General features: G+C 69.8%; 86 protein-coding genes and 2 pseudogenes (1 of these 88 running past the window's edge). 51 read left to right on the forward strand and 37 right to left on the reverse strand.

Features of this window, described 5'->3' with window-relative positions; genetic code table 11:
• A pseudogene (locus tag ACWDV4_RS05685) lies at positions 1 to 104 on the reverse strand (IS982 family transposase); the annotation flags it as partial.
• Between the two features lie 589 nt (positions 105 to 693).
• On the opposite strand from ACWDV4_RS05685, the gene ACWDV4_RS05690 reads away from it, so the two are divergent.
• Positions 694 to 906 carry a mersacidin/lichenicidin family type 2 lantibiotic gene (locus ACWDV4_RS05690; RefSeq protein WP_184532092.1) on the forward strand — a complete coding sequence of 71 codons (213 nt, stop codon included), beginning with the start codon at positions 694 to 696 and terminating at the stop codon, positions 904 to 906.
• Positions 907 to 913: 7 nt separating this feature from the next.
• On the forward strand, positions 914 to 4,207 hold the full coding sequence (locus ACWDV4_RS05695; protein WP_449975167.1) for a type 2 lanthipeptide synthetase LanM family protein: 3,294 nt from the start codon (positions 914 to 916) through the stop codon (positions 4,205 to 4,207).
• 628 nt (positions 4,208 to 4,835) lie between these two features.
• On the opposite strand, the gene ACWDV4_RS05700 is transcribed toward ACWDV4_RS05695, so the two are convergent.
• Positions 4,836 to 5,744: an ArsR/SmtB family transcription factor gene (locus ACWDV4_RS05700; protein WP_449975168.1), complete on the reverse strand. Its 909-nt coding sequence runs from the start codon at positions 5,742 to 5,744 to the stop codon at positions 4,836 to 4,838.
• Positions 5,745 to 6,477: 733 nt separating this feature from the next.
• On the opposite strand from ACWDV4_RS05700, the gene ACWDV4_RS05705 reads away from it, so the two are divergent.
• Entirely contained in the window at positions 6,478 to 6,804 is a 327-nt protein-coding gene (locus ACWDV4_RS05705; RefSeq protein ID WP_449975170.1) for a transposase, read from the forward strand.
• Positions 6,805 to 6,840: 36 nt separating this feature from the next.
• Positions 6,841 to 7,038: pseudogene (locus ACWDV4_RS05710) on the forward strand (transposase); the annotation flags it as partial.
• Here the strand turns inward: ACWDV4_RS05710 and ACWDV4_RS05715 are convergent.
• Entirely contained in the window at positions 6,974 to 7,450 is a 477-nt protein-coding gene (locus tag ACWDV4_RS05715; RefSeq protein WP_449975172.1) for a transposase, read from the reverse strand. The pseudogene ACWDV4_RS05710 and the gene ACWDV4_RS05715 overlap by 65 nt on opposite strands.
• Before the next feature lie 395 nt (positions 7,451 to 7,845).
• On the opposite strand from ACWDV4_RS05715, the gene ACWDV4_RS05720 reads away from it, so the two are divergent.
• The 4 genes from ACWDV4_RS05720 to ACWDV4_RS05735 all read left to right on the forward strand — a co-directional run bounded on the left by ACWDV4_RS05720 (position 7,846) and on the right by ACWDV4_RS05735 (position 24,770).
• A complete protein-coding gene (locus ACWDV4_RS05720; RefSeq protein WP_449975174.1) occupies positions 7,846 to 8,826 on the forward strand; it encodes an AfsR/SARP family transcriptional regulator in 981 nt (326 codons plus the stop codon).
• Between the two features lie 19 nt (positions 8,827 to 8,845).
• On the forward strand, positions 8,846 to 14,680 hold the full coding sequence (locus tag ACWDV4_RS05725) for an RHS repeat-associated core domain-containing protein (RefSeq protein WP_449975175.1): 5,835 nt from the start codon (positions 8,846 to 8,848) through the stop codon (positions 14,678 to 14,680).
• A 171-nt stretch (positions 14,681 to 14,851) separates the two neighbouring features.
• Positions 14,852 to 20,449 (forward strand): RHS repeat-associated core domain-containing protein, encoded by a 5,598-nt coding sequence (locus ACWDV4_RS05730; protein ID WP_449975176.1) that lies wholly within the window; start codon positions 14,852 to 14,854, stop codon positions 20,447 to 20,449.
• A gap of 10 nt (positions 20,450 to 20,459) precedes the next feature.
• Positions 20,460 to 24,770, forward strand: a complete 4,311-nt coding sequence (locus ACWDV4_RS05735; RefSeq protein WP_449975177.1) for a LamG-like jellyroll fold domain-containing protein — start codon at positions 20,460 to 20,462, stop codon at positions 24,768 to 24,770.
• A gap of 74 nt (positions 24,771 to 24,844) precedes the next feature.
• Here ACWDV4_RS05735 and ACWDV4_RS05740 read toward each other — a convergent pair whose 3' ends face one another.
• Positions 24,845 to 25,180, reverse strand: a complete 336-nt coding sequence (locus tag ACWDV4_RS05740) for a hypothetical protein (RefSeq protein ID WP_449975178.1) — start codon at positions 25,178 to 25,180, stop codon at positions 24,845 to 24,847.
• Positions 25,181 to 25,944: 764 nt separating this feature from the next.
• Positions 25,945 to 26,538 carry a hypothetical protein gene (locus ACWDV4_RS05745; protein WP_449975180.1) on the reverse strand — a complete coding sequence of 198 codons (594 nt, stop codon included), beginning with the start codon at positions 26,536 to 26,538 and terminating at the stop codon, positions 25,945 to 25,947.
• Positions 26,539 to 26,855: 317 nt separating this feature from the next.
• Here ACWDV4_RS05745 and ACWDV4_RS05750 point away from each other — a divergent pair, with 317 nt between their 5' ends.
• Both ACWDV4_RS05750 and ACWDV4_RS05755 read left to right on the forward strand, forming a co-directional pair.
• A complete protein-coding gene (locus ACWDV4_RS05750; protein WP_449975182.1) occupies positions 26,856 to 27,245 on the forward strand; it encodes a hypothetical protein in 390 nt (129 codons plus the stop codon).
• The gene (locus ACWDV4_RS05755) at positions 27,245 to 28,387 is read left to right on the forward strand and encodes a hypothetical protein (protein WP_449975183.1); all 1,143 of its coding nucleotides are present in this window, start codon (positions 27,245 to 27,247) and stop codon (positions 28,385 to 28,387) included. Before ACWDV4_RS05750 ends, ACWDV4_RS05755 begins: the two co-directional genes overlap by 1 nt.
• Positions 28,388 to 29,003: 616 nt before the next feature.
• Here ACWDV4_RS05755 and ACWDV4_RS05760 read toward each other — a convergent pair.
• Positions 29,004 to 29,954, reverse strand: a complete 951-nt coding sequence (locus ACWDV4_RS05760) for an alpha/beta hydrolase family protein (RefSeq protein ID WP_449975185.1) — start codon at positions 29,952 to 29,954, stop codon at positions 29,004 to 29,006.
• A 1,065-nt stretch (positions 29,955 to 31,019) separates the two neighbouring features.
• Here ACWDV4_RS05760 and ACWDV4_RS05765 point away from each other — a divergent pair.
• Together ACWDV4_RS05765 and ACWDV4_RS05770 are read left to right on the forward strand one after the other, a co-directional pair.
• A complete protein-coding gene (locus ACWDV4_RS05765; protein ID WP_449975187.1) occupies positions 31,020 to 31,142 on the forward strand; it encodes a hypothetical protein in 123 nt (40 codons plus the stop codon).
• Between the two features lie 64 nt (positions 31,143 to 31,206).
• On the forward strand, positions 31,207 to 31,728 hold the full coding sequence (locus tag ACWDV4_RS05770; protein WP_449975189.1) for a hypothetical protein: 522 nt from the start codon (positions 31,207 to 31,209) through the stop codon (positions 31,726 to 31,728).
• 169 nt (positions 31,729 to 31,897) lie between these two features.
• Here ACWDV4_RS05770 and ACWDV4_RS05775 read toward each other — a convergent pair whose 3' ends face one another.
• The gene (locus ACWDV4_RS05775) at positions 31,898 to 32,491 is read right to left on the reverse strand and encodes a hypothetical protein (RefSeq protein ID WP_449975190.1); all 594 of its coding nucleotides are present in this window, start codon (positions 32,489 to 32,491) and stop codon (positions 31,898 to 31,900) included.
• 710 nt (positions 32,492 to 33,201) lie between these two features.
• Here ACWDV4_RS05775 and ACWDV4_RS05780 point away from each other — a divergent pair.
• The 10 genes from ACWDV4_RS05780 to ACWDV4_RS05825 all read left to right on the forward strand — a co-directional run bounded on the left by ACWDV4_RS05780 (position 33,202) and on the right by ACWDV4_RS05825 (position 46,955).
• The gene (locus ACWDV4_RS05780) at positions 33,202 to 34,539 is read left to right on the forward strand and encodes an MFS transporter (RefSeq protein WP_449975191.1); all 1,338 of its coding nucleotides are present in this window, start codon (positions 33,202 to 33,204) and stop codon (positions 34,537 to 34,539) included.
• 450 nt (positions 34,540 to 34,989) lie between these two features.
• Positions 34,990 to 36,174: a peptidase M23 gene (locus ACWDV4_RS05785; RefSeq protein ID WP_449975193.1), complete on the forward strand. Its 1,185-nt coding sequence runs from the start codon at positions 34,990 to 34,992 to the stop codon at positions 36,172 to 36,174.
• Positions 36,175 to 36,719: 545 nt separating this feature from the next.
• On the forward strand, positions 36,720 to 37,556 hold the full coding sequence (locus tag ACWDV4_RS05790; RefSeq protein WP_449975194.1) for a CPBP family intramembrane glutamic endopeptidase: 837 nt from the start codon (positions 36,720 to 36,722) through the stop codon (positions 37,554 to 37,556).
• Positions 37,556 to 38,731, forward strand: a complete 1,176-nt coding sequence (locus ACWDV4_RS05795) for a sensor histidine kinase (protein ID WP_449975195.1) — start codon at positions 37,556 to 37,558, stop codon at positions 38,729 to 38,731. Before ACWDV4_RS05790 ends, ACWDV4_RS05795 begins: the two co-directional genes overlap by 1 nt.
• Complete coding sequence (locus ACWDV4_RS05800) at positions 38,728 to 39,387, forward strand: response regulator (RefSeq protein ID WP_449975196.1); 660 nt, start codon at positions 38,728 to 38,730, stop codon at positions 39,385 to 39,387. Before ACWDV4_RS05795 ends, ACWDV4_RS05800 begins: the two co-directional genes overlap by 4 nt.
• A gap of 227 nt (positions 39,388 to 39,614) precedes the next feature.
• Positions 39,615 to 43,235 carry a nitrate reductase subunit alpha gene (locus ACWDV4_RS05805; protein ID WP_449975501.1) on the forward strand — a complete coding sequence of 1,207 codons (3,621 nt, stop codon included), beginning with the start codon at positions 39,615 to 39,617 and terminating at the stop codon, positions 43,233 to 43,235.
• On the forward strand, positions 43,235 to 44,827 hold the full coding sequence (narH, locus tag ACWDV4_RS05810) for a nitrate reductase subunit beta (protein WP_449975198.1): 1,593 nt from the start codon (positions 43,235 to 43,237) through the stop codon (positions 44,825 to 44,827). The genes ACWDV4_RS05805 and narH overlap by 1 nt, the downstream gene beginning before the upstream one ends.
• The gene (narJ, locus tag ACWDV4_RS05815; RefSeq protein WP_449975199.1) at positions 44,824 to 45,501 is read left to right on the forward strand and encodes a nitrate reductase molybdenum cofactor assembly chaperone; all 678 of its coding nucleotides are present in this window, start codon (positions 44,824 to 44,826) and stop codon (positions 45,499 to 45,501) included. The genes narH and narJ overlap by 4 nt, the downstream gene beginning before the upstream one ends.
• Complete coding sequence (gene narI, locus ACWDV4_RS05820) at positions 45,498 to 46,244, forward strand: respiratory nitrate reductase subunit gamma (RefSeq protein WP_449975200.1); 747 nt, start codon at positions 45,498 to 45,500, stop codon at positions 46,242 to 46,244. The genes narJ and narI overlap by 4 nt, the downstream gene beginning before the upstream one ends.
• A gap of 102 nt (positions 46,245 to 46,346) precedes the next feature.
• Positions 46,347 to 46,955 carry a class I SAM-dependent methyltransferase gene (locus ACWDV4_RS05825; protein ID WP_449975202.1) on the forward strand — a complete coding sequence of 203 codons (609 nt, stop codon included), beginning with the start codon at positions 46,347 to 46,349 and terminating at the stop codon, positions 46,953 to 46,955.
• A gap of 434 nt (positions 46,956 to 47,389) precedes the next feature.
• On the opposite strand, the gene ACWDV4_RS05830 is transcribed toward ACWDV4_RS05825, so the two are convergent.
• From ACWDV4_RS05830 to ACWDV4_RS05845, 4 genes are read right to left on the reverse strand one after another with little or no spacing between them, the layout of a single operon-like run.
• Positions 47,390 to 47,608: a hypothetical protein gene (locus tag ACWDV4_RS05830; protein ID WP_449975203.1), complete on the reverse strand. Its 219-nt coding sequence runs from the start codon at positions 47,606 to 47,608 to the stop codon at positions 47,390 to 47,392.
• Entirely contained in the window at positions 47,599 to 48,990 is a 1,392-nt protein-coding gene (locus ACWDV4_RS05835; RefSeq protein WP_449975204.1) for a hypothetical protein, read from the reverse strand. The genes ACWDV4_RS05830 and ACWDV4_RS05835 overlap by 10 nt, the downstream gene beginning before the upstream one ends.
• Entirely contained in the window at positions 48,987 to 49,394 is a 408-nt protein-coding gene (locus tag ACWDV4_RS05840; protein WP_449975502.1) for a SigE family RNA polymerase sigma factor, read from the reverse strand. The genes ACWDV4_RS05835 and ACWDV4_RS05840 overlap by 4 nt, the downstream gene beginning before the upstream one ends.
• A complete protein-coding gene (locus ACWDV4_RS05845) occupies positions 49,310 to 49,705 on the reverse strand; it encodes a class I SAM-dependent DNA methyltransferase (protein WP_449975206.1) in 396 nt (131 codons plus the stop codon). Before ACWDV4_RS05845 ends, ACWDV4_RS05840 begins: the two co-directional genes overlap by 85 nt.
• A 172-nt stretch (positions 49,706 to 49,877) precedes the next feature.
• Here ACWDV4_RS05845 and ACWDV4_RS05850 point away from each other — a divergent pair, with 172 nt between their 5' ends.
• The 3 genes from ACWDV4_RS05850 to ACWDV4_RS05860 all read left to right on the forward strand — a co-directional run bounded on the left by ACWDV4_RS05850 (position 49,878) and on the right by ACWDV4_RS05860 (position 52,697).
• The gene (locus ACWDV4_RS05850) at positions 49,878 to 50,534 is read left to right on the forward strand and encodes an HAD family hydrolase (RefSeq protein ID WP_449975208.1); all 657 of its coding nucleotides are present in this window, start codon (positions 49,878 to 49,880) and stop codon (positions 50,532 to 50,534) included.
• Between the two features lie 628 nt (positions 50,535 to 51,162).
• Entirely contained in the window at positions 51,163 to 52,095 is a 933-nt protein-coding gene (locus ACWDV4_RS05855) for a hypothetical protein (RefSeq protein WP_449975210.1), read from the forward strand.
• A 449-nt stretch (positions 52,096 to 52,544) separates the two neighbouring features.
• Positions 52,545 to 52,697 carry a hypothetical protein gene (locus ACWDV4_RS05860; protein WP_449975212.1) on the forward strand — a complete coding sequence of 51 codons (153 nt, stop codon included), beginning with the start codon at positions 52,545 to 52,547 and terminating at the stop codon, positions 52,695 to 52,697.
• Positions 52,698 to 52,749: 52 nt separating this feature from the next.
• On the opposite strand, the gene ACWDV4_RS05865 is transcribed toward ACWDV4_RS05860, so the two are convergent.
• The gene (locus tag ACWDV4_RS05865) at positions 52,750 to 53,910 is read right to left on the reverse strand and encodes an MFS transporter (protein ID WP_449975214.1); all 1,161 of its coding nucleotides are present in this window, start codon (positions 53,908 to 53,910) and stop codon (positions 52,750 to 52,752) included.
• A 226-nt stretch (positions 53,911 to 54,136) separates the two neighbouring features.
• On the opposite strand from ACWDV4_RS05865, the gene ACWDV4_RS05870 reads away from it, so the two are divergent.
• The 3 genes from ACWDV4_RS05870 to ACWDV4_RS05880 all read left to right on the forward strand — a co-directional run bounded on the left by ACWDV4_RS05870 (position 54,137) and on the right by ACWDV4_RS05880 (position 59,300).
• On the forward strand, positions 54,137 to 57,409 hold the full coding sequence (locus ACWDV4_RS05870; RefSeq protein WP_449975216.1) for a BTAD domain-containing putative transcriptional regulator: 3,273 nt from the start codon (positions 54,137 to 54,139) through the stop codon (positions 57,407 to 57,409).
• 49 nt (positions 57,410 to 57,458) lie between these two features.
• The gene (wrbA, locus tag ACWDV4_RS05875; protein WP_449975217.1) at positions 57,459 to 58,100 is read left to right on the forward strand and encodes an NAD(P)H:quinone oxidoreductase; all 642 of its coding nucleotides are present in this window, start codon (positions 57,459 to 57,461) and stop codon (positions 58,098 to 58,100) included.
• Between the two features lie 303 nt (positions 58,101 to 58,403).
• Entirely contained in the window at positions 58,404 to 59,300 is an 897-nt protein-coding gene (locus ACWDV4_RS05880) for an NAD(P)-dependent oxidoreductase (RefSeq protein ID WP_449975219.1), read from the forward strand.
• 437 nt (positions 59,301 to 59,737) lie between these two features.
• On the opposite strand, the gene ACWDV4_RS05885 is transcribed toward ACWDV4_RS05880, so the two are convergent.
• The 3 genes from ACWDV4_RS05885 to ACWDV4_RS05895 form a co-directional block, all read right to left on the reverse strand.
• Entirely contained in the window at positions 59,738 to 60,631 is an 894-nt protein-coding gene (locus ACWDV4_RS05885) for an oxidoreductase (protein WP_449975220.1), read from the reverse strand.
• Between the two features lie 176 nt (positions 60,632 to 60,807).
• Positions 60,808 to 60,930 carry a hypothetical protein gene (locus tag ACWDV4_RS05890; protein ID WP_449975222.1) on the reverse strand — a complete coding sequence of 41 codons (123 nt, stop codon included), beginning with the start codon at positions 60,928 to 60,930 and terminating at the stop codon, positions 60,808 to 60,810.
• A 97-nt stretch (positions 60,931 to 61,027) separates the two neighbouring features.
• Positions 61,028 to 62,473, reverse strand: coding sequence for an SDR family NAD(P)-dependent oxidoreductase (locus tag ACWDV4_RS05895; RefSeq protein WP_449975224.1), 1,446 nt, complete (start codon positions 62,471 to 62,473; stop codon positions 61,028 to 61,030).
• A 269-nt stretch (positions 62,474 to 62,742) separates the two neighbouring features.
• Here ACWDV4_RS05895 and ACWDV4_RS05900 point away from each other — a divergent pair, with 269 nt between their 5' ends.
• Together ACWDV4_RS05900 and ACWDV4_RS05905 are read left to right on the forward strand one after the other, a co-directional pair.
• Positions 62,743 to 63,627, forward strand: coding sequence for a hydroxymethylglutaryl-CoA lyase (locus ACWDV4_RS05900; protein WP_449975225.1), 885 nt, complete (start codon positions 62,743 to 62,745; stop codon positions 63,625 to 63,627).
• Positions 63,628 to 63,745: 118 nt separating this feature from the next.
• Positions 63,746 to 65,176: an FAD-dependent oxidoreductase gene (locus tag ACWDV4_RS05905; RefSeq protein WP_449975227.1), complete on the forward strand. Its 1,431-nt coding sequence runs from the start codon at positions 63,746 to 63,748 to the stop codon at positions 65,174 to 65,176.
• Between the two features lie 40 nt (positions 65,177 to 65,216).
• Here the strand turns inward: ACWDV4_RS05905 and ACWDV4_RS05910 are convergent, their stop codons facing one another.
• Positions 65,217 to 66,035, reverse strand: a complete 819-nt coding sequence (locus ACWDV4_RS05910; protein ID WP_449975228.1) for an NAD(P)-binding domain-containing protein — start codon at positions 66,033 to 66,035, stop codon at positions 65,217 to 65,219.
• A 264-nt stretch (positions 66,036 to 66,299) separates the two neighbouring features.
• On the opposite strand from ACWDV4_RS05910, the gene ACWDV4_RS05915 reads away from it, so the two are divergent.
• The 8 genes from ACWDV4_RS05915 to ACWDV4_RS05950 all read left to right on the forward strand — a co-directional run bounded on the left by ACWDV4_RS05915 (position 66,300) and on the right by ACWDV4_RS05950 (position 78,698).
• Positions 66,300 to 67,952 (forward strand): hypothetical protein, encoded by a 1,653-nt coding sequence (locus tag ACWDV4_RS05915; protein WP_449975230.1) that lies wholly within the window; start codon positions 66,300 to 66,302, stop codon positions 67,950 to 67,952.
• Positions 67,953 to 68,023: 71 nt separating this feature from the next.
• On the forward strand, positions 68,024 to 69,052 hold the full coding sequence (locus tag ACWDV4_RS05920; protein WP_449975231.1) for a WxL protein peptidoglycan domain-containing protein: 1,029 nt from the start codon (positions 68,024 to 68,026) through the stop codon (positions 69,050 to 69,052).
• Positions 69,049 to 70,248 carry a hypothetical protein gene (locus tag ACWDV4_RS05925; protein WP_449975232.1) on the forward strand — a complete coding sequence of 400 codons (1,200 nt, stop codon included), beginning with the start codon at positions 69,049 to 69,051 and terminating at the stop codon, positions 70,246 to 70,248. Before ACWDV4_RS05920 ends, ACWDV4_RS05925 begins: the two co-directional genes overlap by 4 nt.
• Positions 70,245 to 71,621, forward strand: coding sequence for a hypothetical protein (locus tag ACWDV4_RS05930; RefSeq protein WP_449975234.1), 1,377 nt, complete (start codon positions 70,245 to 70,247; stop codon positions 71,619 to 71,621). The genes ACWDV4_RS05925 and ACWDV4_RS05930 overlap by 4 nt, the downstream gene beginning before the upstream one ends.
• Complete coding sequence (locus tag ACWDV4_RS05935) at positions 71,608 to 73,701, forward strand: ABC transporter ATP-binding protein (RefSeq protein WP_449975235.1); 2,094 nt, start codon at positions 71,608 to 71,610, stop codon at positions 73,699 to 73,701. The genes ACWDV4_RS05930 and ACWDV4_RS05935 overlap by 14 nt, the downstream gene beginning before the upstream one ends.
• On the forward strand, positions 73,698 to 76,556 hold the full coding sequence (locus tag ACWDV4_RS05940) for an ABC transporter permease subunit (RefSeq protein WP_449975236.1): 2,859 nt from the start codon (positions 73,698 to 73,700) through the stop codon (positions 76,554 to 76,556). The genes ACWDV4_RS05935 and ACWDV4_RS05940 overlap by 4 nt, the downstream gene beginning before the upstream one ends.
• 106 nt (positions 76,557 to 76,662) lie before the next feature.
• Positions 76,663 to 77,352, forward strand: coding sequence for a neocarzinostatin apoprotein domain-containing protein (locus ACWDV4_RS05945; protein ID WP_449975238.1), 690 nt, complete (start codon positions 76,663 to 76,665; stop codon positions 77,350 to 77,352).
• Entirely contained in the window at positions 77,349 to 78,698 is a 1,350-nt protein-coding gene (locus tag ACWDV4_RS05950) for a hypothetical protein (protein ID WP_449975239.1), read from the forward strand. The genes ACWDV4_RS05945 and ACWDV4_RS05950 overlap by 4 nt, the downstream gene beginning before the upstream one ends.
• 73 nt (positions 78,699 to 78,771) lie before the next feature.
• Here the strand turns inward: ACWDV4_RS05950 and ACWDV4_RS05955 are convergent, their stop codons facing one another.
• The 9 genes from ACWDV4_RS05955 to ACWDV4_RS05995 are packed head-to-tail and all read right to left on the reverse strand — an operon-like array spanning position 78,772 to position 87,540.
• Positions 78,772 to 79,515 (reverse strand): maleate cis-trans isomerase family protein, encoded by a 744-nt coding sequence (locus ACWDV4_RS05955; RefSeq protein ID WP_449975240.1) that lies wholly within the window; start codon positions 79,513 to 79,515, stop codon positions 78,772 to 78,774.
• Complete coding sequence (locus ACWDV4_RS05960; RefSeq protein WP_449975242.1) at positions 79,512 to 80,195, reverse strand: hypothetical protein; 684 nt, start codon at positions 80,193 to 80,195, stop codon at positions 79,512 to 79,514. Before ACWDV4_RS05960 ends, ACWDV4_RS05955 begins: the two co-directional genes overlap by 4 nt.
• Positions 80,196 to 80,241: 46 nt before the next feature.
• Entirely contained in the window at positions 80,242 to 81,066 is an 825-nt protein-coding gene (locus ACWDV4_RS05965) for an SDR family NAD(P)-dependent oxidoreductase (RefSeq protein ID WP_449975244.1), read from the reverse strand.
• Positions 81,063 to 82,106, reverse strand: a complete 1,044-nt coding sequence (locus tag ACWDV4_RS05970) for a hypothetical protein (RefSeq protein WP_449975246.1) — start codon at positions 82,104 to 82,106, stop codon at positions 81,063 to 81,065. The genes ACWDV4_RS05965 and ACWDV4_RS05970 overlap by 4 nt, the downstream gene beginning before the upstream one ends.
• Positions 82,099 to 82,821: a hypothetical protein gene (locus ACWDV4_RS05975; RefSeq protein WP_449975247.1), complete on the reverse strand. Its 723-nt coding sequence runs from the start codon at positions 82,819 to 82,821 to the stop codon at positions 82,099 to 82,101. Before ACWDV4_RS05975 ends, ACWDV4_RS05970 begins: the two co-directional genes overlap by 8 nt.
• Positions 82,818 to 84,089, reverse strand: a complete 1,272-nt coding sequence (locus ACWDV4_RS05980; RefSeq protein ID WP_449975249.1) for an aromatic ring-hydroxylating dioxygenase subunit alpha — start codon at positions 84,087 to 84,089, stop codon at positions 82,818 to 82,820. Before ACWDV4_RS05980 ends, ACWDV4_RS05975 begins: the two co-directional genes overlap by 4 nt.
• A 3-nt stretch (positions 84,090 to 84,092) precedes the next feature.
• Positions 84,093 to 85,067 (reverse strand): alpha/beta hydrolase family protein, encoded by a 975-nt coding sequence (locus tag ACWDV4_RS05985; RefSeq protein WP_449975250.1) that lies wholly within the window; start codon positions 85,065 to 85,067, stop codon positions 84,093 to 84,095.
• A 22-nt stretch (positions 85,068 to 85,089) separates the two neighbouring features.
• Positions 85,090 to 85,896, reverse strand: a complete 807-nt coding sequence (locus tag ACWDV4_RS05990) for an oxidoreductase (protein WP_449975251.1) — start codon at positions 85,894 to 85,896, stop codon at positions 85,090 to 85,092.
• A gap of 3 nt (positions 85,897 to 85,899) precedes the next feature.
• Positions 85,900 to 87,540 (reverse strand): nitrilase-related carbon-nitrogen hydrolase, encoded by a 1,641-nt coding sequence (locus ACWDV4_RS05995; RefSeq protein WP_449975253.1) that lies wholly within the window; start codon positions 87,538 to 87,540, stop codon positions 85,900 to 85,902.
• On the opposite strand from ACWDV4_RS05995, the gene ACWDV4_RS06000 reads away from it, so the two are divergent.
• Positions 87,539 to 87,895, forward strand: coding sequence for a Dabb family protein (locus tag ACWDV4_RS06000; RefSeq protein ID WP_449975254.1), 357 nt, complete (start codon positions 87,539 to 87,541; stop codon positions 87,893 to 87,895). The genes ACWDV4_RS05995 and ACWDV4_RS06000 overlap by 2 nt on opposite strands.
• 71 nt (positions 87,896 to 87,966) lie before the next feature.
• Here the strand turns inward: ACWDV4_RS06000 and ACWDV4_RS06005 are convergent, their stop codons facing one another.
• From ACWDV4_RS06005 to ACWDV4_RS06030, 6 genes are read right to left on the reverse strand one after another with little or no spacing between them, the layout of a single operon-like run.
• On the reverse strand, positions 87,967 to 89,436 hold the full coding sequence (locus ACWDV4_RS06005) for an aldehyde dehydrogenase family protein (RefSeq protein ID WP_449975256.1): 1,470 nt from the start codon (positions 89,434 to 89,436) through the stop codon (positions 87,967 to 87,969).
• On the reverse strand, positions 89,433 to 90,758 hold the full coding sequence (locus ACWDV4_RS06010; RefSeq protein ID WP_449975258.1) for an FAD-dependent oxidoreductase: 1,326 nt from the start codon (positions 90,756 to 90,758) through the stop codon (positions 89,433 to 89,435). The genes ACWDV4_RS06005 and ACWDV4_RS06010 overlap by 4 nt, the downstream gene beginning before the upstream one ends.
• Positions 90,758 to 91,654: an isocitrate lyase/PEP mutase family protein gene (locus ACWDV4_RS06015; RefSeq protein WP_449975259.1), complete on the reverse strand. Its 897-nt coding sequence runs from the start codon at positions 91,652 to 91,654 to the stop codon at positions 90,758 to 90,760. The genes ACWDV4_RS06010 and ACWDV4_RS06015 overlap by 1 nt, the downstream gene beginning before the upstream one ends.
• 23 nt (positions 91,655 to 91,677) lie before the next feature.
• Positions 91,678 to 93,225, reverse strand: a complete 1,548-nt coding sequence (locus tag ACWDV4_RS06020; protein ID WP_449975260.1) for an aldehyde dehydrogenase family protein — start codon at positions 93,223 to 93,225, stop codon at positions 91,678 to 91,680.
• A complete protein-coding gene (locus ACWDV4_RS06025; protein WP_449975261.1) occupies positions 93,222 to 94,499 on the reverse strand; it encodes an acyl-CoA dehydrogenase family protein in 1,278 nt (425 codons plus the stop codon). Before ACWDV4_RS06025 ends, ACWDV4_RS06020 begins: the two co-directional genes overlap by 4 nt.
• 5 nt (positions 94,500 to 94,504) lie before the next feature.
• Positions 94,505 to 95,458, reverse strand: coding sequence for a flavin reductase (locus ACWDV4_RS06030; protein WP_449975262.1), 954 nt, complete (start codon positions 95,456 to 95,458; stop codon positions 94,505 to 94,507).
• Between the two features lie 194 nt (positions 95,459 to 95,652).
• On the opposite strand from ACWDV4_RS06030, the gene ACWDV4_RS06035 reads away from it, so the two are divergent.
• Positions 95,653 to 96,474: an IclR family transcriptional regulator gene (locus tag ACWDV4_RS06035; RefSeq protein ID WP_449975263.1), complete on the forward strand. Its 822-nt coding sequence runs from the start codon at positions 95,653 to 95,655 to the stop codon at positions 96,472 to 96,474.
• Between the two features lie 65 nt (positions 96,475 to 96,539).
• Here the strand turns inward: ACWDV4_RS06035 and ACWDV4_RS06040 are convergent, their stop codons facing one another.
• Entirely contained in the window at positions 96,540 to 97,586 is a 1,047-nt protein-coding gene (locus ACWDV4_RS06040) for a hypothetical protein (RefSeq protein WP_449975264.1), read from the reverse strand.
• A 144-nt stretch (positions 97,587 to 97,730) separates the two neighbouring features.
• Positions 97,731 to 98,438 (reverse strand): hypothetical protein, encoded by a 708-nt coding sequence (locus ACWDV4_RS06045; RefSeq protein ID WP_449975265.1) that lies wholly within the window; start codon positions 98,436 to 98,438, stop codon positions 97,731 to 97,733.
• A gap of 104 nt (positions 98,439 to 98,542) precedes the next feature.
• Here ACWDV4_RS06045 and ACWDV4_RS06050 point away from each other — a divergent pair, with 104 nt between their 5' ends.
• Positions 98,543 to 99,385, forward strand: a complete 843-nt coding sequence (locus ACWDV4_RS06050; RefSeq protein WP_449975267.1) for an HpcH/HpaI aldolase/citrate lyase family protein — start codon at positions 98,543 to 98,545, stop codon at positions 99,383 to 99,385.
• A 34-nt stretch (positions 99,386 to 99,419) separates the two neighbouring features.
• Here ACWDV4_RS06050 and ACWDV4_RS06055 read toward each other — a convergent pair whose 3' ends face one another.
• From ACWDV4_RS06055 to ACWDV4_RS06065, 3 genes are read right to left on the reverse strand one after another with little or no spacing between them, the layout of a single operon-like run.
• Entirely contained in the window at positions 99,420 to 100,889 is a 1,470-nt protein-coding gene (locus ACWDV4_RS06055; RefSeq protein ID WP_449975269.1) for an MmgE/PrpD family protein, read from the reverse strand.
• Positions 100,886 to 101,746 (reverse strand): cyclase family protein, encoded by an 861-nt coding sequence (locus ACWDV4_RS06060; RefSeq protein WP_449975270.1) that lies wholly within the window; start codon positions 101,744 to 101,746, stop codon positions 100,886 to 100,888. The genes ACWDV4_RS06055 and ACWDV4_RS06060 overlap by 4 nt, the downstream gene beginning before the upstream one ends.
• 21 nt (positions 101,747 to 101,767) lie before the next feature.
• Positions 101,768 to 102,973, reverse strand: coding sequence for a CaiB/BaiF CoA transferase family protein (locus ACWDV4_RS06065; RefSeq protein WP_449975271.1), 1,206 nt, complete (start codon positions 102,971 to 102,973; stop codon positions 101,768 to 101,770).
• Between the two features lie 112 nt (positions 102,974 to 103,085).
• Here ACWDV4_RS06065 and ACWDV4_RS06070 point away from each other — a divergent pair, with 112 nt between their 5' ends.
• Positions 103,086 to 104,507 carry a dihydroorotase gene (locus ACWDV4_RS06070; RefSeq protein ID WP_449975272.1) on the forward strand — a complete coding sequence of 474 codons (1,422 nt, stop codon included), beginning with the start codon at positions 103,086 to 103,088 and terminating at the stop codon, positions 104,505 to 104,507.
• 76 nt (positions 104,508 to 104,583) lie between these two features.
• On the opposite strand, the gene ACWDV4_RS06075 is transcribed toward ACWDV4_RS06070, so the two are convergent.
• Positions 104,584 to 105,450 carry a DUF4437 domain-containing protein gene (locus ACWDV4_RS06075; protein WP_449975273.1) on the reverse strand — a complete coding sequence of 289 codons (867 nt, stop codon included), beginning with the start codon at positions 105,448 to 105,450 and terminating at the stop codon, positions 104,584 to 104,586.
• 129 nt (positions 105,451 to 105,579) lie between these two features.
• Here ACWDV4_RS06075 and ACWDV4_RS06080 point away from each other — a divergent pair, with 129 nt between their 5' ends.
• The 9 genes in view from ACWDV4_RS06080 to ACWDV4_RS06120 are tightly spaced (at most 39 nt apart) and all read left to right on the forward strand, a layout consistent with a single transcriptional unit that may run on beyond the window.
• Positions 105,580 to 106,773 carry a CaiB/BaiF CoA transferase family protein gene (locus tag ACWDV4_RS06080; RefSeq protein ID WP_449975274.1) on the forward strand — a complete coding sequence of 398 codons (1,194 nt, stop codon included), beginning with the start codon at positions 105,580 to 105,582 and terminating at the stop codon, positions 106,771 to 106,773.
• A 1-nt stretch (position 106,774) separates the two neighbouring features.
• On the forward strand, positions 106,775 to 107,449 hold the full coding sequence (locus ACWDV4_RS06085) for an isochorismatase family protein (RefSeq protein ID WP_449975276.1): 675 nt from the start codon (positions 106,775 to 106,777) through the stop codon (positions 107,447 to 107,449).
• 39 nt (positions 107,450 to 107,488) lie between these two features.
• On the forward strand, positions 107,489 to 108,286 hold the full coding sequence (locus ACWDV4_RS06090) for an SDR family oxidoreductase (RefSeq protein WP_449975278.1): 798 nt from the start codon (positions 107,489 to 107,491) through the stop codon (positions 108,284 to 108,286).
• Positions 108,287 to 108,316: 30 nt separating this feature from the next.
• Positions 108,317 to 109,858: a class I adenylate-forming enzyme family protein gene (locus ACWDV4_RS06095; RefSeq protein ID WP_449975279.1), complete on the forward strand. Its 1,542-nt coding sequence runs from the start codon at positions 108,317 to 108,319 to the stop codon at positions 109,856 to 109,858.
• Positions 109,858 to 110,454, forward strand: a complete 597-nt coding sequence (locus ACWDV4_RS06100; RefSeq protein WP_449975281.1) for a MaoC family dehydratase — start codon at positions 109,858 to 109,860, stop codon at positions 110,452 to 110,454. The genes ACWDV4_RS06095 and ACWDV4_RS06100 overlap by 1 nt, the downstream gene beginning before the upstream one ends.
• On the forward strand, positions 110,451 to 111,485 hold the full coding sequence (locus tag ACWDV4_RS06105) for an LLM class flavin-dependent oxidoreductase (protein ID WP_449975282.1): 1,035 nt from the start codon (positions 110,451 to 110,453) through the stop codon (positions 111,483 to 111,485). Before ACWDV4_RS06100 ends, ACWDV4_RS06105 begins: the two co-directional genes overlap by 4 nt.
• A complete protein-coding gene (locus tag ACWDV4_RS06110; protein WP_449975284.1) occupies positions 111,482 to 112,759 on the forward strand; it encodes a CaiB/BaiF CoA transferase family protein in 1,278 nt (425 codons plus the stop codon). The genes ACWDV4_RS06105 and ACWDV4_RS06110 overlap by 4 nt, the downstream gene beginning before the upstream one ends.
• Positions 112,749 to 114,173 (forward strand): MmgE/PrpD family protein, encoded by a 1,425-nt coding sequence (locus ACWDV4_RS06115; RefSeq protein ID WP_449975285.1) that lies wholly within the window; start codon positions 112,749 to 112,751, stop codon positions 114,171 to 114,173. The genes ACWDV4_RS06110 and ACWDV4_RS06115 overlap by 11 nt, the downstream gene beginning before the upstream one ends.
• Positions 114,170 to 115,343: the 5' portion of a Rid family hydrolase gene (locus tag ACWDV4_RS06120; RefSeq protein ID WP_449975286.1), read on the forward strand. The gene runs 29 nt beyond the window's last position; the window shows 1,174 of its 1,203 coding nt (coding positions 1-1,174); it begins with the start codon at positions 114,170 to 114,172; the stop codon falls past the right edge of the window. The genes ACWDV4_RS06115 and ACWDV4_RS06120 overlap by 4 nt, the downstream gene beginning before the upstream one ends.

Below are 115,343 nucleotides of genomic sequence, written 5' to 3' on the forward strand. Positions count from 1 at the left end.
TCGGACAACCGCTGGGGCCGGCCGGGACGGCGGCGACGCGGTACCAGGTGATCGTCTACGAACACGTACAGTGCGGTCAGAAGGGTGTTGATGTCGGCTGTCACGAGCAGACAACGACACCCTTCCCTGTGCCAGTACGCCGGCACCTCCCACCAGCAAAGATTTAGGACTCAATCATCTAGCCAACGCCTCGATTCGATCAGCGAAGACGCCCATCCGGACTCGGTTGCCGTTGTCGTCCTGCCGCCAGAGCTCCCACACCGCCATTGCAGCACCGTAGTCGTCGCCTCTCTCCGGCGAGCACCCAATTCCCCTGGCGGCGGACCCGGCGTACGCCGCCACGGTAAGCGAACTGTCACAGGTGGCGACTATCGGCCGTCCTTCCACCGTGCGGCCGCCCATGCCCGCTGAACTCGTAACGATCGTCTTCTTGGTCCGGCAGTTGCGGATCGAAGAGGTCTTCTACAAAGGGCGAATTGAAGGGCCGGTTCGCCGCGTCCATCGGCGGCTGTGGAGCAGTTCGAGTGGCCGTTGCGTACCAGAGGTAGTTCGTCAGGTGAAGATGCGGAGCGGTCGGTATGTTCCGTTTCGTCATTTGTGGACCGTTGAAGTGCATCGCGGCAGCATCGGTGAGACAATCATTCCCGTCGAACTATGTTTGCTCGACGTGGAGCACCGAGCGAGAGGACAGCGATGCCCACAACGGATGTGGTCCGTGCCTGGACCGACACGGACTACCGCGCGACACTCAGCGCAGATCAACTTGCGCAGCTACCGGCGCACCCGGCCGGGGACCTGAACGCCGAACTGGCCGAGCTGGTGGAGATGTACGAGGCGTGTAGCACCTATATGACCCCTTGTAACACCGGACCAGCCAGCACCGGTCCCGCGTGCTGTGCCTGTTGATATTCCGTTGACTGGCTTTCCCGTTGAAGCGGCGCAGACGCTGTCGGAGTGGCTGAACAGGTCGGTGCACGCCGGCCCGGACGAACTCATCAGGGCACGGCAGCGGTTACGGGACTGGCGCTCGGCGGTCTCATTCGATCAGGCCGGCACAAGCTCCACCGAAGACGGGTGGCTGTGGGCTACCCGTCTTGCCGTGGCCAGGCTGGACGAGCCCACCCTCGCCCGGCTACTTGCGGCAGAGGCAGCCGCACCACCAGATTCGGCGAACGGTATGGCCGCTGGTGATCCGGACATCGAGCTGGCGGCACTGCCGTGGGTACGGGAGTTGGCCGGCTGGTACGCGGATCCGCGCAACGAACTGGCCGACTCTCCGCCATGGCGAGCAGAAGACTTTCCGTTCCTGGCCGTTGCTGAGCCGATCGCCGCAGTGATGCTCAAGAAGCTGGGTGAGCACCTGGCTGCCTACGAGACGACCTTCGCCGATCCGGCCGTAGTGCCGAGTGTGCTGCTGGCCGGTGGGTTGCTGCCCCGCCTCAACGCGATGCTCTGCCGCACCATGATGCTTGAGCTCGGCGTGGCCTCGGTCACGGGGCAGTTGTCCGGTGACACGCCCGCCGAGCGGCTGCACAATTTCCTGAACCAGCTGCGCACCCCCGTGCGGCGGTGGTCTCTGCTGTGCCGCTATCCGGTGCTGGCCCGGCAACTCGTACTGGTCAGTCGGGCCTGGCTGGCGCAGACGGCCCGGCTGCTCGACCGGCTGGCGGCGGACCTGCCCGCCCTGTCCGAACAGTTCGCGGGCGGGACCGATCCGGGCCGGGTCGCGGAGGTGACCACGGGCCTCGGCGACAACCACCGAGACGGGCAGTCGGTGGGCATGGTGCGCTTCACCAGCGGGCTGCGAGTGGTCTACAAGCCCCGACCGGTCGGCGTGGACGTGCACTTCCAGCGCCTACTCGAATGGGTCAACGCGCGCACCGAGGGAATGGCGCTGCGGACGCTGCGCTATCTGGATCGTGGTGACTACGGTTGGGTCGAGTTCGTGACCGCGCGCCCGTGCCGCGACACCGTCGAACTCCACCGCTTCTACTGCCGCCAGGGCGGCCTTCTGGCCCTGCTCTACCTGGTGCGGGCCGCCGACTTCCATGGCGAGAACGTGATCGCAGACGGCGACCAGCCCGTGTTGGTGGACCTGGAAACGTTGTTTGAGCCTGGCCTGTCGACGCTGGTCATGGTCGGCGAGTCGGAGGCCGAACAGGCGATCACCCAGTTGACCAGTGGTTCGGTTCTGCAGGCTGGGCTGTTGCCCACGGGCACCTGGCAGACTGCGCAGGGCAACGTGGACCTGAGCGGTCTGGGCTGGAGCCCGGGGCAACGCTCGCCGATCCGGCTGCCCTACATACACGCCGAGGGCACCGACGCGATGCGGATACGGATCGAGCGGCAGGAGCTCGGCACGCCCGCGCATCGCCCGGTGACCGGCGACGAGGAGTTACGCCTACTGGACTACAGCGACGACGTATCGGCCGGCTTCGCGCAGGTGTACCGCACCCTGATGCGGCACCGCGACGAGGTGACCGAACTGCTGCGTACGTTCGCTGACGACGAGATTCGGGTGCTGATCCGGGACACGGTGACGTACGCGATGCTGCTGGACACGTCGTTCCATCCGGATGTGCTTCGCCGAGGCCTGGACCGGGAACGACACTTCGACTGGCTCTGGCGGGACGCGGTGTACCGGCCCGGGCTGGCCGGCGTCATCGAGGCCGAGCGGCGCGACCTATGGCGCAACGACGTTCCAGTGTTCGCCGCGACCGCAGGCGGTACGGTGCTGTACGACAGCGCGGGTTCCCCGCTGCCCGACGTACCGTTGGAACCCGGCCTGGACCGCGCGCTGGCCACACTGGCTGAGCTTGGTGAGGCAGACCTGGCCCGGCAGCTCTGGCTGGTTCGCTCTTGCATCGCCACCAACGCGCTCCAGCGTGGCGAGACACAAATCTATACGTACTACGACTTTCGCCCCGCCGAACGGCCGACCGATCCGGACCGATTCCTGGCTGGCGCGGCCGAGGTGGCGCATCGACTGGCCGAGATCGCGGTCCGCGCCGACGGTGAGGCATTGTGGATAGGCCCGCACCGTACCCGTCCACGTACCTGGTCGGTGGGGGCACTCAGCCCGAGCATGTACGACGGCGTCCTCAGCGTCGCGTTCTTCCTCGGCTACTACGCCGAGGCCAGTGGCGACCGACAGCTACGTGGGCTCGCCTGGGAAGCGGCGGCTGCGGCGGTTCGGCAGATCCGTCGTCGAGCGCTTCGCCGCGTACACCCCACCGCCAACGCCGACTTCGGCGGCTTGTGCGGCCTCGGTGGCATGGTGTACGCGCTCACCCACCTGGGTGAGCTGTGGGCGGATCAGGAGCTTCTCAGGGAGGCACACACGCTGGCGGCCCGGATCGGCCGCACGATCGGTCAGGACACCGAGTTCGCGGTCGCCGACGGGGCCGCCGGCTCACTGCTCGCGCTGGCCGGGCTCCATCAGGTCGACGGTGCCGGCAGCATTCTCGACCTGATCCGGAAGGCCGCCGACCACCTGGTCGACAACCAGCAGCCGTACGGTGCGGGCGCCAGCTGGTTGCCCAGGCTGATGCAGGAGAACGGGCTGGCCAGCCAACCACTGGCGGGCTTCGCCCACGGCACGGCCGGGATCGCTGCGGCGCTGACGACCGCCACCCGAGTACTTGGCGACGAACGGTACCGGGATGCCGCGGCCCGGGCGGTCGCCTACGAGCGGGAGTTGTTCGAGCCGGCCACCGGCAACTGGCGGGATGTCCGGCACGCTGTCGAGCCGGTCGCCGCAGTACGGATCGAGTCGGAGCGTGACGTGACGACCGATCGGGTGGCGTGGTGTCACGGCGCGCCGGGAATCGGCATAGCCAAGCTGCTGACCATGCCGGTGCTGGACGATCCGGCGCTGCGGATGGAGTTGGATACTTCCATCCGCACCACGATTGACCGCGGATTCGGGTACGGGCTGTCCATGTGTCATGGCGACTTCGGCAGCCTGGAACTGTTGCTGCTTGCCGCGCGGCAGCTCGCCGACCCCGCCCTGGCCGAGGTGGCCCAGCGGCATGCGAGCGGGATCATGGATGCCATCGACGAGCGAGGCTGGCTCTGCGGTCTACCACGCAATGTCGAGATCGCCGGCTTCTTCTCCGGCATCGCCGGGGTTGGCTACGGCCTGCTGCGCGCCGCCGATCCGGCGCGCTTTCCGTCCGTAACGGCACAGGAACCGCCTCGACTGTGACCAGCGTCGAGGGACTGGTTGCTCTGCTGTCTTTTGCTTGCCGAAAACATCGTCCGCGCAGGTGACGCGTATACCGTGCCAAGACTTGCTGCAGTGGCTGTGACCTGGTGTTCGAAGATCATGTCAGACTGCCCGGTGGTATTCGTCGATCACTCCGCTGAGTCGTCGTCGGCGTCGTACGGACTTGTCCATGGGATGACGACGGTCGGGCCGTGGTTGGGTGGCCGCTGCTGTCGTTCCTGGTGCGCCGGTGGTTGTCGAAGTGGTCCACGTGTTCGCCGACCACGGTCAGTGCGGCGCCGCTCGTTGTAGATCAATACGTGGTTGGTGCACTCTGGTACAGCAGACGCAGCGACACGATCGCCGATCATTCGCGACACCCGCAGACCACCACATTCGCTCAGCTCAGTGCCGGCCACCCAGTTCCGGCACCCTACAGGGTGCGGCCGGGTCAGTACGAGAAGTCGACGTGGAAGTGCGTCACCAGACGGGCCGTGCCAGTTGAGGTTGCCGGGACGACGCGGGCGGCATCTCCCTCCCGGTCAGTCTGACCAGCGCAACCATGGACGTACCGGGACCGCCGCGGACGCGTGGGCTTCACTCTCCTACGACATCGCATCCTGCTCGGCTAACCACCACCCTCCGTCAGCGCCGAATGTGAGACAGAGCCGCCGGGGAGACAGACCCCAACAGAGGTGCCGTGGAGCAACTGCTCACCCAGGGCGGTTAGCTGGTGCCGCACAGCTTGTCCTTGCCGGGTCGTGGCGATCAGACCGGCGTCGCGGAGCACGGTAGCGTGCTCGCTCGCGTTGGCTGGGGAGGCGGCGAGCCGCCGCGCGAGTTCTGCTGTCGTGCAGGGCCCAGTGCCGATGCTGTCCAAAGCGTGAGCCCTGGTACGACCGAGGAGCTTGACTAGCGCGGCCAGCCGATTCACCTCGGATGGCTTGACCAGAGTGGCGGCGAGGTCGCCGGGATCCCGCATCACTGGTAGGAAGAGCAGCGGCGGCTTTTGATGGTCGGCTTCGTTGAACCACACGGTCGGCGCCGAGTCGTGAAACGCCGTCGGCACTAGCAGCAGTCCTTTCCCGTCTAGGGTTACGTCACGATCGAAGGTACCGCCTACCTCCAGCACCGGCGCCCGCCAGCGGGCGAAGGGCGCGAGTCGGGCCAGCAGGCCATCCACTCCCTGGGTTCCGAGTGTTTGAGTGAGGGCAGCGCCCTCGGCGCTCAGGCGGGCGCTGATCTGAGACCAGTGCGGCGCGACTGCGACCCGGTGATAGTCATTTAGGAAGGTGGCCAGCCGAAGTCTGTCGGCTAGGTTTCCGGAGAGGTCTCCCGTAGGGGCCAAGCTGCGGAGTTGGTCCCTACGCCGCGCCTTGACGAAGGCCGCGAATTCGGTTCGGAAGTGCTCCGGGTGTGCCGCTAGCAGCGCTGTCAGGCCTTCCTCGATGGTTCCGGCGGGACCGGTGACGGTCAACAGATCGATCTTCCCGTCATCGAAGAGCGAGGCGCAGGGGTGTGTCAGGCCAGATGTCATTTGACGAACCCGCGCCGCCCAACCTCGGAGAGGATCCCGCAGTCCGTGTCGTCGCAGTCGGGTGAGGCTGAAGCACGTCTCAGCCAGTGGCCCCCAACCGTTGGTCACTCGGACTCGGGCCAGGTCATCTGCATTGAAGTGAATACGGAGCACGCAACCTCCGTTGCCAAGCCTGTCGGGGTTTGCATTGTAACGAGAAGTGCTGCCAGAGGTAGTTCTGGTGGATGCTGTTCGGGCAGGGGCGAAAGGCTTTGCTTGTGCAGTAGGGGACGGGAAGCTCAGAGCAGAGAGCATTGCAGGCTGAGAAGAGGGAGGACCGCCCGGCTGAAGTGGTGCTATGACTGTCCAGGGGGTGGCGGGGATTTCGTTTGTGGGAGGGATCAAGGTTGGAATACTCAACCGTAAGCAGGGGCCCGCCCGGCTGTTTCGAGCGCCAAGCAGATTGGTGCAGATCGGACGACCGCGGGCCGAAAATTCACTATCGAGACAGTGGTGTCTGCCTGCGAATCCAAGGTCTCTCCTAGGCTTGCCCAACTTGCGCCGACCAACATCTCCAATGCCCGAAGGGCGGGCATTTTTCCCTGACGCTGGGAGAGCTGGGGAGAGCAGCCCCAACGCGAGATCCATCGCGAGATTCACCAGGAAAACGATCGGGAGACTGAGTGAGTGTTTGAGAAGCGCTGTTCGCGCCGGGTGTGCGACTGATGGTCGTTGATGCAATGTTGACTGGGGCGTGCCCCGTAGACGCCGATACCCCTCGGATCTGACCAACGCCCAGTGGCGTTACATCGCCCCGCTGCTGCCACCACCACATCCAGGTGGACGACCGGAGAAACACCCCCGTCGGGCGATCGTGGACGCCATCCTCTACGTCGTACGCACCGGATGCTCGTGGCGGCAACTACCGATCGACTTCCCACCATGGCAGACCGTCTACTGGTACTTCGTGCGCTGGGAGACCGAAGACGTCACCCAACGCATCCTCGAGCAGCTGCGCGAACAGGTACGTGTCAGCCAGGGCCGTAATTCCCAACCGTCAGCGGGGATCATCGACTCCTAGAGCGTCGAAGCCGTCGACACCGTCGCCCGGGACAGCCGCGGCTACGACGCCGGCAAAAAGATCAACGGCCGGAAACGGTTCATCGTCACCGACACACTGGGCCTGCTCCTGGTGGTCATGGTCTGCGCCGCCAACGTCCAGGACCGTGACGGCGCGAAGTCGACCCTGCTCAGCCTCTACCTGGCCACACCCGTGCGGTTCGTTCTCGCCGACGGCGGCTTCGCCGGCCGCCTCGTGGACTGGGCCACCCGAATCCTGGCCACCACCCTCCGCATCGTCCGCCGGAGAACTTGATCGCCGTGTAGGTCGACCCACGATCGCTGTGATGGATCAACTGCCCGTCACGCACGTCGCGTGACCAGGTTCCGTACTCCAAGGCACCAAGGACGAGGTCGGTGTTGCACCGGTCGGAGGTCTTCCACCCGACGATCCTGTTGGAGAACGCGTCGCGGACCGCGGCCAGCCACAGCACACCCTCGCCGCAGGCGATGCGGGTGGCGTCGGCTACCCACAGCCGGTTCGGAGCGTCGGCGGTGAACTGCCGGTTGACCAGGTCCGGTACCGGGTCGGCCTTCGGATTGGGCTTGGTGGACCCGCCCCGCCAGCCCTTACGCAGGAACACGCCCCGAAGGTCGTGTTCGCGCATCAGCTACCGGGGGAACCTCAGGCTGGGGTTCACCGAAGATTCGGCGGATCCGGTTGAGGATCTGCGGGGCTCGGCGGGCGTTACGATCCGGGCCGCCCTGCGGTAGCGCGACCGCCGTGGATGGCCGCTCGCGTTACCAGGCCGGGCGGGCCGGCGACGGGCATGCCGAGGCATAGCCCGTCTGGCTGGCGCCCCCGGGGCGATCATTCAAGCCTGCCGGCTGCGCTGACCGTTCACGCAGGGCTGGCCGTTCCGCCGCCGTAGGTGGCTGTTCGGGTTTGTTCGCCTGCATTCGGGATGCTGAGCGGCCCTGGACATTCGGCGCTCGGCGAAATGACGATCCTTATGCTGAGCGGCCCTGGACATTCGGCGCTCGGCGAAATGACGATCCTTCCATGGATCAGTTAGCCGTGAACCTGCTGGGTCCCATGGAGGTGCGGCACCGAGGCTGCCTGGTGCCCATCCCGACCGGGAAGGCGCGCACGCTGCTGGCGATGCTGCTACTCGACCGCGACCGGATGGTACGGCGGACGACGGCCTACACCGAACTGTGGAGTGACGCCGTGCCTGCCTCGGCCGCTTCGAACTTTCGCAGCTATCTGGCCGAGTTGCGGCTGTGGGCGGTGGATCTGGGTGGTCAGCTGTTACAGGGCCGCCATGGCTGGTCTCTGACCATCGGCGGTAGCGTGGATGCCCTGCGGTTCCAGGCCATGATCGATGAAGGTCGTGGTGCGCGGCGCCGCGGTGACCCGGCTTCGGCGATCGGCCTCTTCGCGGACGCGGTGTCGCTGTACCGCGATTCTCCGATGCTCGACGTGCCGCAGGGGCCTGCCCTGTTCGGATACGCACAGGGGCTGCTCGTCCAGTGGCAGTCCGCCGTGGAGGACTTCGCCGAACTGCTGATCGAGGCCGGCGAACCCGATCGTGCCCGCCTGCTGTTGCATGACTTCCTCAGCCGCCAGCCATACCGCGAGCGGGCCTGGGGCCATCTCATGGTGGCGTGTAGCCGCAGCGGTGATGTCGCGGCTGCCGTCGACGCGTTCAGGCGTGCCTGCGGGCATCTGGCCATCGACCTCAAGGCGCGGCCAAGCCCGCTGCTGACGGCGCTGCACGAGGCCATTCTGCGCGGGGATCCCCAGGTGCGGCTCGGCTCTGGCCCGGCGCCGCACTACCAACGCGGTTGGCGTCGGGTCGCCGGGGCGGTGTGCGCTCCGGAATGCACATCGGCGTGCGGCGCTGGCCAATCGTACCCGCATGACAGAACGAGTAAGGAAATGGCGCGCGGTTGTGGCGTCAGTGACCGGGGCGGTGTTGGTGGCGACCCTACTGGTTGCCGCGCCGACGCAGGCCAAACCAGATCATCCACGTCGTCCTGACCGATCAAAGCCGGCGTCGGTGCCGGGTACCAGTGCCGTGCAGGGTGCCGGGCACCGGCCGGGTCCCGAGGAGGCCACGTTCCTTCGCTCCTCGCCGCCCGCGAGCTGGCAGGCCAAGGCCACCGCTCCCAAAGGGATACGAGCGGAGGTGCTCGACCGGGCCGCCGCCATACGTGCCGGGGTCAAGGGCCTGCTGCTGCGAGTCTCGAGCGACGGGGCCGGAACCAGGACCAGGACCGCATCCGTCGAGGTCGACTACCGCGGGCTGGGGCACGCCTACGGTGGCGACTGGGCTTCGCGTCTGCAGTTCGTGCGGGTTCACGACGGCAAGGTGTTCCCGAGCCGCAACGACCTGAAGAACGGAAAGCTGCGGGCCGAGCTGCCGCTGCCGGAGCAGCAGCGCCTGCCGAGCGGGCAGGGCGCTGACAACGGGCCGACTGCTGCCCAGGCGAGCCTGTTCGCGGTTACCGCCGGGGCCAGCGGCTCCAACGGCAGCTTCCAGGCCACGACCCTGGCGCCGTCGCTGAGCTGGCAGGTCGGGTTGAACTCCGGTGACTTCGGCTGGTCGTATCCGATCGGCGTGCCCGACCTTCCCGGGCTGACCCCCGACCTCGGCCTCAACTACTCCTCCGGCACCGTCGACGGGCGGATGGCCGCGACGAACAACCAGTCGTCGATTATCGGTGAGGGCTTCGACTCACAGGCCGGGTTCATCGAGCGCTCCTACCAGTCCTGCAAGGAGGACGGGCAGGCCACCTCGCAGGAGCTCTGCTTCGTCTCGCAGAACGCGACCGTCACACTGCCGGGTATCGCCGGCGAGCTGGTCCGCGACGACGCGACCGGTGTGTGGAAGTCCGAAGGGGATAGCGGTTGGCGAGTGGAACTGCTCACCGGCGCGGCCAACGGAGACAACAACGGAGAGTACTGGCGGCTGACCGCGCCGGATGGCACCCAGTACTTCTTCGGCCGTTCCGCCGCGGCGAAGTCGGCGTGGACGGCACCGGTCTTCGGTGACGACGCCGGCGAGCCGTGCTACCAGGCGGTGTTCGCCAACGCGTGGTGCATCCAGGCGTACCGGTGGAACCTCGACTATGTCGTGGACACCCACGGCGATGCGATGGCGTACTACTACGACACCGAAACCAACTACTACAACCGCGCGCAGTACGTGCGGGCCGGGCAGTTGAACCGGATCGACTACGGGTTCCGCGACGGCTCGACCGCTCCCGCGCCCGGGCGCGTCCAGTTCACCACGGCGCCGCGCTGCATCCCCGGGACCGTCTGCGACCCCACAACCAGTCCGCAGAACTTTCCCGACGTGCCGTTGGACCAACAGTGCACGAGCACGACCTGCGACATCACGGTGCCGACGTTCTGGACGGCGAAGCGGCTGGCAAAGATAACAACCCAGGTCTACCACAACGCCGGGTACCGGGATGTGGCGTCGTGGACGCTCCACCACGAGTTCCCGTCGAACGGAGACGGCACCACTCCCGGGCTGTGGCTGGAATCGATCGTCAACGCCGGACACGTCGGCGGGACGGTGACCATGCCGCCGGTGCAGTTCGACGGAGAGCTGCGCGAAAACCGGGTCGACGGGCTCGACATGGCCCGCCCGTTCAACAAGTGGCGGCTGAACACGATCACCAACGAGACCGGTGGTCAGATCGAGGTCACGTATGCGGAGTCGCAGTGCGACCGGTCGAGCCTACCCGTGCCGGACAGCAACACAATGGCCTGCTATCCGGGGTATTGGCTGATGGGTGGCTCGGCCGAGCCGACGCTGGACTGGTTCCACAAAAGCGTCGTCAACAGGGTCGTCGAGCGGGACCTGACCGGCAGCAGGAACGCGGCGGAGGTTACGGAGTACGAATACCTCGGGGGCGCCGGGTGGACCCACGACACGGGTGAGCTGACCCCGACCCGGTTCAAGTCGTGGGGCCAGTTCCGTGGCTACCAACGCACCCGGGTCAAGCACGGCGATCCGCTGGCCGGGCCGCAGAGCGTCGAGGAGCACCTGTTCCTGCGGGGCATGGACGACGACCTGCGGTCCAATGGGGCGCGGCGTGACGTGTGGGTCAGCGACTCGCAGGGCGGCAGCATCGAGGACAAGCCGGTACGGCGGGGCTTCACCCGCGAAGTAACCACTTTCCAGGGCAGCGACTGGCTGAGCAGGACCATCTCGGAACCCTTGGAGATCCGTAAGACCGCCAGCCGCAACCGGCCGAGCGGCCCGCTGGAGGCGTACCTGACCGAGGAACGGTCCGAGCGCGAGTACACCAAGCATCCGGATGGTGTCTGGGTAACCGAAACCATCTACTCCTACGACGACTACGGCCGGGTGATTCTGACCGACGACCGCGGGGACGTTTCCACCCCGGACGACGACACGTGCGCCCGGACGTCGTACACGCAAAACCTCACATCCTGGATTGTCGACACCGTGGCCAGGATGGAAACGGTCGGCGTCAACTGCGACGCCACGCCGTCAAGCGTGGACCTGATCGCCGACGAGCGCCACTACTACGACGGTGCCACCACCATCACGGCACCACCGGTCAAGGGCGACCTGACGAAGTCGGAGGAGGTCTCCGAGCCGGGTGTCTACGTGTCGATGGGTTCCGCGCGGTACGACGTGCACGGCCGTCCGATCGAGTCGATAGACCCGTCCGGCGACGAGAGCACGGTGACGTACACCCCGCAGACCGGTGGGCCGGTGACGGGAGTGGCCGTGACCAACGCCCTCGGCCACACCGACACCACCTCTGTCGATCCATTGCTGGGCACTGTCCTGTCGGCGGTCGATGCCAATGGCGTACGCAGCGACATGACCTATGACGCCCTGGGGCGTCTCACCGCCGGTTGGGCCCCGGGTCGCAGCAAGGCGGCCGGCGAATCACCGTCGGCGACGTTCTCCTATTTGGTGCGCGCCAACGCGCCATCGGTCGTCACCAGCAGCACGCTGCTGTCCAGTGGCTCCTACCTGGCCAGCCGGAGCCTCTTCGACGGCTTCCTGCGGCTGCGCCAGACACAGAAGCCGTCGCCGGCCGGCGGGCGGGTCATCGCCGACACCTTCTACGACAGCCAGGGCAGGGTGGACCGGACCAACGACGACTACTGGAACGAGGACTCCGCCCCGGCGACCTCGTTGTTCCTGGTCGCCGACGACAGGGTGCTGACGCAGACCCGACACCTCTTCGACGCCGCCGGGCGCGAGACCGACGAGATCCTCATGTCGGAAGGCGTCGAGAAGTGGCGGACCAGGATGTCGTACGGCCCGAACTGGACGGCGACCGACCCGCCAGCCGGCGGCACACCGACCATGGAGGTCTTCGACCTCGAGGGCCGCACCGTCGAGCTGCGGCAGTTCCACGGTGATTCGCCGACCGGCGCCTACGACGCGACGAGGTACACCTACACCAGGGCCGGGCAGAAGGCGAGCGTCACCGACGCGGCCGGTAACGTCTGGCGCTCCTCGTACGACCTGCGGGGCCGGGTAATCCGCGACGAGGACCCGGACTCCGGGGTCACCACGTCCACCTACGATGACGAGGACCAGCTACTCTCCACCACCGACTCCCGCGGCAACACCCTGACCACCACCTATGACGCGTTGGGCCGCAAGACCGGCCAGTTCAAGGGGCAGACGAAGCTGGCCGAGTGGACCTACGACACGTTGCCAAACGGCAAGGGGCTGCCGGTCGCCTCGACGCGGTACGTCGACGGGAACGCCTACTCCAGCGAGGTCACGGGATACCAGCAGGGGACGGGCCGTGTGCTGGGGTCGAAGGTCACCATTCCCGGGTCGGAAGGATCGCTGGTCGGTACGTACGTGACCGGTCTGACCTACGACGCGTTCGGGCGGCTCAGCACGACCGCACTACCGTCCGCGCCGGGGCTGCCCAACGAGATCCTCAAACACGGGTACGACGAGTTCGATCAGCCTCAGACGCTGGCGGGACTGGACAGCTATCTCGCGGAGACCTGGTACGACGAGTTCGGCCGGATCATCAGCACCACGCACGGCGTCCCCGGCCGCCAGGTCTGGTCCGGGTTCAGGTTCGACCCGGTGACCGGGCGTCTGGAGTTCGCCTCGATGGACCGCGAGGACGACAACGACCCGAGCGTGTCGGCGGTGACCTATACCTACGACCCGGTCGGCAACGTGCTGTCCAGCGCGGACGCCGTCTCCGGCGACCAGCAGTGCTTCGGCTACGACTACCTGACCCGGCTGACCGAGGCCTGGACCCCGTCGTCCGGTGACTGCGGCGACGCCCGATCCGCGTCGGCGTTGGGCGGGCCCGCACCCTACTGGCACTCGTTCACCTACGACAAGACCGGGAACCGGCTGTCGGAGGTCCGCCATGCGACGGGTGGGGACACCACCCGGGCGTACACCTATCCCACAGCGGGGTCGGCGCAGCCACACACCCTCAAGTCGGTGACCACCACCGGCCCCGGGACGTCGAAGACGGACACCTACACGTACGACAGTGCCGGCAACATGCTGACCAGGCAGGGCCAGAACCTCACCTGGGACGTAGAGGGGCAACTCGAAAAGATCGGGGACACCTCGTTCCTCTACGATGCCGACGGCAACCGGCTGATCCGTCGCGACACCTCCGGCACCACCCTCTACCTCGATGGGCTGGAGATCCATCGCGGCACCGGTGGAGTTCTCTCCTCGACCCGCTACTACGCCAACGTCGCCGTACGCACCTCGGCCGGGTTGAGCTGGCTGGTCTCCGACCACCAGGGCACCGCCACCGTGGCGATCAACGCGTCGGACCTGTCGGTGACCCGGCGATACCAGACCCCGTTCGGGCAGTCTCGCGGCAGCGCCGTGAGTTGGCCGTCGGAACGCGGCTTCGTCGGCGGGACGAAGGATCCGTCCACCGGGCTCGTGCATCTCGGCGCGCGGGAGTACGACCCGGACATCGGCCGGTTCATCTCGATCGATCCGATCATCGACGAGGGCGATCCGCAGCAGATGAACGGGTACGCGTACGCGAACAACTCACCGGTCACGTTTTCCGACCCGGACGGCCTGAAGTACAAGTGCTCCAACCCACGGCAGTGCGATGGCAGCGCCGCGCAGCAGCGGGCCGACGCCGCCAAGCGCAGGAAGTGGGAGGCGGAACAGCGGCGGGCGCGCGCCGAGCAGGCCCGCAAGGAGCGGATTCGGGCCCGCAACCAGGCGGCGGCGGCGAGAGCGGCGGCCAAGGCTGCTCGCGCCAAGGCGGCGGCGGAACGCAAAAAGGAGCGGATCCGCGCCAAGAACCAGGCGGCGGCGGCCAAAGCGGCAGCCAAGGCGGCCCGGGACAAGGCAAAGAAGGAACGAGCAGCGCAGAAGAAGCGCGACGATGCGCTGGCGAAGTGCGGCGGAAGCATCGCCGCCTGCAACAAGAAGGACAACGAGCGTAAGAGGATGGGCCCGGCGCGGGAGCCGGCGACGCCGCCCAGCAAGATCAAATACGCGGACGACAACTTCAAAGAGACACTGGGGGGCGTGCGGCGTGCCGGAGTGGCGGCGAATGTCGGCGGCCTGACTCTCGCTGGTTTGTGCACCTATGCTCGGCTACCCGGCTGTGCGGCGATCGCGGGGACAATCAGCAGAGCGGGCGCGGCGGTGCAGGTGGCATCCAGTGCGGGGATCGCCGCCTATAGCTGCATGAACAATGACGGTTGCAAGGAGGCGACGAGTGGCCTGATAGAAGATGTCATGAGCGCGGCAGGGGGTCAGGCCGCCAACCACCTCCTGCAGAAGAACATCAAAGAGACCATTCAATACGTCACTGGCGGGGGCTCCGCAGCGAAAGGCCCCTGGGAGAAGAAGTACGGGGTCCGTGAGTAGATGACGGCTCGGGTGGCTGGTCCGTCGTCAGGGTGGACCAGCCACGCCGGTCGAGACGAGCAAAGCCGGAGGGATGTGCGTGCCAGTGTGCGTCCCGATGTGCCAGCGGTGGTGACCCTGTAGCCGGCCCGTTCGAAGAGCGGGCCGGCTACTCGTTGCTGGAGGCTGGTTGTGCGACGTTTCGGCTTGATCCTGCTCTGCGCCCTGTCACTCGTGGTGCAACCTCTTTCCGCGCAGGCCGCTCCGGTCGGGACGGCGGGTCATCCGGCATCGAGCGGTAGACCCGGGCCGGGCGTGCCCGCCCGCGCACCCATGGACGACCCGGCGAGCAGGAACGCCTGGCGCAAGGCGCCCGAGGTCACCTGGCCGGTCCCCGGCGTGGCGAAGGTCGAGATGCCGGCGCGCGACGTCGATAACGTCGACGCGGAGGCTCCGAAACTGGTACGCGCCGGCGCGTCGCCGATCTGGCTCGGGCAGTCGGCCACTGTGCGGGTGATGCGCTCCGGCAACGATTCCGGTCTGGTCTTCAGCGTCACCGGTGCACGAGGGCGAGCGCCGATCGAGGTGGACTACACCGGGTTCCGGTACGCGTACGGCGGTGACTACGCGGCCCGGCTCAAGCTGGTACGCCTCGACGGTCAGCCCGTCACCAGCCGCAACGACCCGGCCCGGGGCCGGGTCACGGCGACCGGCGCCGATGGCGTCTACGCGCTGGCCGCCACGTCGGGCAGCAGCGCGGGCAGCTACCAGGCGACCAGCCTGGCACCGTCGGCGACCTGGCAGGTGGGCCTGGGCTCGGGCGACTTCACCTGGTCGTACCCGATCGCGGTGCCCCAGCTGCCCGGTCCGGTCCCGGATCTGAGTCTTTCCTACAACTCGGGCACGGTCGACGGGCGCACCGGGTCGACCAACAACCAGCCGTCGGTGGTCGGCGAGGGATTCGACCTGCGGACCGGCTACATCGAGCGGTCCTACCACGCCTGTGACCAGGACGGCCAGGCGGGCGTCAACGACCTGTGCTACCTGTCGCACAACGCCGTCGCGGTACTGCCCGATCTGACCAGTGAGCTGGTGCGCGACACGGCCACGGGCACCTGGGCGGCGCAGCGCGAGAGCGGCTGGCGCATCGAGCAGTTGTTCGGCGCGTCGAACGGGGACAGCGACGGCGAGTACTGGCGGCTGACCTCGCCCGGCGGCGTCCAGTACCACTTCGGGAGCAGCGCCTCCGCCAGTTCGGCCTGGACGGTGCCGGTCTACGGGGATGACGGCGGCGAGCCCTGCCACCAGTCGACGTTTGCCGGCTCCTGGTGCCAGCAGGGATACCGGTGGATGCTGGACCGGGTCGTCGACCCGCACGGTAACGCGATCACCTACACGTACGAGAAGGAGACCAACAACTACAGCCGTGGCGGGACGATCACCCCGTACGTGCGCAGCGGCCACCTGGTCGGGGTCGAGTACGGCGGTGGCGCTGCCCGGGTGGTCCTCACCCCGGCCGGCCGGTGCCTGCCCGGGGCGACCTGTGCCAGCAGCGAGCCGGCCAACTTCCCCGACGTCCCCTACGACCAGGAGTGCGGCACCAGCAGGTGCGCCTACACCGCGCCGACGTTCTGGTCCAGCAAGCGCCTGGCGAAGATCACCACGCAGGTTGACAGCGGCAGCGGTTTCCGCGACGTCGATTCCTGGACCCTGACCCATTCCTTCCCGGACACCGCGAGCACCGGCCCCGACGCGGCACCGGCGCTGTGGCTGGAGTCGATCACCCACACCGGGCACGTCGGTGGCACCGTCACGCTCCCGCCGGTCAAATTCGCCGGGGTCATGCAACGCAACCGCATCGAGGCGGTCGACAACAAGGTCCCCCTCAACAAGTACCGGATCTACGGCATCATCAACGAGACCGGTGGGCAGATCAAAGTCAACTATTCGCTGGTCGACTGCGTCGCGGGGGGCACTCCGACTCCTGACGCCAACGTACGCAAGTGTTTCCCCGCGTTCTGGAACCCGGGCGGGACCGGACTGACGCTGGACTGGTTCCACAAGTACGTCGTCAACGAGGTGATCGAGGAGGACCTGGTCGCCGGGCGGAAGGCGAAGGTCACCCAGTACGAGTACCTCGACCCAGGTGCGGTGCTGTGGGGCCACGACGACTCCGAGATCCTGCCCGCCGCGCAGCAGTCCTGGGGGCAGTGGCGCGGGTACCAGCGGGTGCGGGTGCGTACCGGCGGCCAGTCGACCGAATACCTGTTCCTGCGCGGGCTCTACGACGACCCGACGGCGGACGGCGACAAGCGCCTGACCACGGTGGACGGCGTCGACGACCGGGCGGCGTTCAGCGGGATGGTCCGGCAGACCACCGTGCTTGACGGGTCTGCCGTGGTCAGCCGTACCACGTCCCAGCCACTGCTGATGGGGACCATCGCGACGCGGGTGCGTGCCTCCGGCACGCTCGAGGCGACCCTGGCCGACGAGGTGTCGGTGCGGCGGGTCATCACGCTTGCCGGCGGGGGAACCCGCACCGTGGAGAAGCGGTTCGGCTACGACAGCCGGGGTCGGCTGGCGCACACCAGCGACCTCGGTGACACTGCGACCACGGCCGACGACAGCTGCGTACGCAACACCTACACCGAGAACACCACCACCTGGATCATCAACACCATCGGCCGGGTGGAGACCCTGGGTGCGGCGTGCGACGCGACCGGAGCGACGTTGACCGATGTCAAGAACACCTACAGCGACGCCGGTGACCTCACCAAGGTCGAGGAGTGGAACGGCACCGGCTTCGTCACCGCCTTCCGCACCGTCCCCGACCGCTACGGCCGCCCGGTGGAGCAGTACGACGCGCTGGGGCACGGCACGCGTACCGCGTACACCCCCGCGACCGGTGGGCCGGTGACCCGTACCGTGGTGACCAACCCGGCCGGACACACCGCGACGACCGACTTCGAGCCGCTGCGCGGCACCGTCTCGGCCACCACGGACGCCAACGGCAACGTCACCCGCACCGCGAACGACCCGCTGGGCCGGCTCACCGCCGTGTGGCGGCCGGGCCGAGCCACCACCGCGACCCCAAACGTCCGATACGAGTACCTGGTACGCGTGGGCGCACCGTCAGTGGTGACCACCCGCCCGCTGATCGGTCCGGTCAGCCACGAGCTGTACGACGGCCTGCTGCGCCCGGCGCAAACCCAGACCAGTTCCCCGACCGGAGGCCGGATCGTCACCGACACCGTCTACGACAGCGCCGGCCAGATCTCCCAGGCTGTTGACGCGCACTGGGACGGCGGGGCCCCGGCGACGAGCCTGCTCGCCGTCCCCACCGCACCCGACCGCGAGACGCGGTACACCTACGACGGGGCGGGCCGGGTCACCGTCGAAGCCCTCTACTCGGGTGGGACGCAGAAGTGGCGCACCACAACCGCCTACGGGGGCGACCGGGTCGACGTCGATCCGCCGCTGGGCGGGACGGCGACGACCTCGATCCTGGACGGGCACGGCCGGACCGTCGAGCTGCGGCAGTACAGCGGCGGCGCGCCGACCGGCGCGTACGACGCCACCCGGTACACGTACACCAAGCTGGGCCAGCTCGAAACGGTCACCGACCCGGCGGGCAACGTGCGACGCAACACCTACGACCCCCGTGGGCGCCAGGTCAAGGCCGAAGCCCCGGACACCGGCACCGTCGTCATGGGCTATGACGACGCCGACCGGCTCACCTCCCGCACGGATGCGCGCGGCCGGACCCTGAGCTACGGCTACGACGACCTGGACCGCCGCACCGCCGTCCGCGAGGGCGCCACCACGCTCGCCGGCTGGGTCTACGACACCGCGCCGGGCGGCAAGGGCCTGCTTGCCTCGTCGACGCGGCACTCGGACCGTGGGGCGTACGTCTCGGCGGTCACCGGGTACGACGAGCGGGGGCGCCGGACGGGCACGGCGGTCACCATTCCGGCCGCCGAGACCGGGCTGGGCGGCACGTACACCACCACGTTCACCTACCGTGAGGACGACCAGCCCGCCACGACGACGCTGCCGGCGGTCGGCGGCCTGGCGCAGGAGAACCTGACCCACGGCTACGACGCGTTGGGCAAGCCGGAGACGCTGATGGGGCTCGCACCGTACGTCGCCGAGACCAGCTATGACGAGGTCGGGGCGCTGTACTCGCAGTCGTCCGGTCCGGTGGGCCGGCAGGTCTCCCGGTCCTACAGATGGGATCCGGCCACGCGCCGGCTGGCGTACGCGTCGGCGTACCGCGACCTGGAGGCGCAGCCAACCCTCGCGGACCGGGCGTACACCTACGACGACGCGGGCAACGTCACCTCCGTCACGGACGTCCTGGACGACACCACGGACCGCCAGTGCTTCCGATACGACCACCTCCAGCGGCTCGTTCAGAGCTGGACGCCGGCCGGTGACTGCACCGGGTCGCCGCCGACCGCCGGCCTGGGCGGCCCCGCACCGTACTGGCACGACTACAGTTACGACCGGATCGGCAACCGGCTCGGTGAGGTGTGGCACGCCGCCGCCGGCGACACCACCCGGACCTACACCTACCAGACCACCCAGCCGCATCTGGTGCGGTCGGTGGCGAGCACCGGATCCGCGACAGCGACCTACGGCTACGACGCCTCCGGCAACACCACCTCCCGGCCGGGGCAGACCCTCAGCTGGGACGCCGAGGGACGCGTGGCCACCAGCGGCACCGAGTCGAACCTGTACGACGCCGACGGCAACCGCCTCGTCCGGCGCGATGCGACGGGTACCACGGTGTATCTCGGCCATACCGAGGTTCGGCGGTCCACGTCCGGGTCGGTCACTGCGACCCGCTACTACCGCCAGGCCGGCAGTGTGGTCGCGGTGCGGACGCCGGCGCGGCTGAGCTGGCTGGTCGAGGACCACCAGGGCACACCGACCGTCGCGGTCGCCGACCAGGCCGGCCAACCCACCGCTCGCCGTTACCAGCTTCCGTTCGGCGCCACCCGCGGCGCCGCGCCCGGCTGGTGGGACGGCGAACGGGGATTCGTCGGCGGCAGCGCCGGACCGGGCGGGCTGATCCACCTGGGTGCACGCGAGTACGACCCGGCGAGCGGCCGGTTCCTCTCCGCCGACCCGGTCGTCGACACCGACGATCCGCAGCAGATGCACGGCTACTCCTACGCCAACGCCAATCCGGTGACGATGTCGGACCCGGACGGGCTCAAGGCCACACCGGTGCTGTCAATCAACTCCGGTTCGCTTGGGATTCCGAGCTACGTAGACTTGTTGTGTACGTTTAGCTGCGGCTGGTATTACGCCGACGACGGCCCCGACGACATCGACTATTACGGGTACTACGACATCGTCTTTGGCGGGTCCTACGAAGACGACTATGGCTTCGACGATACCTATGACGAGCCAGCGGTCCAGTACAGCTACGAGCCGATCGAGTGTGGAGGCTGGGGCGGCCAGTGCGTGTCGCCACGGCCGTACGAGTGGGTGGCCTACTACGACGACGCGACGACGGTCTCGTCGTCCTCGGGAACGCGCGGCGGGGCTGTCATCGGCTCTGCGCTGTTCGACGGTTTCGTCTACCCGTCGGTGACCCTCGGCGTCTCCTCGTCGTGGTCGTCCTCCTCGTCCGGTTCGAGCTTGGGCGGCCTCGGCCCCGTCACCTCGATCTCGTGGGCCTGGGGGCCGTCGGCCGCCATCGTGGACCCGCCACGGCAGACCAGCTCGTGGACGGGCATCGGGCTGCCCGGCCTCAGGTCGTCGCTGCTTGGTCACCGGTAGGGGGTGCGGCATGAGATGTGGCGTGATCGCGGCGGTACTGGGTTTGGCAATCTCAGGCGTCCTGGCAGTCCCGGGATCTGGCGGTTCCGCGCCCGCCGGAACCCCGCCGGCCCGAGAACCGGTCGTCGGCCGGGAGCCGGGGCCGGTCGGGGCGGTCGCCGGCCTGGCCGCGGCCCGCCGTACCGGCCATCCGGTGGAGGTGACGGCGCTGACCAGCCCGACCCGGCAGGTCTTCGCCCGTCCCGACGGGACGATGTACGCCGAGGTGAAGGCGAGCCCGGTACGAGTCAGGCGGGGCGCCGGCTGGATTCCCGTCGACACCACTCTGGCGCGGCAGGCGGGTGGCTTCGTCGCGCCGAAGGCGTCCACCGCGGACGTACGCTTCTCCACCGGTGGCGACGGACCGTTCGCCAGCCTCACCGACGGCGGCCGGCGGGTCGAGCTGAACTGGCCCGGTCGGCTGCCCGAGCCGCGGCTTGCCGGGGACTCCGCGACGTACCCGGCCGTGCTGCCCGGTGTCGACCTCGTGGCGACCGCCACGCCCACAGGGTTCACGGAGAAGCTGGTGGTGCATTCACCCGAAGCCGCCCGGAACCCGGCCGTCGCGCGGATCCGGTTCGGGCTGCGTACCGAGAACTGGACGCTGACCGGCGACCGGCTGCCCGCCTTCATGTGGGACTCGTCGCCGAAGACCCGCAAGCACCCCATGAGGGTGGAGGTCGGTCGGGACAGCCTGACGGTCGTCCCGGATCCGGCGGTGCTGTCCGACCCGGGCCTGGTCTATCCGCTGCACCTCGATCCGGAGGTGCAGACGCCCCGCCCGCACTGGGCGATGGTGTGGTCGGGGCTGCCTGGCCAGAGCTACTACGACACGTCCTGGCACGCGCAGGTGGGTCTCGACCCGGCCGACCCCGCCGGTGGCCGGTGGCGCTCCTACTTCGAACTCGACACGTCGTTCGCGGCCGGCAAGCACATCATCAGTGCGACCTTCCGGGCCACCCTGCTGTACTCCCAGAGCTGCGCCGCCGAACCGGTGTACCTGTGGCACACCGGCACGATCAACTCTGGCACCACCTGGAGCAACGCGCCGGGCAAGATCTCCCAGGTTGGTGCCCCGGTCACCACCATCAAGGCCGGCCACGAAGCCTGCCCGGGGATGCCTCTGGCCGAGTTCGACGCCACCTCGCTGGTCACCTCGGCAGCCGCACAGTCGTGGCAGCGGGTCACCCTGGCGCTCGTGGCCGACGAGGGTGGCCTGGGCGGCAAGCTCTTCGAGAACGACGCCCGCGATGCCCACAAGGTGCCCGGCATCGGGGTGGTGTACAACTCGGTCCCTGGGACGCCCGTCGTGCAGCCGACCACGACCATGCCGGGCTGCGCTGGAGCACCGGCGATGTGGGTCACCACGCTGACCCCCCAGTTGTCGGTGGAACCCGTCGACGCCGACGCCGGCGACCGCCACGGCATCGACTTCGAGATCAGGGCGGCCGGCGCGGCGTCGCCGTTCCACACCCCACCCCGGACCGTGCCGGGAACGCACCTGTACGACGTGCCCGACGGGGTACTGGCCGACGGCGGCCGGTACGAGTGGCGGGCACGGGCGAGTGACAGCGTCGACACCGGCCCGTACAGCCCGTGGTGCGCCTTCACCGTGGACGTCACCGGCCCGACCACGACCCCCACCGTCACGTCACCGCACTTCATCCTGGTCAAACCCGGACCGTCCCAGTACGGCCTGCGCGTCGACCAGCTCGGCCAGTTCACCTTCGGCGCGGGTGGCGATCCGGACGTGGCCGGGTACGACTACGAGATCCGGGTGCCCAAGCAGTCACCGCTGCGCGGACGGGTCAACGTCCCGGCACCGGGCGCCGCCGCCTCGCTGACCTACCGGCCGCTGGTCGGCGGGCTGGCGGCATCGTCCCTGTACGAGATATGGGTGTGGTGCGTGGACGCAGCGGGCAACCGAGGCCCACGGAACCCCCGTTACCAGTTCCGGGTCCAGGAGCTGCCCGCCGTCGTCGACGTGCGCTTCACCGACCTGTCGGGAAACACGGCGTCCGACTCCGCCACGATCGGCGCCGACGGCACGCTGACGCTCAGCCCGGGGGTGTCGTCGGTAGACGGATACCAAGGGCCGGGCGTACACCTGGACGGCACGGCCGGAGCCGGCGGCGTGGCCACACAGAGCGCGGTCGACACGGCGCAGAGCTTTACCGTCACCACGTGGGTGCGGCTGCTCTCCGATGACACCGACAAAGACGAACCACTCAACATCGTCGGTCACTCCGGTAACGGGTTCGCCCTGCGGTACCAGAAAGTCGGTAAGCGCTGGCAGTTCGCCACACGGACGAGCGGCGCGGCCGACGCGCCGGAAGTCGTCGCGCCCTCCGACACCATCGCGCAGGTCGGGATCTGGACCCACCTGGCCGGAGTGCACGACCCCGCCTCCGGCCAGATCCGCCTGTACGTCAACGGCCGGCTCAGCGGCACCGCACCGTTCACCACGCCATGGACGGCCAACGGCCCGTTGCGGATCGGCCCGTTGCGCGACAGCCCTCCCTGGACCGGCGACCTCGACGAGGTCAGCGTCTTCGACGTGGCGGTGTCGGAGGCGAAGATCCGCGACGACATGGGCTGGCCGGAGCCGCCCGGCAGCGAAGGGCACTGGCGATTCGACGAGAACAGCGGCATCGTCGCGGCCGACAGCTCCGGAAGCCGCAACGCCGCCGTGCTGTACTCCCAGGCCTCGTGGACGAGCGCGCGGCACGGTGGGGGAGCCCGGTTCGCCGGCGGATGGGCGCACACCGACCGTCCGGTGATCGAGCCCAACGCAAGCTACACGGTCGGCGCCTGGGTCAAGCTCGACCGGTTGCCCGCACAGGACCAGTACATCGCGGTGAGCCAGGACGGTCGCTGGGACAGCCGGTTCAAGCTCGGCGTCTCGCGCGGCATGGGCATGCCCAACGGGTGGATATTCGCGGTCAACGCCGCCGACACGCCCGACGACAGCGTCGCCGGCAGCCAGCCCACCTGGGTCCAGGGCGACATCCTGGAGCAGGTCGGTGTCTGGACCCATCTGGCCGGCGTGTACGACCAGGCCGCAGGGCAGATCCGCCTGTACGTCAACGGCCGGCTCAGCGGCACCGCACCGTTCGCCAACTCCCAGCCCGGCACCGGATCCCTGGTGTTCGGGCGCTGGCAGAACGAGAGTTTCCGGGTCGGCACCTGGGCGGGAACGATCGACGACGTCCAGGTGGCGCAGCGGGCGTTGTCGACCGACGAAATCAAGACATGGATGGACTGGCCCAAGTGGGGGCCCAACGCACGCTGGACCTTCGAGGAGGCCGATGGCATGGTGGCGGACGACGCGACCGACAACGACCACACGCTGGCCCTGGTCGACCGGGCGAGCCGGGTCAGCGTTCCGACCGGCGGCAAGGCGCTGCGCCTGGACGGGCTGACCACCCCGGGCTGGGCGTTCGACGGTGCACACGGTCGCACCGGCAGGCCGGTCGTGCCCGCGGGACAGAGCTTCACCGTCGCGGGCTGGGGGCGGCTGGACACTGTGAACGAATCCGCCGCCCTGCTGAGCCAGGACGGGGTCAACGACAGCGGGTTCAGCCTGCGCTACGACAAGGAAGCAAAGGCGTGGTCGTTCCGGATGGCCAAACAGGACAACCTCGCCAGCGACGACTATGCCGTGACCCGGGGCGGCACCCCGCAGGCGGGTGTGTGGACGCACCTGGCCGGGGTGTACGACCATTCGGCCGGAACCCTGAAACTCTATGTCAACGGCTCACTGGTGGGATCGACCAGTTATCGGGCGACCTGGTTCGCCGACCGGGCGTTCATCGTCGGCCGAGAACTCGGCAGCGGCTACGGAATGCCGCTGTACTGGTGGAAGGGCGAGGTCGACGAGGTACACGTCCTGGATCACGCCGCCACCGCCACCGAGGTCGGGCAGATCAAGGGAAATCCGCCGGTGCCGGCGCCGACACCTGTGGTGAGCGCCTCCGGCTTCTGCCAGGCAACCGGGTTCCCCGATGGCTGGGGGGTCTCTGTCAGCGGCAGCATCGCCGACACGACGTTGAACATCAGCAGCGCGTACGTGTCGTACTCCGCAAGCGGCGTCGACCCCAGCTACGGATCACCATCGGGCACCGCGTACCTGAGCGTCGGTGGACGCTCCTTCACCGGCAACTTTCCCAGCACCTCCGGCTGGGAGTTCGTCGGTGGTAGCGGGGTCAGCTGGACCGTGACGGTCACCTTGACCGATGGCAGGTCCTACAGCAGATCCGGCTACACCAGCAGCTGCGGTTGATCGCGCACCGGGCCGGGGCGCTGACCGCCGCCCCGGCCCGATCCGACGCCGTGGTGGTCGTTGCCGTCACCGATTCAGGCAGGCGGCAGCAGGTCGATCAGGAACTCCTGCTCCGGCTCTCCCGTGCAGTCTTCCTGCACCGCGGTCGCGCCCGCTGCGGCGGTGCCGCCGCGCAGGCCGATACACCGTTCGGTGTACGCGGACCGCCCGAGACTGCCCGCGTTCCTTGCCCTGTTTACCAGATCACGGAATCTCACCAGGTCGAGTTCGTCGGCGTCGAGGGCGAGCCGGTAGCCGGCGTTCCCGTGGGTTAGCCGGCGGCTGGCCGACGGGAGCAGTAGGTCGGGTTCGATCAGCCGGCGTCTCAGTCCTCGCAGCGACTTGCACCTCGCACTCCTACAGACAGACAACGTACGACCAATCGCCGCGCCGCAGCGGTCGTGCTGCGGTCAAGGTAGGTCCGGCGGCAAGGCTCAGAGCGGCAGCCTAGCCCGGCACTCGGTACCGAACACGATGCCCGCTATGCCGGCCCGCCTACCCGGTTCAGCCGATCCTGAGCCTCCCTCAGCATGGCCAGGGACCTCCGGGCAGCCTTTTGCAGCGCGTAGCGCGCCAGGCCTCGAGGATGGTCAGGACCGTCACGAAGATCGCCGTCATGGCACCGACCGCCCCGCGCCACCCGGGCAGAGGCTGACGTTTTGTAGGACCTTGAAGGTGGTCTGAGCAGGGAGTTCCCGCGTTCGCCGAGGGCGCGGACACCGTTGTGGGGCTTGTTGAAGGTCTTCTGGATATCGGGGAGTTCGCCGCCCTTGGGCAGTTTCTTGAACACCGCCGGGATGGTGTCTGCCTCGCCCTCGTAGCCAGGTCGCCCAGGACCCGAGGTGGCGAATAGGACTGTGCAAGACATGGGGAGTTCTGGGCAAGCGGAGGAACTCCTCCACCGCCGCGGTCATGAGCTCCGGCCTGGCGCGGAGCACGGCGGCCTGGTCCGGCCGGCGGAAGAGGCTGACCATGATGTTGCCCAGCAGGTTCACCGTGGTTTCATGGCCCGCGACCACGAGCAGGACGGCTGTTCCCTGAAGCTCCGAGTCCGACAGCGCGTCGTCGTCCCTGAGCTGTGCTTCGATCAGTGCACTGAGCAGGTCGTCCCCTCGTTCGATCCGTTTGCGCTCGATCAGCTCCGCATGAACCGGTTGAGGCTGATCGCGCCGGCCCGCTGCTCGGCGGAGGGCGGGCTCAGCGCCGCAGCTGTCCACTCCCGGAAATTCTTCCGATCCTGATCTGGCACCCCCAGCAGCTCGCTGATGACGGTGATCGGCAACGGCGCGTTGAAGGCCTCCACCAGGTCCACCTCTTCCCGCATGGCCATCGCATCGAGCAGATCGTCGGCGATCTGCTGGATGCGCGGGGCGAGCTGCGCGGTGCGGCCGGGACTGAACGCGCCGGACACCAGCCGACGCAGCCGGGTGTGCGATGGCGGGTCCGACTCCAGCATGTTCCCGCCGAGCCCGACCCCGGGCCGGTTGGCCGTGAAGCCCGCAGCAGCGAGTGCCTTCTCGGCAGGAGACGGATCCTTGCGGATCGCCGGATGCGTCAGCGCTTGGCGGGCCTCCCGATGGGTGACTACGGCCCAGGCTCGCAGCCCGTTGGCAAGCTGGACACGATGCACCGGGCCGAGTGCTCGCAACTCGGCCAGCCGGCGAGGCGAGTCGGCCTTGTACTCGGGCGTGACGGTCAATGTGGGTATGGACTCGAGGCCATCTGACATAGGTATCTCTTGATCGGTCGCAGATCTTCGGTTACCAGACGCAACGGGATGCCGGGACAGGAATTCGCCACTATGACGTTGGTCACGGAGGGCTCGAATGCTCGAAGCAACACATGCGCCGGCTGGATCGAGTTGCGCCGGTTAGACATCTGGCAATCGAGGGGGGCTATGAGGCAAAAAAGCTGAGAGCGAGCACCGAGCTGAGTGGACGGTGCCTGGGAGTACCGGATCGTCCCGGCCGGCAACGGGCGTGGGTGGCTTGGTCTGTAGTGTCGACGATCGCCATTCTGGGTTCCCTCGACAGGAGACAGGACACAATGCCGACGTGGTATGAGCTACGTGAGCATGTACGGACCAAGTACGAGCTGGAGGATCTCGAGGACGACTGGTTCTCGATTCTCTGGAAGTACGAATCGGGGCGCACGCAGAAAATTTTGGTGTGCTGTTATGAGGCCTTCGACCAGGAGTGGATCGAGTTCCGCAGCTTCGTCTGTAAGGGGGATGAGCTGGCGCCTCGGGTTGCGCTACGCAAGAACGACGACTTCAGTCTCGGTGCGCTCGCTCTCGACGAGGACGGCGACTACGCCCTTATCCACCACGCGCTGCTTGCCACGCTCGACCCGGATGAGTTCGCCGTACCACTGCAGGTGATCGCTGCCGTGGCGGATGAGCTGGAGGACCAGTTGAGCGCTCGGGACGAGTTCTGATGTCGGAAGATGTCGACGAGGTGTTCCTGCCGGCTGGCTGGGAGAACGTGCAGCGTGGCCCGAAGCACTGGACCTCCGATGCCCGTAGCGACGATCCGGCTGCCCGGGTGGTGTACCCGCCGACGGGATCGGGTCTGGGCAGCGGGAAGTCGTTTCTGTTCCTGTTCGGCTTCAAGACTGCCAGTGGGCAGGATCGGTCGATGTTGGACAGGGAACTCGCCCATATCGATGATGATGTTGCGGTTCTGCGTGCTGCGGGATACACGGTTGTCGTCGACCGGCAGGCGAGCCGGGACGATCTGCGGGACGCGGTCGTCGGCAAGGGGGCCGGCGTCGAAGGGCTTATCCCGGCCGGCTTCTACTGGAGTTCACACGGCCTTGATGACGGTAGTTTGGAGTGTTGCGACGGTGCCGTGATCTCCCCGGGGGACATCGACCCGGCCAGTGTTTCACCAGGGCTGCGGCTGGCGGTCATGGGTGCCTGCTACGTCGGCGCCTACGCGCCAGCGTGGCGTACGGCGTTGGGTGGGTATCCCTTGGTCGCCGGATGGGGCAGTCCGGTGACGATCGAACGCGCTGTCGATTTCCTGGAGGCGGGCAGGGAGACCGACGTCGGTCTGGACGATCTGATCGAGCGTTGGCTGTTGACCGACGATCCGATCCCGGCCCCGGCCTCGGCGGTCACGACGGGTCTGTCGCCAGCTGCCGCGACCGGTGGACGGGTCGGCCCGCTGCAACGGCGAATCCGCGCGATCGCCGCGCACCTCGGCGCCGAGTGGGTGGAGCAGGACACCCACTACGATCTCGCCGTTCCGCTGCCGGAGCAGCGTACCCATGTGGTGCAGGTTTTCGTCGTCGACAGTGCCGAGCCGTTCACTGAGGGCGTGCAACTCTGTGGGATGGAAGCCGGAATCGGGCCGATGTCGGTACTGATCACCCCGGAGCAGTTGCTCGCCGCTTCGGCCCGACCAGGGTATAGCCGGATCGCACTGGTCGCCGGAAGCACTGGTGTTCCACAGATCGTCGCCCAGTCGTTCACCCCGCTGGCCGGTGCGTCGAGCCAACAGTTGGCCGCGCACTGTTATCAGGTCGCGCTGAGCGCGGACACCCTGGAGTACCGCATCTTCGGCGGCGACGACTGAAGCTCACAGGTCAGGGCCTCCAGGTGGCCGAGTAGCCGGAGGGAAACCTATCTCCCGGCTACTCGGCCACCCGGACCCGGACGTCGGACGTTACGGTGAACCGTCGCGCCGCCCGCATCCGCTCTCGCCTGATCCGCCCGGTGGCTTTGACGAGGCATGGCCGCCCTGGCCCCGACCGGGACGCCCGTCTCTATCGGTATGGGAACGGTTGCCTGGCGTGGACGAGCGGAAAGAGTTGGTGGCCGTCGTGGTGCGCACCGACTACACCAACGAGGACGCCTCGCATGGGTCCGATACGACCTGGAGATGCCCATGGGCTCCTCCACTTCGCGGTGAGCGGATCATGAAGCCAAACGGGGGCGGAGGCAAGGGCGCAAGCGCGCTTGGCCGTACAGCCCAACACGCGCCCGAACACAATCCAACGCGCAGCCGAACGCGCAGAGAGAGCTGGCGCGTAGCCTCAGCCCATGAATCGTGGTCGCCCACAGCGCGATCAGTGGTCGCGGGTTGATCTCCCGGAGCTGCTGGCTCGAGCACGGAAACCGGGTACTGCGCGACAGGCTGGATGTGCTGTTGGGCAGCACATCCAGCCTTCCCGAACAAGTTGGGCGGAGCGTCAGCCGACGCCCTCGAAGATGACCTGGGGGTCGGTCTGTGCGGGTGAGCCCCAGACCAGGTCGTAGCTGGCGCTGTCATCGGCGAGGTAGTACCGGAACCAGTCGGTCAGCAGTCGGCGGGTGATCTGGAGCTGGGTCGCGCGGGTGATCGAGCCGCTGTCGCAGAAGAGCCCGGTCGAGTCGATGAAACCGCAGTGGAATCCGCCGCGGATGGTGCGCAGTTGCTTAGGTGCCTGCTTGCTGTTGTAGATCGGGCGCTGGTGGTCGGCGATTCCGGCGATCGTGTCTCGTTCTCCCGCTACGAGCATCATCGGCTTGGTCAGTGTCGCTGCGGCGGTGACTGCGGACGGTGTGGTCTCGGCGGCGGCGAGGTTGGCCACCGCCGTCACCGCGCTGTTGCGGGACGCGGCGAGCACACTGGCACCGCCGCCCATCGAATGACCGGACAGGCCCAGCTTGTCCTGACGTACGTGCTGGTAGAAGCGCGATCCGCTGACCGCGTCCTGAGCCACCAGGTAGTTGAGCGCGGCGTTCATCTCGTCGGCGAAGACGCCGTGGTTGACCGACAGACCGGTCTGGGTGTTCGGCAGTCCGACGATGAAGCCCCATGAGGCCAGATGCTGCACCGTGGTCGTGTACTTGCTGATGGCCTGGAAGAAGCCGTGTCCGAAGGAGATGGCGGGGAACTCACCTGCGGCTACCGGCGCGTTCTGGGTCGCGGAGGTCGCGGGATAGTAGTACCGAACCGTGAACGAGCGCCCGCTCAATGTGACGGTGGCGTCGGCGTATCCCACGAGGTGAGGGCCGGGGGCTGACGTGTCCGCGACAGTCGGCGAGGCCACGCCGGGCGCGGCCGGTGCGGCAATCGCGGGTGCGGCGATGACGGGCGACACCACGGTAGCGGCACCGGTCGCCATCGCGGCAAGGATGAGGGCGGCTCTCCTGAGCATTGGTTTTGCTCCTCCCTGGAGGTCGGGTGTTTCGCTCAATGAAAAACCGTTTCCCTTCCATATTCAAGTATGGAAATATTTCGAGTTGGCGGACGATCGTCTTTGGCGCCGCCCGCGCGCTGCCTGGCCACTCTCGACCGGCACGGCGAACTCCCCGAGAACTCGTCATCTCAATGCTGCCCAGACCGCCTGAGCCGCCCAGACCGCCCGAGTCGGCCAGACGGGAGGCCATGAGACGACAAGTCGCAGAACCACAAAAAGCTAGATGCAGAACGAGCAGCAGGACAAGCGGCAGCACGAGCGCATCTTCAGGACCATCGGTGTTGTGCGTGCCGCATGGGGTGGCCCAGACCGTGCTGGCCGACGCTCGGCGCAAACGTCGCCACCGAGCGATCAGCCAAATCGGAAGGACTGCCCCAGCGTCGCCGTCCCGTCGGCCATCGCGGCCGAAGCCGCACAACCCGAGACGGCTACACCGCGAGGGCCGCACGGGGCCAGGACGGTCGGTGCGGATGGATGATTGAGGATAGATCAGGCTCACTCCGCTACCGCGGACGTGTTAGCGCTGACGCCGCCGTCCTCCGCCGAGTCCCGGTCTTGTTGCCGGTCGGCCACCTTGGGCACGAGGTCGAAGACCTACCCATTTTGTGGGTACGGGTAGTACTCCAGTCGGGGATGCTGATTTTGGCTGAGCTGCGCCTCGGTGTGGTGCGGGTACGAGGGTAGCTACCGTCGATCATGGGCGGTTGCGTGGACTGGCCGTGACGCAGTGGTCGCTGTCGGATACAGAGTAGATGTCAGCCCGGACGGCATGCAGGACCTGCTGACCCGGGTAAAGCGGGACGATGCAGCAGTCCGTGCTGAAGTCCGCGACTTCGTCGGCGAACACCTCCCGGGTTCGGTATGGACGCGAGTCTGGCCACGGTAGCGGCCCAGGGAGGCGCATACTGCGGCGCGCGGAACGAGCTGATCGGAAGGTACGACGCCGTAAGCGGAAGCAGGAGAGGTAGTCATACATCACCGTGCGCCACCAGTGGAGATGAATATCAGTCCACCCGGAGTGGCATGAACGCGCATCTGACCTGCGGCGTCTCCAAGCGCCGTACATTGGCGGCTCAGACTGCTGTGACCGAGCTGCCCGCAGTATGCCTGTCCTGGCTCAGCGCGCAGGCCGGCGCGGTCGATTGAGCTGTCGCTTCGCCGGCTATCGGCGGCGCGGTGCCCCAGCCTGTCAACGGCTACCATCTCCGGTGTGTCGATCTTCCCGTACGAGCCGTACAGTCCCGAGGGGCTCGCGGCGCGCTGGGTGCAGTGGGCTGCGGCCACCGGACCGTGGAGAAACCCGGTACTGGACCGGACCGGCCGTTACGCGCACGTGCGTCAGCCGAAGGACGTGTGGTTTCTCGCAGGCTGCTTCGGTGGGGCCGTCGAGCGGCGGTGCACCATTCCTTCGGACCGTCCGCTGTTCATGCCCGCGTTCAACATGTGGTGTCCGAACGGCACGTATATTCCGCCGCTACCCCAAGCGCGAGGCACGGTCCACGTCGATGGGCAGCAGCACCCCGTTGTCACCATCGACGTGGCGAAGCTGTTCGACGTCCGTGGCGCGTTCCTCAATCCTGTCACCCGCGTCTGGCGGGCCGTCCCGATGCGGGTCTGGGGCATCTGGGCGATGGTCGACCAGATGTCACCCGGCGAGCACACGGTCCGCTTGGACGGCACGGATGGGCACGGATTCAGCGTTACGGCGACGTATCACCTCGTCGCGAGCTGAGGCGCACCGTCACAGATTCCCTGGGGGACCCATCGGTGTCGTACTTAGCCGACCAGCCGGTGCCGGGTGCAGGTGACAACAGCCGAAGCTCCTCCAACAGATCGAACAGCTCGACGTCGATTACCTGGTGTCCGGGCGGAGCGGGCTTGTGGTTGTAGCTGTACCGATCTCAGTGATCGAGAGGATCATGGCCAGGACGGACGAGGTTCTCGGCACCCGCAGGGTCAGAGAAGCTGGCTCGACGGGGCCTACGAAATCGTTGCAGTAGCCTGGCCCCGATCACGGGTACCAGGTGTAGTACGACAATGAGCAGGACGGTCAGCGAGGCGATCTGGCTGATTGAGAGCCCTTGCAGTGCAAGCACTAACGACGCGTATGTGCCTGTGAACAGTACGTGGATCGCGACACGTAGGAAAGTTCCTTGAATTGACGTGTCCGTGTCGGGTCTGTCGAGTTTGGCGGCGCGCTGCCTCATTGTTGTGACCGCCGCTGTGATTGCGATCAGCGTGGCGATCTGCAGCGCCCAGAAGGCGGCCGTTCCGATGCTGGCCTCGTTGGTCAACGATGGCATGGCGATGGTCGTGGCCGCGAACACGATGAAGGCCGGCGGCCAGGTGAAGGCAAGGGCGGATGTCGCTGCCAGTGCGGCCGTTCTCGGTAGACTGACCTGCGGTCGAACCTGTTGTTCGATGCGGGCGATTACATCGTCGGAGGCCCATACCAGTTTGCGGGCCGAGCCTTGGTCGGGTGCCGGGCTTGACATGCGGGCAAGCCTAGACGATCTATTCCAAGAGGTCAGTGGTCGTAGGCAATGAGTGAGCGCATGACGTGCAGGCGTGTCAGTGTCATTCGTCCGGTAGGAAGCCTTACCTTGCCCCCGTACGGCCTAGGAAGGAGCGGCACCACCCCCCGGCCCTTGTTCATGCTCTGTTACACGCATGTCATTCAGGGTCAGTGGCTCGTCGGCTGAGCGTCGGCGCTGCCAACGTATCAGGGCCAGGACGCCGAGCAGTAGCGATACCGCGAGCGTGGCGTACAACCACGGTGGCGCGGCTAATGGGGACGGATGTGGCTCAGGACCGCCGAACGCGGCCCGAGTCAGCAGGCCGCCGGGCACCTCAATGTCGCTGACGCCGTCACCCGAGCACACGGCAGAGTACGAGGTGCAGCAACCGCAGCACCACAGATCACGATGATGTCCAACGTGACAGCGGCAGCAGATCGTCGCTGGTCAGCCCCCGTGAGGCCTTTTTGGAACCCCGCAGGCTTGGCGTCAGCGCTGCAGCAAGTGTGAGTTTCCACCATCGGTCGTATAAGGGCTCCGACAGCCGCCATGAGGCCCCAGAAGAGGCGTCCGTAGGGAGCCGGGAGATGAGAGATGCGCCGCACCGACGCGATGACGTCGGGGCCCTGACTCGCTAGAGTAGGGAAACGGCGTTTCCATTCGTGCCACTATAGGGCAGAGGAACCAGCGTGCAGCGCAGCCAGGAAGGCACCGCCATCGCACCGGAGGCCGGTGAGCAGAGCATCACGTTCGGCCCACTCCGACTCTCGCCGGGCACGACCCGGACCAACATCAGCGGGTACTACTGGCTGGCGCTGACGTCGATCATGACGTTCACGTTCATCCCGGCCGCGCAGACCGCGCTACTCACCTCCATCCTGGGCGTGCCCAAAGGTGAGCAGGGTTCGATCGTGGGCACCGCTGGGCTGATCGGCGAGATCGTCCTGATCGCGGCGGTCGGCCTGGCCGGTGCCTGGTCCGACCGCCTCGGACGACGCCCGATCGTGGTCGGCGGCTACGTCCTGCTCGGCCTCGGCGTCGGCATGGCACCGTTCCTCGGCTCGGTCCTGCCCTACTACCTGGCCCGGGGCGTCGCCGCCGTCGGCATGGCGATGGTCACTGTGATGCTCACGGCCGTGGTCGCCGACTACGTCCAGGACACCACCCGTGGCAGGGCCAACGGCATCCTCGGCTTCTGTAACGGTCTCGGCGCGCTCGTCACGTTCTTCGTGCTGATCAAACTGCCCGACATCTTCGAGGGCATCGGGATGGACACGATCGCCGCGCTGCGGGCGACCTACCTCATCGTCGGCGGGCTGGCCCTGCTCACCGCGATCCTGATGCGCATCACCCTCCGGGGCGGCCTGGCGACAACACACTCCGAGCACATCCCGATCCGCAGGCTGCTGCGCGAGGGTGTCGCCGAGATTCGTCGCCCCGGTGTTTTCTTCGCCTACCTCAGCGCCTTCGTCGCCCGGGCCGACCTGGCGCTCGTCGGCGCCTACCTCACCCTCTGGGCGCAGCAGTACGGCACCCAGCACCTTGGGCTCAGCGAGGCCGAGGCGCTGGCCAAGGCAGGTCTGTTGCTGGGAATGGCCAACGGCGTCGCGCTGGTCGGGGCGCCGGCCATCGGCATCATCGCCGACCGGCTGTCCCGCACCGACGCGGTGCTGATCTCCCTGGGGACCGCCGCCCTCGGCTACACCGCCACGATCTTCGTCGGAGATCCGTTCAGCCCGCTCGGCTATGCCGTCGCCGCGCTGATCGGACTCGGCCAGGTCAGCGCCGTCATCTCCAGTCAGGTGCTGATCGCTGAACAGGCTCCCAGCCGTACCCGGGGCTCGGTCATTGGAACGTTTGCGCTCAGCGGCGGCATCGGCATCATGATCGCGTTCGCCGCCGGTGGCACCCTGTACGACAACTGGCGCCCCGCCGGCCCGTTCGTCCTGTTCGGCATTCTGGCCGGGCTGGCCTGCCTGTACGGCTTGGCCGTCCGATCGAGGATCCCCAACCATCCGGTGGGCTGAAAAGTCCCAGTCGTGGGTGTCGGGTTCGTGGCTTGTGGTACTACGGCAAGCGGAGGGGCGCACATGCTGAACAACCAAGCCGACCGGCGCAGACAGGTCATGGCCACCATGGCAGGACTGCGAGTGTCTCCTTCCTGGTGTGGGCGCCGACCCTGATCTGTGCTGTGCGGTAACGCCGCGCTGCGCACGAAACGCTTGATGGAACAGCCGGTCAGGTGCTCGGCGAACCGGGTGACCGCGATAGCGAGGTCAGAGCGCCGATCGTCAGCAACCTGGGGGCGGTCCGGGGTGGCGCGAGGGTGCGACCGGTTCACCTGATCCGGAACATTCGGAAACGTTGCGGCAGGCTGTCTCGGTGGTCCGACGATCCACTGGCCATAGACATATTTCGATCTGTGGTATATCGTCCCTCGGATATATCTCAGCCTCTCAACCCCCTCTGGAGAGGACATGATCAGTACTGAACGCTGGCTCGGTGCCGCCACAACGCTCGTGCTCAGTGCCACGATGATGAGCATCGCACCGAGCGGCGCCCACGCCGCCCCAGCCAACGACGTCACCACCGCCGTACAGCACAAGCTGCTCGAGGAGGCCGCGGTCGCGGCGGACTGGGGAATCCGTACTGCCAGCTTGGCGGACACCCGGGTGACCGTCACCCGGCGGGACGGCGGGGCCTGGGCCTTCGGCACCGCCGTGCTTGTCGCCCCGCACGAGGAAGGGCGCTACCCGTCAGGTTGGATCTTCGTCGCCCGGCAGCAGCGCGGCGACTGGCAGGTCGCCTTCGAGGGCGAGGCCAACTTCACCGAACTGGCCTCGGCCGCGCCCGCCTCCGTCGTCGCGCAACGGGAAAGGGACGCCTTCACCGCCCCCAGCACTCTGGCCGCCAACGGGGACTTCCGCACCGGCATGCGCCTGCCGTTCGCCCTCGGCGCGTCCTGGACCCTCAGGGGTGGTCCACACGGCTGGTCCGGCTCCCCGCGACCGTTCAGCTCGATCGACCTCTTCGGCGGTGACGAGCGGGTGCTGGCCGTGCGCGCCGGCACCGCGTACACGATGTGCAAGGGCTGGATCCGGGTGGTTCACGACCGGGGCTACGCCACGGACTACTACCACCTGTGGAACAACATCAACGTCGACGGCGCCTCCGTTGCGGCGGGCACCTACCTCGGCGACACCGGCACCGACATCACCTGCGGCGGCTCCGCCAGCAGCCGGCACGTCCACCTGGGGCTCCGGCAGAACAGCGCGTACGTGGCAATCGCCACCCACAACCTGGGCAAGTGGGTACCGAGAGAGGGGAGCGTGGCCTACGAGGGTTACGCGCTGCACGGCTCGACTCGCCGCAACGTTCGCGGGACGCTCTACAACTATGGCGCGCTCGGCTTCACCGAGGGAATCATCGACAGCAACGGCGGCACGTCGATCAGCCGACGGTCCGGGCCAGGCACCGGGTACGGCGTGGTCGGCTCGATCGCGGACGGTGCCACGGCGGCTGTGGCCTGCTCGGCGAACGGCACCAGCCACACCGGCCGCTGGGGCACCACCGCCCTGTGGAACAAGCTCACCGACGGTACCTGGATCCCCGACGCGTACCACTACACCGGAGCGGCCAATCCGGTAAACGGCTGGTGCTGACACGCCGCCCCGAGCCGCCCCACACCCACCCGCGCCAACCGGGGTTGGTAACCGGTGGCGGCACGTCAACGGCGGGGCGGACACCCTGCGACGCGGCGAGGTCGGACCTGCCGCGTCGCAGGAACATGCCGCTGCTGGTCAGCCAGAGCCCGCCATCCGGTGCCGGCTCGACGGTGCGTAGCCGACCGTAGACGCCTGGGAAGTACGCCTAGGCGCCAGTGAGGTTGTTGCCGCTGGTCACCGCGCGGTACAACCTGGTCCTGCGGGCGCAGGCGCCAGCCGGCCGTCCTGCCCGAAATTCTCCTTGCGTAGGTCCTCCGGTTGCGAACGGTGAACCGGACGTAACCCGCAGCACGCACCTCGACGGCCAGCCCGAGGGCGGCCCGAGGACCTCCACGGCCCACGTGCTCTCGTGGTTGATTTCGGTTGTCCCCCGTGCGAGCTACACGCAGATGTCCACTGTGCGGTGATGTTTCCAAGCCGCTGAGTTTTTAGCGTCTAGGTGGCTGCGGCGCTCCGGCCGCAGACCTCGCGAAGGAATCATCATGCGATTTTTGAAGCAGTTTCTGGCCGTTGTCGTGGTCACCTTCATCGGCAGCCAGGGCGTCCTAGCCGTGCAGGGGAATCCCTGGTTGACGCTGGTACTCGGTATCGCGACAGCCGTACTCGCGGTGCTCACCTACGCGTGGGTGGTGCGGCGGACGGAACGCCGCGCGCCCACGGAGGTGGCCCGGGCCGGAGCCGTTGCCGCGACTGGCCGGGGAGTGCTGATCGGTGTCGGGATGTGTGCTTTCGTCATCGTCAACATCGCGTTCCTCGGCGGCTACCAGGTCAGCGGGCTGGGTTCGATGACGGGTGTGGTGGGGCTGTTCGGCTTCATGGCCGTCGCCGCCGTCACGGAGGAGCTGATCTTCCGCGGTGTCCTGTTCCGCATCATCGAACAACGCACGGGCACCTGGATCGCCCTACTACTAACCGGCGTGGTTTTCGGCCTGATGCACCTGACCAACCCGCAGGCCAGCCTGTGGGGTGCGATCGCCATCGCGGTCGAGGCCGGCTTCATGCTCGCCGCCTGCTACGCCGCCACCCGCAGCCTGTGGGTGCCGATCGGACTGCATTTTGGCTGGAACTTCGCCCTGGCCGGTATTTTCAGCGCCGAGGTTTCGGGCAATGACACGGCGAAGGGGCTGCTGGACGTCGTGATCTCGGGTCCGACGCTGGTCAGCGGCGGCGAGTTCGGGCCGGAGGCGAGCCTGTACGCGGTGGGTGCCGGCGTGGCGCTGACCGTCGTGTTCATGTGGCTGGCCCACCGCCGCGGTCATCTCGTCCCGCGTCGCCGCCGCGTGGACGCCGCCGAAACGGCGACCGCTACGGTTTCCTGATGCGCGACCTTCGGATGTTCCCGGACTCGTGGCGGCGCTGGCCCGTCACGGTCCGGGATCTCCCGCTGGCGCTGCTGGTCGCCCTCGCCTCGGCGGTGCCGGCGCTGCACAACCACGGTACGCAGCTCGGCGACATGCCCGGTCGTCCGTTCGACGCGCTGGCCGTGGTGGCGATCGCCCTGGAGTGCCTTCCGCTCGCCATCCGCCGGCGCTGGCCGGCGCTCTCCCTCGCCCTGGTGTCGCTCGGCTTCGCGATCGACCAGCTCCGCGCCTATCACACGGTCGCGGGCACCGCGTTGGCGATCGCGCTGGTGAGCGCGGGGGCCCACCTGGAACGCCGTCGGCGTACCAGCGTGGTCCTGGCCTCCGCCGCGTACGTGGCGCTGGCCGTCGCCCTCGACCGACAGGGCTCGCCCGAGGGCGTGACCGGGTTTGTCACGTTCTACCTGGCGCTGGCCCTCGCCTGGGGCATCGGGACCTGGCTGCGGCAGTCCCGGGCCGCCGAGGCCGAGCGCCGCCAGCACCTCGCCGAGACCACCCGCGCCGCGGAACGCACCCGCATCGCACGCGAACTTCACGACATCGTGACCCACCACGTGACGGCCATGGTCGTCCAAGCCGAGTCGGCGCGCTACCTGACCGCCGTACCCGACCGCCTCGACCAGACCCTGACCGCGGTCGCCACCACCGGCCGGCGGGCCATCACCGACCTACGGCACCTACTCGACCTGCTCAACCCGGACCACGACACCGACCCGCGAACGCAGACCGAGTACGCCACCCGGCTTCACGTCGGTGAACTCCACACCCTCGTGGCGCAGACGCGGCAGGCCGGCCAGCCAGTGGAGTTCACGGAGGAAGGCCATCCCCAGGAGACGGTCGGCAGCGCCGAGGTTGCGACCTACCGGGTCGTGCAGGAGGCGCTGACGAACGCCCTCAAGTACGCCCACGGCAGTCGCACCATGGTCCACGTGCACCACACCGCGAGGGAGATCACTGTGCAGGTCAGCACCGCCGGCGCGGGTCCGCGCACCGCGTCACCCGGCGGGAGCGGCCGGGGCCTCGCCGGCCTCCGCGAACGGGTCAGTGTGCTCGGCGGCGAGTTCAGTGCCGGCCGGCGGCCGGACGGGGGCTTCGTCGTCCAGGCCCGCATCCCCGCCGGCAGCGTGTCGTGACCGCGCCGATCCGCGTTCTGGTCTGCGACGACCAGGCGCTCATCCGGACCGGATTCGCCACCATCATCGACGCCCAGCCCGACATGGAGGTAGCCGGCGAGTGCGGCGACGGACGCGCCGCGGTAGACCTCGCCGGCCGGCTGCACCCGGACGTGGTGGTGATGGACGTACGGATGCCGGTGCTCGACGGCATTGAAGCCACCCGTCTGCTGGCCGGTGCCGGCGTGGCGCATCCGGTCAAGGTTCTCGTGGTAACCACGTTCAACCTGGACGAGTACGTGTACGCGGCGCTGCGTGCCGGCGTCAGTGGGTTTCTGCTGAAGGACGCACCCCCCGCCCAACTGCTGCACGGGATCCGGACCGTCGCCGCTGGCGCGGCGCTGCTGGCCCCCGAGGTGACGCGCCAGCTCGTGGGCAGGTACGCGGCGCGCATTCGGCCCGCCGAGGGGGCAGCGGACAAGATTCCGCTGGCCCCACGCGAACTGGAGGTGCTTCGCCTGATTGCCGACGGCCTCTCCAACAGCGAGATCGCGGCGACGCTGGTGATCAGCCAGGAGACCGTCAAGACGTACGTCTCGCGCATTCTCACCAAGCTCGACCTGCGTGACCGCGTGCAGGCGGTGGTCTACGCCTACCGCCGCGGCCTGGTGACCTGAGACATCGGCCGGATAGTTCCCCTGATCCGGATCGGGGCCTTGGTCCCACGAGATAGAGGGCCAAGGGCACCCGAAAACGCTCAATTACGTGACGACTATGGCGGTGTGCCACTTGCCCGGCACCGACGACCCCACCGGTCCTCGCCGTTGTCATGTAGGAGATCGCCGTGTCAGCACATCGCCCGTCGGACGCCGCCCGGACGCCGGCAACGGATCAGGTTCCCGGCGTGGCACCGCTGTTGGCCACCCGGCGTTTCCTGACGCACGAGACCGTCGGCGACCACGGGCGCACCCTGCATCAGCTGGACGGCAACGCCTGGGACGCGTTCTACCGGGACCGCTGGCGTTACGACCGGGTGGTCCGGTCGACCCACGGGGTCAACTGCACCGGTTCCTGCTCGTGGAACGTCTTCGTGAAGGACGGGTTGATCACCTGGGAGCATCAGGCGACCGACTACCCGACGACCGGGCCGGATTCCCCGGACTACGAGCCGCGTGGCTGCCCGCGCGGTGCCTCGTTCTCCTGGTACGAGTACTCGCCCTCCCGGGTGCGGCACCCGTACCTGCGGGGTGTGTTGGCCGAGATGTACCGCGAGGCGCGGCAGCGTCTGGGTGATCCGGTGCTCGCGTGGGCCGAGATCGTGGAGACACCGCTGAAGGCGGCCGCCTACAAGGCGCAGCGCGGTCGGGGTGGATTCGTGCGGGCCAGCTGGGACGAGGCGATCGAGATGACGGCCGCCGCGCACGTCTACACCACCAAGCGGTACGGCCCGGACCGGGTGGTCGGCTTCTCGCCGATCCCGGCGATGTCGATGGCGTCGTTCGCCGCCGGTACCCGGTACCACGCGCTGCTGGGCGGCACACTGTTGAGCTTCTACGACTGGTACGCGGACCTGCCGATCGCCTCCCCGCAGATCTGGGGTGACCAGACCGACGTGCCGGAGGCCGGCGACTGGTGGAACGCCACGTACCTGATGATGTGGGGCTCGAACATCCCGGTGACGCGTACGCCGGACGCGCACTTCCTGGCGGAGGCCCGGTACAAGGGCACGAAGGTCGTCGCGGTGAGCCCGGACTACGCCGACAACGTCAAGTTCGCCGACGACTGGCTGGCACCGCACCCGGGTACCGACGGTGCGCTGGCGATGGCGATGGGGCACGTCGTGCTGACCGAGTTCTTCCGGGACCGGCAGGTGCCGTACTTCGTCGACTACGTCCGCCGGTACACCGATCTGCCGTTCCTGGTGACGCTGCGCCAGACCGGCGACGTGTGGACGGCGGACCGCTTCCTTACCGCCGCGGACCTCGGCGAGGCCGACGGGGAGCACCGCACCGTCCTGATCGACGAGCGGACCGGCGAGCCCGTGGTTCCGAACGGGTCACTGGGCTTCCGGTACGCCGCTGACGGCGAGGGGCGGTGGAACCTCGATCTCGGCGAGGTCGTACCGATGCTCGGCCTGGATCCCGACGGCGAGACGGTCGAGGTGGACCTCGCCCGCTTCGACCTGGGCCAGACCGAGGGCGGAACGACGATCCGCCGGGGCGTCCCGATCCGCTGGCTCGGCGGGCACCCCGTCACCACTGTCTTCGACCTGCTCATGGCCCAGTACGGCGTGCGCCGCGGCGACCTACCCGGCCAGTGGCCCACCGGGTACGACGACGCGGAGGCACCGAACACGCCGGCCTGGCAGGAGCGGATCACCGGCGTACCGGCCACGCTCGCCGCCCGGATCGGCCGGGAGTTCGCCCGCAACGCCGAGCGCAGCGGCGGCCGGTCGATGATCGTGCTCGGGGCCGGCGCGAACCAGTGGTTCCACTCCGACATGACCTACCGGGCGTTCATCTCACTGGTGCTGCTGACCGGCTGTCAGGGGGTCAACGGTGGCGGCTGGGCACACTACGTCGGGCAGGAGAAGGCCCGCCCGATCACCGGTCAGCAGCACATGTCGTTCGCCCTCGACTGGCAGCGGCCGATGCGGCACCAGGCCAGTACGCCGTTCTGGTACCTGCACACCGACCAGTGGCGCTACGAGCGGGTACCGGCCGACGAGTTGTCGTCGCCGTTGGGTACCGGCCGGTTCGCCGGCATGTCCTTCGCCGACACGGTCGCGGCCGCGCAGCGGATGGGCTGGAGCCCCGGCCACCCGTTCTTCAACCGCAACCCGCTCGACCTGACCGACGAGGCCGCAGCGGCCGGCGTACCGACGGCCGACTACATCGTGACGGCCCTGAAGGACGGGACGCTCAGGACCGTGGCGGAGGACCCGGACGACCCGGCGAACTTCCCGCGCTGCCTCACCCTGTGGCGGTGCAACCTGCTCGGCTCCTCCGGCAAGGGCAACGAGTACTTCATGCGCCACCTGCTGGGTGTGGAGGGGACCGCCACGGCGGACGAGTGCGACCCGGACCACCGTCCCCGCGACGTGGCATGGCGCGCCGACGCCCCGGTCGGCAAGCTGGACCTGCTTACCGCGATCGACTTCCGGATGACCAACACGGGCCTGCATGCCGACCTGGTGCTACCGGCCGCGACCTGGTACGAGAAGGACGACATCTCCACCACGGACATGCACCCCTTCGTGCACGCGTTCAGCCCGGCCGTGGAGCCGCCGGCCGACGCGCACACCGACTACGACACCTTCCTGGCGCTGGCCGACAAGGTCAGCGAACTCGCGGTCGACCACCTCGGCGTGCGCCGGGACGTGCTGGCCGCGCCACTGCAGCACGACACCCCGGACGAGCTGGCGACGCCGAGCGGCCGGGTTCGGGACTGGAAGTTCGGCGAGTGTGACCCCGTACCGGGGCGGACCATGCCGAAACTGGTGGAGATCGAGCGGGACTACACCCTGATCGGAAAGAAGATGCGGACCGTCGGGCCGCTGCTCGACAAGGTAGGCACCACCACGAAGGCGATCACTGTCGATGTCAACCCGGAGATCGAGTACCTGCGTCACCAGAATGGGGTGATCGACGGTCGGCCGTCGCTGGCGACCGCCGACCGGATGTGCGAGGCGATCCTCGCCCTGTCGGGGACCACCAACGGCCGGGTCGCCGCAGCCGGCTTCGCCGAGCTGGAGAAGCGCACCGGCCAGCCCTTCGTGGACCTGATCGCCGGCCATGAGGAGGACCGGATCACGTACGCCCGGACGCAGGACGCGCCGCAGTCGGTCTTCACCAGCCCGGAGTGGTCCGGGTCGGAGAAGGGCGGCCGCCGCTACTCACCGTTCACCCTCAACGTGGAGCGGCTCAAGCCCTGGCACACGATCACGGGCCGGCAGCACTTCTTCATCGAGCACGACTGGGTCGCCGAGCTGGGCGAGCAGCTGCCGGCCTTCCGGCCACCACTGAACATGGCACGGCACTTCGGCAAGCCGGGTGAGGCAATCGACGGGGGAGTGACGGTGCGGTTCCTCACCCCGCACGCCAAGTGGTCCATCCACTCGATGTACCACGACAACGAGCTGATGCTGGCGCTGTCGCGGGGCGGCCCGGTGATCTGGATGAGCATCGAGGACGCCGACAAGATCGGCGTACGCGACAACGACTGGATCGAGGCGCACAACCGTAACGGTGTGGTGGTGGCCCGGGCCGTGGTCAGCCACCGGATGCCCGAGGGCACGGTGTTCCAGTACCACTCGCCGGAACGCACGGTCAACGTGCCCAAGGCGGAGAAGAGCGGCCGGCGCGGCGGCTACCACAACTCGATGGTCCGACTGCTGATCAAGCCCACGCATCTCGCCGGCGGGCACGCCCAGCTCACCTACGCCTTCAACTACTACGGCCCGATCGGCAGCCAGCGCGACGAGATCACCGTGATCCGCCGTCGCAAGCAGGAGGTGGAGTACTGATGAAGATCCGTTCCCAGGTAGCAATGGTGATGAACCTGGACAAGTGCATCGGGTGCCACACCTGCTCTGTGACGTGCAAGCAGACCTGGACCAACCGGGAGGGCACCGAGTACGTCTGGTTCAACAACGTCGAGACGAAACCGGGCATCGGCTATCCGAAGCACTACGAGGACCAGGAACGCTGGAAGGGCGGTTGGCAGCTGGACGGGAAGGGGCGTCTGGTGCTGCGCTCCGGCGGCCGGGCCAAACGCCTCAGCCGCATCTTCGCCAACCCGGACCTGCCGACGATCGACGACTACTACGAGCCGGCCACCTTCGACAAGGACATCCTGGTCAACGCCCCCGCCGGTCTGACGGACACCCCGGTGAAGCGGCCGTACTCGGCGCTGACCGGTGAGCCGATGGCGGTCACCTGGGGCGCCAACTGGGAGGACTCGCTCGGTGGGGCGCACGAGCGCGCCGAGGGCGACCCGAACCTGGCGAAGATGCCCGCCGAGGCCGCCGCGAAGGTCAGGTTCGAGTTCGAGAAGACCTTCATGTTCCACCTGCCGCGCATCTGCGAGCACTGCCTCAACCCGGCCTGCGTCTCCGCCTGCCCCTCCGGTGCCATGTACAAGCGCGAGGAGGACGGCATCGTCCTGGTCGACCAGGACCGATGCCGTGGGTGGCGGATGTGCGTGTCGGCCTGCCCGTACAAGAAGGTCTACGTCAACCACGCCACCGGCAAGGCGGAGAAGTGCACCTTCTGCTTCCCGCGCATCGAGGCGGGGCAGCCCACCATCTGCTCGGAGACCTGCGTCGGCCGCCTGCGGTACCTGGGCATCGTCCTCTACGACGAGGACGCGGTGCTCGCCGCCGCCTCCGTCGAGGACGAGCACGACCTGCTCGACGCCCAGCGCGCGGTCTTCCTCGACCCGCGTGATCCGGCCGTGCAGCGCGCCGCCCGGGACGCGGGCCTGCCAGACGAGTGGATCGAGGCGGCGCAGCGCTCCCCGATCTGGAAGCTGATCGCCGAGTACCGCATCGCGCTGCCGCTGCACCCGGAGTACCGCACCCTGCCGATGGTCTGGTACGTGCCACCGCTGTCGCCGGTGCTCGATGCGGTCGGTCAGGCGGGCCGTGACGACACCGACGCTGACGACGTCTTCCACACCATCCGCGAGCTGCGCATCCCGGTCGAGTACCTGGCCGAACTGTTCACCGCGGGCGACGCCGAGGCGGCCGCCGGTGTGCTGATGAAGCTCGCCGCGATGCGCTCCTACATGCGGGCCCGCACCCTCGACGGCACCGTCGCGCAGGAACTGCTGGACGGCATCGGCATGACCGCCAACCAGGTCGAGGAGATGTACCGCCTACTGGCGATCGCCAAGTACGACGAGCGGTACGTGATCCCGGCCGCACACGCCAGGGACGCCGCAGCCCTGGAGGCGCAGGCCGCCGCACACGGCGACTGCGCGCTGGACTGCGAGGGCGGCCCGGGGATGGGCGAGACGTTCCACCTCACCGGGGGCGACGGCGCACGTTCCGGCCTGTTCCGGCGTACCGACGGCCGGCGCGGGCTCGCCCTCAACCCGCTGCGAGGCCGCTCATGATCGCCACATCCCCGGCCGACCGGGCCCGGACCTTCCGCCTGGTCTCGCTGCTGCTTACCTACCCCGACGCAGAGCTGCAGGACGCCGGTCAGGAGCTGCGTGCGGCTGCCGCCGACCTCGAAGACCCGACGGTACGCGCCCAGCTCGGCGAGTTCCTCGACTGGCTGCTGGCCGCGCCGCTGATCGACGCCCAGCGGGAGTACGTGCAGACCTTCGACCTGCGCCGCCGCACCGGCCTCTACCTCACCTACTACCTGCACGGCGACACCCGCAAACGAGGCATGGCGCTGCTCGTGCTCAAACAAAGGTACCGCGCACACGGACTGCGGCTCGCCGACGGCGAACTACCCGACCTGCTGCCGGTCGTCCTGGAGTTCGCCGCCATGGTCGGACCCGGCGACGGCGAAGCCCCGCTGCGCCAGCACCGGCAGGGCATCGAACTGCTGCGCGCCGCCCTGACCGACTCCGGCACACCGTACCGGCTCCTGCTCGACGCGGTCTGCGCGATGCTGCCCGAACTCACCGACGACGACCGGGCCGCCATCACGGCACTCGCCATCGACGGACCACCGGTCGAAACCGTCGGCCTGGACAGCATCGGCGTCGGACCCGACCTCAACGGCACCCACCTCGCCCCGTACCCTTCCTGTTCCTTCGCGGAGGCCTCACGATGACCACGCTGCTCTGGGTCGTGCTCCCGTACATCTGCCTCGCGGTCTTCATCGCCGGGCACGTCTGGCGCTGGCGGCACGACCAGTTCGGCTGGACCACCCACACCAGCCAACTGCTGGAGAACCGCCTGCTGCGCCTCGGCTCGCCGCTTTTCCACATCGGCGTCCTCGGCGTCCTCGGCGGTCACGTCCTCGGCCTGCTGGTGCCGGCGTCGCTCACCGAGGCGGTCGGCATCTCCGAGCACACCTACCACCTGGTGGCGGTCTCGGCCGGCACGGTCACCGGCCTCATGCTCGTCGCGGGGCTCGCGCTGCTGATCGTCCGCCGCTTCGTCAACGGCCGGGTCCGCCGCAGGACCACCACGATGGACAAGGTGCTGTACGCCTCCCTCGCCATCATGGCTGTCCTCGGCATGGTCGCCACAGTGGGGGAGAACGTGCTCGGCGGCGGTTACGACTACCGGGCCACGATCGCCGTCTGGTTCCGTGGCATCTTCTGGTTCCAGCCGCACAGCGAGCTGATGACCGGGGCACCGTTGGTCTACCAGCTGCACGCCATCGGCGGCTTCCTCCTCCTCGCCCTCTGGCCGTTCACCCGGCTGGTGCACGTCTGGTCCGCGCCGCTGGCTTACCTGTGGCGCCCGTACGTCGTCTACCGGGGCCGCCGGGGCCCAGCCCCGGTCGCGGCCCCGACGCCCGCCGCAGTCCGGGACGCCGAGCGCGGGCCGGTGTCATCCGGACGATGACGCCGATTGCTCCGCTCGATCACCTTGGCCACGGCACCCTGGCTAATGAGCGGTGTGACATCCTCCCTTGCTTGAAGCAGGGGTTTCGACGGAAGGAATCTGATGAGCGCCACGGAGAATCTTTGGCTACGCAAGATCGCCGAAGACCCTGGTCACTCGCGCTGGTACATCCAGCGGTTCCGGGACCTGGCCGCGCGCGGTGCCGACCTGGTCGGTGAAGCCCGGCTGGTCGACGCGATGGTGCCGCGCGGTGCGCGCATCCTCGACGCCGGCTGCGGTACGGGACGAGTGGGTGCTCACCTCGCGGCGGCCGGGCACGAGGTGGTCGGGGTCGACCTGGACCCTGAGCTGATCGCCGAGGCCCAGGCCGTTCATCCCGGGCCGACCTGGCTGGTAGGTGACCTCAGCGACCTGGACCTGCCCTCGGCCGGCGTCCCGGCCGGCTTCGACGTGATCGTCTGTGCCGGTAACGTGATGACCTTCGTGGCCCCCTCCACCCGGCGGGAGATCCTTTACCGCTTCCGCGCCCACCTGGCCGACGGCGGCCGGGTCGCCATCGGATTCGGCACCGGACGCGGCTACGGGCACGACGAGTTCCTCGCCGACGTAGAGGCCGCGAGCCTGGCACCGGACCTCCTGCTGAGCACGTGGGACGTCCGTCCCTACACGCCCGACTCGGACTTCCTGGTCGCCCTGCTCACCGCCGCCTGATCGCGAGCGCGCCGTCTGACCGTGGGGACAATCGGCCTGATCAGAGGGCTTATCAGGCGGCCGAAGGCTCCTGCTCGCAGCGGATACCACAGAAACCTGGGGCTTGGTGTCGATGTCACCGGCCGGCGCCGCCGGCACCTGGTCGAGCGTCAGGTGGTCGGTCACCATCAGCTCGGGCCGCAGCTTGCCGGCCTCGATCAGCGCGAGCATCTCCGGATAGGCGTGCGCCGGCATCCCGTGGCTGCCGAGCAGCTCCAGCTCGTAGGCGATGACCCGGTCCATCGGCAGCGTCGGCCGCCCGGCCACCGACGGCAATAGTCCAACCTCGACATGCCGGCCGCGCGGCGACGCAGGACTCGTACGACGCGACGCAGACGGAGGTCGAGTGGGCCCGGGCACGCCCCGGTGACTGCATTATCGGCATTCCTTTTGGATCATGAGTCGGGCCGGTAGCCGGCGTTTTTGAGGTCCATGGCCAGGTACCTTGCCGCTTGCGCCGCCCATCTGCCGGTCGGGTGCGCGGTCACGCCCAGGACTCGGATACGGCGGTTGGCGTGCTCGATCGCCGCGAGCACGTATATCCGCGCTCCGGTCAGGGTGACCGTCTCGAAGAAGCCGCACGCCAGCAGTTCAGCCTTTGCGATCAGGAGCATCCACCCGGCCCACGCACACGCCTGACACGCCTGTTGTCGAGCCAGAGCGCCAGCCCTTCGCGACAGCGGTACGCTGCGATGCCGGTCGCCAGGACGGTGATGACGATGGGCCAGAACCAGATTCGGGGGCCCACTCCGTTGGGCGGACTTGCGTCACGGGTGCGACCGCTGCGGATCACGTCGTCGGAAATGTCGATTGCGACGACGTCTTTTGGGGCGGTGAGCAGGGTGGTGGGAGCATCTGCGCCACGGCCGAGGGCCAGTACCCGCACGGCGCCGACGTTGCCGTACGCCAGTCGCTGATCCATATCGAGGGGCACGTCGAACGCGGCCGGAGCGTGGGGTGCTGGTTGGTAGGCGACGACGCGCGCAGTCCCGTCCACCGTCCACCCCAGTAGCCGAATGGCGGTCACCCCGGAGACAGCCGGCGTGTCGATCGCGCCGAGGTCCCTGCCCGTGGTCGGGTCGATCCGCCGCAGGCTCCAGCTGTCACCGTCTCGCCGGGTGACCGTCAGCGCCCGGCCGTCGGTGCTCCAGGCGCCCTTGCCGGCCAGCTCCGTCTCGGGCGCGAGGGTGAACGAGGAGAGTCGCCGGCCGTCGAGGTCGGCGACGGAGACCGTCCGCCCGGTTTGGAAGGCGAGCTGTTTACCGTCCGGGGCGAATGCGACCGTGGACCCGTCCCTCTCGTAATCGTCGGCCAGCCAGGTTCGGCGGTTGCTGTTCAGCCAGACGATGCTCAGCACCTCCCGGTAGTCGCTGCGCTCCGGGTTGGTTGGCACAGTGGCTCGGACGACCAGCGCCCGCCCGTCCGGCGACCAGCCCGCTGGTTCGACCATGACGGTGCCGGAGACCCCGCTGGCCACGGTGCGGCTGCGCCCGGTCACCAGGTCGACAACCTGCACTCGGGGATGCGTGTAGTTGACTGATCTGAAGGCGACCCGGCGACCGTCGGGAGACAGTATTGTGTCCGCGCCGGCTTGCGCCTCGATTTCGCCTTTGATGATCCGGTAACGGTCGGCGTCCGCACCGACGACCGCGATAATGCTGCCCTCTTCGCCGTACATCAGGCCCGGGGCCTGACCTGTGAAGATCACCGAGGCGGGACCAAGTCGCGGTCGATCGGTGGCGTGCAGGCTGCCGAAGGGTGGCACCCCGACCCGGTCAGGCAGCGCGGCCTCAGCGCCGGCCGCCGGGGCGACGGCGGGGGTACCCGCCAGCGGCAGCATCGCCCCAGCCAACGCGACCAGCATCAGCGCCGCCACGGCCGCGAGCGCGGTACGGCGGCGGGAGCGGCGGGCGGTGGCGAGCGCCCGTTCGTAGACCGGGTACGCGGGAACGTCGGCCGCCACAGCGTGCAGCGACTCGCGTAGTCGGGCGGTCATCGCGGGATCCTCTCCGCCGCATGGTCGACCAGGTCAGGGGCCTTGGCGCGCAGCCGGCGTACCGCATCGTGGCCGTGCCGCTTTACCGTGCCGACGGAGCAGTTCAGCACCTCGGCGATCTGTGTCTCGGTCAGGTCCTCGTAGAACCGCAGCACCACCACGGCGCGTTGGCGCGGGGTGAGCTGGCGCAGCGCGGCCGCCAGGGTGAGCCGCAGGGCGATCGCGTCGGAGTGGTCGTCGCCGGGTCGGTCGGTGGGCTCCGGGTCCAGCCGTTCGGCGAGGCGGCGGCGCCGCCACCAGGAGACCTGCTGGTGGTACATCACCCGCCGCACGTACGCATCCGGGTCGTCGCCGCGAATGCGCTGCCAGTGCTGGTACGTCTTGGCCAGCGCGCTCTGTAGCAGATTTGATGCAGGGCCGTGCCATCGCCGAGCCGCTGCCGGGCCAGGGCCAGCATCTTGGCGCTGGGCTCAATGCCGGTCACAATGGCACCGCGATCACGCAATTCTGCAAGCAAAGGGCCGGCTCCGCAGCCGACATCAAGGATTCGCCGCCCGGCCACGTCCCCGGCCAGGTCCAGGATCGCCGGCCGGGTGTAGTAGCCGTTGATGAGGTTGGACTCGGTCTCGGCCGCGTACGCCTCAGCGAAGCTGTCGTAGTCGTTGGCCACAGCCTGGCTGGCGGGCCCGAAGGAATGCTCAAGGTTAGGAGACATGCGGCCGATTTTGGCAGGTCCGAATGCCTTGGGGGGCGAACAGGGGCGGCTCCGATGTAGCGGATCCAGGCCGGTGCCAGCCACTGCGTCAACGTCGGCAGCAGCACGAGCTGCACTGCCCGTGGTACATACCAGGTTCGAGTACCGACCAACCTTGTGAAGAGGGATGCAAGTGATCAAAGCGGTCTTCTTTGATGTCGGCGGGGTAGTCGTCGACGAGTCCCGAGAGTTCGCAACCTGGGCGGACTGGCTTGGCGTGCCACGGCATACGTTCTCGGCGGTCTTCGGTGCGGTGATCGCCCGGGGTCTGGACTATCAGGAGACGTTCCGAGCCTTCCAGCCTGATTTCGATCTGGTATTGGAGCGCGAACGTAGAGCAGCCGCTGACAAGCCGGAGTCGTTCGGCGAAGAGGATCTCTACCCCGACGCGCGATCGTGTCTCAGCTCCTTGCGGGAACAGGGCCTGTTCGTGGGCTTGGCCGGCAACCAGCCAGCTCACGCTGAGCCGATCCTCCGCGCTCTCGACCTCGCCGTGGACGTGATCGGCACGTCGGACGGTTGGGGCGTGGCGAAGCCGTCACCGGCCTTTTTCGAGCGGGTCATTTGCGAAGGCGGCGGCGATGCGTCTTCGATCCTGTACGTCGGTGATCGGCCCGACAACGATGCGCGCCCGGCCAGGGAGGCCGGTATGGAGACGTGCCTGATTCGGCGCTCTCCATGGGGGCACATCCTCGACATGCCAGCCGTGTCTGAGCAGTGCCTGTTCCGCATCGACTCGCTGGACGAACTCCCGAGCCTGGTCGCGAAGCACAACGCAGCAGGCAGCTAGCTCGCCGAGAGATGTGTTCGTCCGCTCGATGGAAGAAGGATCGATGCGAGCAGAGCCGCGGATGTTCGGAGAAATCGCGCGGTGAGCACCTTGTCGAGCTGTTTGACGGTACGTCTGGAAAAGAACGAGAGGCAAAGGCAAAATGTCAGCCGGTGCCATAGGAAATCCTATGGCACCGGCTGTCACGACCGCGCCCCGCGACAGCACCACGAGCCGGTTGCAGAAAGCTGCGGCCACCGGTGGTCGATGTTGCTGGTGTCCACGAGTAGGTGGGCTTCCCGGGGGTTGTGGACGAAGCGGGACGCCACGGGTGGGAGCCGGTGCAGCGAGGCAGGGCTGGGGCGGAGCAGCCTCGCGACCCAACTTGCTAATTCGTATTAGCATCTTGACACTGTGGAGTCGACGCGCGCAGACTCATCGATCAACGAACCCTTCCTCGTCGAGTTCCTGCACCGTTTACGGCTGCTCAGCGAGGTTGAGTAACGGCCGCTGACTCGTTACGGCCGGCCCGCTCCTCCTGCCCCCGTTGGCTCGCCTCACGAACGGAGGGATCGCGATGACGCGTACCCCTGAAGGTTCTTTCTCCCGACGTACGCTGTTGCGTGGCGCGGCGGCCGGGGTCGCGACCGTGACCACCGGTGTCGGCCTTGCTGCGACACCCACACCGGCGCTCGCCGCACCGGCCGGCTTTCCCAACTATCGATACGTGCGCGACGCGTTCGACAAACCGTTGCGCTACAACCCGAGGGGCGAGTTCATCTTCCCGTGCGTGCGCGGGGTCTACGACAAGATCAGCAGTTACCTCGGCCGCTACTACCTCTACTACGCGCCGCACGACGCCCCCGGCGGGATCTGTCTTGCCTACGCCGACCGGCTCGAGGGCCCCTATACCGAATATCCCAACAACCCCATCGTCGACCGGGTGCTGCCGACCACGACGGTAAGCCACGTGTCGTCGCCGCACGTGGTGTGGGACGCGCCGACCCGGCAGTTCTACCTGTACTTCCACGGCGAGAACTACACGACCCGGGTCGCCCGCTCGGCCGACGGCGTCCACTTCACCAATGAGACGCCGATCCTGTCGACGAACCTGGTGCCCAACACGACCGAGACCTCGTACGCGCGGGTCTTCGAGCACTCGGTGGCTGGCAAGGGAAACCGCTACGTGATGGTGTTCATGGGCGCCCACACGATCCGGCCGGGCACCCGGAAGATCTTTTGGGGCTGGTCGCCGAATGGCTGGAGCAACTGGCAATTCGCCCCGAACCCGCTGGTGTCACCGTCAGGTGACGGGCTCACCGACATTTCCGCGCCACACCTGTTGAAGCGGAACGGCACCGCGTATCTCGCGTATCACGGCAGCAGCGGCAACATGTATCTGACCGAGGTCGGCAACAACTTCGACCGCGAGGTCCATCTTGGCGTATTCCATCGGCCGATCGCGTCGGACAACGGCCGGGTGGCTTCGCCGACGTTCGGCACCGACGGCGGTGTGCAATACATGCTCTACGAGGCCGGGCCCCGCCTCGACGCCAGGATCTGCGTGGCCCGCGCGGTCTAGCGGGAACTCCCGCCGGGCCGTCGGGTGGAAGACCTCCGACCGCTGCGACCCCAACCTGATGCTCGCCACCCTCGAATACGGGATCTGGTCCCGCGATGTGCGCGACGGCCAGTTGATCCATCACAGCGACAAGGGCTCGAACTGTACGTTGTGTTGATGTCAGCCGACCGGACCGGGGTCGTCGGGCACTCGTGGGAGGCGTTGCTCACCGCCTGGTTCGCTCAGACCAGACCGGACGTCGCCGCGTACGCGGGGCTGAGTGGCACCTGGCCGCAGCTTAACGTGCCGGCAGCCCTGATCGGTTTACCACGGCCGAAGCTGGTGGTCTTCGGCGGCGTGGACTCGCACACCACAACACCGACGAGCAGTGAACCATGCTGTCGATACCGAAGCACTGCGGTCTTCACCAATGGTTTCCACTTTGACTACTTGCCCCCCGGTGCCAGCCCGTGCGACCCGAACCGGGGGGCGTGCGGCCTGCTGGGCTCGCCGCGAAGCCGGCCCCGGAACGGCAGATGACCGCCACCTCGTTGGACGCCGATACGCCCGCCGGTGGGGTGACGATCGGTCAGGCTGTCATCACCACTGTGCTGGAGTGGTGATCATCGAGGTCACCGAGAAGGCGGACCGACGCTGAACTGCACGTCCAGGCGATCAGGCGGTCGGGTGCGAAAGCGTCATGGCAATCGCTGGCCCGAACGCGACGCTGAGCAGGTAGGCGAGGTTGAACAGGCCCAGGGCTTCGGCCCGGTGGGAGGCGGATACGACGCCGGTCGCATGCAGGGCGAGTACGCCTTGGCCGGTCGCGGCGGACAAGGAAGCGAGCGTCATCGCCGCAAGCAGCAGTGGTACGGCGGTGGTAACCGCCGCTAGCAGCGTTGCGGCGGCGCCGGTGACGAGCAACGCGGCGGCCGCGACGCGGCGTGGCACCCGCACGGACGCCGCAACCAGGAACCCGGCGCAGAAGCCACCGAGCAGGTACGGCGCCAGCAGCACGATCCCGCTCCGGGTGCCTGCCCATCCCGCGTGCTGTCGCAGCAGGTCCGGCGCGGCGTAGAGCAGTGCGAAGTTCACCACTCCCAGTACGAAGGCCAGTGCGCACGCCGCGAGGAACCGGCCGTTCCGGGCCACCGCAGCAGGCAGGAAGCCGTCCGGACGAACCTTGATCCAGGTCACCAGCAAAAGCAGCAGCGCGACGGTGGCCGGGCCGGTGACCAGCGGTCGGTGTGGAATGAGGACGGCTGCAGTGACCAGTATGGCCAGGAGGGCCATGCCGAGGGGATCGAACGACGACGGCACCGTGTCCGGCGATGTGGTGCCGCGGCGAGCCGCGGGCACGGCGAGCACCGCCAACAGCGGCAACGCCAGCGCCGCCTGCCATGAGGAGATGTCGGCGACCAGTGCGCCGGTCAGCGGGCCGGTAGCCCCGACGACCGCCAGCGATGCGGCGACCACCCCCATCTGCCGGGCGGAGTCGGCCAGCTTCATCGCCGTCACGGTGAGGCCAGCAGACCCCAGTGCCTGCACCGCCGCACCGGCCACGATCGCCGGCAGGCTCGGCACCAGCACGAGGAGGAGCGTCCCCGCAGCCACCAGCGCCGCCGCGACGGTCAGGACCGCTCGCACGCCGCGACGGGCAAGCAGGGCCGCCAACAGCGGTGTCCCCAACGCGATCCCCCAGCCGAAGGCAGTTACGCCGGCGGCGGCCTGTTCCCCGGTACCCGTTGCGCGCGCCAGATCGTCGAGGAGCAGGGCAGGTGCGGCAATCCCGTACGAAAGCGGACCAGCCAGCAGGGCTAGCCAGGGTGTGGCCACGCGCCCTGGTGTGAACTGCCTGTGGCCGTGAGTAGCTCGGCGTCGCTGTAGACGATCCATCTCATTCCTCCGGTGTCGGATCGGCTCAGCCTGCCCGGGGTTCCTTACCACCGACTGATCGTTGGCTGACGTACGCGTCGGTGCTGCCGACACCGCGTCCGGGTGCGCAAACCGACGGGTGACGGACGTTCGCGGGGCGGGACAGCCGGCTGGCTAGGGTGAAGCCGTGAGGTTCGGAGTGCTGGGCGAGATTGCGGTGTGGACGTCGGACGGCAAACCTGTCACCGTACCCGGCCTGAAGGTTCGTGGTCTGCTGGCTGACCTGCTGGTTCATGAGGGGCACCCGGTGACCGCCGACCGGCTGATCGAGGACCTCTGGGGTGACGAGGCGCCGGGCAACGCGCTCGGGGCACTTCAGACCAAGGTGTCGCAGTTGCGCCGCGCACTGGAGGCGGGTGAGGCGGGTGGCCGTGCGCTGGTCGAGTCCGGTGATGCCGGCTACCGGCTGCGGACCTCGTCGGACTCGGTCGACGCCGGTCGCTTCGCCGCTCTGTTGGCGCGTTCGGGTGCGCAGCGGGAGCCAGCTAGGCGGGCGGCAGCACTGACGGAGGCCCTGTCGCTGTGGCGCGGTTCCCCATACGCCGACTTCAATGACGAGCGATTCGTGCGCCAGGCGGCCGAGCGGCTCAACGACCAGCGCCTGGCCGCGCTGGAGGAGCTGGCCGAGGCGCGGCTCGACCTTGGTGAGCACCACCTGCTCGCCGGTGAGCTGGCCGACCTGGTCGCACGCCACCCGTGGCGTGAGCGACTACGAACCGCGCACCTGCGCGCCCTGTACCGCTCGGGACGCCAACGTGAAGCCCTGTCCGTCTACGAGCAGTTCCGCCGGCAGCTGCGCGACGAACTTGGCATCGATCCCGGCCATGAGCTGGCGGAGCTGCATCGGGCGATTCTGCGTCAGGACCCCGCCTTACAGCCGCCGGCACCGCCGTCGACTCCGGTCCGAACCAACCTGCCGGCACCTCTGTCACCTGGCCCGTACGGCGGACTGATCGGGCGCGACACGGCCGTCGAGGCGGTACGGGAGCGGCTGACGAACGAGCGGTTGGTGACCCTGACCGGTCTGGGCGGGGTAGGAAAGAGCAGGTTGGCGCTCGAGGTCGCTCGGGTGCTGGCCGACACGTTCCCCGCGGGAGTGTGGCTCGTCGAGCTGGCCGGTCAACCGCACTGCGGCGACCCGGCGACCTGCACCGAGGTCGTCGACGTGGTGGCGGCGACTCTTGAGATCCGGGACGACGGCTTGCCCGGCCTGCCCGATGATCGTCCACGGGAGCCGCTGGACCGGCTGGTTGCCGCGCTGCGAGATCGGCGGATGCTGCTGCTGTTCGACAACTGCGAACACGTGGTGGCGCCGATCGCCCAACTGACCGAGAAACTTCTCGGCGCCGCAGCCCATCTACGCATCCTGACGACGAGCCGCGAACCGCTCGGGACCCCCGGCGAGGTCGTCTTTCCGGTGCCACCGCTGGCCCTGCCGGAGCCCGGAGCCACCACGGAGCAGATCTTTGGGGCTCCGGCGGTTCGGCTTTTCCTAGCCCGCGCCCGCGCCATCGAGCCAGGGTTCGTCGTCGACCAGCGGAACACGGAGACGATCGCCACCATCTGCCGCCGTCTCGACGGCGTACCGCTGGCGCTGGAACTGGCCGCGTCCCGTCTGCCTGTTCTCGACCCGAGCGAGCTGGCGGCGCGGCTGGACGATCGCTTCCGACTGCTGTCATCGGGCCGGCGCACCGCGCCCCCGCGCCAGCAGGGGCTTCGCGCCATGATCGACTGGAGTTGGGAGTTGCTGTCGCCTCCCGAACGCGCGGTGCTGCGCCGGCTGGCGGTCTTCGCCGACGGCGCCACGCTGGCAGTCGCCGAACAGGTGTGCCCGGGCGGGCAGGTGGCGTCAGACGAGGTTCTCGATGTGCTGGCACGCCTGATCGACCGCTCGCTGGTCATGGTGCGGCAGGGTGAGACTCCGCGACGCTATCGGCTGCCGGAGACGGTGGCCGCCTACGGTCTCGAACAGCTCGACGCCGCCGGCGAACTGCCCGCGACTCGTCGCCGTTACGCCACGTGCTTCGCCCGCCTCGCCGAGCAGGTCGGCGGGCGGCTACGTGGTCATGATCAGAGTCGCGCGCTACAGGAACTCGACGCCGAGAACGTCAACCTCCGGGCGGCACTCGACATCGCCGCCACCGACGGTCAGGCCCGCGTGGGCTTGACGCTGGCCACCTCGTTGTCCTGGTACCGGCTGCTCCGGGGTCGGTTCGGAGAGATGAACAGGTCACTGCGAACGGCGTTGGACATCGTCCCGCGGCGCGAGGACGACGTCGTACCGGACGCCCTGCGCCGACACGCGGACATGTGGCTGACCGCTCTCGCCACCCGGGACGGTGATCCGACCGCTCCCCGGCAGCGGATTCTGGAGTGCTACCAGGACGCCGACGGGCCGGAGAAGGCGTTCGCGCAGTGGTTGTTCGCTTCCATGATGCTCGGCTCCGGAGATCCGGGCGAGGCCGCCGTACTGGTCAACGCGGCGCTGGCGGCGTTCCGCGCCAACGGGGACCGGTGGGGCATCGCTGCCGCCTGCGCCACCCGAGCGGACCTTGCGCTCGTACTCCGCAGCGACCTGCCCGCCGCGCAGCGTGACTGCGAGACCAGCCGGTCGCTGTTCGGGCAACTGGGCGACCGCTGGGGACAGGTGCATCCGACGAGCCTGTTGGGGACCCTGGCCGAGATCCACGGCGACTACGAGCGAGCCACCGCGCACTACCGGGAGGCGCTACGCATCGCCGAACACCTGCGACTGTGGACGTCGGTGTCCCGGCAGTTGGCAAGCATCGGCCGGCTCGCCATATTGAGCGGCGACCTCGACGAGGCCGCCGATAATCACAACCGCGCGCTGCAGGTGGCGCAGGAACAGTCGAGCCGCTCCGCCGCCGCCTTCGCCGGCACGGGTCTGGCAATGATCGCGCGCCGGCGGGGCGACCTCGACGCCGCCGAGACCCAGCAGCGGGACCTGCTCGACTGGAACCGCTGCGCCGGCTACCTGCCAGGCTGCGCGCTCGCGCTGGCCGAGTTGGGGTTCATCGCAGAGCAACGTGGTGACGCTGCCCTCGCCGAGCGTCGCCACCGTGATTCGCTCGACGCGGCACATGCCACCGGAGATCACCGGGCGATCGCCCTGGCCCTCGAGGGCCTGGCCGGAGCCACCAGTCTCGGCGGTGACCATCGCCCCGCCGCGCGGCTGCTCGCCGCGGCTCGGATGCTGCGCGAGGCCGCCGGAGCGCCGCTGCCCTCCGGCGAGCAGTATGACGTCCAGCGCATCACCCTCCGCCTCCGGGAGGCGCTCGGCAGCGAGGAACTCGCTGCCGAGATGAGCCGTAGCGCACCGCTTGACCTCGACGAACAGGCGCTCAGCGGCGTCGGTGAGGGGATGGTCAGCGAACGGTAAGTCTGCTCGGCACGGTTGACCGAGAACCGAGCCTACCCAGGAGGTAACCATGCAGACCGATTCCAGGATCGCCGTCATCTACTACTCCGCCACGGGCACCGTGCACCAACTCGCCCGGGCATTTGTCGACGGAGCCGTCGACGCCGGCGCGGAGGTCCGCCTGCGCCGGGTGGCGGAGTTGGCACCGGAGCAGGTCGTCGATGCCAGGCCGCAGTGGCGAGCCCACCTCGACGCCACCGCCGATATCCCGCTCGCCACCCTGGACGACCTCCGGTGGGCCAACGGGTACGCCTTCGGCACGCCGACCCGTTTCGGAAACGTCTGCTCCCAGCTGCGCCAGTTTCTCGATACCACGACTGCCCCGTGGCAGGCGGAGGAGTTGGCCGACAAGCCGGCGACCGGCTTCACCGCCACCTACGAGGAACACGGCGGTCAGGAGGCGACCCTGCTCAGCCTCTACCAGACCTTCCACCACTGGGGGGCGATCGTCGTGCCGACGGGTTACCTGAACTACGACACCGCTCACGTCGCTGGCGGAAACCCGTACGGCGTCAGCCAGGTGGAGAGCCGCGCCAGCCGGGATCCCGAGTACGCCAAAGCTGTCCTCGAGACGGCCCGCTTCCAGGGCGCACGCCTCACCCGCATGGCAGCCGCTGTCGCCGCCGTCCGCGCGGACAGCCAGCTCGGGTAAGAGCCCGGCGATCACGGTCGCCACGGACTTGCCGGTCAATGGCGCTGCGGAGTTGCTGTCCGCCGCCGCGACGGCCTACACCAACGGACTCAACGCGATTGGCCTCGCCGGCGCTGTCATCGCCGCGATAAGCGCGACCATCGTGCTCACCACTTTGCGCAGGAACCGCGATGCAGGATCGCCAGGCGAGGCTTCAGCGCCAGCGGGGAAGGCGTCCGCGGGGAAGGCGTCCGCGGCGACTGAGGGCTCGCTCTCCGCCACCTGACGCACCTGGACCACCTGATTGAATGACGAAAGGAAATCATGCTGACAACGAAAACCGACGGTCTGACTGACCGGGCCAGCCAGGTCACCGTGCTCGGTCTCGGTGACATGGGATCGGCGATCGCCAAGACGTTCATCAACCGCGGATACCGTACGACGGTCTGGAACCGGACCGCGAGCAAGGCCCTGCCGCTGGTCGACAGCGGCGCTACGGCGACCGCGACAGCCGCGGAAGCAGCAGCCGCGAGCCCGCTCGTCGTGGTGTGTCTGCTCGACAGCGCAGCGGTTGACGAGGTGCTCGGTTCCGTGGACGCCGCAGCCGCGGGCAAGGTGCTGGTGAACCTGACCAGTGGCTCTCCGCAGCAGGCACGGGCGAACGATCGCTGGGCAAGTGAGCGCGGCGCCGAGTACCTCGATGGCAAGATCATGGGAGATCCGCCATACGTCGGTACGCCGCACGTCATGTTCCCGTTCAGCGGTTCCCGCAGCGCGTTCGATGCGCATGGGCCGATGCTGCGGGAGTTGGGCACTGTCGCCTACCACGGGGAAGACGCTGGCTCGGCCGCCTTGGAGTTTATGGCGCAGGTCGCAATGGGCTACGAGATTCTTATCGGGTTCCTGCACACGCTCAGGCTGGTGCAGGCGGAAGGAGCCGACGTGGCGGAGTTCGCCGAGCGCGCCGCCAGCTCCGTGGCCGCGCTGCAACCGCTGTTGAGCTCAATCGGCAACGCGGTCAAGGCCGGCGCCTACCCACCGGATCTCGGCTCGCTCAACGTCCAGGCCGCGCTGATGGACGACATGATCAGCCACCGGGAGTCCATCGGCGTGGAAGCCGTACGGATGCGAGAAGTCAGGGACCTGATGAATCGCCGGATCGCTGACGGCTTCGGCGCTCAGGGATTCTCGAGCTTGTTCGAGCTGTTGGCGAAGTCTTGATGGCAGTTTCTCAGCGCCCGGGGGACGCCCCGGGCCGCAACGTCGCAAAATTCTCGTAGGGCGTGCATTTAAGGCCCGGGTGAGGCCGTACTGACGCCCGGATGTGGCGAGGTCTCCGGTAAGGGGTTGTTCGGAGAGAACAAGCCTAAATCGGAGACCTCGCGGCACTTAAACCACGACGGGTCGGGGGTGTCATGCGGCTGAGGACCACCGACGTAGGTGGCCACCTCCGGCGAAGCGATCAGCTCGATGAATGTCGCACGGTCCCGGGCCTCGGACTCACGGAGCACCAGCCGATCGGTCCGGATCGGGGCAGGCGGCCACGCGACGGGTCCCAGGCTTGTCATGCGTGCAGATTAACTCGCCATAGAGCTTCGACCTCGGGGACATCAATCACTCGCCGGCCAGCGCGTGAGGGCGTTCGTCAAGCCCTAACGTTACTTGCTCGTGGTGCTCGAGGCGGTCAGCGGGAAGGCGACCCCGGTCAGCTCCTCGGAAACGGTCCAGAGTCGCCGGGCGACGGTTTCGTCCCGGGCGGCTCGGGAGCGGCCGACGAGCTTCGGCGCGCCGCGCCCCTGAAGGAAGCCGCTCGGGCCGGCGTAGCTGGCGCCCGGGATGTCCGCGACCGCCGCGTAGAGGGTGGGCAGCGCGGCGCCGTCGTCGTCGTGCGCGAACTTGCCCACGATCGCTGCGCGGAGTGGGCCGCTCTTGGGGTCCTCGAGAAGCTTCGTGGAGACCACGCCCGGGTGGGCGGCGGTCGCGAGCACCGGTGACCCGACCTCGGTGAGGCGCCGTTGCAGCTCGGACGTGAAGAGCAGGTTGGCGAGCTTTGACTGCGCGTACGCCGGCAACGGCCGGTAGGCCCGGCGCTCCCAGTTGAGGTCGTCGAAGTCGATTTTGCCCATCCGGTGTACGTGGGAGGCGACGGCGACCACCCGTCCCCGGATGTGCGGCAGCAGCAGGTTTGTGAGCGCGAAGTGCCCAAGGTGGTTGGTGCCGAACTGCAGCTCGAAATTATCGGTGGTGCGCCCGATCGGCGGGAGCATCACGCCTGCGTTGTTGATCAGCACGTCGATCGGCTCGGTGATGTCTGTGGCGAACTCGCGGACCGAGGCTAGGTCGGCGAGGTTGAGCTGCCGTACGTCGACCTCGCCGGTCATGGTTGCGGCGGCGGCGCGGCCCTTGACGACGTCGCGGACGGCGAGCACGACACGGGCACCTGCGGCGGCGAGCGCGTGGGCGGTGGCGCGGCCGATGCCGCTGTTGGCGCCGGTAACGACGACAGTGCGGCCGGTCAGGGCAGAGAGCTGCGCGGTGGTGAACGTCGTCATCAGCGCAATGTATGCGGCGACAACAATGCTGTCAACGACAAGATATTCGCCTAGGGGTGGGACTGTTTCCGCGTACCATCACGGGAACCTTCGGGCGACACCGCCGCCGCCGAGCGCAGCCTGCGCCAGCACGGCGCGGCGCAGCTCTCCCTGTGGGAGTTGGCCCGCGACGCAGTTCATCCGGGGAGCGCGTCGTCGCTGACGCGCCGCCGGTGGACCAGCCCGAACACTGCCACCGCGACCAGCCAGAACACGAGCACGGCGCCGGTCGCGGCACCCGCAGCCCACCCCGGTCGCATCTGCTAAGCGGAGGCTGGCCGGACCGCACGTCGCCCCGGGCGATGGCGGCGTCCGCGAGCTTGCCGCCTGACGCCAACCACCCGATCACTTCTACGGTTACCAGGCGCAGGGCGCGTAGTCCTTCAGGAAGCAGCCGTACAGGTCTTCGCCCTGTTCGCCGCGGACGATCGGGTCGTAGACCCGCGCCGCGCCGTCGACCAGGTCCAGCGGGGCGTGGAAGCCCTCGTCCGCCAGCCGCATCTTCGTCGGGTGGGGCCGCTCGTCGGTGATCCAGCCGGTGTCGACGCTGGTCATCAGGATGCCGTCGGTGAGCATTTCCTGAGCGCTGGTCCGGGTCAGCATGTTCAGCGCGGCCTTGGCCATGTTGGTGTGCGGGTGCCCCGGCCCCTTGTAGCCACGGCCGAACTGCCCCTCCATCGCCGACACGTTCACCACGTACTTGCGGCGGGCCTGTGCGGCGGCCATCGTCGGTCGCAGGCGGCTGACCAGCATGAACGGTGCGGTCACGTTGCACAGCTGCACTTCGAGCAACTCCACCGGGTCGACCTCGTGCACCCGTTGTACCCAGCTGTTGACCGGGTCGAGGTCCGGCACCAGGCCGCCGGCGTCGATGGCGGTAGCCGTGGCGATCCGCTCCGGCGAGGCCGAGCCGCCGGTCAGGGCCAGCGCGGTGAGCGCCTCGGGGGTGATCGCGGCCGACTGCGGCGCGGCGATCAGGCTGCCCACTGGGCCGCCCCGGCCGCCCGGCTTGGCGAAGGTGATGATTTCCGGCAGCGGGCCCTCGGGCAGGGCCGCGGCCTCTGCGGCGGCGAGCTGGGCGTACGCTCCGGCCGTGCGGCGGACCGTCTGTGCCGCGTTGTTGATCAGGATGTCGAGTGGTCCCTGGGCGCTGACCGAGTCGGCGAGCGCGATCACCTGGGCCGGGTCGCGCAGGTCGATCCCGACGATCCGCAGGCGGTGCAGCCAGTCCGCGCTGTCGGGCATCGCGGCGAAACGGCGGACCGCGTCGTGCGGGAACCGCGTGGTCACCGTGGTGTGCGCCCCGTCGCGCAGCAGCCGCAGCGCGATGTACATGCCGATCTTCGCTCGGCCGCCGGTGAGCAGCGCGCGTCGGCCGGTGAGGTCGGTGCGGGCGTCGCGGCGCTCCCGGTTGAGTGCGGCGCAGGACGGGCAGAGCTGGTGGTAGAACGCGTCCACCTCACGATAGCGCCGCTTGCAGACGTAGCAGCCGCGCGGATTCTGTAGGACGCCGGCGGTGGCGCCCATGGTGGGGGAGGCGAGCGGGATGCCCTGGGTCTCGTCGTCGATCCGGCCCGGGGCGCCGGTGGCGGTGGCGGCCGTCACCGCGCGGTCGGCCGCCGCGATGGCGTCCCGCCGCTCCTGACGCCGCCGCTGCTTGATCACTTTGTAGAGCTTCGCCGTGGCCCGCTGCACCCGCACCACGTCGGGATGATCAGGAGGGAGGTTCTCCAACGCCTCGAAGACGCTGAGACAGATCTCCAGCCGGCTGCGGTCAATGCCGTTTTCGCCGATTTCTGTCATGTTGTCCGCCGCCATGCCGTCGCTGTCTCATCCCGTTTCCTGCGCCGGATTCATCCGGCCAACCCAAGTCCGACCCGAAACTGTACGCACCGCACGGCCCCCGACGAATCCCGCATCAGGCAGCAGGCCGGCGATCGTGACCAAGGCGATTGTGACCAAGGCGATCGTGCTGAGCCGGCTGGCGCCAGTGCCGGGTTCTCCGCTGGGCCGGATCGTAGGCAATGAGCGTAGGCTGAGCCATCGACGATGTTGCCTGGAAGGCGGAGCGCGTGGAGATCATCGAGGTGGGCCCCCGCGACGGCCTGCAGAACGAGGCCGTGCTTGTCTCCACTGAGGACAAGATCGCGCTGATCGAGCGCAGTATCGCGGCGGGACTGCGCCGGATCGAGGCGACCAGCTTCGTGCATCCCAAGCGGGTTCCGCAGATGGCCGACGCCGAGGCCGTGATGGCCGGCGTTCCGCGCCGCGCCGACGTGTCCTACATCGGCCTGGTGCTAAACCGCCGGGGTTTCGACCGGGCGATCTCCGCCGGGGTGGACGAGGTGAACTGCGTGGTGGTCGCCTCGGAGACCTTCAGTCAGCGCAATCAGGGCATGTCGGTCGCGGACTCGGTCCGTACCGTGCGTGATCTCGCCGACGACGCCCGCGCGGCCGGTGTCGTGCTGTCGGTCACGATCGCCACAGCGTTCGGTTGCCCTTTCGAGGGGGAGATGCCGGAGGCGACCGTGGTCGACCTGGCCCGGCAGGTGGGGGAGTTCGGGGTGGACGAGATCGCGCTCGCCGACACCATCGGCGTCGGCGTCCCCGCGCAGGTGTCCCGGCTCGTGGCCGGTGTCGCGGCCGTGGCACCGGGTGCCCGGTTGCGTTGCCACTTCCACAACACCCGCAACACCGGCTACGCCAACGCCGTTGCGGCGTTGGACGCCGGGGTCACGGTGCTGGACGCCTCGACCGGCGGCATCGGCGGCTGCCCGTTCGCCCCCGCCGCGACCGGCAACATCGCCACCGAGGACCTGGTCTATCTGCTCGACCGCAGCGGTGTGGAATCCGGCGTCGACCTACGGCAGTTGATCGAAACCGCCGACTGGCTCAGTGGCGTGCTGGGTAGCACCGTTCCTGGTCAGCTCGCCCGGGCCGGGGCCTTCCCCGGTTGACCCGGCGAGGATGGCTTCGGCCGAGGGCTTCTCATCGTCTGTGAGCGCCGGCCACGGCTCGCCCGAGGCGTTGACGGTACGCGGATCTATGGAAACACTGTTACCTCCATGGAAACGCGTGACTGGAGTGCCGGAGGTGGGCGTGCCGACCACGATCGTTGTGGGTGCCGGGCCGGGTGGCCTGGCCTGTGCCATCGCGGCCGCCGACGCGGGCGGCACCGTACTGCTGCTGGAGAAGGCGCCGGACATCGGCGGCGCGTTGCCATATTCGGGCGGACACCTATCCGCCGGTGGCTTCTCGTTGCAGCGTGCGCGGGGCATCAGCGACGACCCGGAGCGACATTTCAACGACATCTGGCGGATCAGCCGGGGCACCGCGCGGGCCGACCTGACCCGGCTGACGCTGCGCGAACAGCCGGCGGTGCTGGAGTGGTTGCTCGCCGCCGGGCTCACCGTCGATCCGGAAACCCCCCGCATCGTGTACGGGCACGAGCCGTACCGCACGCCACGGACCATCCACGCCACCACCTTCCCCGGTGGTCCGGCGATTCTGGCCGCGTTGCGCCCGATGCTCGACGCGCGTCGGGCCGCCGGCCGCATCGACCTGCGCTGCGGGATGCGCGTCACCGAACTGCTGACCGAGGGCGGCGCGGTGGTCGGGGTGGTCACGGCCGACGGAGCGCGCTGGCGGGCACCCGCCGTGGTGCTCGCCACCGGCGGATTCGGGTACGCGCCAGAGCTCTTCGCCGAGCTGGAGGGTGCCCCGCTGACCACCTCGGCGGCACCCACCTCCACCGGCGACGGCCTGCTCATGGGTCGATCGATCGGCGCCGGCCTGCAGGGCCTGGGTCGCTACATCCCCACCTTTGGCGGGCTGCCCCCAACCGACGGCGACCTCCGGGTCGACTGGGTACACCGGCCGCACCTGGTGGCACCGGAGCGGCCGCCCTGGGAGATCTACGTCGACCGGGCCGGGCGGCGTTGGATCGCCGAGGACGAGCCCAGCATCGACCACAAGGAGCGGGTGCTGACCACAGTCGACCGAATGACCTTCTGGACGCTCTTCGACGCCCACGCCCTGCGCGAGTCGTACCCGATGGTGCACGGCTGGAGCCCGGCGGACCTCGATGCCCAGTGCGGCCGGCGTCGGGGCGTACACCGGGCGTCCGGGTTGGCGGAGCTAGCCGGGCTGGCCGGCATCGACCCGGCGGGGCTTACGGCCACGGTGGACCGCTACAACGGGTTTGTCGCCGATGGCCGGGATGCCGACTTCGGCCGGGCGCACCTGCCGGCGCCGATCGTCGAGCCGCCGTTCTACGCGCTGGAGAACCATCCGGTCACCCTGATCACGTTTACCGGCCTGGACGTGGACGAGATGCTGCGGGTTCGCCGCGCGGACGGTACGACGATTCCTGGCCTGTACGCCGTCGGTGAGGTGATCGGCTCTGCCGCTGTCAACGGCAACGCGTTCTGCTCGGGCATGTGCCTGACGCCGGCCATGGCCTTCGGTCGGCTGGTCGGGCGTCACCTCGCGCGGACCGTGAGCTGAGGGAGCCGCGCGGGCCGTGAGCTGAGCGCCTCGCGCCGGTTCAGTGCGCGAAGACGAAGCCTTCCGCGCGTAGCTTGCCGGAGCTGATCGGCACGAACGGCGTCTTGATCTCGCCCCGGTAGGTCAGTGCGGGCCAGCCCCCGGCGGCACAGAGTTCGTCGAGGACGGCCTGGTTGGTCTGCGGCACGGTAGCGTCCGGTACCGCGTTGAACACGCCCGTGAGATCGTGGCTCACCACGAAGTCGAGCGCGGCGGCGGCATCCCGGTAGTCGATGCGGTAGTGCAGGGCCTCGGCCGAGAACGGCACACTGCCGCCGAGCATCTCGTGGGCCATCTTCACCCGGGTCGGATAGTCGAGGTCACGCGGATGTCCGTACACGTCGGGGATCCGCAGCACGGCACCGCGCGGGGTGGCCAGTACGGCGTCCTCGGCGGCGACGAAGTTGCGGGGCGAGGCGTCCGGGTCGTCGGTGACCGGGGTGGCCTCGTCGACCAGTGTGCCCTGGCCGGCCCCGTAGACCGACACCGAACTGGTGAAGACCACCCGGGGGTGTACGGCGGCGGCGGTACGCGCGGACGCGGTGAGCGTGTCGGCGTACTCGGCGATGCGCTGCTCGGGGTCGAAGGCGCGGGCGATGCGCGGGCTCACGGTGAGCACGATCGCGTCGGCGTCCCGGGTGGCCTGCTCGACGGCCGTGCGGTCGCTGCCACGCAGGACCGCGACCTCGGTGCAGATGGACGTCAGCTCGGGCACCCGATCGGGGGAGGTGGTGGTGCCCACCACGTGGTGGCCGGCCTCGACCCAGCGGCGGGCCAGTTCCATGCCGACGTTGCCACAACCGATGATCACGTAACGCACCCGGACCTCCCTTATGGAAACAGCGTTTCCCACTCTGCCCCATCGTCGGCCCCCTGCCAAGGCTGATCCCACCAGAGCCTGCGGCGTGGCTGCCGTGCTCCTGGGGTCGATCGAATTGACCAACCCAAATCGCCTGTCGGGCTATTGACAGGAGGGCGGCCGGCTGAGTTTATAAACCTATCCATTTTTGGAAACCATTGTTTCCACTGGCGAAACAGTGGTCAGGGGTTCACCGTTCCCCACAGGAAGGAGAGCGGCACCGCAATGGGATTGCTCAGAACTACGGCTACAGCGGCGGGCGTGGCGGCGTTGGTCGCCGCCGCGACCGCGGTCTGCGTGACCCCCGCGCAGGCGTACGGCCCCACCCCGGGCAACCTGGGCTGCCGGCTGTACTTCAACGATGCCGGTACCGGCAGCTCGCCGACCAACTGGGACGACACGTACGGGCTCACCCAGACGCCGGCGACGCCGAGCCCGGGGCAGACCGTGACGGTCACCTTCACCGCGGCGGCCGGTCCGCTCAACGGCCCAGTCGCCATCAACCCAGGTGACGTGCCGATCGTGGTGGAGGCAGTACTGGGTGGCTCGCAGAGCGGCTCGGTCACGCTCAGCCAACCCAACTACCCCGCCGGTCCGATCCCGGGCAACGCCCGAACCGGTCCGATCACCGCTACCGGCACCTACGTGGCAGGCGCGACGGGAGCGGCGACGCTGACCGTCAACCGGGTCATCCTCGACAACCCGGTCGCCAAGACGTACTGCTCCGCGGAGGGCGACCGGGACCACAAGGCAACGCCGGTCCCGACCCACATCGTGGAGAACTTCACCGTCTTCGGCGGCACGGTCTCGGTCACCTCGGTGACCGGCCAGACCGTGACCGGGTACGCCCGGGCTGGCAACGTCATCAACTACGCGGTGACCGGTCTCGCGCCGTCCACCGCCCTGACCGCGACACTGCGCGCCGCCGACGGCACCGGAACGCCCGAAGGCTCCGGCACGGGCACGACCGACGCCGCCGGCGCTGGCACCGGCACCCTCACGGTGCCCAGCGGGGCCACCACGGGGGCACGCACCCTGGCGGTCTCGGACGGCACCAACACGGTCTCCGTCCCGATCACGATCCTCGGCTCGCCGAGCATCGCGATCACCCCCAGCGGTGGCGGCTCCGGCACCGTGGTGGCGGTAACCGGCACCAACTGGAACCCGGGTAGCACGGTCACGATCGGTGGCTACAAGGCGCTCACCGGTGCCCCGCCGCCGCCCGCGACGAGCGATCCGGCAACGACGGCCACGGCCGGTGCCACCGGTGGAATCAACGCCACCTTCACCGTCACGGACGCCACCACCGCGTACATCGGCGCGCAGTCCGGCGCCCTGTTCGCAATCTCCGCCTGGACGGCGTCGGCGGACTCGTGCGTTGCCAAGACCGGCTCCGCCACGACCGGCAACTGCATCCTGTCGTACAACCTGTCGGAGACCGTGACCGCCGGCAACCTGTCGATGGCTCGCGCCGCCGGCAGCGGCAACATCACGTTCTCCGGCGTCACCGTCGGGGGCACCGTGCAGACGACGACGGGCAGCCTGCCGACCGTCACGGTGACCGACTACCGGGGCAGCACCTTCGGGTGGAGCCTCGTCGGCACGGTCACCGACTTCACCGGCACCCCCGGCGGAACCATCGCCAAGAGCAACCTGTCCTGGACACCGGCCTGCGTCGGCACCGCCGGCGCGACCAATGCGGTTGCTGCGGTGCCCGGCACCCCGGGCACGGTCGACGGGGCGACCCTCTGCTCCGCACCGACCAGCGCCACCGGTACGGGCGGCAGCTTCGACGCCTCCGCCGGGCTGACCCTCTCCGTGCCGGCGAACCAACTCGCCGGTACCTACGCTGCGACCCTCACGCTCACCCTGAGCTGAGGACCGCCTCGACGTGGGGCGGTCGGTGCGAGCCGGCCGCCCCACACCGACCAGTCGAAGGGTGCAACCGCGTGCGTCACCCCCTCTGGCCACGTCGCCGCCGCACCGGTGCGGCGGCCTTCGCCACCGCGCTCGCCGCCGTCGCACTGACCGTCGTCCCGGCTGGGCCGGCAAGCGCGGCGGACAACGGCGAATGGGCCGTCGTGCCCACCCCGCCAGCCAACGCCGGGCCCGCCCCCCGGCTCTACTTCTTCCTCGAGTCACCCGCCGGCCGGACCCTCACCGACTCGGTACGCGTGATCAACCGCACCGACACCGAGCGCACCTTCACCCTGTACGGCGCGGATGCCTACAACACCGCCCGCGACGGTGGATTCGCACTGCGCCGGCTCGACGAGAAGCAGACGGACATCGGGGTGTGGACGGCGGTCGGCGCCAGTACCGTCGTGATCCCGCCCAAGGCGCAGGCCGACATCCCGTTCTCCATCACCATCCCGACGAACGCCAGCCCCGGCGACCACGTCGGCGGCATCGTCGCCATGGAGGCCGTACCGGGCGGTCGGAGCGAGCAGAACGGCGTCGCCGTCGCGGTGCAGCGGGCCGTCGGTGCCCGCATCTACCTGCGCGTCGCCGGGCCGGAGGTGCCCGGCCTCAACCTCGCCGACCTGGACCTGACGCACCAGACGCCGTGGCTGCCCACCCCGGTCGACGGTGCCCTGGACTACACCCTGGCCAACACCGGCAACCTGCATCTCGCCCCCACCATCACGGTCACCGCCGCCGGCCTGTTCGGACATCGGATCCGCCAACGTGGCGCTACCCCGCAGCTCGACCTGGTGCCGGGTGCCGAGGCGCGGATGCGTGCCCAGTTCACCGGGCTGTGGCCGGTCGACATCGTCACCGCCACCGTGACGGCGAAGGCCGACGGTGGGGTGCTGACGGTACGGACCACCCGTACCGTGGTGGTCTCCTGGACCGGCCTTGCCGCACTCGCCGCGCTGATCGTCGCCGGGGTCGTGGCCTGGCGCAGGCGCCGCCGCACCGAGGCGGCCCGTCCCCGGGGCGTCCGGCGCGTCCGCACGCATGCGGAGGTCGGATGACGAGGATCGCGCGTACCCTGACCGCCGCCGTGTGCGGGCTGGCCTGTGGGCTGGCCCTGCCCACCGGGCCGGCGTGGGCGGCCGAGCAACTCACCCTCGCCGCGCCAGCGGCGGCCCCGGGAGACCGGCTCGGGGTGACCGGCAGTGGCTGGACCGCCGGTGCGCTGGTCCAACTCGTCACCTGCGGGCAGCTTGCCATCGCCGGCTCGGCCTCCTGCGACATGCGGGCCGCCCTGGCCGTCCCGGTGCGCCCGGACGGCACCTTCGCGGTGCAGTTCGTACTCAGCGCCCCGCCGGTGCCCTGCCCATGTGTCGTGCACGCCACGCTGGTCGGCGGCACCGCGCGCGGTCAAGCCGACGCGCCCCTGGAACTCACCGGGCATGCCATGGGGGACACCCCCACCGTCGCGGCAGCCCCGGTCCGGCTCGACCTGGTCGAGGTGAGGATCGCCGGCCGGTCGGGCTGGCGCAGCCTGTTCGGCGCGGCGACTACCCGAACCTTCGTCTACACCGTGCACAATCCCGGGCCGCAGCCGCTGCCCAACCCGCCGCTCAACGTCCAGTTCGGCCGGGACGGCGGCGGCGACCGGGTCAGCACGCCGGGCACCGGCGACATCCGGCCGGGTGAGACGCGCACCTACCGGGTACCCGTGACCACCCCGTTCGCCGCGTTCGGCCGGTACACCGTGCGGGCCGACCTGGGCGGATTCAGCCCGGCCGAGGTGACGTTCCGGAAGTACCCGTGGGGCCTGTTCGGGCTGCACCTGCTCGGCGCGGCGATGATCATCGTGGGCGTCGCCCGCCGGATCGCCAACCGCCGCAACCGTCCGCCGCTGCCCATGATGGCCGCCGCCCCAGCCGGCGCGCTGCTGCCGCCCGTCGTACGGGTCGGCTCGCTCGGGGCGTACCTCGTCTTCGACGACGCTCCCGGCGTCGGTCGGCTGCGTCGGCGGGCCCGCGCACACCTGAGCGTCGCCGGACTGCGGGACCTGCTCGGCGACGCCGGACTGGCAACCGGATCCGGCGCCGAGGGGCCCGGTGCCGGCGCTGCGGTAATCGACCTCGCCGCCCTCGACGCGGTGCTTGCCACCCGCCCGGGCGCGGCCACACCGGCCGGAGCATCCGGCGGCAACCAGAGCGCCGCTGCTGTGATCGACCTGGCCGCGCTCGACACCTACCTCGGGAGCCCTCGATGAGCCGCGAACCTGGCAGCCACGCCGCCGGTCGTCGTCCGGCCGCCGGCTGGAACCGAAGCCTGATGGTACGGGCCACCGTCGCCGTCGTCGCCGCGCTGCTCGCCTTCGTCAGCTGCGGCGCGGTACTGCCCGGCGTGGGCGGCAGCGACGGCACCGGTGTCGGCCCCGGCGTCACCGCCGACACGGTCACCGTCGTGTTCGTCGGCACCGACCTGACCAAGACGGGGGAACTGACCGGGTTCAACACCGCCTCGGCCGGCGACCCGGTACGCCAGATGCGGGCGCTGGAGAGCTACGTCAACGCCAACGGCGGCATCGCCGGCCGGAAGATGCGGGCGATCTTCCGCAACTTCGAGGCGAGCGACGACTCGCCGGCCACCGAGGAGAAGCTCTGCAACCAGATCACCCAGGACGATCGGGCCTTCGCGGTCGTGCTCACCGGTCAGTTGCAGTCCAACGCCCGCCCCTGCTACGCACAACGGCACACGCTGGTGTTGGACGCCACCCTGATCACCATCGATCAGGCGACCCATGAGCGGCTCGCGCCGTACCTGTTCGCCCCGGCCTACCCCCTGTACGACGAATTCGTGCGCGCGTACCTGCCGGCGCTGGCCGCGCAGGGCTTCTTCGAAGGGGCCCGGCAGGCGGGCATCGTCGCGGTGGACGCACCGGCCAACCGGGCGATGTACGAGCAGCACGTGGTGCCGTACCTGAAGCAGCGGGGGATCACCCCGACCGTGGCCTGGATCGACAGCACCGACCTGGGCACTCTCAACACCGGTCTCAACCAGGCCGCCGTCGACCTGCGGGCCAAGCGCGTCGAGCGGGTCTTCTTCCTCGGCGGGACCCGGCTGGCCTCCTTCTTCCTCACCTCGGCCAGCGCGCAGGACTTCACCGCCCGGTACGGCATCTCCAGCTACGACAATCCCAGCTTCCTGATCGGCAACCCGGACATCATCCCGCGTGAGGCCCTGACCGGGGCGGTGGGCATCGGCTTCAACCCCAGCCAGGACGTCGCCGACCGGGAGTACGCCTTCCCCGCCACCGAGGCCGAACGAACCTGCCTGGGCATCTTCGCCGCAGCGGGGGAGTCGTTCGGCACCCGTGAGAACGCCCGCGTGGCCTTCCCGTACTGCGACGCGATCCTGCTGTTGCAGGCCGGTGCGAAGGACCTCGGCGCGGACCTCAACGCGCACCGGTGGCTGGCGGCCGTCGGCAGGCTCGACACGCAATTCCAGCCGGCTACCGGATTCTCCGGGCGGCTCGGCCCGGGCCGCTTCGCCGCCTCGAACGGCTACCGGGCGTTCGGCTACGACAGCGGCTGCGCCTGCTTCACCTACCGCGGGGAGGACGTGTCCTTTGCGACTCGATGAAGACACCCGCCACAGCGTCCCGCCGGGCACCACTCACGACGGTGCGGGGACATGGCGTTCCCGGATCGCGGGCTGGGGCGCGGGTACGGCCGGCGGCCTACTGACCGGGGTGCCGCTGCTCGGCGCCGCCGGACTTGCCCGGGGTCTCGGTGTCGACCTGACCAGCGTGCTGGCTGCGGTGATCGCCGCCGCGGTGCTCGGCGCGGCGGCGACCGTCGCGGTCGTGCAGCGGGTACCGCACCGCTATCCGGTACGGGCCGCGCTGCTCGTCGGTGCCGCGCTGGGGGCCGTGCTGCTGCTGGCCGTCCACGTCGCCGCCCCGATGCCAGGGCTGTTCGCGCTCACCGCGCTCGGGCTGCCCTGGGCGGCCCTGGTGGTAGCCGGCCATGCCATCGCCGCCGGAACGGCCACCCTGCGGTACTGGCAGGTGGGGCTGCTGAACGGGTTCGGCCTGGCAGCGTTGTTTTCCGCTGGCATCGGCGGCGGAGCCGGGTACCACTGGGCGGCGGCGGGCGTCCTCGCGGCGCTCGGCGCGCTGGCCGGGGCGGCCGCCGGGGAACTGCCGGGCGATGCCGGCTGGCCACCGGCGTTGCGTCCCCTGTTCGACAACGCCACCCGCCCACCCACCGCGCGTACCGCCGTACTGGCCCAGGCCGGCCTCGGCCTGGTCGTGCCCGGAGCGCTGATCTTCTCCGCCGACGTGTTGCGCGCCGAGTTCGACCTCGGTCCGCGCGGTGCCGTCGGTGTGGTCGGCGATGCGCTGCTCGCCGGGGCTGTGCTTGCGGTGCTGCTGCGCGGCGAGCGGGCGCTGCGCCTTGCTGTCGTCGCAGCCCCGGCCGGGCTGCTCGTCGCCGCTGGTGCGCTGCTCGTCGGGCCCGACCCTGCGGTGGTCGGCGTCGTGCTGTTCGCAGCGGGCCTAGCCGTCGCCGTCGGTGCGTTGGTCGCGCTCGCAGCCTGGGGCGAGGGCATCGCCGCCGAGGTGCTCCACCCGGACGCCCGTCCCGCGTTCGTGGCGGCGGCGTCGGTGCTGTCCCTGGCCGGTGGCCTGGGCGGTGCCGGCCTGCTTGCCCTGCTCGGTACCCGCTACGGTGCCGGTCCAGCGTTGGTGGTGGCTGCGGCGGCGGTGCTGGTCGGCGCGGGCTACGCCCGGCGGCTCCGGCGCACCGTCGCGGCCGACGCCGAGCGGTTGGCCCGGGTGCTCGCCGACGAGGCGGAGGTCGCCCGGCTACGGCACCGTGGCGCGCGTCCGGCCGCCCTCTCCTGCTCCGGGATCGACGCGGCGTACGGCCAGGTCCAGGTGCTCTACGACGCGGCCGTACGCGTCGACGACGGCGAGATGGTGGCGATCTGCGGCCCGAACGGGGTCGGCAAGACCACCTTGCTGCGGGTGCTCTCCGGGCTGCACCGCCCCGCCGCCGGGGTGGTCCGGCTCGGTGGGGTCGACGTGACCACGCTGACCGCCCCCCGCCGGATCCAGCTCGGACTGACCACAGTGGTCGGCCAGGCGGTGTTCGGCTCGCTCACCGTCACCGAAAACCTGCGCATGCACGGCTATACGCTGGGGCGGCGCAGCGACGCGGTGCACCGGGGAGTCGACGCGGCGTTCGCCGTCTTCCCCCGCCTCTACGAGCGTCGGGACCAGGTCGCCGCCACCCTGTCGGGCGGCGAGCGGCAGCTGCTCGTGCTCGCCAAGACACTGATCCAGCGCCCCCGGATGCTGCTGGTCGACGAGCTGTCGCTCGGCCTCGCCCCGGTCGTCGTCGGCGGCCTGCTGGAGATGCTGCGCCGGCTCAACGCACAGGGCACCTCGCTGCTGGTGGTGGAGCAGTCGGTCAATGTGGCGCTGTCGCTGGCCGACCGGATCTATTTCATGGAGAAGGGTGCGATGGTCGCCGAGCACACCGCAGGCGAGCTTGCCGGTCGGCCGGACCTGGTCCGGGCCCTGATGCTCGGCGGCCACGCCCCAGTTGAGGACGTCGAAACCGAGCCGCAGGCACCGGGCGGCGAGCCCGCAGTCCAGGCACCGGGCGGCGAGCCCGCGTCGGAGGCCACCCGGGCGGACGGGGCGGTGCTCCGATGATCGGCGCTTTCGACTTCGGCCCGGACCGCATCCTGCTGGGCCTGTTCACCGGCCTCACGTACGGGCTGCTGGCGGTCGGGCTGGTGCTGGTCTACCGGTCCAGCCGGTTCGTCAACTTCGCACACGGCGCGGTCGGGGTGTTCGGCGCCGCTGTGCTCGGCCGGCTGGTCGGCGACGGCGTGCTGCCGTACTGGCTCGCCCTGCCGGTCGGGATGCTCGCCGCCGCCGCGATCTCCGGCGCTATCGAGCTGAGTGTGGTCCGCCGGCTGCGACACCGGCCCCGGGTGATCGGCATGATCGCCACCCTCGGGCTGTCCCAGTTCGTGCTCGTGCTCGCTCTGCTGGTGAACAGCTCGGGGGCCAGCGGCCCGGCATTTCCGGTGCCGCCCGGCATGCCGTCGTTCACCGTGGGCAACACCCCGGTCGGCCCGGCGTTCACGGCGATGCTGCTGCTCACCCCGGTGCTGCTGGTCGGGCTCGCCATGTTTCTCAAGCGCAGCCGGTTCGGGCTGGCGATCCGGGCCGCCGCCGACGCCCCTGACGCGGCCACCGTCAACGGCGTCACCGCCGCCCGGATGGCGACCCTGGCCTGGGCGATCGCGGGTGCCGTCGCCGCCTTCTCAGCGATCCTCATGGCACCGACCCAGGGCACCCAGTCGATTGAGTCGCTCGGCCCGGCCCTGCTGGTGCGGGGCCTCGCCGGGGCGGTGATCGCCAGGTTCTCCTCCGTGCCGATCGCGTTTGCTGCCTCGCTGGGCATCGGGGTGGGGGAGCAGATCCTGCTCTCCGGTCAGTCCAGCGGCGGCCTCGTTGAGCTGGCCCTGGTCGCGGTCATCCTGGTCGCGCTGCTCGCCCAGCCGATCCGCGCGCGCCGCGACACCGAGGACGGTGGCTGGGGCCGGATCGGCGCACCGCCGCTGCCCGCCGCGTACCAGCGGGTCTGGCTGCTACGCAACCTGGGCCAGGTCGTCGCCGGGGTGGGCTTCGCCGTCGCCACCGGGCTGGCCTTCGTGATCAGCAACGAAACCGCCTCGGTGCTCATCGCGATCATCGGCTTCACCCTGGTCGGCCTGTCGATCGGGCTGGTCACCGGCGTGGCCGGCGAACTGTCCCTGGGCCAGTTCGCGTTCGCCGGCATCGGCGCGGCGGTGTCGGTGCAGGTGTCCGTACACACAGGCAACCTGTTCCTGGGGATCCTCGCCGGCAGCGTGGCGGCGGCGCTGGCCGCTGTCGCGGTCGGGATACCGGCGCTGCGCCTGCGCGGGCTCGCCCTCGCCGTCACCACGCTTGCCTTCGCGCTGGCCACCAGCGCGTTCCTGCTGCGGCAGGGGTGGCTGCTCGGCGACGGTGCACAGGTACCCAAGCCACGCATCCTCGGCCACACCTTCGAACTGGCCACCGACTACTACCTGCTCGCGCTGGTGGCGCTGCTGCTCGGCCTGTGGGTCACCGCGAACCTGCGTACCGGTGCCTTCGGGCGGATCCTGGTGGCGCTACGCGACAACGCCGACGCCGCCCGGGCGTTCACCGTCGCGGTGCCGGTACGGGTGCTGCAGGCGTACGCGGTCGCGGGTGCACTGGCCGGGCTGGGCGGGGCGGTGCTCGGCCACGGGCAGACCCAGCTCACCGTGAACACGTTCCCGGCCTCAGCCAGCATCGACGTGGTCGCCACCGTGGTGGTTGGCGGGATCACGCTGCTGGGCGGCCCGCTGCTCGGGGCGTTCCTGATCGTCGGCGTACCCGGATTCCTTGAGCTGGACATCATCGGCCAGGCCGCGCTGACCCTGGTCTGGCTGGTCGTGGTGATCGCGCTGCCGGCCGGGCTCGGCGGGCCGGTGCTGTGGCTGCGTGGCCGGATCGCGACGCTGATCGTCCGCGGCCGTGGCGCACCGGTACCGTCCGCGGTCGATCAGCTGCCCGAGCTGCCCGACTCCGGAACCGTGACTGCGGCTCAATCCGCAGCCGAATCGGCGCCGGAGACCGCCAGCTCCGGTGGCTCGATCACGCTGCCGCCGCGCACTGTTCCGTTGCAACCGGCGGTGACCGGCGAACCGCTGCTCTCGGTGCGCGGGGTGGCCCGCTCCTACGGTGGTGTGCGGGCTGTCGCCGGGGCCAGCCTCGACGTCGCCCCCGGCGAGGTGGTCGGCATCATCGGCCCGAACGGGGCCGGCAAGACCACCCTGTTCGAGATCATCGCCGGCTTCACCCGTCCGGACCGGGGCGTCGTCCGGTTTGCCGGCCGCTCGGTCACTGGGCTGTCGCCGCAGCGGCGGGCCGGTCTCGGGCTGGTGCGCTCCTTTCAGGACGCCCGGCTCTTCGCCACGATGACGGTGCTGGAGACGGTCATGGTGGCCGGCGAACGCACCGCGCCGACCAGCCTCGTTGCCGCAGCGCTCGGTGCCACCGGCCCGGACCAGGCCAAGCGCCGCCGAGCCGAGGAGCTCGTCACGCTGATGGGGCTGGCCCCGCTCGCCGATCGGTTGGTCGGGGAGCTCTCCACCGGTACCCGCCGGATCGTCGAGATCACCTGTCTTCTGGCGCTGGAGCCGGCGCTGCTGCTGCTCGACGAGCCCTCGTCCGGGGTGTCCCAGGCCGATGGCGTCGCGTTGGGCGAGGTGCTGCGCCGGGTCCACGACGAGCTCGGGGTGACCATGGTCATCATCGAGCACGACCTGCCGCTGCTCGCCCGGCTCGCCGGCCGCATGGTCGCGATGGACGGCGGCCGGGTCATCGCCGACGGCACTCCGCAGGAGGTCCGCACCCACCCCGACGTGGTCCGCTCCTATCTCGGTACCGACCACGCCGCCGTCAACCGCTCCGGGGTACCCGCCCAGCCTGCGGCGGTGCCGTCGTGAGCCCCACCCACGTCGTCTCGCCGCGTGCCCGTGTCACTTTGCCCCTATCCGTGCCACTTCGCACCTTGCCCGTGCCGGCCTGCATCGAACCTGTCAGGAGATCGCCGTGCGAACCTTCCGCCACCGGGCGCTCACGCTCGCCGTCCTGCTCGCCACCAGTTGCGGTCTCGCCGTCGTGGCGGTCCCCTCGGCCGCGTTCGCCGCGCCGACCCTCACCGTCAGCGCGACCAGTGGGCTGACGGACAAGCAGCAGGTCACCGTCAACGGTTCGGGCTTCACCCCGAACCTGAAGCAGATTGCCGTCGGCCAGTGTGTTGCCGGCTTCAAGGGCCCGACCGACTGCAACCTTGCCGGCGGCGCCGCGTTCGTCAACGCCGACGGCAGCGGCAAACTGCCCATGGTCACCCTGAGACTGGCCCAGAAGTTCGGCGCGTTCGACTGCACCAAGCAGGAGTGCGTGGTCGCGGCGCAGATCCTGCCCGCAGGCGACAACGCCGACCAGGTCCAGGCCAACAAGGTCTCGGTGCCGTTGACGTTTGGCAAAGCCCCGGCACAGACCACGCCGCCACCGGCAACCCCAACTGCGGCACCGTCGTCCACGCCGACAGCCACCATCCCAGCCTCGACCATGCCAGCGGTCGCCGCCGGTACGCCGACCCCGTCGCTGGTCAATGCCAACCCGGTGAGTGCCGGCCCAGACCGGTACGCGGTCGCCGTGCTGGTCGGCTTCGGTCTGCTGTTGCTCTGCATCGGCCTGCTCGTGCTGATGCCCTACCGGAACCGGAGGTCCTCATGACCCGACGTCGTTTCCCCGTCCGGGTGGCGGCGCTCGCGCTCGTCCCGGCACCGCTACTACTACTCGCGTTCCCGGCGGCGGTCTCCGCTCGGGCGACGCTGCCGGCCGCAGCCTTCGGCCCTACGGCCGCGACGCTGGGCTGCCGGCTCTACTTCAACGACGCCGGTACCGGTAGCTCGCCAACGGTCTGGCAGGACACCTTCACCCTGACCCAGTCGCCGGCCGAGCCGGAGGTCGGCGACACCGTGACCGTCACGCTCAAGGCGCAGTCCGGCCCCGACAACGGGCCGGTGGGGTTGACCGCCGGTGACGTTCCGGTACGCGTGAAGCTGGCCCTGGGCGGCGTCCTCTCCGACAGCACGACGCTGCACATGTCCTCGTACCCGGCGCAGGCCGTTGCCCCGGCGGCACCGCTCGGCCCGATCACCGCGACCGGCACCTACTTCGCCACCTCCGCCGGAGCGGCGACGCTCACCGTCGGGCAGGTCACGTTCGCCAACGCCTCGGCGACGACGTACTGCTCGGCATCCGGCGACCGAGACCACAAGGCCGCACCGGCGCCGACCTCCATCGTGGAAAGCTTCACCATCGGCGGTACTGGCACCGTGACCCCACCGCCGTCCAGTCCGTCGGCCTCCCCGTCGCCATCGCCATCCGGGTCGCCGTCCGTGTCGCCGTCCCCGACGGGCCCGCCGGCACCGACGAGCACCGACGAGGTCGACACCCCAGCCGAACCGTTCGGCCCGAAGCGCGTGGATCTCACCTGCAAGACGCTGAGTAGCATCTCGGCGTGGTCGGCCACGCACACGCTGACCATGTCACCCAGCAACCCCGGGCGGGGCGCCAAGGTGACGGTGAGCCTGAAGTTCTCGGCCGGCCCGAAGAGCGGCCCGGTGGCGGTGGGGGCCGGTGAACTGGTGCCCAAGGCCACCGTCAAGGTCGGTGGGGTGGGCAGCGGCACGGTGAACCTGCAGGGCCCGGCGTACGGGGCGATCGGCGCCTACACGGACCTGCCGGGCGCGACGTTGACCGGGACCTACACCACCTCGCAACCCGGCCTGGTCACGCTGACGGTCACCAACATCGTCTTCGACCACGCGCAGGTCGACACCGAGTGCAACGCGGGTGCCGACCCGGTGACCGGTCCGGAGGCGACGTCGATCGTCGCCAAGTTCACGGTGAAGTCGCGGGCCGCGACCGACGACGAGACCCGTGGCGGGTCGCTGCCGACAACGGGCGAGGGGGGTGTGATGGCGCTGCTGCTGCTCTGGTCGAGCGCGGCGCTTCTGCTCGGTATCGGCCTGGTCGTCGTACTACCGAGGCGTCGCGGTACGCCACAGAGCTGAGCCAGCAGAACGGCGCGGGCCGGGGAGGCTATCCCCGGCCCGCGCCGTTCGCGTTTCGCCGACAGCGCCGGTGTCAGTGCTCGCGTAGCAGGGAACCGGCGCCGTACACCTTGTCGGTGATCCCGTTTTCGCGCAGCGCCATCCACCAGGTTGCCGCGTTGATGGCGATCACCGGCTTGCCGAGCCAGCGTTCGGCCTCATCGGCCAGCCCGACCATCGACAGGTTGGTGCCGCACTGCACCAGGGCGTCCACGTCCGGGCCGTTCACCGCGAGCAGCGCTCGGCGCAACTCGTCCTCCGTGACGTGGGCGATGGAGACCGCCGTCGGACACTTGAGCCCCTCGATTGCGGCCACCTCGAAACCGATTTCGGAGAAGAACTGCACGACGTTCGTGTCGCCGATCGGCTGGTACGGCGTCACCACGCCGATCCGGCGTGCGCCGTAGATGCGCAGTGCCCGCTCGCACGCCTCCGCCCCGGTCGCCACCTCCAGCCCGGTGGCCGCCTTGATCTGGGCGACGAACTGCCGGTTGCCCTCGACGCCGCCCCAGAACGTCTCGGCGGACATGCCCATCACCATGTAGTCGGGCTCGCAGGTCAGCACCCGCTCGCAGGCCGCGCCGATCTCGCCGCGGATCTGCGTCAGAAGGTTCTCGAAGTTGCTGTCGCTGGAGAGGTCCTGGTTGCGGATGTGGATCCGGGAGAAGTGCGCGGTCACCCCGGGCACCGTCATCCGGTAGAAGTCCGGCTCCACGATGGTGTTCGTCGACGGGGCGATGACGCCGAACTTGCGGCGCCAGCCGAGCGCGTCGGTCATGATGTGACGCTTCCTTCCTGGGCGGGGGTCGGGTGGGGACTGGCCGAGGTCAGGGTGTGGGCGCGCGCGGTCAGCCACGCCGCGACCAGCAGCGCCGCCTGGGCGAGGGTGTTGGTGCCCTGTTCCACCCACTGCATGGCCAGGGTTTCGTGATCGGGGTGGTTGCGTAGCGGCACCAGCAGCAGCACGCAGGTGAGCCCGGCGACGTAGAGCGCCACCGCGCCCCAGGCGCGCCGTCGGCCGGCGATGACCGCGGCCAGGACGCTGATGGCGGTCACGCCCGTGGTGGCGAAGGCGAAGACCGGTTCGATGGTGCCGTACCCGATCGCCACGACGACGGCGGTGGCCAGCGTGGCGGCGAACGGCCACCACGGCACGCCGCGCCCGCGCAGCGCACTGGCCAGGCCCCAGAGGAGCCCAGCCGCGCCGAACGCCATCAGCGGGAACAGCGCCGCCTCCAACCAGGGCAGGTCGATCGAGAACCCGGCCAGCAGTAGCTTCCAGGTCGACTTGGCCAGGCCGCCGAGGCCGATCAGGACAGCGCTGATGCGGGCGACCGGGCCCACCCGGGGTACGACCAGACCGGAGAGCCCGGCCAGGATCCAGAACCCGACCAGCGCCAGACCGGTCGGTACGAAGTCCTCCAGCGCGAGGAGGAGGGTGTAGTCGCTGCCGGTCACGGTAGGTGCCAGCGCGGTGCCGGACTTGTCCGCGCGCGGGGCCGGATCACCCGGGCCCGCCGACGGAGTCGCCGAACAGGTCGCGCTTGCGGAAGCTGGCGACGGCGAACCGGGCGGCGGCCTTGCGGCTGGTCAGCCAGGCGGCCCGGCTGCCGTTGCGGCCCCCGGCGAGGACCCGGTCGGCCAGCCACGGAGTGACCGTCTCCACCCGGTCACCGAGGATGTTGAAGAGCTTCTTGGCCTTTGCCAGGTCCTCCGGCTGGTAGTCCTGGGTGAGCAGGTCGGTCAAGACGATGCCGGGGGAGAGGTGGTGCACGGTGACCTTGTCGGCTACCCCGGCTGCGGCGAGCTCCTTGGCCAGGCTGTCGGTCAGGTAGGTGACCGCACGCTTCGACGCCCCGTACCCGGTGATCCCTGGCCGGATCTGGCCGTTGGAGCCGAAGCCCTCCATGTTCCACAGCGCGCCGTGGCCCTGTTCGATCATCGCGGCGAGCACCACCGCGCTGGCCCGGGCCACCCCACCGAGGTTCGCCGCGAGCACCCCGTCCAGCTCGGCCGGTGCCAGCTCCCACAGCGGGCGGCGACCATGGCTCCTACCCGCGTTGTTGATCCAGATGTCGACGCCGCCGAACGCCTCGACGGCGGCCGACCACAGTGCGGCCACGTCGGCGCGGTCGGTGACGTCCGCGCGGACCCCGATCACCTCGGCGCCGGCCGGCACCGAGGAGTCGGAGCGCAGCGCGGCGAGCGCCGTCGCCACCGAGTCCGCGCTACGTCCGCAGAACGCGACTCGGGCACCACGGGCCAGCAACTCTCGTACCAGGCCGGCACCGATGCCGCGGGTGCCGCCGGTCACCACCACCGCGGTCATCTGGCCGGCTCCCAGGTGAGCAGGCCGTGCAGGACGCTCTCCAGCACGTTGCCCCGGAACAGCTCGTACACCACCGCGAGGCGCCCACCGGCGGACATGCCCGGCTCGGCGTCGATCGCGAACTCGCGGCCCTTGACCTTCCACACGTCGCCGCCGTCGGCGTGGAAATGCCAGGACGGGTAGCTGGCCCGACCGAAGCCCTGCGCGTTGCCCCAGGCGTCGGGGCCCTCGAAGAACAGTCGGTCGCCGTCGCGACGCTGCTCGACCACGTACCGCCGGTCCAGGCCGGCGCCGGCCCACTGCACCACCCGGCGGGTACGGAGCAGATCGATCGGCTCCAGGCCGAGGTGTACCGCGACCTTGCCGCGCAGCTGCTGGTCGGCTCCCCACAGCTCGCAGCTACCGGTGAACGCGCCGGCCTGCTTGGTCGGCAGGATGTACGGCACCGGACCGCGCCGCTCCTCGGCGGAGAGGAACCGCGTCACCCGTTCTTGCGTGTCCGGGTTGGTGTCGTGGTCGAAGCTCCGGGTGTAGACGCCGTTGAAGCAGCCCACCACCGCCCAGCCCTGGTAGAGCATCGACGAGTAGACCTGGGTTTCGCCGTCGGGCAGCACCTGGTTCCAGGTGTTCAGGTCGACCTGCCAGCCGGGGCCGTAGTAGTGCGAGTCCACGAACGACCCGTACGGCTGGCCGGTGCCGAAGAAGTCGGGGCCGGTGTAGACCCGGTCGGCGTCGGAGTCGATCACGCCGAAGGCGAACGGCGCGCCCAGCCGGTAGCGCCCGGCCAGCTCGCCCCCGCCGACCAGCCCGCCATCCATGTAGTACGTGGTGACGCCGTCGGCGAAGACCGACGACCGGCGGATCTCCTCGAAGCCCTGCCAGACGCCGGTGGCGGTGAACAGCGACGGCCGGCCGTGCCATTCGCCGGCAATCCGCTGCTGCCACTCACTCGGTTCGGCGCCCGCTTGCTCGGTCGCTGGGTTGGCCGCCGGTTCGGTTGTTGGTTCAGTGGCCGCCGGTGGGGATGTGGCTTTACTCATTGCCGATCAGCTCCGCCCGGATCCGGTCGGTTGCCGGCTCGCCGATCAGCCGGGAGACCCGGGCCCAGACCGGGTCGACGTCGGGGCTGAACAGGTTGACCCGTACAGCGGTGTCCCGGGCGGTTAGGTCGGTGTCGGCCAGGCCGGCCACCACGTCGGCCGGGAGGCCGTCGGTCACCAGCGTCGACCAGTGCTCGGCGTACGCGGAGACGGCGGCTCCGAGCTTCCGGAACGCCTCCTCGGTGGCCCGGCCGACCAGCATCCACGGCGACATCAGCGCGTACTGGCGTGGCCCGATGTCGGCCCGGCTCAGTCCGTCCATCTCGCCCGCCTCGGTGAAGACCGTGGTGAGCGGCGCATACGTTGCGTCCATGTAGGACAAATGGCTGCTCAGCTCGGCCCGGGGAATCAGGTCCAGGTGGTACGCGTAGTAGTCGCCGCCGTACACCGAGTCCAGGGTGAAGTGCGGGACCGCGCTGTCGGCGGCGGTGAAGGCGAAGACCATGTGGCTGTCCAGGCGGATCATCGGAACGACCAGCCCGACGTAGACCACCTTGGCCACCGGCTGGCCGGGTGCGCCCCGCCAGACCCGCAGCGCACCCACCGGGTCGGGCGACATCGGGCTGCTCAGCGGCTCGTCGATGACCGCGGTGAGCGGGTGCCGGGTGGTCAGGTGCGCCACCGCGCTCTCGCACAGCTCTAGCGGAAGACTCATGCGTGCTCCTTGGTCGTCGTACCGGTGGTCGGCTCGGGGCTTGACTGCGCCTCGGCCTGTGCGGCGGCGTCGGCGCCCTCCTCCTCGGTGATGCGCTTGAGCCCGATCCGCTGCGACTCCGCCACGGTCGGGTGGCCGCCCTTGGCCTTGTGTACCCAGGCACGGGCCAGCTCCGGGTTCTCCCGGCGGGCTGGCGAGGGGATGACGGTCGCCTCCCGGCGCGGCACGTCACCCGTCACCCGATCCGCGTCGGAGAGCATCCAGCCCCGCTCGGCCAGCTCCTGCCGGCGTCGCCGGTAGTGCACCGCGATGAGGTCGCTCTTGACGTGCAGCTCCGCGCCGAGGTCGAACGGCAGCAGCTCGGGGCGGACCTTGTCCACCACCTCGGCGTCCTCGTAGAAGATCTTGATAACACGCTGGATGGCGTTGCGGTTGGCCCAGGTCCCGGGGAAGAAGGTACGCAGCGCGACCCACTTGACCAGCGTGGTCGTTTCGTCGATCGGGATGTTGGTGTCGTAGATGATCAGCTCACCGATTGCCAGCCGGACGTGCAGCTTGATCATGTTGGGCAGCATCCAGCCGGCCGAGGTGACCACCGGCGGTCGGTTGGCCAGATCCGCGTTGTTGCGGTTGATCAGCGACCAGAGGCCCTTGGAACGCGGCGGGTGCAGGCTGACCGTGGTGAACGCCGACCACTCGTCGCGTATGTCGAGCTCGTACTCGGGAACCTCGGGCTTCTCCCGGTTGCCGAACACGTTGCCGTGTACGAAGGGTGCGTGCGCGATGTCGCAGCCGTTCTCCAGGATCCGCTCGTAGTTGGCCTTCCACAGGAATTCGCCGGTCACCGCGCGGTACTTGCCGCCGTTCTGCACCAGGTTGTCGAACTCCGGCCAGACCGGGATGGGTGGCCGTTCGGCCTCGGGCAGGTCACCCATGAAGACCCAGACGAAGCCGTAACGCTCCTGCACCGGGTACGAGTCGACCCGGGCCTTGTTCGGGATGCCCCGACCGGGCTGGTTCGCCGGGATTTTCGTGCACGCCCCGTCGGGCTCGAACTCCCAGCCGTGGTACGGGCAGACGATTTTGTCGCCGGTCGTCCAGCCGCCGGAGAGCGCGGCACCCCGGTGCACACACAGGTCGGAGAGGGCCACCACGCGCCCGCGCGGAGTGCGGTAGAGAGCGAGGTACTGGCCGAGCACGGTGATCCGGGCCGGCTTGGTGGTGACCCGGTCGGAGAACTCGACCGCGTACCAGAAGTTCTTGAGCATGACTTACCTCCGACGGAACGAGGCGATCGAAGAGGCGGTATTCAGCTTTGTCAGCAACCGGTCGAAACCGTCGGCCGGATCACCGCGAAGGTGGACGGCGAGGAACCCGGACAGCAGGTCGACCAGGAGCGCACGGGTGATTTCCGGGTCGGTGGTCGCCTCCTCGTCGAGGAAGGCGCGTGCCGAGGTGGGGTCGAGCGGGTGCACGATGCCGAAGTGGTTGGCACCGGCCAGCCGTACCAGCAGGTTGGTGCCGCCCGCGTCAGGCAGTGCCTCGTCGAAGGTGCGGGTGATCGGGTCGGCGCGGGTGGTCGCGTCCTCGCCGTACCGGTCGGCGGAGCCGTTGATCACGCCGTCGTTGGTGCCGGCGAGCAGCATGACCGGGCAGTCCACCTGGGCCGGCAGCACGGTGCCGGCCGGCCAGCCGAGCATGGTCGCCACCATGGTGTGTGCTCCGTAGGTGGCCACCGCCCGGACCTCGGGCAGGAACCGTGCCGACTGCAACGCCACCGTACCGCCGGCTGAGTGGCCCAACAGTGCCACCCGGTCGAGGTCGAGCAACCCGTCGAGTGGCCCGGTGAGCTGCGCCAGCGCGTCGAGTACCGGGCGCAGCGACGGGCTGGTCGGCCGGCTGCCGTAGCCGTCCGGCCGGGCCGCGTCCAGGTCGACGCCGGGAGTGATCCCGTGCAGGCCGGCGAAGAGCACCCCGACCCAGTCGTAGGTCACCGCGACGACGCCGCGTGCGGCCAGCTCCACCGCCAGCCAGCGGTAGGCATCCTGGCCGACGTTGACCCCGGAGACCAGCAGGACCACCGGGTACGGTGCCCCGCCCGGGTCGGCCGCCAGCACCCCGCTGAGCCGCTCGGCGTCCGAGCCGGTGGGTCGGGCGGGGTAGTAGACCCGCAGGTGTGCGGTGTCGAACGGGGCCGGCGCGCCGGGAATGCGCGCTGCCCACCAGACCGACCGGACACCGCTCATGCCCTCTCCTCCGCTGCGCCGTTCATGCCGACGGCCGGGGGAGTTCGCGGTCGCCGCCCCAGAGCGCGCGGACGAGCCGGTTGGTGGTCTCCTCACCGAAGTAGCGCACGCCCATCACGTTCGCCGGGTCGCGGTCGGCGATGTTGCGGCGGATCCGTAGATCGGTCTCGGCGAGCGCGGCCCGCTCCTCGACCGGTACTGGCTCGGCCTCGTCGACCCAGCGCAGCCAGCGGTCGACGTGGGCGTGGGCCACCTGGCTGACCTTCTCGATGTTCTCGGGGCTGCGGTCGAAGGAGTAGCAGTACGCCGTCGGCGACAGGCTGGCCCGGATGAACCCCGCCCGGCTGACGAAGTAGTCGAACGCCGGGTCGGAGCGCAGCTGTAGCCACTCCTCGTTGAGCGGTTCGTAGTACCGGTCGTAGTAGTCGCCGTGCTCGACCATGTTGACCCGGGGTACGGAGTCGACGTAGAACCAGCCACCGGGCCAGACCAGCAGGGCCATCCCCAGGTGCGGCACCCTGACCTGCGGGCCCAGCCAGCAGGTCAGGTGCAGGTTGGCGAAGCTGGCCCCCGGGTTGCCCAGCCAGGAGTGCACCATCCAGTCGACCTCGGGCCCGGTGTACGCGGCGAGCGAGCCGCCCGGTCCGTTCGGGTAGTCGCCGTAGTGCTCCAGCGGTTCGGTGGACGGGTCGCGGGTCAGCTCGAACCGTGCGGCGATCTTGGCCTTCAGCTCACCCAGCAGTATCTGGTATCGGTGGAACGTCTCGTGGACGTCGACCGTCGGGGAGTTGTCGACCATGTCCTCGACGAATTTCAAGGTGTCGGCCACGGGTCAGCGCCTTTCGGTGAGGGCCTGGACGAGCCGCCACGGGCGGCCGTCGACGAGGTCGGTTCGGCGGGAGACGAGCCGGTTCGCCGCCTGCGCCGGGGCCACCACGGCATGCGTGACGGGCTGGTCGGCGGCGATGTCGGTGCGCAGTGGACTGCTGATCCGGCCGGTGAACGGCCCGGTCCAGGTGGTCCAGAGGGTGAAGTCGGCGCTGAGGGCGAAGACCGCGGCGCCCGTGCCGAGTGGCCCGGCGGCGATCACGTTGAGCCGGTTCTCCGCGGCCCGCTCCGGCAGGCCCAGCGCCAGCTCCCAGGGCTCGCGTGGAGTGAACGGCACGGCGACCACATCGGCGTCGGCGAGCGCGGCGAGCCGGAACATCTCCGGGAAGATCGCGTCGTCGCCGACCACGATCGCCAGTCGCCCCCAGGGCAGGTCGAAGGTGCGCAGCGCATCGCCGAGCCGAGCGTCGTCATGGGCCGTGCCGGCCCGATGCAGTTGCGGCTGCTCGCCGACCATGCCATCCGGGCCGATGAGCAGCCCGACCGGGCCGTCGGCGGTGCGGGCGGTGGCCACGGCGTACCCGTCGGTGCCGCGCAGTGCCGGTGTCAGTGCCGCGACCACCTCGGTTGGCCCGATGTGCGTGCCGAGGGCGTTCTCGGCAAGTACGGCGAGCAGCGCGCCCTCGGCGACCGACTTGCCGAGCAGGTCGGCCGCCTGGTCGGGGTTTTGCGGCCGGACCACGGCGACCGGCAGGCTCGGGGCGCCGGGCGGCCGGCAGCGGCCGGTCGGCGCGTCCCCGAGCGGGCCGTAGAGCTCCGGCCGTCGGGCCGCGAGGATGTCGGTGCCGTCCGGGCGGTGCTTGTCGTCGGCGCGTTCTGGAACGATGTCGGCGATGACGACGGCCTCACCGGTGCGCGGGCCCTTGGCTACCACCGTGCCGTCCGGTGCGACGATCTGCGACTCGCCGGCCCCGTGCAGCCACTGCTCCGGTACGCCGAGGCCGCGGCTCATGGCCGGCAGGTGCTCGGCGGGTAGCAGCGGGCCGACCTTGTTGGCGGCGATGACCCAGGCCCGGTTCTCGGCGGCCCGGACCGGGATGTGTAGCGCGGCCTCATCGGTGGCGAACGAGTTCAGGCTGTTCAGCAGCATCTGCGCGCCGCGCAGCGCGAGCCCTCGGGTGATCTCGGGAATGACGCCCTCCATGCAGGCGTACATGCCGATCCGGCCGATCGGGGTGTCGAGCACCGCTCCGACCTCGGTCGCCGGGTCGAGGTGGTCGTTCTCGGCGCCCATCAGGGTCTGCTTGTCGCAGCTGCCGAGCACCGCCCCGTCCGGTCCGAAGAGGAAGTTGGTGCTGCCGGTACGCCCGTCGGGGTAGGCGTGCGTGACGTTGATTTTGATGTAGATCCGGTGCTCGGTGGCGCTCGCCGAGATCGCGGTGAGGAACGTGTCGCCTGGCCGGGTGGCCAGGGCGTGTGCCTGCGCGCGGTCGGTGTACCAGGACAGGTGGTTGCAGAACTCGGGCAGTACCACAAGTTGTGCGCCCTGCTGGGCGGCATCGGCGACCAGACGCAGGCAGGTGGCCAGATTGGCCTCGATGTCCTGGCCAGCCTCGAACTGTACGGCGGCAACCCTGATGGCCATGTCCGCTCCGGTTCCCCTAGCGAAACGCTGTTTCCAGAACATACACTCGGGCGACGCCGGGGAACAGGGGGAAGAGCAGGTGTTTACCCACGTGGTATTGATGAAGTTCGCAGATGCGGCTGATGCTGCCAAGGCGAAGGCGCTGCTGGAAGGTCTGGTCGGCACAATTGACGAGATCGCGACCCTGACGGTCGCCCTGGACAAGCTGCAGACCCCGGTCTCCTACGACCTGTGCATGATCAGCACACACACCGACGCGGACGCGTTGCGCGCCTACCAGTCCCACCCCGCCCACCTGGAGGTGGCGGGCTGGCTCAAGCCGCGCCTCGCGGCCCGCGTCGTCGTCGACTACTGAGGATTGTCGTCGACCACTGAGGCAACAGGGCCGGTGCGGCCCGGTCATGAGCCGCCAAACGCGGCCCGGCCTCAGCCCGGGTACGCGTTGGCGGGCAGCCCGGCACCGCCGGGCCGGAACGCGCCGGGGGCGTGCACGACGCAGGTCTGCGCGTACTCGGCCAGCCCTTCCTCGGCGTACTCGCGGCCGTAGCCGGAGCGCTTTATCCCACCGAACGGCGCCCGCAGCGACAGTCCGGTGCGGTTGTGCGTGTTGACGAAGACGAAGCCCGCCTCGATCCGACGGGCCAGCGCGAACGCCCGCTCCTCGTCGGCCGACCAGACGGAACCGCCAAGGCCCAGCTCGTCGGCGTTCACCCGGGTCAGCAGCTCCTCCTCGTCGTCGTAGGTCAGCAGCGGTACCGTCGGCCCGAACTGCTCCCCGGCGACCACCTCGGCGTCGTCCGGTGCGTCCAGCACGAGCGTCGGGGCCACGAAGTAGCCACCGGTCAGCTCGGTGCCGCTGTCAACGGTGCCCAGCGGCAGGGCGGTGGCTCCCCGGGCGACGGCCGCCGCGACGGTCCGCTCGATCCGGGCGGCAGCACCAGCCGAGATGACCGGGCCCATGCTCACCCCGGGCGTGAGCGCGTCACCGACCCGCAGCACCTCCGCCGCAGCGGACCGGTACGCGGCCACGAACTCGTCGCGGCGGCTGCGGTGCACGTACAGCCGCTTCGCCGCCATGCACACCTGGCCGCTGGTGGCGAAGCTCGCCAGGACCAGCCGGCGCATCGGCTCGACACCCAGGTCGGCGTCGGGCAGGAAGATCGCCGCGTCGTTGCCGCCCAGCTCCAGCACGACCGGGGTGGTCTGGGTAGCTGCGGTCGCCGCCACCTGCCGGGCCGCCGCGCCGCCGCCAGTGAACGCCACCTTGCGCACCAGCGGGTGCCCGACCAGCGCCGCTCCGGCGGCGGCGTCACCGTGGACGACCGCCAGCGTCCCCTCCGGCAGCGCCCCGGTGAGCGATTGCAAGGTGTCCGAGACCGCCAGCGGGGCCAGCGGCGAGGGCTTGACCACCACCGTGTTGCCGGCGGCGAGGGCCGGGGCCACCTTCAGCAGGGTGAGGATGATCGGCGCGTTCCACGGCGTGATCGCGGCGACCACCCCGTACGGCCGGGGCAGCCGCAGTAGCCGGCCGGCCGCGTCGTCGATCTCCCGCTCCGCGTACGCCGCCGGGGCGTGTGCGACGACCCAGCGCAGGTACGTGACGGCGAACCCGACCTCGCCACGGCAGTCGGCGAGCACCTTGCCCGACTCTCGGGCCAGCAGCTCGGCCAACGGGTCGATCCGTTCGGCGATCGCGTCGGCACCGGCGGCCAGCGCGGTGAGCCGCCCCGTGATGCTGGTGGCCGCCCAACTCCGCTGCGCGGCGTCGGCCCGGCGGACCAGGGCGTCCACCCGGTCGGGTCCGCTGACCTCGACCGTGCCGACCAGTTCGGTGACCCGGGACGGGTTCTCTCGCTCGATCACCGCGTCGTGCGAGCCGGTGCCGGATGCCGTCATGCCCGTGCCACCGGTGCCCCGGCGTCGGGACGCAGTGAAGCGATCATGGAGCTGCGCAGCAGGTACGCCCGGGCGGCCACCGGATCCGCGGTCAAGGCGCGCAGACTGGCCAGGTGCGCGGAGCGCAGCTGCGGATCGGTGGTCCGGATCCGACGGTAGTTCTGGTCGGAGACCTCCTGCACGTAGGTCAGGGCGATCCGGCGCCGCTCGTCGGCCACCGCCGTCACCGCCCGGTCCAGTTGCCCGCCGTCCACCGCTCGGTCCAGCTCCCCGCCCGCCGGTGCCGCGCGGTCTCGCTTTCCGCCGTCCAACTGGCCGCCGTCCGGTACCGCGCGGCCCGAGGTAAGCACCTCGGCGTAGGCGACCGCGTCGTGGATACCCGAGTTCATGCCCAGCCCGCCGAGTGGGTTGTTGACGTGCGCGGCGTCGCCGGCCAGCAGCACCCGCCCCAGCCGGAACGCCCCGGCGACCCGCTGGTGCACCCGATACAGGCTGGCGTGCGCCACCCGCCACGGCCGGCCCGGGTCGGCGATCGCCCGCAGCCGCTCGTCGAGCCGGCCCAGCTCGTGGGCGTCGGGGGTGTCCTCGGGGGTGGGCAGCAGCACCCGCCAGTGGTCCGGCGTGCGCAGCAGCACCGACCACTCGACCGGGTCGAAGACGTAGTTGACGTACGCCAGCGGGCCGAGCAGCGCCGGCAGGTCCTCGTCGGTGGAGGCCACCAGGAACCGTTCGGGATAGGTGATCCCGTCGAACGGCAGCGCCAGCGCCCGCCGTACCGCGGAACTGGCGCCGTCGGCCGCGATCAGCCAGTCGCCGGCCATTTCCCGGCCGTCCTCGGCGACCGCGACCACGCCACCGTCTTCCGCTACCGCGACCGCACTGCCGCCGTCCGCGACCACACCATTCTCGGCCGGATCTGTGGCCTGTCGTACCGACTCGACCGGCCAGCCGAAGTGGACCCGAGCCGCCGGATACCGGGCCAGGTGGGCCAGGAGGATCTGGGTCAGCTTGGACTGTTCACACTGCACCCGGTACGGGTACGGCGTGTCGTCGGCGAGCACCGCGAGGTTCAGCTCCGCGATCAGCCCATCCCGACGGTCCCGGTAGGCGAAGGTCGGCGCGATCAGCCCGCGCGCCAACAGGTCCGGGGCGACCCCCAGCGCGTCGAGCATCTCCAGCGTCGGCGGGTGGAACGTGGAGGCACGGGACTCGGCGGCGAGCTGGTCGCCGGCCTCCAGCACGGTCACCTCACAGCCCCGGCGGGCCAGCGCGAGCGCCGCGGTCAGCCCGACCGGCCCCGCTCCGGCGATCAGCACGTGCATCAGGCGTACCTCCGATCGAGGGTCAGCGCGTCGTCCTGGCCGACCGGTGCGGTGAATGACGACCAGGCAAGCCGGGGGACCGCGTCGGCGTGGCCGTCCCGGCCGATCGCGGCGTAGGCGGCGGCAGCCGCGCGGAGCGCGGCCAGCATCGGCGCGACCGGGTGCAGCACGACCCGGACCCCGAGCCCGCCAAGCGTGTCGTCGGGCGGGAAGGCGCGTGCGCCGGCCGCCTCCGAGCGGTTCACCACCAGGGGTACGCCGGGCAGCGCGCTGCGTACCACCGCCAGCTCCTCGGCGGTGTCCACACCCTCCAGGAAGACCGCGTCGGCACCGGCGGCGGCGAACCGGCCGGCCCGTTCGATCGCCTCGTCGAGGCCGGCCACCGAGTAGGCGTCGGTGCGTGCGATCAGCACCAGGCCGGTGTCCGCCTCGGCGATCGCCCGGATCTTCGCCGTCGCGCCCGCCCGGTCCAGCAGTTCCTTACCGGCCAGGTGCCCGCAGCGCTTCGGGCTTACCTGGTCCTCCAGATGTAGCCCGGCGACGCCGGCCGCCGCATACCGCTGGGCGGTCCAGACCGCGTGTAGCGGGTTGCCGTAGCCGGTGTCCGCGTCGGCGATCAACGGCACACCGGCCAGTGCCGGGACCAGCCGGGCGGCCCGCTCCGCGACGTGCGTGCCGTGCAAATATCCCAGGTCGGGCAGACCCAGTTCGATCGCGGCACAGACCGCGCCGGACAGGTGTACCACCCGGTGCCCGGCCTCGGCGGCCAGCGCGGCGGTGAGCGGGTCGTGTACGCCGGGGGCGTGCACCACAGTGGCACCGCCCAGCAGCGCCCGCAGCACGTCGGCCGGGCGTGCGGGCGCGGCACCGTCGGGCGCGATCGGGAGCGCATCCATCGACGGGACGGTCTCGCCCGGATTCATGGCCGGCCGTGCAGCGCGAAGCCGCCCTCGACACCGACCACTCGCGGGTTGGTGAAGAACCGCAGGGTTTCGGCGGTGCCCTCCTCGCCGTATCCGGACAGCCCGAACGCCGGGCGTGGGCTGAACAGGTGCAGGCTGAGCACCGAGGAGCCGTTGACCTTGACCTCGCCGGCCCGGATCCGGCGAGCTACGGCCAGCGCGGCCTCCTCGTCCGCGCCGAGCACGTACGCCTCCAGCCCGTACGGCGTGCCGTTGGCCAACGCCACCGCCTCGTCGACAGTGGTGTACGGATGCACCGCCGCCACCGGTCCGAAGATCTCGTCGCCGGTGTGTGCTGCGGCGACGCCGGTGACCAGCGTTGGGGCGAGGAAGTTGCCGCCGGCCAGCGGCCCGACGGCCGGCAGCGTGGTGCCGGTTACCGCGGTCCCGCCGTGGGCCAGCAGGTCGTCGCGGGCGGCCAACACCCGGGCCAGGTGCCGGGAGTGCACCAGCGGACCGAGGTCGGTTGCGGGGTCTAGCGGTGCACCAGCGACCAGGCCGGCGAGCCGGTCGGCGATCGCCCCGACGATCTCGTCGTGCCGCTCGGCGGGCACGATCAGCCGACCCAGCGCCCGGCACCACTGGCCGTTGAGCGTGCTGAGCAGGTCGACCGCGGCCCGGGCGACGTCGGCGACGTCGGCGTCGGGGAGTACGACCAGCGGGTTGTTGCCGCCGAGTTCGAGCTGCACCGGCTTTATGTCGTAGGCGCAGGCTGCCGCCACCGACCGCCCGGCGGCGAGCCCGCCGGTGAAGGAGACCGCCCGGATCCGGGGGTCGCTGACCAGGGCCGCGCCGGCCTCGGCCCCGCCCTGCACGAGCTGGAACACCCCGGCCGGTACGTCGGCGGCGGCGAGCGCGGCCCCGATGACGGCGGCGAGCCGTTGGCTGCCGTGCGGGGCGTACTCGCTGGGTTTGAGGATCGTGGGGCAGCCGGCGGCGAGCGCGTTCGCGACCTTGTGTGCGGCCATCGGCGCGGGCGCGTTCCACGGCACCACGCAGGCGGCTGGACCCCAGGGAATCCGTTCGGCGTGCACGATCCGGCCGTCTTCGCGGTGGAACTCCTGGCTCAGCGGGCTCTGGCGCAGTTGGGCGGCGGCGAGCCGGAACGCGCCGCCGAGGATCACGCCCAGCGGTGTGGTCTGCCGGATCGGCACACCGGTGGTTGCCGACTCCAGCGCGCAGATCTCGGCCGCGCCCCCTTCGACCGCCTCGGCGACGCTGTCCAGCACGTCGGCCCGAGCTGTGGCCGGGAGCGCCGCCCAGCTTCCGGCCTCGTGCGCCGCCGAGGCGACGGCGATGGCGGCCTCGATCCGGTTCGGCGGAGTACCGGCGGCAGGCTGCCGCACCGCCCCGGTCGCCGGATCCTCCAGGTCGAACCCGAGCGGCGCGTCGCTGGCCGTCCAGACCCCGTCGACCAGGTCAGCGAGGTCGGCCAGGTCCGGCTGAACGGCCAGGTCCGGCTGAACGGGCAGGCCCGGGTGATCCGGTTGGTCGGAACCGGTCACTCGGCCACCGCCGCGAACAGGTTGTTGGCCCGGTCGCTGGTGACCGTGCTGGCCGCCTCCAATCGCCCGCGCTCCGGCGGGAACGTCATCACCAGCCCCATCGCCAGGTCACGCAGCGCCCGGCCGACCGGCCCGTTCATGGTGGCCCCCGACGTGCCGGACGCCTTGAGCGCGCCGACGGCCACGTCGAAGCACGCCTCGCAGATCGAGCCCTTGGCCAACCGCCACTGCCGGTAGACCTCGGCGTGTGGGCGTAGTGGTGGCTCGCTGGTCTCCAGCAGCAACTGGCGGCGCAGCCAGAGGTAGGCCGTCTCCAGCCGCTCCGTCATGTTCCCGATGATCACCTGGTGCATGGGGCTCTCGGCGATCGGTCGGCCGGTGTCGGCGAAGGTCTTCTGGGTTAGCCTGGTCAGGGTGTCGTCGTAGACACTCTGCGCCGCGCCGACGTAGACCGCCGTGATGGCCAGTTGGTTGCCGACGAAGCTGCCCCGGCTGCACTGCAGCATCTTCACGAACGCGCCGGGCACGGTGAGCGCCTCGTCGGCCGGAATGAAGACGTCGTCGAGCCGGATGCCGTGGTTGGCCGAGCCGCGCATGCCGATCCCGTCCCAGTTCGGCCGTGAGGTCACCCCGACGGCATCGCGAGGCACCAGGAACAGGGCCAGCCCGTCCGCCGTCTCGTGTCCGTCGAGCCGGGCGGTGACCAGGTAGGTGTCGGCGACGCCGGTGGCGCAGCCGAACGACTTTTCGCCGGTGAGCGACCAGCCGTCGACGCCGTCGCGGCTGACCGGGGTGGCGGTGGTGGAGATGGCGATGTTGGCCGACGAGCTCTTCACCGCCTCGCTGGCGAAGTTGGCCAGCCACACCCCGCTGGCCATCCGGGTCAGCACCTTCTCGGCGAAGGCCCGCACGATGGGGACGTCGGTGTCGTCGAAGAGGCCGCGCTCGATCGCTTCAAGCGGTAGCAGTCCTCGGGAGGCGCTGGTGTTGTGGAAGAAGAAGGCCAACGCCGTCGATGGGCACGCAGTGCCCATCGCGAAGGTGGCGGCGGCGAGGTCGCGCAGGCTGCCGCCGAGGCCGCCATATTCAGGTGGTACGACCAGGCCGAGCAGCCCGGCATCGCGCAGCAGCGCGACGTGCGCGGCGGGGAACACCCCGTCGGCGTCGGCCTGCGCGGCGGCGGCCCGCAGCGCAGGCAGCACCTTCTCCACCCGGGCCGCGCGATCCTGTTCGGCTGGAGTGAGGTCGTCGATGAGCCGTCCGCCGGTGGACATGTGGGTCACTCCTCTGGGTTGGTGGCGGGGAGCCGGGGACAGGCCACCCCGAGTTGCCGGGCGAGAAAGACCAGGTCGCGGGTGCGCAGGGCCCCCGCTCGACCGCTGAGGGTGGTGTCGAAGCCGGTGACCCCGCTCTTCATCGCGACCATGGCGTTGACCAGGCCGAGCCCGCGTTGGGCCCGCAGCCGCACCCGAAGTGAGGCGCGGCGGGCGCGCACGGTGGCGTCGGCGAGCACGGCGCGTACCTGCACCGGGCTGGCGTCGGCCTCCTCGACCAGGGTGACGGCGCTGTGCCCGGCGCTCAGCAGCTGGTCCAGTTCGGCAAGGGTGGCCTCCTCGCCGCCGGCCCGGAACGCGTCGGCGATCATCGGGCCGGGAGTTGCCTGCACCGTGAAGCCGGCCGTCGCCAGGGTATTCGCGCGTAGGCGGGAGAGTCGGCCACCGATCGCGATGTCGATCCGGTCCGGCAGCGGGTCGGCAAGCTGGCTCCACGCTCGGGAGTGGAACAGCAGTGGGGCACCGACTCGGGGGGTGCTGGCGGCGAGCACCTCACCGACGAAGATCGTGTGATCGCCGCCGGGGTAGGCGTGCACGACCCGGCAGTCCAGCCAGGCGGTCGCGTTGGCCAGGACTGGGCAGCCGGTCTCGGCGTGCGCCCAGTCCAGCCCGGCGAAGCGGTCGGTGATCTCGGGGCGCATGCCGGCGAAGCGCTGGCCGATGCCGGCCTGGCCTTTGCCGAGGAAGCTGATCGCGAAGACGCCGGCCTGCTCTACCAGGGCGTGGCTGTGCAGGTGGACGCCCAGACAGACGGAGATCAGCGGAGGGTTGAGGCTGACCGAGGAGAACGAGCTTGCGGTCATGCCATGCGGCCGGCCGTCGATGACCGTGGTTACGACACCGACGCCACTGGGCCACTGGGCGAGGGCCGAGCGGAACGTGATGCTGTCGACCGACACTGGCAGGTTCTCCGTTTCGCATTAGGAAACGTCGTTACCACAAACGTAACGAGGGGTGCCGTCCGGTGTCAACCGCCCTTCGATCCGGGTAGCCGTTGGTCGGTGGCGCTCAGGACACGCTGTTTCGCTGTGTGGAATCGAGCCACCTACACTGGGCCACAGACCAGACGGACGAACAGTGCTGTGGAGGCCCTATGACCAGCCGGACATCCGAGGTGACGGCACCGGCCGTGGCGGAGGACGGCGACGGCCAGTCCCGCTCGATCGCGGCGGTCGAGCGGGCAATGGACGTGCTGCTCTACTTCGGGCGCAGCGGGCGCCCCGACCTGGGCGTCACCGAGATCGCGACCGCGCTGGGCCTGACCAAGGCGGCCGTGCACCGCATCCTCACGGCGCTGCGCAGCCGGGAGCTGATCATTCTCGACCCGAGCACTCGCCGCTACGCACTGGGCCACGCGGCCGTCACGCTTGGCCGGGCCTACCTGGCCCGCACCGACCTGCGGGCGATGGCCGGTCCGGAGCTGCGCGCGCTGGCCGCCGAGACGGGGGAGACCGCCACACTGTCGCTGCGCCGGGGCGACACCCGGTTGTATGTCGACCAGGTGGTGCCCGAGCAGGAGCTGCGACTGGACGTCAACATCGGCATCCCGTACCCGCTGCATGCCGGCAGCTCGTCCAAGGCGTTCCTGGCCTTCGTCGACGAGGACGAGCTCGACGCCTATCTGGAGCGGCATCGGCTCGACGAGCTTACCGAGCGCACCATCACCGACCCGGCCAAGCTGCGCAAGGAGCTGGCCGCCATCCGTAAGCGCGGCTACGCCACCTCGCGCGGCGAACGCCAGCCCGGCGCGACGTCGATTGCGGCACCGGTCTTCGACCACGACGGGCACGTGGTAGCGGTCGTCAGCGTGGCCGGCCCGGTGGGGCGGTTCAAGCCGGACTCGCCCGAGCTGGCGAAGTCGCTGCTGAAGGCGACCAGCCGAATCTCCGCTCAGCTCGGCTTCAGTGGCACCTGACCAGCCTGGCCGGGTCGCAGCGTGGCGAGCGGCGTCAGCACGCCGAGCGCCTATCTGTGCGGTCCCTAGCCGAACAGGTTTATCGCGATTCCATGGCTGAGCGCGCTCGTGCCCTGCAGACCGTCGATTTTCACCGGCTGGCCTGAGATGTGCGTGACGACGATACGCATGATGAACATCCGGGTTCCGCAGGTCGGGTCGATCGTCACCTGGGGCAGGCTGAAATAGGCGGCGTAGTGGTGGGCGTCGTCGCGGATCGTGTGCCGGGTCGTGGCGGTCGCCGTGTTGCGGCAGGTGTGCGCCGTCGGGTCGAGCTGGACTACCTCCAACCGGGCGTCGATGACCGCGTTGGTACCCCGGGTCTTCTGGTACGGGGCGACGCTGGATTGCTGGCACGAAGCCGTGTTCAGGTAGCAGGTGGTGACAGTCATGTTGGCCAGTGCCTGCACCGCGGTCGCGTTCGGATCCGCGGTCCATTTGTAGACCGGCGTCCCGTCGTTGTAGAACACGTGCACGGTCGAGGTGCCGGCGCCGATGTAGCTGCACGTCGACGACGTGCCGGTGCTGTTGCAGACCGGGTTCTGCCACCAGTGTGAGCCGGCCTGGTTGGTGTCGCTCATTTCCAGCCAGGTGCTGCCGGGCACCGCCGTCAGATGGTACGAACTGCTGGCGCTGGACGCGGTGTAGCCGTACACGCCACAGGTGTAGGTCCCTGCGGCCGGCGCGGTGAACAGCAGATCGGCGTAGAGGGGCAGGTGCCCGTCGATCGCGTACGACGTGGTGTCGGATCCCTCGTGGTTGCGCGAGGTGATGCCCTGCACGCCGACCTGCGAGCCGCCGGAGTCGAGACACCGCACGTGGTTGTTCATCGCGGCGATCGAGGTCATGCTGCTGGTCGCCTCGAACCGGCCCTTGACATGCCGGGACTCGCCGGCGGCCAGCGTGACGGTACGGCTGGCGAGCAGAGTTAGCGCACCAGGGGTGACGTTGCGCGCGCTGGTCAACGTCACCCGGGTCACCGACCCCTGGTCGGCCTGCGCCACCGCGGGCCAGACGGACAGCAGCCCTGCGGCGACGACCGTCGCCACCGTGGCTCGCAGAGTTCGGCGCATAGCCATACCTCCAGAGACGTTCACCTGCGGCAGCGACGGAAGGGTACCGAATCGAGTCCGCTGCGGTGAGCCCGTGGCGCAGGGAAGGGCGCTCCTGCACGTGACTTGCGGGTGCCTTGGCGGCGCCTGACCGGCCTGCCCGGGTCACAGTGTGGCGAGCGGCTTCAGCACGCCGAGCGCCGCAGCCGCCAGTACGCTGCCCCAGATGCCCCAGACGTAGGGCAGGCAGCCGTCGATCGCCCGTTGCATCGTGCGCTCCACCTCCGGGGTGGAGCCGGTCGTCATCAACGTGCCGAAGGCCGGCCCAAACGGGCGCAGGGTCAGCCGAATGCCCAGTCCACAGGCGATTGCGACGCTGTAGAGCAGGATCTTGCCGCCCAGCCACTTCGGGTTGGTGTCCACGCCGAACGGTGCGGCGGCGAAGAGCGTGTAGAGCGCGGCCCCGGCCAGCCCGGCGATCAGCACTATCCGGATCGTCCAGTCTGCCCGGCGTACCCACGGGCGGTGGCCTGGGCGGTGATGGTCGGAGATCGTGGCGGCCAGCCACGCCGCCGCGAACACCCAGACCAGCGCCACGATCGGCCAGCCGAACGGATTGATCCCGAAGACCTGCGCACCGTGCGGATCCAGTGCCATCAGCGTGAGGCCGCTGGGCAGGAAGAGCACCAGGCAGATCTTGGGCCCCAGATCGAGCCCGCTCATGATTTTCAGTGCGGTGGCCCGGGCGGCCGGGGTGAGGTCGGGCTTGAGGACGTACCGGCTCGACCAGAAGACCCCGAGATCTCCGCCCAGCCAGAAGACGAAGAGCACGATGTGCAGCAGAATCCACCAGCCGTAGGGGTGCGATCCCATTGAAGCCTCCTTGACGTCTCGACCCCTAATGGAAACACTGTGTCCGCTGTCGAAACAATGGCCGCGCATCGTCGGAGCGCTGCCGAGTGGAAGGGGCCGAAGCCGTGCGGTCGTACCTGTACGTGCCCGGGGACGCGCCCGACAAGCTGGCCAAGGCGGCGGGGCGCGGAGCGGACGCAGTGATCGTCGACCTGGAGGACGCGGTGCCGCCGGCCGGCAAGGACGCCGCCCGCTCGGCGGTCGCCGCCTTCCTGCGTACCGCACCACCCGAGGTCGCCTGGTGGGTGCGGATCAACCCGGGCAGGTCGGGCCACGTCGACGCGGCGGCCGTCGTGGGGCCTGGCCTCGCCGGACTCTGCGTGGCGAAAGCCGAGTCCGCCGCCGAACTGGTCGCCCTCGACGAGGTGCTCGGCGCGGCCGAGTCGGCGGCCGGATTGCCGGTGGGCACGACCGCCGTGGTGCCGCTGCTGGAATCGGCGGCGGCCGTGGTCGCGGCCCTCGACATCGCCCGCGCACCCCGGGTACGGCGACTGCAGCTCGGCGAGGCGGACCTGCGCGCCGACCTCGGTATCACGCTCGGGCCGGACGAGCGGGAACTGCTCTTCGTCCGCTCGCAGGTGGTGCTGGCCAGCGCGGCGGTCGGTATCGAACCTCCGGTGGCGCCGGTCAGCACCGACTTCCGAGATCTGGTCGCGCTGCGCGCGTCGACGATGGCACTGCGGCGGCTCGGCTTCGTCGGTCGGGCCTGTATCCACCCGGCGCAGGTCGCCGTGGTCAACGAGGTGTTCACCCCCACACCGGAGGAGGTGGCGACGGCGGCGGACCTCGTGGCCCGCTTCGACGCGGCGGTCCGCGACGGCGCGGGGGTCTGCCTCGACGCGCAGGGCCGGCTGGTGGACGAGGCAGTGGTCCGCTCCGCCCGGCGCCTGCTCGCCCTGGCGGGGTAGGCACCCGCACCGGCCTCAGGACGCCGCACCGGCCTCAGCAAGCTGGGGCGGTCAGTGCGAGCAGCGCCGATGGTGTCACCTCGGCGCCAGTGGTGCCGAGCGCGGCGTCGCGCAGCGCGGCGACCCGCTCCGGCGGAAGAGCCCGCTCGGCGTTGAGCCGGAACTTCGTCGCCAGATCGGCCGCGCTCAACGGATGCTCGGCGCTGCCGCGTGACGAGTCGACCCGGTGCTCCAGGAGCGCGCCGCCGTGGGTACGTACCCGCAGCACCGCCGCGAACGCACGCGGGAACAGTTCCGACGCCCGGGGGTCGGCCACGCACCGGACCCGAGCCGCGAGCGCCAGCCGGTCGGCCGGCAGCTCGCCGGCGAAGTCGTCAAGCGCCAGTCCCAGGCCGCCACCGCCGAGCAGCGCTGCCGCGATGGTGTACGGCCCGGAGAACTTCGCGTGGTACGCGCTGCGCGGACGGATCTTCTGGGCGGTGGGTTCGGCGATGGTACGCAGCACAGGGGCGGCCACCCCCAGCTCGATCTCGGCGATGTCGGCCGGATCGAGTCCGCCCGCCCGCAGCGCCAAAGCACAGTCGACGCCGGGGTGGGTGAAGTGGTTCGACGGGTACGGCTTGTAGACCGTGCGTAGCACCTCCCAGTCGGTGCCGAGCCCGCGTAGCAGCGCGTCGGCGGTGAAGTCGCCGGTGTGCGCGGTGAAGAAGCCGAACCGTCCCTCCAGTACGGTCGGTGGCCCGGTCAGCCCGTCGGCCGCCAGCACCGCCGCGCTGACCCCGGCGTGGGCGGCCCAGCCGCAGTGGGCCTGCTTGATCGAGCCGCCGGTGCGGTTGGCCTCCAGGATGCCGGCTCCCATGCTCGCCGCGATCCCGATGGCATGGCCGATGCCCACGGCGTCCAGGCCGTAGAGCAGCCCGGCCGCGACGGCCGCGCCGATCGTGCCGCAGATCGAGGTGGCATGCTGGCCCCGCTCGAAGTAGACGTTGGCCCCGGTGTCGGGCAGGTAGCCGGCCATGCCGAGCCGGTTGGTGATCTCGATTCCGGCGGCCACCGCCGGGATCAGGGCCGTGACGTCGGCAGCCGTATCGGCCCCGACCGCCTCGGCGGCGGCGAGCGCGGCCGGTACGACGCTGGCGCTCGGGTGCAACACCGAGGGCAGGTGTGTGTCGTCGAAGTCCAGTGAGTGGGCCAGCACCCCGTTGACCAGTGCGGCGGCCGGGGCCGGCAGCCGGTCGCCGGAGCCGATGACGGTGGCCTCGCCGATGCCGCCCCAGCGGCGTACGGAGCGCAAGGCGGCAGCCGCGGCCTCGGCTCCCGGGTCGGCGTGCGCGGCCAGGGCCAGCCCCAGGATGTCCAGCACCCGGCCGGGGATGTCGGCGCGGACGGCGTCGGGCACCCCGTGGTCACGACAGTCGACGGCGAAGCACGCCAGTTGGGCGCTGAGCGTCAGTTCGGTCCCGGGCGCGGCGATGGTCTTGGCCGTGCTTACGCCCGCCGTCACGGCAGGACCGCCAGCGGGCGGACCGGAGCGCCGGTGGCCCCGACGATGGACAGCGGGTTGAGCACGAACAGGAACTCCCGGACCCCGGTCTCCAGCAGCGGGGCCAGGTTCATCGTCTCCACGATGTTGATTCCGCTTTCCACCAGCAGGATCCGGTGCACCGGCAGGGTGGCGTGGCCGCGTCCGGGTGCCAGGTGCTCGAAGGCGATCGTCTCGCCGCCAACCACCCTGGGGGAGCGTTCGGCGAGCCAGCGCGCGGCGGCCACTCCAGGGCCGGGTACGCCGTCGGCGAGCCCGACGAACGCCGCGCCCTCGTCCCATCGACGCGACCAGCCGGTGCCGATCAGGACCGCGTCGCCCGGTGCGATCCGGGTGTGCCCGGCGGCCTGCTCCAGGTCGTCCGGGGTGATCTCGTAGCCGGCCGGCAGCACGGCGGTTCCGTGTACGGCGGCGACGTCGAGCAGCACGGCCCGTCCGACGTACGGGTCGAACGTCTCGATGCCCAGCTCCGCGAAGCCTTCGTGGGACTGCGCTGCCCCGGCCGGCCGGCCGCCGTGCACGAGCCCGTCCTGCGAGACGTGGGCCAGCGCGTCGACGTGGGTGCCGACGTGCCCGCCGGTGATGATGACCTCGTTGGCGGCGCTGCCGCCGTCGGCGCGTACCAGGTCGCCGTGGCGGCGCTCGATCACCATCCGGAACGGCGGGTGGTTCGGTGACTGGGGCATTCCCCGGCGCATCGGCTGGGCCAGGTCGATGACCCGGGCCCCGGCCAGCGCCGACCACAGTGTGGTAGGGCCGGGGTCGAGGTCGGGTTGCGGTCCACCGGTCAGGGTCGGGAGACCTCCCGTGTCGGTCATGGCACCGGTACGTAGACCCACTCAGATCACGCCCCTCGACTTCAGGTCGGCGAGTTCGTCGGCGCGCAGGCCGAGCCGTTCGCCGTACACGGATTGGTTGTCGGCGCCGGGCGGGCGCCCGGTCCAGGCGATGGCACCGGGTGTCGCGGACATCCGGTACAGCACGTTGGGCATCCGAAGTGGACCGAGCACCGGATCCTGCACCGTGGTTACGGTGTCCAGGGCCTGGTACTGCGGGTCGGCGAAGACGTCAGCGATGTCGTAGATCGGGGCGACCGCGGCCTGGGCCGCCTCGAACTCGGCGACCACCTCGGCGAGGTCCCGTTCGGCGATCCAGCCCCCGACATAGCCGTCGAGCTCGTCGGCGTGCTGTGCCCGCGTGACGCCGCTGGCGAACCACGGTTCGTCGATCACCTCGGGGTGCCCGACGAGCCGCAGCACCCGTTCGGCGATCGCCTGGGCACTGGTGGAGATCGCCACCCACCGGCCGTCTCGAGTGCGGTACGTGTTGCGCGGGGCGTTGTTGACCGATCGGTTGCCGCTGCGCTGCTGCACGGTGCCGAGTTGGTCGTACGCCATCGACTGCATGCCGAGCACGGTGACCAGCGGCTCGATGATCGCCAGGTCGATGACTTGGCCACGGCCGGTACCGGCGGGTCGGCCGGCGTCGCGGTGGTAGAGCGCGGTCAGGACGGCCTGGGCGCAGGTGAGCGCGGCGATGCCGTCGGCGAGCCCGAACGGCGGCAGCGTGGGTGGTCCGTCCGGCTGGCCGGTGATGGCCGCGAAGCCGCTCATCGCCTCGGCGAGGGTGCCGAAGCCGGGTCGGTCCCGGTACGGCCCGTGCTGGCCGAACGCGGTGACCCGGGCGATGACCAGCCCGGGATTGTGCTCGTGCAGCGTATCCGGGGCCAGGCCCCAGCGCTCCAGCGTGCCGGGCCGGAAGTTTTCGATCAGCACGTCGGCCTCGGCGAGTAACCGGCGGGCCAGCGCGGCGCCCTCGGGCTGGCCGAGGTCGAGGGTGACCGTCTGCTTGTTGCGGCCGAGCATGGTCCACCACAGTGGCACGCTGTCCTTGGCGGGGCCGTGTCCCCGGGCGGGGTCGCCCTTGACCGGATGCTCGATCTTGATGACCTCGGCGCCGTAGTCGCCCAGGATGGTGGCGGCCAGGGGACCGGCGAAGAGTGTCGAGGCATCCACCACCGTGATGCCGTTCAGTGCGCCGGGCACGGGACCTCCACGGGACCGATCGAGGTGTGGGACGTCAATCTAACCGCCCTTTCTCGGCAATGGAAACCCCGTTACATTGTCCGAAACGCCAAAGGTGAAGGGGGTGCGCGCGGTGGCGCGTTACGACTTGCTGGTCAAGGGCGGCACGCTGGTACTGCCGTACGTGGGAACGGTCCGGGCTGATCTCGCCACTCGTGACGGCCGGATCGCCGCTATCGCGGCCGAGCTCGATCCGGCCGACGCCGCCGAGGTGCTCGACGCCGACGCCAGGCTGGTCTTCCCGGGCGCGGTGGACGCGCACTACCACCTGGGCATCTACCGGTCGCTTGCCGAGGACGCCGCCGAGGAGACCCGATCCTCCCTGGTCGGCGGGGCGAGCACGGTGTTGTCGTACTTCCGGACCGGGCAGCACTACCTCAACCGCACCGGCCCGTACGCCGAGATCTTCCCGGAGGTGCTGGCGGCGGTGGGCGGTCGCGCCTACACCGACTACGGGTTCCACCTCGCGCCGATGGACACCGCACAGGTCGGCGAGGTGCCCGCGCTGGTCGGCGAGCATGGGGTGTCGTCGTTCAAGTACTACATGTTCTACAAGGGCTTCAACCTCAGCGCGGACTCCCGCGACGCCAAAGCCTTCACCATGAGCGACGAGTACGATCTCGGGCACCTCTACCAGATCATGGAGGCGGTCGCGGCGGCCAACGGTGCGGACCGGCGCGTCTCGCTGTCGCTGCACTGCGAGCAGGCCGAGCTGATGCGGCTCTTCATCGACCGGGTCCGGGCGGCCGGCGACCCGCAGACCCTCAAGGCCTACTCCGACGCTCGCCCGCCGCTGACCGAGCGGGTCGCGATCGGCGAGGCCACCACCCTGGCCGGTGCCACCGGTTGCCCGGTCAACCTGCTGCACCTCTCCTCGGCCGACGCGCTGGATGCGGCCCGGGCGGCCCGGGCGGCGCTGCCCGGTGCCGACATTCGGGCAGAGGTCACCCTGCACCACCTCTGCCTCTCCTACGACGCGCTGACCGGGCTGGGCGGCAAGGTGAACCCTCCGATCCGTACGGTGGCCGATACCGAGGCGCTCTGGGCCGGCGTGCTCGACGGCTCGGTCGACTGGGTGGCCTCCGACCACGCGTGTTGCCTCGAGGAGAACAAGGGCGACGCGCTCTGGCCGGCGCTGCCCGGCTTCGGCGGCACCGCGTTGCTCTACCCACTGTTGATTAGCGAGGGGATGCACAAGCGTGGTCTGTCGCCGGCTCGGGTCGCGGAGTTGGCCTCGGCGAATCCCGCGCGGGCCTACGGCCTGTGGGGACGCAAGGGCAACCTGGTGGTGGGTGCGGACGCCGACCTCGCGATCGTCGACCCCGACCTGGAGCAGGAGGTGACGACCGACCTGCTGCTCTCCGGGCAGGACCACTGTCCGTTCGAGGGGCGCAAGGTCCGTGGCTGGCCGGTCGCGACGGTGGTCCGTGGGCACGTCGCCTACCGCGATGGCGCGGTCGTCGGTGCGCCGCAGGGGGCGTACGTCGCTCGGTAGTCCCGGTAGTGGTGATCGGGATGTGACGGGACCGCAACCAGCGGCTGCGTCACATCCCGTAGCCACTACATTGCGTCTACATTCCGTCTCCGGACCACGGGCCGCGCGAACGGGACCGTACCGGCAGGGTGGAGATGACCGGTGCCTCGTCGTGCGCGTGGTAGTTGGTCGCCGTGCCGCCCCACTTGATCCACTCATCGGTGGTGTACCAGTTGACCAGCTCGCCGTCCGACCGGATGATCCAGTCGATGTCGGTCTCGGCGACGAAGTGGCCGTGCTTCACCCCGGCTGGTCGGAAGCAGTAGGTGCCCTCGTCGATGTCGCCGAAGTTGTAGGCCATCTTCCCGCCGAGCGTGTAGAACTCCTCGTAGCAGGGGTGGTGGGCCAGCCGGTGGTCGCTCCAGCCCTTGTGGGCCCGGATCAGCCGGGTGTAGAAGTTGGTCACCGGGTCGCGGTGCAGCAGCTTGATGTAGAGCGGGGTGATCGGCCCGACCGTCGGCGCGGGGGTCCACTCCATGGCCTCGGAGTCCACCACCGTTACCTCGCCGACGGCGGTGTCCCACCGCGCTGCGGCCGGATCCCACTGCGCCTTCTCGACGTCGAAGCCGCAGTCGCCGTACTCGCGCCAGTGCAGCACCGACGAGCCCTCGCGGATTTTGATCCAGTCCATCGGCACGCCTCGGGGCACCTGCAGGTAGCCGCCGGGGCCGATCTCCCGACCGCCGTAGATCAGCGAACCGGACTGGACGAAGAACTCGGTGTCGGCGTGTGGCACGCCCGGCCCACGCCCCCAGTCGCTGTCGAACCGTAGCGACAGCGAGGACGATCCGTCCTCCTCGTCCACCGAGAGCCGGCGTTCGCGGGCCCCGCCCTCGCCGTGTGGCAGCTCTCCGACGTGCCAGATGTAGTCGTTCTCGTGAATCAGTTCGACGTGCGCTCGCACCCGCTGCTCCTCAGGTCGCGTTTCAGGGCATGGCGGCAATGGAAACACTGTTTCCATGAGTGCGGCAAGCCTCTCGGAGGTATTGTTCCCCCTAGCGAAACGGTGTATCCACCGCCTACCATGCATCGAATGGATGGGGCACTCTCCGACATCAGGGTCCTGGAGACCGGTACGTTGCTCGCCGGTCCGTTCTGCGGCCAGCTCCTCGGCGACTTCGGCGCCGAGGTGATCAAGCTGGAGGACCCCGGCCGGGGCGATCCGATGCGGCAGTGGGGCCGGGAGAAGCCGCACGGCCAGTCGCTGTGGTGGCCGGTCGTGGCCCGCAACAAGAAGTCCGTCACCTGCAACCTGCGCAGTGCAGCCGGGCAGGATTTGCTGCGCCGGCTGGTGGTCGAGTCGGACGTGCTGTTGGAGAACTTCCGCCCCGGCACGCTGGAGCGGTGGGGGCTCGGCTACGACGTGCTCAGCGCGCTCAACCCGCGCCTGATCCTGGTCCGGGTCAGCGGCTACGGCCAGACCGGGCCGTATTCGCCGCGCGCCGGCTTCGGCTCCATCGGCGAGGCCATGGGCGGCATCCGCTACGTCACCGGCGAGCCCGACCGACCACCGTCGCGGGCCGGCATCTCGCTCGGTGACTCGCTAGCGGCCACCTACGCCGCGTACGGCACCCTCGCCGCCCTGCACGCCCGGGAGCGCAGCGGCCGGGGCCAGGTGGTCGACTCGGCGATCTACGAGGCGGTGCTGGCGATGATGGAGTCGCTGCTGCCCGAGTGGTCGGTGGCCGGTTACCAGCGGGAGCGCACCGGGGCGATCCTGCCCAACGTCGCGCCCAGCAACGTCTACCCGACCGCCGAGGGCGGCGACATCCTGATCGCCGCCAACCAGGACACGGTCTTCCGTCGGCTCGCCGAGATCATGGGCCGCCCCGAACTTGCCGACGATCCGAAGTACACCACCCACAGCGCGCGCGGCGCCCACCAGACCGAGCTCGACAAGCTCATCGCCGCGTGGACCGTTACCCACACCGCCGCCGACCTGCTCGAGCGGCTGCACGCCGGCGGGGTTCCGGCCGGTGGCATCTACTCCGCCGCCGACCTGCTCGCCGACCCGCACGTCGCGGCCCGCGAGGCGATCGTGCGGGTGCCACACGAACGCTTCGGCGAGCTGCCGATGCAGGCACCGGTGCCGAAGCTGTCCGCCACCCCCGGCGCGGTGAACTGGTCCGGGCCCGAGCTGGGACAGCACAACGACGAGGTGTACGGCGACCTGCTTGGACTCAGCGCCGAGCAGCGGACGGCCCTACGCGCGGATGGGGTGATCTGAGATGTCCGACGGCACCGCGCACAGCACCGCGCACAGCACCGCGCACGGTGGCACCCTCGATGCCGACTACGCCGGTGCCGGGTTCGCCCGTCGACTCGGGTGGGGCACCCGGCCCGCGCTCGTGCTGGTCGACCCGGTCGCCGCGTACGCCGTACCCGCGTCGCCGTTGTTCCTGGCCACCGCGCAGGCCGCGCTGGCCGCGATGGCCGCGCTGCTGGCGGCGGCCCGTACGGCCCGGGTTCCGGTGGCCTTCACCGCCGTGCGGTACGCCGACGAGTCCTGCGCCGAGGCACCCCTGTTCGCCGCGAAGGTGCCGGCGCTGACCGCGTTCGCCGCCGGCAACCCGCTCGGCGACTTCCCGGCCCAGGTGACGCCGGCCCGGGGCGAGCACATCGTGCACAAGCACTACGCCAGCGCCTTCGCCGGTACCGCGCTGGCCGCCTGGCTTACCGCAGCCGGCGTCGACACGGTGGTGCTCGGCGGCTTCTCCACCAGCGGCTGCGTCCGCGCGTCGGCGGTCGACGCCCTGCAGCACGGGTTCCGCCCGATGGTGGTGCGCGAGGCGTGCGCCGACCGCGATCCCGGCCCGCACGAGGCCAACCTCTTCGACCTCGACGCCAAGTACGCCGATGTGGTGCCGCTGGCCGACGCGGTCGCCCGGCTGGCCGGCGACTGACCGGACCCGTTCTCCCGACTTGAGTGGGCAGGAGCCGTCATGCGTAAGGCAGTCATCACCGGCAGCACCAGGGGGATCGGTTTCGCGCTCGCCCGCGAGCTGCTCGCCCGGGGCCACTCCGTTGTGGTCTCGGGGCGTACGCGCACGGCCGTGGACGATGCCGTCGCGCGACTGCGCCCGCAGGCCGCCGCAACGGCCGCAGTTCACGGGTTCGCCGTGGATGTCACCGACGCCGCACAGGTCGAGCAGTTGTGGAGCACCGCGGTCGACGCGTTGGGTGGCGTCGACCTGTGGATCAACAATGCCGGGGTCGCCAACACCACCCGGCCGATCGTCGAGACCACGCCGGAGGACGTCCGGACGATGGTCACCACGAACCTGCTCGGCACCGTGTACGGGTCGCAGGTCGCCGTCCGCGGGATGCTCGCCGCCGGCGGCGGCCAGGTCTTCAACGTGCTCGGCGGCGGCAGTGACGGCCGGATCCGCCCCGGCATGGGGGTCTACTCGGCCACCAAGCGCGGTCTGGACTCCTTCACCCGGGCACTGGTCAAGGAGGTCACCGGTACCAGCGTGCGGATTGGCCAGATCCGCCCCGGCATCCTCATCACCGAGGGGTGGCTGCGCGAGGCCGCTGCCGCGCCGGAGCAGGTGGCGCAGCAGCGCCGGCAGCTCAACATCCTCTGCGACCACGTCGACGAGGTCGCGCCGTACCTGGTCGAACGGATGCTGGCGAGCACCAGGAACGGTGACGCGATCGCGTGGCTCACCACCGGCCGGATGACCCGCAAGTTCCTCGTCCCCGGCAAGCGGGATGTGCTCGCCCGCTACGGACTCTGACCGATTCGACCCAGGGAAGGATGGCATCGGGTGAAGGGTGTGCAGCTCAACATGGCCGCCGGGATCCGTGAGTTCGGCCGGGCCACGCCCGGCCGGGTCGCGGTCGTCGACGGCGACCACGCCGTGACGTTCGGCGCGCTCGACGAGCGCTCCAACCGGCTCGCGTCGGCGACGCTCGCGCGCGGCATCGCCCCCGGTGAGCGGATCGCGGTGCTGAGCAACAACCGCTACGAGTACTTCGAGATATCGGCGGCGATGGCCAAGGCCGGCATCCCGACCGTGCCGCTGAACACGAAGAACAGCAGCTCGGACAACTCTTACATCCTCGCCCATTCGCAGGCGAGGGGGATCATCCTGGCCGACGAGCTGGCCGGCAACGTCGACGGGCTGCTCGATGACCTGCCGCTCGTGCTCAGCTTCGCCGGCGAGGTCGGCGAGCGGTACGAGACGTTCCTGGGACAGGGCCGTGCGGTCGATCCGCAGGTCCCCGTAGACGAGCTCGACCCGTTCTGCGTCACGTACACGTCCGGCACGACCGGACGGCCCAAGGGCGTCCTGCTGACCCACCGGGGACGGGTCCTCACCGCGTTCGGGGTCGGGCTGGACTACGGGCTCGGCCCCAACCGCAGCACGATCGCGGTCGCGCCGATGTACCACGGCGCGGGGTTCGCGTTCGCCTACACCGCCCCGATGCTCGGCGGCTCGTGCACCGTGCTGCCGACCTGGGATCCGGAGCGGCTGCTGGACATGATGGTGGCCACCCGCGCCTCCACGGTGTTCCTGGTACCCACGCACGCCCAGCACCTTCGTCGGTTCTGCGCGGAGCCGGCCGCCCGGTACGACCTGTCGGCGCTGCGGACGCTGTACTTCAACGCCGCCGCGTTGCCGGTCGCGCTGAAGGAGTGGGTGATCGCCGCGTTCCCCGGCGTCGACGTGCACGAGCTGTACGGCTCGACCGAATGTTCCATCGTCACCAACCTGCGCCCGAAGTTCGCTCTGGAACGGGCCGGCAGTGTCGGGCATCCCTGGTTCTGGAACGAGGTCCGGCTCACCGATGACGACGGCAACGAGGTTGGGCCGGGGGAGCCCGGCGAGCTGTTCGCCCGCTCGCCGCTGCTGCTGGCCGGGTACCTCGACGACGAGGAGGCCACCCGGGCCGGGTACGACGCGGACGGGTTCTTCTCCGTCGGGGACGTGGCGGTGCGGGATGAGGAGGGCTTCATCACCATCGTTGACCGGAAGACAGACATGATCATCGCGGGTGGGGTCAACATCTTCCCGCGCGAGATCGAGGAGGCCATCGCCCGCCACGAGCCGGTCGACGAGGTCGCCGTGGTCGGCGTGCCCGACGAGGTGTACGGCGAGCGCATCGCCGCGTTCGTGGTGGGCCGCCCGGGGACGCGGATCGACGTCGTGGCCCTGGAGGGCCACGTCCGGCAGCATGTGGCGCGCTACAAGGTGCCCCGTGAGTGGCACGTCGTCGACGCGTTGCCGCGCAATCCGAGCGGCAAGATCCTCAAGCGGGTGATCCGTGACAACTACCTCGCGCGGTATCAAAAGGAGATCGACTGATGGGGCTCAAGCCGGGCTGGACCGGGCGGTTCTTCGAGGATTTCGAGATCGGAGACGTCTACCAGCATCCCCTGGGACGCACCATCACGGAGACCGACAACACCTGGTTCACGCTGCTGACCATGAACACCAACGAGATGCACTTCAACGCCGAGTACGCCGCACGGTCGGAGTTCGGCAAGCCGCTCGTGGTGTCCACGCTCACGGTGGCCATCGCGGTCGGGCAGAGCGTCACCGACCTGACCCAGAACGCGTTCGCGAACCTCGGCTGGGACGAGATCCGGCTGACCCATCCGGTGTTCGCCGGTGACACGCTCTACAGCGAGTCGATCGTGCTGGAGAAGCGGGAATCCGCCTCCCGCCCGCATGCCGGCATCGTCACGGTGCGTACCCGCGCGCTGAACCAGCACGGCGACGAGGTCTGCTCCTTCAAGCGCACGTTCTATGTGTACCGTCGGGGTGCCGAACAGCTGGAGAACCTTTTCCCGGTCGGGAAGACCCCGCTCGCCCTGGACGGCGGTGGCGGTGGTGCCGACCGCGACGGCGACCGCGACCGCGACGGCAACAGCGGCAGCGGCAGCAGGGCAACGGCATGAGGCTCACGTACCAGCCGTGGGGTGAGACGCTCGCGGAGTTGGCCGACGCCGGGCGCCGGGCGGAACGCGCGGGCGCCGAGGTGCTGTGGGTTTCGGAGCTGCACCGCAGCGCGACCGGCACCGCCGCAGCCCTGGCCGGGGCGACGTCCGCCGTACGGATCGGCACCTCGATCGTCCTGGCGTTCACCCGTAGCCCGATGATCACCGCGCTGGAGGCGCTCGACCTGGCTGAGCTCTCCGGCGGCCGGTTCGTGCTCGGCCTCGGCTCCGGGGTGCGCCGGCTCAACGAGCACTGGCACAACGTCCCGTTCGGCAAACCGGTCGGACACCTGCGTGAGACGGTCCGCAACATCCGGCTCTTCTGGGACGCCTGCACCACCGGTGCCGAGATCCGGGTCGACGGTGAGTACGAGCCGATGCACATTCGCGGCTACCAGCGGCCGTACGCCGTGCCGCAGCAGCCGATCCCGGTCTACCTGGCCGCGATGGGTCCGCTGATGACCCGGCTGGCCGGTGAGATCGGCGACGGCTGGATCAGCCACGAGCTGTGCTCACCGGGATACCTGCGGGAGCAGATCCTGCCCGACCTCATGCTCGGCATCGATCGCGCGAACGGTAAGGCACGCCACGATCTCGACGTGGTCGTCTCCGCGTGCTGCTCGGTCGCCGCCGATCCGGCGCTCGCCCGCCGCCGCGCCGCCGGGGTGGTCGGCTTCTACGCCACGGTCCGCACCTACGCCGACTTCTTCGCCTTCCACGGCCTTGCCGAGGATCAGCAGGTCGTCATCGACGCGTTCCAGGCCGGTGTCGGCGCGGACCACCTCGCGGGCAGCGTCACCGACCGGATGATCGACGCGTTCACCATGACCGGCACCCGCGACGACGTCGCTGCCCGGATCACGGCCTATGCCGGCATCGCCGACACCGTGAAGTTGAGCCCGCCGACCCATGGGCTGCCCGCCGCCGAGATCCGCGCGGCCCAGGACGAGATCATCGCGCTGATCGGTGAGCTGACGGGAGCGTCCGCATGAGGCCATTGGAGGACCTGCGCATCATCGCGGTCGAGCAGTACGGTGCCGGGCCGTTCGGCAGCGTGCACCTGGCCGACCTCGGCGCCCAGGTCATCAAGATCGAAGACCCGTGGTCGGGTGGTGACGTCGGTCGGTACGTGCCGCCGTACGCCGAGGACGAGGACTCGCTCTTCTTCGAGACGTTCAACCGCAACAAGCGCAGCATCTCCCTCGACCTGGGTACGGCCGCCGGGCGCGGCGTATTCGAGCAACTCGTCGCGGTTTCCGACGTCGTCTACTCCAACCTGCGCGGGGACGTGCCGGAGAAGCTGCGCATCCGGTACGACGACCTCAAGCACATCAATCCGCGCATCGTGTGCGTGGCGCTCACCGGGTTCGGGATGACCGGGCCGCGCAAGCGGGAACCCGGCTACGACTACGTGTTGCAGGGTCTCGCCGGCTGGATGGAGCTGACCGGCGAGCCGGACGGCCCGCCCACCAAGTCCGGCCTGTCGCTCGTGGACTACTCGGGCGGTTTCGTGGCCGCGATCTCGCTCCTGGCCGGGGTGCACGCCGCCCGCCGCGATGGCGTCGGCATGGACTGCGACGTCAGCCTCTACGACACTGCGGTGTCGATGCTGACCTATCCCGCGACGTGGCACCTGAACGCCGGGTTCCGGCCGGTCCGCACGCACCACTCGGCGCACCCGTCGCTGGTGCCGTTCCAGGCGTTCGAGGCCAAGGACGGCTGGCTGGTCGTCGGCTGCGCGAAGGAGAAGTTCTGGGCCCGGCTGTGCCAGATCGTCGGCCACCCGGAGTGGGCCGAGGCCGGCTCGCCGTACGCGACCTTCGCCGGCCGTCAGGAGAACAGTGCCGACCTGCTGCCCCGGTTGGAGGCGATCTTCCAGCAGAAGACCGTCGACGACTGGCTCGGGCAGCTCTCCGCCGGGTCGATCCCGTGCGGCCCGATCAACGACGTCGGCGCGGCCCTGGTGGATGAGCAGACCGCCGCCCGAAACCTCGTGGTCACCACTGACCACCCCCGGTACGGCGAGGTACGGCAGCTCGCGTCCCCGGTGCGGGTCGGCGACGAGACGCCCAACTACCGCCGGGCACCACAGCGCAACGAAGACCTCGCGCTCGTCACCGAGGAGATCCTGGGTCTGGACGCACAACAGGTGGCGGCGCTACGGGCAGCCGGCGCGTTCGGCGACCCGGCCCAGCATCCGGTGCAGGCACTTCCGACGGTCCCGACAACCCCGACACCACAGCGGCTGGGGCACGATGATTGCTGAGGAGCTTGCCGAGTGGGGCACCGGCCGCGTCGAGATGCCGGACGCGGTGCGGGCTGCGGCGCTGCGGCACCTCCTCGACGGGGTCGGCACGGCGCTGGGTGGGTTGCGTACCGGCACAATAGGGGCCCAGTCCGGTGGGCCGTCCCCGATTCCGGCCGTTGCCGTCGCCCGGTCCCTCGGCGGGCCGCCGGAGGCGACGATCATCGGGTCGCCGGGCCGGGTCGGGGCGCCGGCCGCTGCGCTCGCCAACGGCACCCTCGTGCACGCGCTGGACTTCGACGACACCCACGCCGGCGGCCTCGTCCACGCGACGGCCGTGGTGCTGCCGGCCGCGTTTGCCGTCGGTGAACAGGTCGGCGCGGCCGGTCGGGCCGTACTCGACGCTGCCGTCGTCGGCTACGAGACCGTGTGCCGGGTCGCGGCTGCCGCGCCGCATGGCTTCCACGCCCGTGGGCTGCACGCCACCATGGTGGCTGGCGTGTTCTCTTCGGCGATCGTCGCGGCCCGGCTGCTCGGCCTCGACGTCGCGCGGACCGTCGACGCGCTCGGCATCGCCGGCAGCCAGGCCGGCGGGCTTCTCGCATTCCTCCACAGCGGAGCGTCGACGAAGCAACTGCACCCGGGGTTCGCCGCGCATGCCGGAATCCTCGCTGCCCGGCTGGCGGCGGCCGGGGCCAGTGGCCCGGCGAACGTCTTCGACGGCCCGCACGGGGTGTACGACGCGCTCGCCGCTGGCCCGGTCGACCTCACGTCCGTCACCGTCGACCTCGGCACGCGCTGGGAGACCACCCGGATCGGCATCAAGCCGTACCCGGCGTGCCAGCTCCTGCACGCCGCGATCGACGCGGTTCGCGACGCGATGCGCCGCAGCGGATTCAAGCCCGGCGGATTCAAGTCCAGCGGGTTCGATTTTTGCGACATCGCCGCGATCGACGTCGACGTGCACCCCGACTCGGTGCCCACGGTCTGCGACGCCCGGCGGGACCTGGCCCGGCCGACGTCGCCGTACGCGGCGAAGTTCTCGCTGCCGTGGAGTGTCGCCGCCGTCGTTGTCGACGGTGATCTGACCACCGCGACGTACGAGCCGGACTCGCTTGCCCGGCCCGAGGTGGAACGCGTTGCCCGGCTGGTGCGCTGGCACGTCACCCCCACCGGAGGCGCTGCGGCCGATGCGCCCGGTGCCGCACGCATCACGCTTGTCGACGGCTCGACCGTCACCGGCAGCGTGCCGCGCAGCACGGGCGGCCCGGACAACCCGCTGACCGACGAGCAACTCATCGCGAAGTTCCACGGCAACGCCGGTGACGACAGCACCAACGTCGTCGACCTACTGCACCGACTCGAAGAGCTGGACACCATCGAACCGCTCATGGCGGCGCTGGCCGTCGCCAGTACCGGCAAGGACCGCCCGTGACACTGCACGCCATCAGACCGCCGTCCTTCCGCTGGTTCCCGTACGACGGCTTCACGTTCTGCCTCGGCCTCGCCGAGGGCGACGCGGCCTGGACCTCCGGCCATACCTCCGCCGCGTTCGACGAGGCCGTCGGCAAGATGACCGTCACCGGGGACATGGCAGCCCAGGCACGCACCGCGTACGAGAAGGTGCTGACGATCCTGGCCGCCGCCGGGTTCGGGCCGCAGGACGTTACCCGGGTAACCGAGAACGTGACGGTCGCCGGGCTCGCCGGGTACGAGGCGGCTGCTGTGGTCCGGCGGGAGGTCTTCGGCGACCATGAGCCCGTACTGCGGACGGTCGTCGTCGAGCGGCTGGTGCGGCGTACCGCGCTGGTGGAGGTCGAGCTGCACGCGGTGCGCGGCGGTGGCGAGGTGCTGGCCGCCAGCGAGCCCCGGCAGGCCGGCACCTGGCGGGCCTCCACCGTGCGGACCGGCCACGACGGCGCGGTGTACCTGCCGACGATGCTCCCGGTCGACGCCGCCGGTGCGGTGGTCCACCCGGGCGACTTCGCCGCGCAGTACGCCTACTGCCTGGATCGCGCGGGCGACCTGCTCAAGGCGGTCGGGCTCTCCCTCGACGCGGTCGTCACCACCTACGACTACTCGACGCCGGAGACCCGCGACGTGTACCGCCGGACGCACCGGGTGCGTAAGGACCGTCTCGGCGGCGCCGGTGTGTACCCGGGCGCGGGCGGCATCCTGATGAGCCGGATGCACCACCCGGACGCGCTCGTCGCGATCGACGTCACCGCCTCCCGGCACCCCCTGGAGCTGGTCAACCCGGGCTGGTCCCGCTACGACACGCTCACCTACGCCCCGGGGGTCAGGGCCGGCCGGACGCTGTACATGTCCGGTTTCGCGGCGCTGGACATGCAGACGCAGCAGGCCCTGTACCCCGACGACATCGTGGCGCAGGCCGAGGCGACCTACGGTGCGATCCTGCACCTGCTGCGCTACGCCGGCCTCGGACCGGAGCACCTGCGGGAGACGACCGAGTACTGCGTCGAGTCCGCGCTGCCGACGTACCGGGGCGTGGCCGGCGTGCGGGATCGGCTGCTCAGCCCGCCCTGGCCGGCGTCGACCGGGGCAATCTGCAAGGCACTGCTGCGTCCCGAGTTCCTGCTCGAGG

The organism is Micromonospora sp. NPDC003197 (assembly GCF_053590565.1).

Bases quoted from the DNA above. Each gene is read 5' to 3' on its own strand.
- ACWDV4_RS05690 (WP_184532092.1), top strand. From the start codon at position 694: ATGCCCACAACGGATGTGGTCCGTGCCTGGACCGACACGGACTACCGC.
- ACWDV4_RS05700 (WP_449975168.1), bottom strand. From the start codon at position 5,744: ATGACATCTGGCCTGACACACCCCTGCGCCTCGCTCTTCGATGACGGG.
- ACWDV4_RS05715 (WP_449975172.1), bottom strand. From the start codon at position 7,450: ATGCGCGAACACGACCTTCGGGGCGTGTTCCTGCGTAAGGGCTGGCGG.
- ACWDV4_RS05720 (WP_449975174.1), top strand. From the start codon at position 7,846: ATGGATCAGTTAGCCGTGAACCTGCTGGGTCCCATGGAGGTGCGGCAC.
- ACWDV4_RS05735 (WP_449975177.1), top strand. From the start codon at position 20,460: ATGAGATGTGGCGTGATCGCGGCGGTACTGGGTTTGGCAATCTCAGGC.
- ACWDV4_RS05745 (WP_449975180.1), bottom strand. From the start codon at position 26,538: ATGTCAGATGGCCTCGAGTCCATACCCACATTGACCGTCACGCCCGAG.
- ACWDV4_RS05750 (WP_449975182.1), top strand. From the start codon at position 26,856: ATGCCGACGTGGTATGAGCTACGTGAGCATGTACGGACCAAGTACGAG.
- ACWDV4_RS05755 (WP_449975183.1), top strand. From the start codon at position 27,245: ATGTCGGAAGATGTCGACGAGGTGTTCCTGCCGGCTGGCTGGGAGAAC.
- ACWDV4_RS05760 (WP_449975185.1), bottom strand. From the start codon at position 29,954: ATGCTCAGGAGAGCCGCCCTCATCCTTGCCGCGATGGCGACCGGTGCC.
- ACWDV4_RS05765 (WP_449975187.1), top strand. From the start codon at position 31,020: ATGAACGCGCATCTGACCTGCGGCGTCTCCAAGCGCCGTACATTGGCG.
- ACWDV4_RS05775 (WP_449975190.1), bottom strand. From the start codon at position 32,491: ATGTCAAGCCCGGCACCCGACCAAGGCTCGGCCCGCAAACTGGTATGG.
- ACWDV4_RS05785 (WP_449975193.1), top strand. From the start codon at position 34,990: ATGATCAGTACTGAACGCTGGCTCGGTGCCGCCACAACGCTCGTGCTC.
- ACWDV4_RS05790 (WP_449975194.1), top strand. From the start codon at position 36,720: ATGCGATTTTTGAAGCAGTTTCTGGCCGTTGTCGTGGTCACCTTCATC.
- ACWDV4_RS05795 (WP_449975195.1), top strand. From the start codon at position 37,556: ATGCGCGACCTTCGGATGTTCCCGGACTCGTGGCGGCGCTGGCCCGTC.
- narH (WP_449975198.1), top strand. From the start codon at position 43,235: ATGAAGATCCGTTCCCAGGTAGCAATGGTGATGAACCTGGACAAGTGC.
- narJ (WP_449975199.1), top strand. From the start codon at position 44,824: ATGATCGCCACATCCCCGGCCGACCGGGCCCGGACCTTCCGCCTGGTC.
- narI (WP_449975200.1), top strand. From the start codon at position 45,498: ATGACCACGCTGCTCTGGGTCGTGCTCCCGTACATCTGCCTCGCGGTC.
- ACWDV4_RS05825 (WP_449975202.1), top strand. From the start codon at position 46,347: ATGAGCGCCACGGAGAATCTTTGGCTACGCAAGATCGCCGAAGACCCT.
- ACWDV4_RS05830 (WP_449975203.1), bottom strand. From the start codon at position 47,608: ATGCTCCTGATCGCAAAGGCTGAACTGCTGGCGTGCGGCTTCTTCGAG.
- ACWDV4_RS05835 (WP_449975204.1), bottom strand. From the start codon at position 48,990: ATGACCGCCCGACTACGCGAGTCGCTGCACGCTGTGGCGGCCGACGTT.
- ACWDV4_RS05845 (WP_449975206.1), bottom strand. From the start codon at position 49,705: ATGTCTCCTAACCTTGAGCATTCCTTCGGGCCCGCCAGCCAGGCTGTG.
- wrbA (WP_449975217.1), top strand. From the start codon at position 57,459: ATGCAGACCGATTCCAGGATCGCCGTCATCTACTACTCCGCCACGGGC.
- ACWDV4_RS05880 (WP_449975219.1), top strand. From the start codon at position 58,404: ATGCTGACAACGAAAACCGACGGTCTGACTGACCGGGCCAGCCAGGTC.
- ACWDV4_RS05885 (WP_449975220.1), bottom strand. From the start codon at position 60,631: ATGACGACGTTCACCACCGCGCAGCTCTCTGCCCTGACCGGCCGCACT.
- ACWDV4_RS05890 (WP_449975222.1), bottom strand. From the start codon at position 60,930: ATGCGACCGGGGTGGGCTGCGGGTGCCGCGACCGGCGCCGTGCTCGTG.
- ACWDV4_RS05895 (WP_449975224.1), bottom strand. From the start codon at position 62,473: ATGACAGAAATCGGCGAAAACGGCATTGACCGCAGCCGGCTGGAGATC.
- ACWDV4_RS05915 (WP_449975230.1), top strand. From the start codon at position 66,300: ATGGGATTGCTCAGAACTACGGCTACAGCGGCGGGCGTGGCGGCGTTG.
- ACWDV4_RS05925 (WP_449975232.1), top strand. From the start codon at position 69,049: ATGACGAGGATCGCGCGTACCCTGACCGCCGCCGTGTGCGGGCTGGCC.
- ACWDV4_RS05930 (WP_449975234.1), top strand. From the start codon at position 70,245: ATGAGCCGCGAACCTGGCAGCCACGCCGCCGGTCGTCGTCCGGCCGCC.
- ACWDV4_RS05940 (WP_449975236.1), top strand. From the start codon at position 73,698: ATGATCGGCGCTTTCGACTTCGGCCCGGACCGCATCCTGCTGGGCCTG.
- ACWDV4_RS05950 (WP_449975239.1), top strand. From the start codon at position 77,349: ATGACCCGACGTCGTTTCCCCGTCCGGGTGGCGGCGCTCGCGCTCGTC.
- ACWDV4_RS05955 (WP_449975240.1), bottom strand. From the start codon at position 79,515: ATGACCGACGCGCTCGGCTGGCGCCGCAAGTTCGGCGTCATCGCCCCG.
- ACWDV4_RS05965 (WP_449975244.1), bottom strand. From the start codon at position 81,066: ATGACCGCGGTGGTGGTGACCGGCGGCACCCGCGGCATCGGTGCCGGC.
- ACWDV4_RS05970 (WP_449975246.1), bottom strand. From the start codon at position 82,106: ATGAGTAAAGCCACATCCCCACCGGCGGCCACTGAACCAACAACCGAA.
- ACWDV4_RS05975 (WP_449975247.1), bottom strand. From the start codon at position 82,821: ATGAGTCTTCCGCTAGAGCTGTGCGAGAGCGCGGTGGCGCACCTGACC.
- ACWDV4_RS05980 (WP_449975249.1), bottom strand. From the start codon at position 84,089: ATGCTCAAGAACTTCTGGTACGCGGTCGAGTTCTCCGACCGGGTCACC.
- ACWDV4_RS05985 (WP_449975250.1), bottom strand. From the start codon at position 85,067: ATGAGCGGTGTCCGGTCGGTCTGGTGGGCAGCGCGCATTCCCGGCGCG.
- ACWDV4_RS06000 (WP_449975254.1), top strand. From the start codon at position 87,539: ATGTCCGCTCCGGTTCCCCTAGCGAAACGCTGTTTCCAGAACATACAC.
- ACWDV4_RS05995 (WP_449975253.1), bottom strand. From the start codon at position 87,540: ATGGCCATCAGGGTTGCCGCCGTACAGTTCGAGGCTGGCCAGGACATC.
- ACWDV4_RS06005 (WP_449975256.1), bottom strand. From the start codon at position 89,436: ATGACGGCATCCGGCACCGGCTCGCACGACGCGGTGATCGAGCGAGAG.
- ACWDV4_RS06010 (WP_449975258.1), bottom strand. From the start codon at position 90,758: ATGCACGTGCTGATCGCCGGAGCGGGGCCGGTCGGGCTGACCGCGGCG.
- ACWDV4_RS06015 (WP_449975259.1), bottom strand. From the start codon at position 91,654: ATGGATGCGCTCCCGATCGCGCCCGACGGTGCCGCGCCCGCACGCCCG.
- ACWDV4_RS06025 (WP_449975261.1), bottom strand. From the start codon at position 94,499: ATGTCCACCGGCGGACGGCTCATCGACGACCTCACTCCAGCCGAACAG.
- ACWDV4_RS06035 (WP_449975263.1), top strand. From the start codon at position 95,653: ATGACCAGCCGGACATCCGAGGTGACGGCACCGGCCGTGGCGGAGGAC.
- ACWDV4_RS06040 (WP_449975264.1), bottom strand. From the start codon at position 97,586: ATGCGCCGAACTCTGCGAGCCACGGTGGCGACGGTCGTCGCCGCAGGG.
- ACWDV4_RS06045 (WP_449975265.1), bottom strand. From the start codon at position 98,438: ATGGGATCGCACCCCTACGGCTGGTGGATTCTGCTGCACATCGTGCTC.
- ACWDV4_RS06060 (WP_449975270.1), bottom strand. From the start codon at position 101,746: ATGACCGACACGGGAGGTCTCCCGACCCTGACCGGTGGACCGCAACCC.
- ACWDV4_RS06080 (WP_449975274.1), top strand. From the start codon at position 105,580: ATGGATGGGGCACTCTCCGACATCAGGGTCCTGGAGACCGGTACGTTG.
- ACWDV4_RS06085 (WP_449975276.1), top strand. From the start codon at position 106,775: ATGTCCGACGGCACCGCGCACAGCACCGCGCACAGCACCGCGCACGGT.
- ACWDV4_RS06090 (WP_449975278.1), top strand. From the start codon at position 107,489: ATGCGTAAGGCAGTCATCACCGGCAGCACCAGGGGGATCGGTTTCGCG.
- ACWDV4_RS06100 (WP_449975281.1), top strand. From the start codon at position 109,858: ATGGGGCTCAAGCCGGGCTGGACCGGGCGGTTCTTCGAGGATTTCGAG.
- ACWDV4_RS06105 (WP_449975282.1), top strand. From the start codon at position 110,451: ATGAGGCTCACGTACCAGCCGTGGGGTGAGACGCTCGCGGAGTTGGCC.
- ACWDV4_RS06110 (WP_449975284.1), top strand. From the start codon at position 111,482: ATGAGGCCATTGGAGGACCTGCGCATCATCGCGGTCGAGCAGTACGGT.
- ACWDV4_RS06115 (WP_449975285.1), top strand. From the start codon at position 112,749: ATGATTGCTGAGGAGCTTGCCGAGTGGGGCACCGGCCGCGTCGAGATG.